Below are 102,178 nucleotides of genomic sequence, written 5' to 3' on the forward strand. Positions count from 1 at the left end.
GGGAGGAGGGGGGGGCGGGTTTGGCCGGAACGACCTCGCGGCCGGTCTCCGCCCGTGCTGCGTCCTGGCGGTCGATTTCGGGCACCCCTGCTTCGGGCATCTGCGTGTCGGGCATGGTTCAGCGCCCCCGGTTCTGCTGCTGCCACAGATGCCGGTATTCGGCGCAGCGGTCGAGCAGGAGGGGATGGGGGGCGAGGTCGAGCAGGCGCCCCTGCTCCAGCACGGCGATGGTGTCGCAGCCGGTCAGGGTGGAGAGCCGGTGGGTGACGATCAGCACGGTGCGGCCCTGGGCGATGCGCCGCAAATTGGCCATGACGATGGCCTCGCTGTCGGGGTCGAGCGCCGAGGTCGCCTCGTCCAGGATCAGCAGGCGCGGCTGGGGCAGCAGGGCGCGGGCGATGGCGATGCGCTGCTTCTGGCCGCCGGACAGGTTGCTCGCCCCCTCCTCCACCAGCGTGTCGTAGCCGTCGGGCAGGCGGTGGATGAACTCGTCGGCGCCGGCCAGCCGGGCGGCCTCGACGATCTCCTCGCGGCTGGCCTCCGGCATGGTCATCGCGATGTTGTCGCGGATGGTGCCGCGGAACAGGAAATTCTCCTGCAGCACCACGCCGATGGAGCGGCGCAGATGGGCCAGATCCAGTTCGCGGATGTCGAGCCCGTCATAGCGGATGCTGCCCTCCTGCACCGGGTAGAAACCCTGGAGCAGCCGCATCAGCGTGCTCTTGCCCGAGCCGCTGCGCCCGACCAGCCCGACGACCGACCCGGCCGGCACGGTCAGGGTGACGCCGTCGAGCGCAGCCGGGCGGTTGCGGTCGTAGCGGAAGCCCAGCCCTTCGATCTCGATGCGGCCGATCAGGGCGGGGCAGGCGCCGCTGCCCTCGCGCCGCGGCTCGGCCGGGTGGTTCATCACCTCGCCCAGCATGCGCACCGACAGGGCGGTCTCCTGATACTGGTGGATCAGCGAGACGATCTGGACCAGCGGCGTCACCACCCGGCCCGACAGCATCTGGAAGGCGATCAGCGCGCCGACCGACAGCTGGCGGTCGAAGACGTCGAAGGCGCCGACGGCGACCACCGCCACCATCATCGCCTTCTCCAGGAACTCGGTCACCGTGCGGGCGGCGATGGAGATGCGGCCGACCCGGTAATGGCTGGTCACCGCGCGGGCGGCCTTGCGGTCCCAGCTGCGGCGCTGCTGCGGTTCGAGTGCCGAGGATTTGACGGTCCGCATGCCGTGGATGGTTTCCACCAGCATGGCCTGCCGCTCGGCATCGGCGTTGTAGAGGTCGCGCAGGCGGCTGCGGTAGACCGGCACCAGGGCGACCACCACGCCGGCGATCAGGCCGGCGAACAGCAGCGCCACCAGCGTCAGCTTGACCGAATAGAAGAACAGCACCGGCAGGAAGACCAGCAGCACCAGGCTGTCGAGCACGGTGGACAGCAGGTTGCCGGTCAGGAATTCGCGGATGCGCTCGACCTGCTGCATGTGGCGCACGGTGACGCCGGCCGAATGCCCGTCGAAGAAGGTGATCGGCAGGTCGAGCAGATGGCCGAAGGTACGGTTCAAGAGGCGGATGTCGATGCGGTTGGCCGCCGCCAGCAGGATGAACTGGCGCAGGAAGCGGAAGCCCGCCTCGAACAGCAGGGCGCCCAGCACGCCGATGGTCAGCACCTGGAGCGTGGCGACGGTCTCGTTCACCAGCACCTTGTCGATCACGATCTGGAAATAGACCGGGACGGCAAGGGCGAGCCCGTGCAGCACCAGTGCCGCCACCACCACGTCGCGGAAGGCGGATTTCTGGCGCAGGATCTCCGGCACGAACCAGCGCAGGCCGAAGGGCTGGCGCGGGTCGGCAAGGCCGTGGCGCGGCTTGAGCAAGACCAGCTCGCCGTCCCAGCGCTCCAGGAAGCGGTCGCGCGGCACGTCGATCACGTCCAGCCGGTCGGCCAGCGGATCGACGACGCCGACCATGGGCTCCTCCGCCGGGTCCGCAGGACGCGACAGCCCGACCAGGATGACGGTGTTGCCGTTGGACAGCCGCGCCAGCAGCGGGAAGACGGGGGGAAGGGACTGCAAGCCCTTCCAGTCCAGCCGGCGGGCTGTCGCCTTGAAGCCGGTGGCGGCGGCGATGCGCAGCAGGTCGGCGGTGGAGGGCTCCCCCCTGCCGGGGGCGACGCGGGCGCGCAGCGCGGACGGCGAGGTCGACAGGCCGTGATGGCGCGCCACCAGCGTCAGGCAGCGCAGGGCGGTGCTCTCGTCGTGGTTCGGCGCGGCCTCGGGTCCGGGGGGCGGGGCCGTGACGGTCGTGCTGGCGTCCGGCATCGGTCAGCCGAAATTCGGCGAACGGGGCCGGGTGGGCGGAGTGGCCGAGGCTGCCGGGGCGGGAGAGGCAGGCTGGACCGCGGCCTGCACCGGAGCCTGCACATTGCCCTGGAAGGGCGGAGAGGCAGGGGAGCCGTGAGAGGGAGCGGAAACCGGCACGGCGCCGGAATTGGGCGGCAGCACACCGGCGGCCTCCAGCCGCTGGCGCATGCCCTCCAGGGCGGAGAGGCTGGCGAGGAAGCCCGGCAGGCTCATCACCACCCGCTGGCGGATGGCGGGCAGCGGCTGACCGTTGCCGTCCTTGCGCAGCGCCGACAGGCTGAACAGGTCGATGCGGACCATGCCGTTGCCGAAGCCGATGTCGAAGACCCCGTCGGCATAGAGTTCGGGGATGCGGTCGTCCGGCGGCGGCTCGATGGTCATGATGGTCCCGGCAGCAGAAGGCGGGGCGCCGCTGCGGCACCCTCGCGCCCCCTTTCTACCGGAAGTCGGCGACCCGGACCAAGCCGCCAATGTCCGCAACCGCAAAGAGACACAGGCGACGCCTCCGCTTGCGCGGAGGCGTTTGTCCGTTTGCCTCGATCACCGGCGAGGCCGTCCGGCCTCCTGGCTATCGCGGACACGTGCCCGCTGGGTCGCGGCCCTCCGGCGGCAACAGCCGGTGCCGCTCAGTTGCGGCCGTAGACGTCCTCGAGCCGGACGATGTCGTCCTCGCCCAGATAGGAGCCGGACTGCACCTCGATGATGGTCAGCGGCACCTTGCCGGGGTTCTCCAGCCGGTGGACCGTGCCGATCGGGATGTAGATCGACTGGTTCTCGTAGACCATCACCTGCTCCTCGCCGCGGGTGACGAGTGCCGTGCCGTTGACCACCACCCAGTGCTCGGCACGGTGATGGTGCTTCTGGAGCGACAGGCGCGAGCCAGGGGCGATGGTCAGGCTCTTCACCTGGAAGCGGTCGCCGGTGTGCAGCGACTGGTAGGATCCCCAGGGGCGGTGGACCCGGCGGTGGCTGACGGACTCGCTGCGCCCCTCGGCTTTCAGCCGGTCGACGATGCGCTTGACGTCCTGCGCCTGGGAGCGGTCGGCGACCAGCACGGCGTCGTCCACCACCACGACCACGGCGTTCTCCACCCCGACCACCGCGGTCAGGTGGTTCTCGCTGCGGACGTAGCAGTCGCGGGCCCCCTCCAGCAGCACGTCGCCGACGATGACGTTGCCCTCGCCGTCCTTGTTGCCGACATCCCACAGTGCCGACCAGGCGCCGACATCGGTCCAGCCGATCTCGCAGGGGACGACGGCGGCGCGGTCGGTGCGCTCCATCACCGCATAGTCGATGGAGATGCTGGGCGCCTTGGCGAAGGCGGCGGCGTCCAGACGGAAGAAGTCGAGATCCTTCGAGCCCTGCTCCAGCGCCTCGCGGCAGGCAGCCAGCACCGCCGGGGCGTGGCGCTCCAGCTCGGCCAGCAGGCGGGAGGCCGGGAACAGGAACATGCCGCTGTTCCAGGCATAGGTGCCTTCGGCGAGGTAGCGCTCGGCCACCTCCAGCGACGGCTTCTCGACGAAGGCGGCGACATTGTAGGCGCCGTCGGCCTCGTCCATCGAATGGCCGCGGCGGATATAGCCGTAGCCGGTCTCCGGCCGGGTCGGGGTGATGCCGAAGGTGACCAGCCGGCCGGCCTGGGCGGCGCGGGCGGCGATGGCGACGGCGCGGCGGAAGGCCTCGGCGTCGCGGATCTCATGGTCGGCCGGCAGGATCAGCAGCAGGGCGTCCGGATCGTCCGCCGCGACCGCCAGGGCAGCGAGCGCACAGGCGGCGGCGGTGTTGCGGCCGGCCGGCTCCAGGATGATGCCGCGCGGCGTGCAGCGCGACTGGCGCAGCTGCTCGGCGGCGAGGAAGCGGTGTTCCTGGTTGCAGATCACCAGGGGAGCCGCGAAGACGGCCTCCGCGGCAGCAGCAGCCGGGGAGCCAGGCTGCGCGCTGACCCGCAAAGCGGTGTCCTGGAGCATCGTCCGGTCGGAGCAGAGCGGCAGAAACTGCTTGGGATACAGTTCGCGCGACAAGGGCCACAAACGGGACCCCGTACCGCCGGACAGCAGCACCGGGACGATCTTCTGCGCGGAATTGCCGTTCATCCTGCCGCCATCTGTTGTGTGAGCATGTGGTCGGGCGCCGGCAGCCGCACAGGGACAAAACCTGAGGGCTGGCGCCATGGCGGTTCGTTATAGACCGCGCTTTCCGCCCTTCACAAGTACCCCTCCGAGACCTACGCGACATTCCGACCAAGGGTTACCGCTTTTAGTGAGCATCAGGAAAGTCAGGGAGGAGTAGGCGAAATTTTCTTCGAACAAATCACGAACATCCTGTAGGATTTCCGCATGGTTCAGCGGAGCTACAAATACCGGCTTTATCCGAGTAAGGCCCAGAGCGTGGTCCTGACAGAGATGTTGGGCGCCTTCTGCGATCTCTACAACGCGGCTCTCCAGCAGCGCATCGAAGCCTACCGGCGTCAGCACAAGACCCTGCGCTATTTCGACCAATCAAGCGAACTGAAGGCAGTCCGCGCCATCGACGAGCGCCTCGCCGGCTTCAGCTATTCCGCCGCACAACAGGTGCTCCGCCGTCTGGACAAGGCGTTCACCGCCTTCTTCCGCCGTCTCAAAACCAAGGCCAAGGCCGGCTTTCCGCGCTTCCAGGCAAAGCATCGCTTCGACAGCGCCGAGTTCCGGGTCGGCGATGGTCTGACGATCCGCAAGAGCAAGCGCCTCAGCGTTACCGGCATCCCTGGTGAGATCAAGGTGAAGTGGCACCGCGCCCTTCCGGCCGGTGCGGCGGTGAGGGCCGCCGTCCTCTCCCGTTCGGCCGGCTCATGGTTCGTTTGCTTCCAGATTGCCTTGCCTGATCAGGAGAAGCCGCTGCGCGATGGTGCCGCGGTCGGCATCGACGTCGGCTTGGCCAGCCTGATTGCCACCTCGGACGGTGAGAGCATAGCAACGCCGCATTGGACGAAACACGCGGCCAAAAAACAGCGTCGTTTGCAACGTGCTCTTGCCCGCTGCAAGCGGGGCAGCCGGCGTCGGCTTAAGGCCAAGCAACGGCTTGCCCGCCACAGTGCCCACACCGCCAACCAGCGGCGTGACTTTCTCCATCAGTTGTCCCGCTCTCTGGTGGAGCGCTATGCCTTCATCGCTCTAGAAGACCTGAACGTCGACCGTCTGACCCGCTCGAGGCTAGCCAAGGCGGTTCACAACGCTGCCTGGGGCCAGCTTCGCTCCTTTCTCGAGTACAAGGCTGCAAGTGCCGGTACCCGTGTGGAAGCGGTGGACCCTCGAGGTACAAGCCAAACCTGTCCAGTCTGTGGAGTTGGTGTCGCCAAGACGCTCGCCGACCGCATGCACAAATGTCCGTGTGGCTGCGTGATGGATCGCGACATCGCTGCGGCGACGGTCATCCTGCAGCGGGCACAGGGAATGGGGCCGGGGACCGGCCTTCGGTCGCCAAGCCAGCGGGTTACCGCCTAGCTTGACCGAGAAGCTGTCGCCATTCAGGCGATAGAGTGTTCACCCGACCGGAGCGCCTCATTCTAGGACAGGGGGCGAGACAAGACTCCAAACACCCTCCCCTCCGGCGCCGACCGGTCGGCGTTGAGGCAAGGGTCAAGGTTGGAGTCTTGTCGCGCCCCCTCCCAGCTCCCCTGCCGTCCGGCCCCCGTGGACAGGGGCGGAGGGCGGCTGGAGGCGGATCTGGCAGGCAATCGGGGCAGGTCCGGGCGGGGTGGGGCGCGACAGAACTCCAAATCCGGCTGCCGACAGCATCGGTGCCGAGGGGCGAATCACCGGCGAGTCGTGATCGATTCGCCTCCACGACTCGGAAATCGACGAATCGGAAGCGATTCGGGGTCGAATCGAAATGTCCCGGCTGGAGTCTTGTCGCGTCTGCCGAAAAATCCACAGGCAACGCGGACTATCCGCTGGAGTCTTGTCGCGGGAGTTCTGGAGTTTTGTCGCGCGACTCGCGATTCTCTACTGGAGTCTTGTCGCGCAAACTATTAACTGAATCAAATATCCGTACAAATAGTTTGAGCGACAAGACTCCAAATTGCTGGCACTAACCGACCGTGATATAGCGTTGACCGCAAAGTCGTGCCAAGGTCAGCTCGATATGGGACAGATACACACCCTGATTACCCAGCTGGGACGCGACCAGGCGAAGGCGCTCCAGACGGATCCGGATCAGCGTTCGCTAGTCGATGTGGCTGCTGCCGTCCTCGAAGAGGAGCGGCAGGAGCTTGGCATCACCTATTCGGGTTTTGCGCTGACGGCTCTTCCGCATCGTCGTCTTCCCGATGACCAGCCGTGGGAGCGTCGCGGACATAAGATCCGCTTGCTGATCGAGCCTGGTCGACTGCCGATCCGCAACGGTGGCTTTAAGCTTTACGGTGTTCCGTACGGCAGCCGTGCGCGGATGATCCTGCTGTACCTGCAAACCCGGGCGATCCAGACCGACAGCCGCGAGGTCGAGCTGGGCCGCAGCATGCACGAATGGCTTGACCGCATGGGCCTGTCGGTGGGCGGCCAGACCTACCGCGACATCCGCGAGCAGGCCTCGCGCATCGCCGCCTGCAACCTGACCTTCGCCTGGGAGGACGCCCACAGCATCGGCTTCGAAAAGGGGTCGATCGTCAAGGGCGGCATCCATTTCTCGACCAATGGCGGGGCGGAACCGGGCCAGGGATCGCTGTGGGAAGACCGCGTCCTGCTGTCAGAGGCCTTCTTCCGCGAGCTGAAGGCCCATCCGGTGCCGATCTGGGAGCCGGCGCTGCGCCACATCCAGAACAACAGCACCAGCATCGACATCTATATCTGGCTGGCCTACCGGCTGCACAGCCTGAACCGCTCCACGCCGATCACCTGGCCGGCGGTGTTCGAGCAGTTCGGCGCCGGATACAGCCGCCTGCGCGATTTCAGGAAGCGCTTCATCGAGGCGCTCCAACTGGCGCTTGCGGTCTACCCGGACGCGCGGGTCGATGTGGAAGAGCAGGGGTTGATGCTTCATCCCTCGCCGCCGCCGATCCCGGAGCGCAAGTTCGCACAGCTCTGCCGGTGATTTCGCGGGCGAATTCCGCGGATCGGGCGCTGACGCAGGACGCGTTCGGCGCGCGATCCGCGTCTGCACCCTATCCGTGCAGCCGTCGGTCCCGCGCAGGCAGGGATCCAAATCTCCTGTTCAAGTGCTTGATATGGCTCGATTCCCGCCTGCGCGGGACTGACGGCGTGCAAATATTCTGGACTGGAACGGCAGCCTCACCCCCCCCTGCGACAAGACTCCAAACTCCGCAGCACCCCAACCGCTCAGGGATTGGCGCGCAGCGCTCCGCCCAACGGGGTCAGCAGACGGCGGAGCGTTGCATCCAGAAGGCTTTCATCGAGGCTGCCGGACAGGGCCAGTGCCTGGGGCGGCATCATGAAGAAGGGGGCGTCGCCGGCGGCCCCGCTGCGCTGAAGGGTCGCGGCGAGCGCCAGCAGACGGCACCCCTCCTCATGCCGCAGCGTGGCATGGACCAGCACCAGCAGGGTGCCCGGCTCGGCGATGCGGGCATCGTTGGGGGCGAGCGCCGTGACCGCCGGACCGGAGGCCAGCAGCCCTGACAGCACCGCGGCGGCGCGGCCGCACAGCGCGTCATCCCCGACATCCGTGACCGCGCCGCCCTCGGCATCCACCGCGCAGAGCAGGCCGACGCGCTCGATCCGCTGGAAAAAGGGCAGGGGCGACATAGCTGGCGAATTGGCAGGCGACATGGCGGCGGCCTCCGCGGCGAGGATGAACAGGCTGGCGGCAATCGGCAGCGCCGGGCAGAACCGTCTTGAGATCCATCTCGGGATCCGTCTCATCGCGCCTCCTCCATATCGGTGATGGAACCGGCATCGTCCGGCAGGAAGCCGCCGACCTGACGGCGCCACAGCCGGGCATAGGGGCCGTCGCGGCGCAGCAGGGTGGCATGGTCGCCGTCCTCGAGGATGCGGCCCTTTTCCATATAGAGGATGCGGTCCATGCCGGTGACGGTCGACAGCCGGTGGGCGATGGCGATCACCGTGCGGCCCTCGAACAGGCCGAGCAGCGCGTCCTGGATCAGATGCTCCGTCTCGGAGTCGAGCGAGGAGGTCGCCTCGTCCAGCACCAGGACCGGCGCGTCCTTCAGGAAGGCGCGGGCGATGGCGACCCGCTGGCGCTCGCCGCCCGACAGCTGGATGCCGCGTTCCCCCACCACGGTGTCGTAGCCGGCGGCACGGCCCTCGATGAAACGGTCGCAATGGGCGCGGGCGGATGCCGCGCGGATTGCCTCGTCGCTGGCCCCCTCGCTGCCATAGGCGATGTTGTCGCGGATGGAGCGATGGAACAGGCTGGGCAGCTGCGGCACCTCGGCCACCGCGCGGTTGAGCGAGGCGAGGCTGACCGCGGCGATGTCCTGCCCATCGATCAGGATGCGCCCCCCCTGCAACGGGAACTGCCGGCGCAGCAGGCGGACCAGCGTGCTCTTGCCCGCCCCCGACGGGCCGACCAGCGCCACCCGCTCCCCCGGCCGGATGGTCAGGGACAGGCCGTCGAAGACCGCGCCGTTTCCCGGATGGGCGAAACGGACCTCTTCGAAGCGGATGGCGCCGTCGCCGACGGTCAGGTCGGGGCGGCCGGGCGGATCCGGGATCTCGTGCGGGCGGACGATCAGCTCCAGGGCGCCGGACAGGACGCCCAGCTGTTCGAAGAAGCCCAGCATGCGGGTCGACAGGCCCCAGACATTGGCGCCGACGATGCTGGCCAGCGAGAAGATCATGGCGAAATCGCCGATGCTCATGCGGCCGGCCATCGCCTCCGACACGGCGAGGCCGATCAGGATGATCTGGAAGACCAGCAGGGCGTTGAACAGCCAGAACCACATCTTGGTCAGGAACCAGCGCAGCTCCTTCGACCGCTCGATCTCGCCGGTCAGCGCGTCGGACAGGCCGGACAGCTCCTGACGGCGGCGGGCGAAGGCGCGCACCAGCTCGGCATTGGCGATGATGTCGACCATGCGGCCGGTGGTCGACGACACCTCCTCGGAGAAGGCGTGCGACAGCCGCAGGCAGCGCCGGGCCAGCAGGGCCGACAGGGCCAGATGCGCCACGGTCCAGCCGACCAGCAGGCCGGCGAACAGGGTCTGCGCCGAGGCCAGCAGCGTCAGGCCGATGGCCAGGATGACGACGATGCGGATGATGTCGTTGGTCAGGATCTCCAGGATCTGGATGGCGCTCTGCCCGGCCTGCTTGACCTTCTGGCCCAGGTTGCCGGCGAAATTGTCCTGGAAGTAGCGCGGCGAATGGTCGATCAGATGGTCGAACAGCCGGACCTGGATGGCATGGCGCAAGGCCGGCGAGGTGTGCAGGTCGACCAGCTCGCGCAGGCGGTTGAACAGGGCCGACGCGATCCACAGCCCGCCCAGCAGCAGGAACCAGCGCATCACCTCCGCCGTCCAGGCCGGGGAGCCGGAGGGATGGTTCCCCGGTAGCCCGGTGAGCGCATCGACCAGACCGCGCATCGCCACCGGCTCCATCCCCATCAGCCCGATCCCGCCCGCGGCGGCGAGGTTCAGCAGGATGGCGCGGCCGAGGAAACCGTCGCGCACGAACATCCACAGGAAGCGCCAGGGCGAGGAGGGCAGGGGGGAAGAGGATTGGGACGAGGACAAGGCGGGTCGGCGCTCCGTCGCGCGATGGGCCGGACAGTGCCGGCGGAGAAGGGGAGCTTATAGGCGCAAGGCGGCGGGGGGAAAACGGGTCCTTCCGGCGGACCCTGCTCCGGTCATTTCCCGGCCTGTGTCTATGCCCTTGAGGCGGGTTGCCGGATTCGCCTGTTGACGGTGGAATGGAAACCCTCGAACGCCTCAAGGCCCTGCAGGCGGCGCTCCGTCAGTCGCTGGAACGACGGCGGCGCCTGCTGGACCAGAGCCGCGAACGCCTGCGCCTGACCGAACGGGCGCTGACGGCGTCCCATCGCCTGATGGAGGGTAAGCACCATGCCCCGAATACACCTCCCCCCGGACCAGTCCCCCCCAGGCCAGTCCCCCCTGGAGCAAGCCGAGAGCCGGCGGACTGATGCCGAAGACTGGCGGCGGCGCAGCGAGACGCACCGCAACAGGGGCGAGGAGGACCGCCGTGACGCCGAGCTGAGGCGCGAGAAGGCCGAGGAGGAGCGGGCGCAGGCGGCGGCCGACGAGCAGCGCCTGCTGCTGGAGGAGATGCGGGAGACCGTCCGGCGCTATGAGGACCTGCTGGGCCGCAACGGGCAGGGCGGCGGATAGAGGGGCGGCGGGTGGAGCGCCCTGACTAAGCGGATGGTCTTAGAGTGTGATCGTTTCAAGCGGGATCGCTTGAAACGTGAATCACACGGAAAACCAAAAGCTTAGAGTCTGTCTGGTGCTTACTGAAGCACCAGACAGACTCTAAGCATCGACAGCGGCGACGGATGGTTGCAGGCTGTCGTCCCGTTCCTCCGTTTTCCGGGCATTGCCTTTCCATGCGGATCCTGTTCGTCCACCAGAACACCCCTGGCCAGTACAAGCATCTCGTCCGCCATTTCGCGGCGGATCCGGCCCACCGGGTCGCCTTCATCGGCAAGGTCCGGCGCGAGCTGCCGGGCGGCGTCCAGATGGCGCTCTACCGGCCGACCCGCGAACCGGGGGAAAACACCCACCCCTATATCCGCATGTTCGAAGGGCAGGTCCTGCATGGGCAGGGCGCGGTGCGCGCCGGGCTGGCCCTGCAGAAGGAGGGCTTCACCCCCGACGTGATCTGCGCCCATCCCGGCTGGGGCGAGGCCCTGTTCCTGAAGGACCTGTTCCCGGACGCCCGGCTGCTGCTCTATTGCGAGTTCTTCTATCGGGCCGACGGGTCGGATGTCGGCTTCGACCCGGAAAAGCCGGTGACGCTGGAGACGCGCTGCCGCATCCGCACCAAGAACACCTCGCTTCTGACCGGGCTTGACGCGATGGACTGGGGCGTCAGCCCGACCCGGTGGCAGCGGCAGCAGCATCCCGAGGCCTTCCGCCCGCGCATCTCGGTGATCCATGACGGGGTCGACACCGCGGTCTGCCGGCCGGATCCGGCCGCCACCGTCACCCTGCCCGACGGCCGCACCCTGTCGCGCGAGGACGAGGTGGTGACCTATGTCGCCCGCAACCTGGAACCCTACCGCGGCTTTCCCACCTTCATGCGGGCGGCGGCGGAGTTGCTGCGGCGCCGGCCGAAGCTGCACATCCTGGTGGTGGGCGGCGACGAGGTCAGCTACGGCGCGCCGCCGGAGGGGGGCGGCACCTGGCGCGAGACGATGTGGCGGGAGACGATGCTGGACGCCGCCGGCGCGCCCAGGCCGGAATCGTCGCGGCTGCATGTGCTGGGCAAGCTGCCCTATGACAGCTACCTGTCGGTCCTGCGCATCTCGCGCGCCCACATCTACCTGACCTTCCCCTTCGTCCTGTCCTGGTCGATGCTGGAGGCGATGGCCTGCGGCGCCGTCATCGTCGGGTCCGACACGCCGCCGGTCGCCGAGGTGATCGAGGACGGGGTGAACGGGCTGCTGACCGGTTTCCACGACCCCATGGCGCTCGCCGACCGGGTGGAGACGGCGCTGGACGACCCGGAGCTGCGCGCCGCCCTGTCGGCCGCCGCAAGAAGGACGGCGGTGGAGCGCTTCGACCTCGCCACCGTCTGCCTGCCGGCGCAGATCCGCCTGCTGGAGGATGTCCAGGCGGGGCGGGTGCCGGCCATCCCGGTCCGATGAGAGCCTTGCACCGGGGGGCTGAGTGAATTAACCCGATTGTCAGAAAGCACCGGTTACGGTCGGGGTTCACTTCGGTCCCGATGCGGCGCCCCTCCCGGATCATCCGGCCGGTGGGCACCGGGTGCGGCGGCTTCGGGCGATGCGGCTTCAAAGGACGGAACCGGCGGTGACGACACATTCCAGCAAGGCGGGCGCGACGAAGCCGGGGATTCCTGCGGATGGGTCCGACATGCCGGGCACCGGGCTCGAGGCGGGCTTGCGCATGCTGGACGGCCGGTCGGTCCTGGTGACGGGGGGAACCGGCTCCTTCGGGCGCCGCTTCGTCGAGACGGTGATGCGCCACGCCAAGCCGCGCCGGGTCATCATCTTCTCCCGCGACGAGTTCAAGCAGTACGAGATGCAGCAGCGCATGCCGGCGGACTGGGCGCCGACGCTGCGCTATTTCATCGGCGACGTGCGCGACCGCGAGCGGCTGGAACTGGCGATGCGCGACGTCGATTTCTGCGTCCATGCCGCGGCGCTGAAGCATGTGCCGGCCGCCGAATACAACCCGATGGAATGCATCCACACCAACGTCTATGGGGCGGAGAACGTGGTGCGGGCGGCGCTGTCGATGGGGGTGCGGCGCGTTGTCGCGTTGTCGACCGACAAGGCGGCCAACCCGATCAACCTCTATGGCGCCAGCAAGCTGGCGTCGGACAAGATCTTCATCGCCGCCAACAACCTGTCGGGCGCGCTCGACACCCGCTTCGCGGTGGTGCGCTACGGCAATGTGGTGGGGTCGCGCGGCAGCGTCGTGCCGCTGTTCCGCAAGATGATCGCCGAGGGCGCCGACCATCTGCCGGTCACCGACGAACGGATGACCCGCTTCTGGATCACATTGCAGCACGGCGTCGATTTCGTGCTGTCCTGCTTCGCCATGATGCAGGGCGGCGAGATCTTCGTGCCGAAGATCCCCAGCATGCGCATCGCCGACCTCGCCCGCGCCATGGCGCCGGACCTGCCGCAGAAGATCGTCGGCATCCGGCCAGGCGAGAAGCTGCACGAGGTGATGATCACCGAGGACGATTCCCGCCAGACCTACGAGCTGGACGACCGCTATGTCATCGAGCCGGCCTTCACCTTCTGGCAGCATGCGCCGTACGAGCGGCTGAACGCCCGCCCGGTGGCGGACGGCTTCCGCTATGCCAGCGACGGCAACGACGACTGGCTCGACGGCGAGCGGCTGCGCACCCTGCTGGCGGAAGCGCCCTGATGGCGGGCCCCTCGATGGGGGATTTGCCCTTCCTTCCCTATGGCCGCCAGTCGGTGGATGAGGAGGACATCGCCGCGGTGGCGGCGGTGCTGCGCGGCGACTGGCTGACCCAGGGGCCGACGGTCAGCGCTTTCGAGCGGGCGCTCGCCGCGAGGGTGGGGGCGGCGGACGCGGTGGCCTGCGCCAACGGCACCGCGGCGCTGCGGCTGGCCTATGCGGCGCTGGGCATCGGGCCGGGCGATGCGGTGGTGGTGCCATCTAACACCTTCCTCGCCACGGCGTCGGCCGCCCGCCATGCCGGGGCCGAGGTCGCCTTCGCCGACGTCGATCCCGACAGCGGCCTGATGGGCGTCGCCGAGGCCGAGGCCGCCATCGCCCGCGCGTCCAGGGCCGGCTGGCGCGTCCGCGCCCTCGCCCCCGTCCATTATGCCGGACAGACGGCGCCGATGGACGGGCTGGCGGCGCTCGCGCAGGCGGAGGGGCTGGCACTGGTCGAGGATGCCTGCCATGCCATCGGCACGGCCTGTTCATCAGGGGGCCTTGAAGTGCCGGTCGGCGCCGGCCGGCCGGAGGTGGAGGCGGGATCGCTGACCGTCTTCTCCTTCCATCCGGTCAAGACCATCGCGGCCGGGGAGGGCGGGGCGCTCACCGGCAGCGACCCGGCGCTGATGGCGCGGGTGCGGCGCCTGTGCAACCACGGCATGATGCGCACGCCCGATCCGGGGGAGGGGTTCGCCGATCCCGGCGCCGCCCTGGACGCGGAGGGGAACGTCAACCCCTGGTACTATGAGATGGCGGAGCCGGGCTTCAACCACCGCCTGTCCGACATCCATGCCGCACTGGTGCTGAGCCAGCTCGGCCGGCTCGACCGTTTTATCGAACGGCGGGCGCGGCTGATGGCGCTCTATGCCGAACGGCTGGCGCCGCTGGCCCCGCTGGTGCGGCCGCCGGCCCTGGTGCCCGGGTGCCGGCCGGCCTGGCACCTGTGCGCCGCGCGCATCGATTTCGCAGCGGCCGGACGGACCCGTTCGGCCGTGATGGTGGCCTTGCGCGCCCTGGGCGTCGGCACCCAGGTGCACTATATCCCGGTCCATCGCCAACCCTACTGGCGCCGCCGCTACGGCGACCTCGCCCTGCCCGGCGCCATGAGCCATTACGTCCAGACGCTGTCGCTGCCGCTGTTCCCGGCCATGGCCGACGGCGACGTCGACCGGGTCGCCGCGGCGCTGGAGCGGGTCCTGTCCTGACGGGTGTCCAGCCCGGAACGCGTACGGCCGTTCAGGGTCCGGACGGTTTCGCCCAAGCGATTCCGTTAGCGTTTTGGACAGGATGGACCGATAACAATGGCGTCGTCAGGAGGGCATAGACCTAGGTCGAACGGCTGGAGAGCCGGATGGCCGGGGTCGGGTCGTCCCGAACGCCTCTTCACAGTGTTTCGCGTACGGACCTCCGAATTTGCTTCGCAACACGCTCTGGAATCTGCTCGGCGAGGGGCTGCCCATGGCGGCGGCCCTGCTGTCGATTCCGTTGCTCATCTCCGCCGTCGGGATGGAGCGCTTCGGCGCGCTGACCCTGATCTGGGCACTGCTCGGCTATCTGGGCGTGCTGGACCTCGGGCTGGGACGGTCGCTGGTGCAGGTCGTCGCCGACCGGATCGGCCATGCGGGCGGGCCAGGGGAGACGCCGGAGGAGGCGCAGGCGGGGCAAGGCTCGGCGAATACGGCAGGGATCGCCGGGCCGGCCATCGCCCTGATGGGCGCCATCGGCATCCTGACCGGCGGGGCGGTGGCGCTGGGCGCCGGGCTGCTGGCCGACCGCTTCCAGCTGGAGACCGGCACCTCGCCGGGCGAGATCCGGACCAGCCTGCTGATCGCCGCGGCCATCGTGCCGATCGCGCTGATCTCCGCCGGCCTGCGCGGCGTGCTGGAGGCGCACCAGCGCTTCCGCCCGATCAGCCTGGTGCGGATGACGGTGGGGGTGCTGAACTACCTGAGCCCGCTCTTCGTGCTGCCCTTCAGCCAGAGCCTGGTGCCGGTGATCGCCGCCATCGCCGTCGGGCGCTTCATCGGGCTGGTCGGCTACGGCGTGCTGGCGGTGCGGCAGATGCCGGATCTGCTGCGCCCCGGCCGCTGGGGCCGCCCGAGCTTGCGCGGGCTGTTCACCATGAGCGCCTGGATGATGCTGAACAATCTGGTCGGCCCGGCGATGCTCTATGCCGACCGCTTCATCCTGCTCAGCCTGGTGCCGGCGGCGATGGTCGCCTTCTACACCACGCCGTTCGAGCTGCTGTCGCGGCTGATGGTGATCCCCGGCGCCCTGTCGCTGGCGCTGTTCCCGCTGGCCTCCAGCCTGTTCCGGCGCGATCCGCCGGCGCTGGGCCGCATCCTGGATGCCGGCGGCCACCTGACGCTCGCGGTGTTCCTGGCGATGCAGGCCGCCACCATCGTCGGCGGCGAGACGGCGCTGGAGCTGTGGCTGGGGCCGGCCTTCGCCGCCAACAGCGCCTCGGTGCTGTCGATCCTGATGCTGGGCGTCTTCTTCAACGCCACCGCCTATGTGCCCAACACGCTGATCCAGAGCGTCGGCCGCGTCGACGTGACGGCGCGCCTGCAGCTGGCCGAACTGCCGGTCTATCTCGGCGTGCTGTGGCTGCTGGCCGAGCGCTATGGCGCGGTCGGCGCCGCCGCGGCCTGGAGCCTGCGCACGGCGGTCGATTGCGGGCTTCTGCTGGTTCTGCTGCCGCGCGTGGCGCCGGGGACGGGGACGGTGGCGCTGACCATCGGCCTGCGCGCCCTGCTGGCCGGGGTCGCCGGGCTGGCCGGGCTGCTGGTCGGCGGGCCGGTGGGTGCGGCGATCAGCCTGACCGGCCTGCTGGCGGTCGGGCTGGGGGTCGCCGGCCGGCTGCTGCGCACCCGGTCCTGGGAAAAGCTGGCCGCGCCGCTGCGCAAGAACCGGGCGGTCCCGTTGCCCGCCCCGCTGCCGGCGCCGCGGATGAACGGGCAGGCCATCGACGGAGCGGCGGCGGACCGCCCGTAACATCCCGATCAGGGCATGGCCGTTCACCCGGAGGGGGCGGCCACGCTCAACCGCTGCGGCGCGCAGGTGGTTCCTTTGCCGCCGAAAATGCGCTATGTGAGCGGAAACTCTGTGCAACGCTGGTTGGAGTTCGAAGGCCATGGCCGAGGGTACTGTGGACTATTATGCGATGGTCGAAGAGGCTTGGCAGCTCAGCGACACCGCGCGCGATTACGTGAAGAACGCCGGCCGCGAGGTGGACAACACCGAGCTGTGGGAAAAGGTGTTCGCCCCGTCGGCGCTGATCGACCTGGAGCGCACCCGCGCCGAAGGCGGCCAGCCGCTGCAGAAGATCTTCTTCAAGAACCCCTACGGCCTGCAGTACCGCGCCGACCACAAGGACTGGATCCCGTTCCGCCACGGCGCGCTCGACCCGGCCTATCTCCAGGTCATCTGATCCGCGTCATCCGGTTGGCGTTGTCTGATCGGCCCTGACCCGGCGGCCGGTGCCGTTTGCGGTAGGGGTTTGGGGGAGCGTGCATGGCACGGCTGGTGGCGGGGCAGGGCTTCGCCCTCGATCTGGATGAGGCCCGGCTGGCGAACGGTTTCGTCGCCGATGCCTTCACCACCGTGCCGGATGCCTCCTCCATCGCCGCCGGTGCCGGCAGCCAGACCGTCGCGCGCACGGTCGCCGGCCGGGCGCATGCCGCCACGCTCGACTATGCCGCCGCCGGCAGCGGGGGGGCGGCGTCCGTCCGCTTCACCGGCCTGACCGACCGCGATGCGGCCGGGCTGTTGCGCTATCGCATCGAAGGGCTGGATGTCGCCCTGACCGGCGGGACGCTCGACCGGCTCGGCGCCCGCATCTTCCAGCAGATCGACGGCTTCGTCGGGGCGGACGGCAACGACAGCGTCTATCTGGGGATTCCGGGCGGGCGCAGCTTCGACGGCGGCGCCGGCACCGACCGCGCCATCTACACCGCCGACCCGCGCCGCTATGCCGCCCAGGGCGGCAGCCACCGCGCCGAGACGCCGGTGGTGGTGGCGCTGGACAGCCGGCGCTATGCCGTGGTGTCGAGCCGCAACACGGATATCCTGACCGATGTCGAGCTGCTGACCATCGACGGCCGTACCGCCGCTCCGGCGGCCTTCGCCTTCGATGCGCGCAGCTATCTGGCGGCCAACCGCGACCTTGCCGCCGCCTTCGGCGACAACGCGATCGCCGCGGCGGCCCATTACGCCTGGAACGGCCGGAACGAGGGGCGCAGCCTGGGCGGCTTCGACGCGCTGGGCTATCTGGGCGCCAATCCGGACGTGCTTGCGGCGGTCGGCCTCGATGCCGGGGCCGCCATCCGGCATTATCTGGCCTATGGCGCCCGCGAGGGGCGGACGGCCGGCTTCGACCCCTACGGCTATCTCGCCTCCAACCCGGACATGCTGGCCGCCGTCGGCATCGATCCGGCCGCGGCGGTGGTCCATTACGCCCGCTTCGGCCGGGGTGAGGGGCGCGGCGTCACCTTCGACGCCGCCGCCTATCTGGCGGCCAACACCGATGTGGCGGCGGCCACCGGCGGCGACGCCACCGCGGCCACGCTCCATTACCTCTCCTTCGGCCGCAGCGAGGGCCGGCCGCTGCGGGTGACGCCCGGCCGGTCCGTTGCGCCTGCCGCCGAAGGGCTGGCCATGGCGGCAGCCGCCCCGGCTTGGGCGGCGGACCAGCTGATCCCGCAGGGTGCGCCGGTGGCGGTGACCGGCACGACCGGCAACGACACGTTGAGCGGCAGCGCCGCCTATGATGCGCTGGGCAACCCGATCAGCGACGCGGTGGACGGGTTTGCCGGGATCGACAGTTTCGTGCTGACCGGCGCGCTCGCCTCCTACAGCCTGTCCTTCGACGGCAGCGGCAACCTGCAGGTCAGCGGTCCCGACGGCACCGACACGCTGACCGGCATCGAGCTGTTGCAGGCCACCGATGGGGTCTATCCGCTGGGGTCGCTGGTCGGCTTCTCCCAACCCTCGCTGAGCGGCCTGACCGTCTCGGTCGCGGCCACCACCGGCAACGACTATCTGGTGGGCGGGCCTCAGAACGACGCCATCGGCGGCGGCGGCGGGAACGACACCATCGCCGGACTGGCCGGCAACGACACGCTGTTCGGCAATGCCGGCAACGACGTCCTGCTGGGCGGCGACGGCGCCGACCAGCTGGAGGGCGGGGCCGGCAACGACCTGATGTTCGGCGGCGCGGGGGACGACCTGATGCGCGGCGACGTGATCGACGTCGTCGGCAACGACACCCTGCTGGGCGAGGACGGCAACGACTGGCTCGACGCCGGGGCCGGCAATGATTGGCTGGACGGCGGCGCCGGCAACGACACGCTCTATGGCGGGCTGGGCAGCGACGTGCTGCGCGGCGGCAGCGGCGACGACGTGCTGTTCGGCGACGTCTATTCCGACCGCAGCCACGAGATCTCGGTCAATCCCAACGACACCGTCACCGGCTACGAGGACGTGCTGCTGGGCGGCAACGGCAACGACACGCTGATCGGCGGCTATGCCGCCGACCTGCTGGACGGCGGTGCCGGGGCGGATGTCTTCTCCATCCGCAACCTGACCGAATCCACGCTGGCCGCCCCCGATGTCATCATCAACTTCAATGGCGCAGTCGTGGCGGCGGAGGCGCTGAAGGGGCTGGCGAGCTATGCCACCGCCGGTGCCGAGGGCGACCGCATCGACCTGTCGGAGATCGACGCCATCAGCGGCACCGCCGGGAACGATGCCTTCACCTTCATCGGCACCGCCGCCTTCAGCGCGGCGGGCCAGCTGCGCTATCAGGCATCCGGTGCGGTGACGCTGATCGAGGGCGATGTGAACGGCGACCGGACGGCCGATTTCCGCATCCAGGTCAACATCGCCAACTACAGCTTCTCCGCCTTCGACTTCGTGCTGTAGGCGGGTGGCGGCCACTCTCATGATGTTCACCCTTATCAGGCCCGAGCGGTTCGAGCAGGAGATCAAGAAGAGCCGCTTCCTGGCCCAGGCCGCCCCGGCCGGCAGCGAGGAGGAGGCGCGCCGCTTCATCGCCGCGTGCAGCCTGCCGGACGCCGGCCACAATTGCTGGGCCTTGCGGGTCGGCGACGTCTATCGCTTCAGCGACGACGGCGAGCCGGGCGGCACGGCAGGGCGGCCGATCCTCCAGGCCATCGAAGGGCAGGGGATGGACCGGGTCGCGGTGGTGGTCAGCCGCTGGTTCGGCGGCATCCTGCTGGGGGCGGGCGGGCTGGTGCGCGCCTATGGCGGCACGGCGGCAAGCTGCCTGAAGGCGGCGGAGCGCGAGCCCATCGTCGCCTATGCCACCCTGTCCGTCGCCTGCGGTTTCGCCGAGGAGGCGCGCATCCGCTCCAGCCTCGGCAGCTTCCCCGGCACGCGGGTGGAGACCACCGGCTTCACCGCCGACGGGGTTCAACTCCAGGTCACGCTTCCCCGCGACCGGTCCGATGCCTTCGTCCGGCTGGTCACCGACATTTCCCGCGGGCAGGCGGTGGTCGAGCGCGGCGGGGAGTGAGCGGGGGCGGACCGGCGGAAATGGTTTTTCCATAAGCATTCTTATGTGTTTTGCGCTGCCCCTTGCGGGTAGGCACGGCAGGGCTGAAAGCCAGGAGGCCCTCGCCGTCCGTGCATGAGGAGTACGGAGCAGGCGCGTTGCCCGGCCAGGCGTGGGTTGCTATTGTTCCTCCGGTAGTATCGGGAGGATGAATGACCACCGCCGCATTGCACGCTCTGAACCGCTTGTCCAATACGGCGATCAGCACCGATCCTTTCCCCCATCTGGTCGTGCCGGACTTCCTGCCCGCCGACCTCTACGCCCGGGCCTGCGCCCAATGGCCGGAGCCCGCTGCCTTCGGCATCCTTCAAGCCGGCGACCTGCCGTCGCGCCATCAGGTGCCGCTGACCGAAAGCTGGCTGGCCCGCTGCGACGGGAAGCAGGCGGCGGTGTGGCGCGACGTGCGCGACTGCCTGTTCAACCCCGCCATTGTCGCGTCGATGGCCGAGCGCTTTCCCCAGGTCCGCGACAAGCTGGGCTGGGTCGATGCGCCGCCGGTGCCGAACATGCGCATCATCGAAGACCATACCGGCCACGCCATGCTGCCGCACACGGACATCGAGGCGACGATGTTCTCCATGCTGCTTTACATGCCGGCAGACGGCGGCCCGCCCAACCCGCAGGCACCCTCTCTGGGCACGGCGCTGTACCGTCCCCGCGATCCCGATTTCCGCGGGCGGGGGATGGACCGCTACCCGCGCGCGGATTTCGAGCTGGTGGCCCAGGCTCCCTACCGTCCCAACCATCTGCTGGCCTATGCGCCGTCCGACCGCTCGTTCCATGGGGTGGAGCCGGTTGCGGCCCCCTGCGAGCGGCGGTTGCTGATCGCCTTCGCGGTGGTGGAGACCCGCCCTCCGTCACGGCGCGGCGCGGTTTGAGAATGGCCTGCCGTCACAAGGACGTCAGCACAAGGGGGTGTCAGCACTCTGCCGGCTGCCTGTCCAGTTGAGTCTCCAGGCCGTTGATCGCCTCGGCCCAGGCATAGGCGCCCCGGATCGGATGCAGATGGTGGTCGCGCGGGTTGGGGCTGCGGTAGGCGTCGGCGATCAGGCCGGTTCCGGCATCGAGGACATGCGCGGAAATGTCGGTATAGGGAATTCGCCGCCGCGCCGCTTCCGCCGCAAGCAGCCGGTTGTAGCGCATCGTCAGCTCGGTGCGGTCGCGCAGGCTTGCGGTCACCGTGTGGCGCGCGCGCGCCACGGCACCTTGGCGATGTCCATCGGGAATGGTGGGAGGAACCGCTCCGGTCACCACGACCCGGCTGTAACCGGCATCGATCAGCGTGTCGATGAAACAGGTGTAAGCCTCTATGGACGCTGCCAGCTGTGCGTCCACCGATTCGCCCAGCGTCTGCGCCCGCCACCAGATGACGAAGCCGCAATCGACCTCGCCGAGCTGGAGGACCGGCACGACGTCCGGCAGGGCGGGCAGCAGCGTCTCCCGGAAATGGGCGATGGCCTGGGTGTGGCTTTCAGGATTGCGCAGCCCGACGGCCGTGGCGCCGGGGACGATGAGGAACCGGGACGGGCGGCGGAGCAGACCGAGCGTGGCGGCGGTCTCAAAAGCCTGCACATGACTGTCACCGACGAAATACCAGCTGTGCATCGCCCGCCCCTGCCCGTCTTGCCGCTCACCATACCGGCATCCCGGCAGAAGCCAACGGTCCGGGTTGCAGGTCGGAGTCCATGGCCGGCGATGCGCTGGGGGGAGCGTTGTCTGCGCAACCCCCGATGGGGTTGGGGTCGAATATTGCGCCGCTGAACTTTGGAGCCTTGTCGCGGCTCCCTCTTTATTTCGATTCCCTTTGTCACGGTCCGTCTTGTGGCGGTTCCGGGCCAAGCCTCCGGCCGGAACCGACATACCACTTTTTCGTGTGCGAAAAAAGGTTCCCTATCAGAAGGCGGATTTTTTGGAATATCTCTGGGTGGTATGGAGAAAAGACGAAATCTCCGCATGTGCATGAGCCTGCCTTCTTTTTATTTAACTGCAAGTCTCCCCCATTCTTGCCGGAGATACTCCGCTTTATTGAGTTGTGGATGGCGAAAACCTCCTCACATTTGGGTGAATACGGCCGATTGGCCTCAATAATCATCACCGAATGCGGTCTGGACCGACGGCCGATGGACTGCCCTGTCCCAGCTCCTCTGCCAGTTTTTTGCCCTGCCGCCATCAAGGAGGACCATCCGTGCGCGACGTACTGATTGCGGACGCCAGCCTCGACGATCTCGATCTGCTGCTCGACCGTTGCCGGGCCGATGTCCGGATCGTCCGGGTCGCGGCCGATGAGGATGGCGGGGCGGCTCTCGCCGCCGCACTCGCCGACCGTCCCGCCGCCATCCATCTGCTGGCCCATGGCGAGCCGGGCGCGGTCCGGCTGGGTGCCGGCCGGCTCGACATCGCGGCGCTGTCCGGCCGTGAGGCGGATGGACGGGCCTGGCCGCAGGCCCCGGACACCGAGATCCTGATCCATGCCTGCGACACCGGCGCCGACGGCGGCCGGTTCGCCCAGGCGCTCGCCCAGGCGACCGGTGCCCGCGTCGCCGCCGCCAGCCATCCGGTCGGCCATCCGTCGCTCGGCGCCTCCTGGGACCTCGACGTGACCACCGGGCCCGTCGCTGCGGCCCTGCCCGTCTCCGACACCGGCGCCTGGGTCCACCGGCTGGCCTACACCGGCACGCCGAGCGACGGCGACGACACGCTGATCGGCGACGACACCGGCAACACCATCAATGGCGGGGCCGGCAACGACAGCATCGTCGGCGGCACCGGCAACGACAGCCTGATCGGCGGGCTGGGCGACGACACGCTGGTTGGCGGCGGCAACAGCGGCCAGTCGGCCGGCGACACGCTGAACGGCGGGCTGGGCGCCGACCATTATGTCGGCGGAAACGGCTTCACCATCGTCACCTACGAGAACGCCACCACCGGCGTCACGCTGGACCTGACCAACGGCGCCAACAACACCGGCGAAGCGGCGGGCGACACCTTCGTCGACATCCAGCGCTGGGTCGGGTCGGAGCATGCCGACAGCCTGACCGCCGGCGACACCGCTGTCTGGTTCTGGGGCCATGGCGGCGACGACCTGGAGCATGGCGGGGCCGGCAACGACACGCTGGAGGCCGGCGACGGCAACGACACCGTCTTCGGCGGCGGCGGCAACGACCTGATCTATGGCCGCGCCGACAATGACGAACTGCATGGCGACGCCGGCGACGACACGGTGGCCGGCGGCGGCGGTGCCGACCTGATCTATGGCGGGGCCGGCAACGACCTGCTGAAGGGTGACTGGGAACGCGACACCATCCATGGCGGCGACGGCGACGACACCATCCTCGCCGGCATCGTCAGCGCCGGCAGCTATGGCCAGGCCCAGGCCGACCAGATCTTCGGCGAGGCCGGCAACGACCGCTACATCGTGGTCAGCCAGTACGATGCCGGCACTGTCAGCTTCGACGGCGGCGAGGGCACCGACACGCTGGAGATCCACTCCGACGATTTGAGCAGCTACAACGGCTACGACCTGGAATATTACACCGCCGTCGCCTCCCCCGCGATCGACCTGACGGGGATGACGCTGACCGGGGTGGAGCGGCTGGAGCTGACCGGCAGCAAGGCGCATGACGTCACCCTGACCGGCGCCCAGGCGGCCGGCTTCGAGGTCATCGCCGGCAGTGCGGCGTCCGACACCCTGCGCATCGCCGGCAGCGCCGATCTGTCGGCAGTGGCGATGTCCGGCATCGAGGCCATCGAGGTGACCGGCAGCGGCGCCACCCTGACGCTCGCCGCCTCGCAGCTGGCCGGGCTGGCGCTGACCGGCAACGGCAACGCGCTCGCCGTGACCGCGTCCGGCACCGGAGCCTCGGTGGATCTGTCCGGCGCCACCGGCTTCGGCCGGGTCGCCCTGACCGGCACCGCCGGCGCCGACGACCTGACCGTCGGGGCGGGGGCGACCGTCACCGGCAATGGCGGCGACGACGTCATCCGCATCGCCGCCGGGACCACCGGCGCCGTCACCATCGCCGATGCCTCCGTTGGCGACCGGCTGGTGATGACGGGTGCCGATCTGAGCACCATGCAGGTCGAGGCGGGCGCCGGTTCCACCACCCTGCGGGTCGGCAGCGATCTGGCGGTGACGCTGACCGGCAGCTTCGCGGCCAGCCAGTTCCAGGTCGGCAGCGGCGGCAGCGTCACCATCGTTCAGGCCAACAACGCCCCGGTGGCGGAAGCCGGCAAGACGGTGATGGCCCAGGCCGGCGCTTCGGTCGCTCTCAGCATCGCCGCCCCGACCGACGCCGACGGCGACACCCTGACCGTGACGGTCACCGGCCTGCCGGCCGGCGGCGCCATCCGGCTGGCCGACGGCACGGCCGTCACCGCCAACCAGAGTCTGACGCTTGCCCAGCTGTCGGCCCTGACCTTCACCGCCGCCGCCGGTACGGCCGGCGATGCCGGCTCCTTCGCCTACACCGTCACCGACGGCCATGGCGGCACCGCCGGCCAGACCGTGGCGCTGACGGTGAACGCCGCTCCGGTGACCGAGGCCGACAAGACGGTGACGGCCCAGGCCGGTACCCCGGTCGCGCTGGGCATCGCCGCGCCGACCGACGCCAACAACGACACCCTGACGGTGACGGTGACCGGCCTGCCGACCGGCGGCACGCTGGCGCTCGCCGACGGCACGGCGGTGACGGCGAACCAGAGCCTGACCACCGCCCAGCTCGCGGCATTGACCTTCACCGCGGCGGCCGGCACGGTCGGCAACGCCGGGTCCTTCGCCTACACCGTCGCCGACGGCCATGGCGGCACGGCGGCCCAGACCGTCGCCCTGACGGTGAACGCCGCCCCGGTGGCGCAGGCCGACAAGACGATGACGGCCCAGGCCGGCGGCACGGTCGGGCTTGGCATCGCCGCCCCGACCGACGCCAACAACGACGCCCTGACCGTGACGGTGACCGGCCTGCCGGCCGGCGGCATCATCCGGCTGGCCGACGGCACGGCGGTGACGGCGAACCAGAGCCTGACCACCGCCCAGCTCGCGGCATTGACCTTCACCGCCTCCGGTACGGTCGGCGACGCCGGTGCCTTCTCCTACAGCGTTGCCGACGGCCATGGCGGCACGGCGGCCCAGAGCGTCGCCCTGACGGTGGATGCGGCACCGGTCGTCTCGCCGCCCCCGCCGCCTCCCCCTCCCCCGCCGCCCGTCACCTCTTCGCCGGATCCCGTCGTGGAGCCGGCCGTCAATCATGCTCCGACGGTGCAGGCCGACAAGACGGTGAGCGCCCAGGACCGGACGGCGGTGTCGCTCGGCATCGCTGCCCCCACCGACATCGATGGCGACGCGCTGACGGTGACGGTGGCCGGCCTGCCCGGTGGCGGCATCGTGCGGATGGCCGACGGCAGCACCGTGACGGCGAACCAGACCCTGACGGCGGCCGACCTGCCGGGGCTGACCTTCCTGGCCACCGGTGCGGCCGGCGATGCCGGGTCCTTCGCCTACATCGTCGCCGACGGCCGTGGCGGTGTCGCGGCGCAGAGCATCGCCCTGCAGGTGGTCCCGGCGGCCGATCCCGCCTCCACCACCCCGACGGCCTCCGGCGGGCTGCCGGCCGGCTTCAACGCGCTTGCCTACATCGCCTCCTACCCGGATCTGATCGCCGCCTTCGGCACCAACACCGCTGCGGCGACCCAGCATTACCTGCAGGTCGGGCAGGCGGAGGGGCGGACGGTGACCTTCAACCCGCTGGCCTACACCGCTTCCTACCCCGAGCTGATTTCCGCCTTCGGCACCAACACGGATGCCGCCGCCCGCCACTACATCGAGCACGGCCAGGCCGAGGGGCGGCATCCCAACTTCAGCGGGCTCGCCTACATCGCCTCCTACCCGGACCTGTCGGCGGCCTTCGGCGCGAACGCCGATGCCGGCACCCGGCATTACATCGAGAGCGGCTATGCCGAGGGGCGGACCGCGACCTTCGACGGCTACAATTACCTCGCGGCCAACCGTGACCTGGCGGTCGCCTTCGGCACCAATGCGGATGCCGCCGCCCGCCATTACATCGAGCATGGCCAGGCCGAGGGCCGGCCGGCCCAGGGCTTCGACGCGCTGCGCTACATCGCCAGCAACCCGGACCTGATCCAGGCCTTCGGTCCCGACGTCCAGGCGGCCGAGATCCACTATGTCCAGAACGGCTATGCCGAGAACCGGTCGCTGACCGCCTTCGACCCGGCGGCCTATCTGGCGAGCCATCCGGAGATCGCCTCGGAGTTCGGCACCAGCGCCGCCGCGGTCGAGCTGGCCTACATCAAGCGCAGCACCTCCACCGCGGCGGAGGCCATGGCGGCCGCCAACGGAGAGGCGCCCATCGCCGTCACCATGCTGGCGGCCGGGATGACCGGGTCGCAGGCGCAGGGCATCGACGGCAGCTTCCACGATGCCTCGTCGGGCACGGCGTCCGGCCTGCTGGCGGCGGGCGACGGCGGGCTCTCCACCCGGCAGCGGACGGAGCTTCCCGCGTAAACCCCCTTCCGCCTGTCCACCGGCAGCCCATGGCCGCCGGTGGACAAGGGATGGACCCATCGGGTTGGAACCATGGGGGGGCGGCCGCAAAGCCGCCCTTCTTTTTGGGAGGTCTCCGTCTCAGACGATGGGGGTGCGCGAATGCTTCAGTGCTTCCCGTCCGGGCGGAAAAGAACCGGCATAACCGAGTTTTACAATCATTATTCTATATAATGATTTCATGAATATATGCAGACCCCCTAGCCCCGTCCGTCCGCCAGTTCATCGATCCAGGCGAACTGGCGCGGCAGGCAGACGGTGTGCAGATCGTGGTTGGCGCGGATGAAGGCGCGGGCCTCAGCGCCCAGCCGGTCGCGCGCCGCCCGGTCCGCCAGCAGATCGGCCACGGTGTCGGCAAGTCCGCGATGGTCGAAGAAGTCCACCAGCCGTCCCGTCCGGTCATGCTCGATGACCTCGCGGACCGGAGCGGTATCGCCGGCGACCACGGCGGCGCCCGCGCTCATCGCCTCCATCACGCTCCAGCTCAGCACGAAGGGATAGGACAGATAGACGTGGACGGAGGAAAGCTGGAGCAGCGGAACGAAGTGGTCGTAGGGAATGTTGCCCAGGAAGAACACCCGTGACCAGTCGGCCTCCGGAATGGAGCCGCGCACCTCCTCGATGAAGACATCCCGCCAGCTTCCCGACGGCGGCGGCGCCCCATAGGTGACCCCGGCCCCGCCGACGATCAGCACATGGGCCCGGGGGCGCCGGGCCAGCAGCCGCGGCAGGGCGCGCATGACGCTGTGATACCCGCGATAGGGCTCCAGGGTCCGGTTGACGAAGGTCACCACCTCGTCCGTCCGCGTCAGCGTGAGCGTGCCGTTCAGGGTGGCGCGGGCGTCGGGGTTCGGGGCCACCGCCCCGGTGTCGATGCCGTCATGAACCACGGTGATGCGGTCGCGGAAGAGGCTGGGAAAGCCGTCGGCCTGCCAGCGGGTGGGAGACAGGCCGGCGTCGGCGGTCTCGAACTGCAGCAGGTTCGCGGCGTTCTTCAGGCGCAGGCGGCATGGATCGCCAGCATCGCGCACCGGGAATTCGGGATCGAAGCCGACATCCGCGCCCTCCGCCCGGTAATAATATTCGCAATAGATGCCCAGCCGGGCCTGCGGCCAGACGTCCTTCACGAACAGGCTGTCGCCCCAGGCGGGATGGGCGACGATCACGTCGGGAACATAGCCCTCCGCCTTCATCGTCAGCGCCCGTTGGAACAGCGCCTCGCCATGGATCGCGTTGGTTTCGAAGTCAACGGCCCAGGGATGGACGCCGGAGGCCGGTGCCCGTGACGGTGCATAGGAAATCACGGTGACCCCACCCCAGCCGGGCGGCACCTCCATCGTCCGGCTCAGGGCATGGACCGTGTGCCCGCGCTGCACCAGGCTCGGCGCCAGGGCCTTGAACTGGCCGGGAAAGGCGGGGTGGATGAACAGGATCTTCATGGAGGGCGTCACGGTCCGGAGGAAGGGGCTGCGGAGGTGGCGATAATGCCACGGCACCGCAGCGAAGCGCCGTCCGAATTTCCCGCATTCGATGTGAGGTGCCGGGAAACCCGGCCTCCTACGCTTCAGGATCAGGTCTGTTTCGCGCAATCCGATCTGGCTTTTCAAGCCGGCGGGGGGCTGGCGGCGACCAGGGTCCGGCGCATATGGACCGCGGTCAGGAAGCCGACCGCCGCCGCGGCCCCGCCCAGCAGGAAGACACTGCCGTAGCCGGCCCGGTCGGCGAGCAGGCCGGCCACCGGGCCGGTCAGGCCATAGGCCACGTCCTGGAAGGCGGCGAAGGCGCCGAGCGCCGTCGCCCGCAGATGCGGCTGCACCAGATGCACCACCTCCCGGCCCATGGCGGGAAAGACCAGGGAGCAGCCGAGCCCGGTCAGGAAGGCGCCGGCCAGGGCCAGCGTGGGATCGCCGGCGCTCCAGACCAGCAGCTGGCCGACCGCCTCGACCGCCAGCGACCCCATCGCCACCGGCAGGCCGCCGATGCGGTCCGGCAGATGGCCGAAGGCGAAGCGGACAAGGACGAAGCCGACCCCGAAGGCGGTCAGGCCGAGCCCGGCGAAGGGCCAGGATTCGTGGACGAAGTGCAGCGAGAAGAAGGCGCCGATGGCGGCGAAGCCGATGCCTTGCAGGCTGACGACGGCGCCGTGCAGCCAGATCCGGCCGAGCACGCTGCGGAAGGGCGGGCGCTTCGCGCCGGGATGGGCCGCGACCCCCGCCATCGGGCGGATCGCCAGCAGCCCCAGCGCCGGCAGCAGGGCACCGACCGCCATGGTGCCGGCGAAGCCGATGCCGTCCAGCAGCAGGAGGCCCAGCGGCCCGCCCGCCGCGAAGGCGCCATACAGCGCCGCCCCGACCAGGGCCAGCACCTTGCCCGAGCGCTGCGGTCCGACGATGCCGATCCCCCAGGCGATCACGCCGACGCCGACGAGGCTCTCGCCCAGCCCGATCAGCAGGCGCCCGGCCACCAGCACGGCGAACGCCGCCCAGGGGCCGGCCCAGGGCAGGTGCGGCAGCAGGCCGGCGCCGAGCGAGACCAGCCCCCCCGCGATGTAGAGCGCCAGTCCGCGGGCGACCGCCGGCTTGGCGCCGCCGCCGTCCACGAAATTGCCGGCGAAGCTGCGGGTGAGGATGGTGGCGAGGAAGGCGCTGCCGACGCCCAGCCCGGCCCAGAAATTGCCCAGTCCCAGGGTCTGGGTCACGAACAGCGGCGTCACCGGAAGGGAGATGGCGACGCAGAGATAGGAGAGGAACAGGATGGCCGCCAGGACGAACAGGCGGGCCTGGGACCGGTCCGGCGATGTGTCGTGCGAGGGATTTTGCGGCTGGCCGCGTGCCGGATCGTATGTCGGCTGGGGACGCATGGTGTGCTCCACACTGGTCCGCGGTCGACGCGCGTTCCGGACAAGCGAACGCACTCCGACCGCTGGGGATCGTTGAGTGCGTTGGTTGACGTTGAACGCTTACGGCCAGTGTGACTGACGACTGACAGACAGCTAACCGATCCGACCAAACAGCACAACCCCGAAGACGATGGGGGTATGGCCGCGGCCAGGCGCTGCCGGCACAGCTTGGCCCAGCGGGTGTTTCAGCGGGTGTTTCAGCGGCTCTTGCGGTCGGGCTTCGCCGTGGAGGGCGCCATGGAGGGCAGCATCAGATCGATCACCAGACGGTGGCCGCGGTCCTTTTCGGGGGCCAGGGTGGAGACGGCGAGAAGCCGGACCGCTTCGCCTTTGGCGTCCCCCCTGCCATCCCCCTTGCCGTCGCTTCCGCCATCCTCGTCGCTGAACAGCAGGCGGGTGCCGCTGCCGGTGCGCTCCGCCCGGTAGCCCAGCGCCGTCGCCGGCAGGCGGCCCGCCGCCGGGGCCTGCCACTGCGTGCCGGGAAGCGTCATCTCCAGCCGGCCGTCGGGGCGGCGCACCGGCGTTTCGAAGCGCGGCTCCTGGTCGAAATCCATCACGACGCGCAGCCCGTCGCCGCCGTTGGCGGTGCGGATGCGCTCCACATGGCGGGGAGCCGCGGTGCTTGCCACGGTCTGGATCGGGTTCGGGGTCGAGGTCGGGCGGGCGGGCGCGTCGGGGACCGGCTTGACGCCGGGGCGCAGGATTTCCACCGCCGGTTCCGTCCGTGGGGCGGCGTCCTGCGGTTCGGGCTTCGCCGCCGGCAGCGGGGCAGCCGGGACGGAGGCGGGAGACGGAGCCGGTTGGGCCGGAGCTACTTGGACGGGAGCCGTCTGGACCGGAGCCGGCTGGCTTGCGGCGGGCGGTGCCTCCGCCGGCTTCTTCACCTGCTCCACAAAGCCGCCGCGGCGGCCTTCCGCGCGGCCCTGCTGGACATAATGGGCGTAGCCGCTGGAGAGCTGCCCGCTGCGGACGGCGGCGGCGACGTCGGGATTGGCGGCCAGATAGGCGCGTTCCCGCCAGCCGGTCGGCTGCGCCGTGGCGGTGTCCACGTCCGCGGGGCGGCGCCAGCTGGACAGCAGCGACGGCATCGACCCGTACAGGCCCAGCCCCTCCACCGCCAGCGACAGCCAGAAGGGCGTCAGCAGCAGGATCAGAAGGCGCAGGAGCTGGGGAATCGGCGACAAGGCGGCTTTTTCCGGCGTAGGGAAAACGGCGCCGGTCCCGCTGGCCCGGCTGTCCTGCATGCCTACTCCCAAGCACTGCACCGGGTCTAGAAAAAGCAGCCTGTCGAGGCGGACCATAGGGGAAACCCCGGAAGAGCGTCCGGTGGCCCTTCGGCTCCCTCCCTTCGAACACCGACGATGCGGGGTACCCCATCGTTCGGGTGGCCGCGCGGGGACCCGATGCTCACCTTCGGTTGGCCGCAGCCGTTCGGCGCCACCCCTTAGAGTTTCGGAACCGGGAAGCCTTCATGGAACAGATGCGAGACGGATCGCCGGCCGATCCGGTGCGGGACCCCTCCTCCCCTCCCCCTGGCGCCCAAACAGGTCCAAGCCCCGGCCCCAATCCTGGCCCCAATTCCGGACCCCGTCTCGATCCCGGCATCGCCGGGCTGGTGTCGGCGCTGCGCATCCTCGGCATTCCGGCCGATTATGACGGCGTGCGCCATGCCTGCGGCGGCGAATCTCCCGACCTGACCGGGCTGGTCCGCCAGGCCCACCGGCTGGGGGCCAAGGCCCGGGTGGTGAAGACCAAGTGGGAACGGCTGGAGCGCACGCCGTTGCCGGCGCTGGTTCCCGGCCCCGACGGCGGATTTCTGGTGCTGGCCAAGGCCGGCGGCGACCGTGTGCTGGTGCATGACGCGGCGACCAACCAGACCCGCATCCTCGACCGCGAGGGCTTCGAGCCGCTGTGGACCGGCCGTCTGATCTGCCTCGGCCGCAAGGGCACCATGGGCATGGGCCAGCCGCGCTTCGACGCCCGCTGGTTCGGCGCGGTCGCCTGGAAATACCGCGGCATCCTGGGCGAGGTGCTGCTCGCCTCCTTCTTCATCCAGCTGTTCGCGCTGGTGACGCCGCTGTTCTTCCAGGTGGTGGTCGACAAGGTGGTGGTGCACCGCAGCCTGGGCACGCTCGACGTGCTGATGGCCGGCATGCTGGCCGTCATCCTGTTCGAGGCGGTGCTGGGGGGCCTGCGCACCTACACCTTCGCCCACACCGCCAACCGTCTGGACGTGGAGCTGGGGGCCAAGCTGTACCAGCGGCTGCTGTCGCTCCCCATGGGCTATTTCGCATCGCGCCGGGTCGGCGACAGCGTCGCCCGCGTGCGCGAGCTGGAGACGATCCGCAACTTCATGACCAGCTCCACCATCACGCTGGTGCTGGACCTGCTGTTCACCGTGGTCTTCCTGGGCGTCATGCTGGTCTACAGCCCGATGCTGACGGCGATCGTCGCGGCCTCCTTCCCCGTCTACGTCGCCATCAGCTTGGTGGCGACGCCGATCCTGCGCCGCCGGCTGGACGAGAAGTTCGCCCGCGGCGCCGAGAACCACAGCTTCCTGGTCGAGACGGTGTCGAGCATCGAGACGGTCAAGGCCATGGCGGTCGAGCCGCGCATGCAGCGCCGCTGGGAGGACCAGCTGTCGGGCTATGTCCGCGCCGGCTTCCGCGCCGGCAACCTGAACAACGTCGCCAGCCAGTCGGTGCAGTTCGTCTCCAAGATCTCGACCATGCTGGTGCTGTGGCTGGGGGCCAAGCTGGTGATCGAGGGCAGCCTGACGGTTGGCGAGCTGGTGGCCTTCAACATGTTCGCCGGCCGCGTCGTCCAGCCGGTGCTGCGCATCGCCCAGCTCTGGCAGGACTTCCAGCAGGTGCGGCTGTCGATGCACCGCATCGGCGACATCCTGAACACGGCACCCGAGCCGCTGCAGAGCGCCGGCCGCGCCGCCATGCCGGCGATCAAGGGCGACCTCAGCTTCGACCACGTCACCTTCCGCTACCGCCACGATGGGCCGGAGACGCTGAGCGACGTGTCGCTGCATGTCCCGGCCGGGCAGGTGGTCGGCATCGTCGGCACGTCCGGCTCGGGCAAGAGCACGCTGGCCAAGCTGCTCCAGCGCTTCCATGTGCCGGAGCGTGGGCGGGTGATGGTGGACGGCACCGACCTCTCCACCGCCGACGCGGTGTGGCTGCGCCGGCAGATCGGCGTGGTGTTGCAGGACAATGTCCTGTTCTCGGGCACCATCCGCGAGAATATCGCGCTGACCGACCCGACCATGGACATGGCCCGCGTCGTCGCCGCGGCGAAGCTGGCCGGCGCCCACGACTTCGTCGTCGAGCTGCCCGACGGCTACGACACGGTGGTGGGAGAGCGCGGCGCCAGCCTGTCGGGCGGGCAGCGGCAGCGCATCGCCATCGCCCGCGCGCTGGTCACCAACCCGCGCATCCTGATCTTCGACGAGGCGACCTCCGCCCTCGACCATGAATCCGAACGGATCATCCAGGCCAACATGCGCCGCATCTGCGCCGGCCGCACCGTGCTGATCATCGCCCACCGCCTGTCGACCGTCGCCATCGCCGACCGCATCGTCACTGTGGAGCGCGGCCGCATCGTCGAGGACGGCGCGCCCGACGAGCTTCTGCGCCGCGGCGGGCGTTACGCCACGCTGTTCCGCGGCCAGATGGGCCAGCTTCCGGGCAGCGCCCCGCCCGCGGACGGGCTGATCGAACAGCGGGCTGCGGGCTGAGGGGGAATGAACGCCATGAGCAAGACGACCGCCGCGGTGCAGACCACCCCTGCCGGAACGGCCCCTCTTCCCACCCCTCCCGGCATCAAGCCGCCAGCCAACGCGCCGGGCACCCCCGGCGGGCCCCGTCCGCCCACCAAACTCCAGGGCCGGCCGCAGAAGCGCCGCCGCGACGAGATGGATTTCCTGCCCGACGCGCTGGAGATCCTGGAGCGTCCGCCCTCCCCCACCGCGCGCACCTTCACCGCGGTCATCATGCTGGCCTTCACCGCCGCCTGCGCCTGGGCATGGTTCGGCCATGTCGACGTGGTGGCGGTGGCGCAGGGCCGGGTGGTGCCGAGCGGCCGGACCAAGACCATCCAGCCGATGCAGACCGGCGTCGTCCGCTCCATCGCCGTCGAGGACGGCCAGCTGGTCAAGGCCGGCCAGACCCTGATCGAACTCGACCCGACCGAGGCGGTGGCCGACCGCGGCCGCATCCGCTCCGACCTGTCGGCGGCGAAGGCCGAGGCGGCGCGGCTGCGGGCGGCGCTGGAGGTGGTGAACGGCAACCCCGACGCCGAATTCGCCGCCCCGGCCGGCCTGTCGCCCGAACTGGCGCGGATGCAGGGCCAGCTCCTCGCCAGCCAGATCGCCGAGCAGCGCGCCAAGCTGGCGGCACTGGACCGCGAACAGGCCCGGCGCGAGGCCGACCGTGCCACCGTGGTGCAGACCATCGCCAAGCTGAACGCCACCCTGCCGCTGATCCGCGAGCGGGCTGAGGCGCTGTACGACCTGTCGAAGCGCGGCACCTCGTCCCGCTTCCAGTATCTCCAGCTTCAGCAGGATCTGGTCGGGCAGGAGCAGGAGCTTCTGGTCCAGAAGATCAAGCTGACGGAGGCCGACGCCTCCATCGCCGCCACCGCCGAGCAGCGCCGCCAGACCGAGGCCGAGTTCCGCCGCCAGCTCTACACCAACCTCGCCGAGGCCGAGCGCAAGGCCGCCTCGCTGGAGCAGGAGCTTGCCAAGGCCGACCAGCAGGTCGGGCTGCTGCGGTTGACCGCTCCGGTGGACGGCTATGTCCAGCAGCTGGCCGTGCACACGGTGGGCGGTGTCGTGACCACCGCCCAGCCGGTGATGGTCATCGTGCCGGAGGACAGCCGGTTGGAGGTCGAGGCCTTCATCCCCAACAAGGACATCGGCTTCGTCCAGACCGGCCAGGTGGCCGAGGTGAAGGTGGAGGCCTTCTCCTTCACCAAGTACGGCCTGATCCCCGGCCGCGTCGCCTCGCTGTCCAGCGATGCCGTGCAACAGCAGCAGCAAACCGACAAGGGGACGGACAAGAGCGCGGCGAAGACGCCGGAGGCCGGGTCGGTCTATGCCGCCCGCATCGCGCTGGACCGCGACACGCTGGACGTCGACGGCAAGCAGACGCGGTTGCAGCCGGGCATGACGGTCAGCGCCGAGATCAAGACCGGCCGCCGCCGCATCGCCGACTACCTGCTCTCCCCCCTCTCGCGCAGCGCCCAGGAGGCCATGCACGAGCGGTAATCTCTCCTCCCGGAGGAGCAGCGCCCCCTCGGTGAGAGGAACGCTGCTCCTGTACGGGTCCCGTTACGCCGCCATCCCATGCGCCATGTCGTGCGCGTCGTGCCAAGCGTGCAGACCATGGTCGGCATACTGGAAGGCCGGGAGCAGGTCCGGCGTCCAGCCGGCGACATCCGCCGTCTCGTACGCGTCCGTCCCGTATGTGGCCGCATTGGCTGACACGGCGTGGCCCAGCAGGTCGCCGGCCTGAAGCTCCGCCACCTGCGCCTGCGCGGGGGCCTGCACCCCGAACAGGCTCTTGTCGGCGGCGACCACCAGCGTGCCGTTCCACCACAGGCCGCTCTGGCCCTTGACCACGTCGTGCCCGTCGAGCGCGCCCTTGTCGTAGGTCACCGCGGCATCGGTGGCGGCATAGCTGTGGCCGTTGACGCTGACGCTGTTGACGAACAGGTTGCGGTCCTGGCCGCCGGCAAAGCCGTCATTGTCGTACTGGATCTGCACCTTGTGGGCGCTGTCGGCCGACACGGTGGCGGTGAAGGCGTAGGTCTTGGCCGCGGTGCCCACCGTGGCGCTGCCGACAGCCTGACCGTCGACCAGCAGGGTGAAATGGGCGTTCACCCCGGCCGCCGCCGTGCCCTTGGCGTTGACCAGGATGGCGGCGGCGGTGGTGGCCGGAGCGCCGGGGTGTGTGGGATCCGGCACCGTCGGCGTCGCCGTCGTGCCATAGAGCTGGCCGATCTTCGCCAGCAGCGCCTGGGTGTTGAGGTCGGTGTAGCCGGTGCCGGCAATCGGCGTGCCGGTCTGCCTGGCCAGCGACAGGAACTCGTCCTGGGTCAGGGCGCTGCCGCGCAGCGCGATGGCCTCCTGCTGGGCGAGCGCCACCGCGGCGGTCACCGAGGGCGCGGAGAAGGAGGAGCCGTTGGCCGTCACCGTCCGCCCGGCCAGATCGGTCAACCGGATGTCGGTGCCGTCGGCGCAGAGGTCGGTGATGCCCGGATTGCGCTGGGCCCAGCCCGGCATGGTGCCGTCGCCGCCCGATGCGCTGACGCAGATGGTGTTGTGGTCGGCGGCGAAATAGGACACGTCGGTCGCCGTCCCGTTCTGCCCGGCATTGCCGGCGGCGGCCGACACCAGCACCCGCTTGGCGGCGAGGCTCGCCAGCTCGTCCGACAGCAGGGTCGTCATCTCCGACGTGGCGGAGCCGCCGGCCAGCGACAGGTTGACGCCGACGACGTTGTAGTCGGACGCATGGGCGACGACCCATTGCAGAGCCTGCTCGATGGCCGAACCCGACGCGGTGGAGGTGTTGTCCGGGATCACCTTCAGCGCGACGATGTTGAGGTCCGGCGCCTGCGACAGGATGCTGGAGGTCACCAGAGCGCCATGGGTGTCGGCGTTGGGATTGCGGGCATCGGCGTCGTTGTTTGCATAGTCGTGCTGATAGACGATGCGCGAGGCGGCTTCCCAGGTCGGCGACCAGCCGCTGTCGATGACGACGACCGTCTCTCCCCGGCCGGTATAGGTGCTGTTCGCCATGCTGTCGGTCCCCGTCCTGCTGCCGTCGTCGATGAAGATGCGGGGCGGAGTATGCAGGCTGGCGATGTGGCCTTCGGATGATAAGGACGGGGCGGATTTCGGGCGGGGTGCCCCTTATGCGACGGCGCATAGGGGGCGCATTGGGGGTGCATGGAGATCAGGTCAGGTCGTCCAACTCCACGCGTAGCGCTTCGGCGATGCGCTTCAAGGCGTCCACCGAGCCCTTCCGCGTGCCGGCCTCGATCTGCGAGACGTAGGACTGCTTGAGGCCGGCGGCTTCGGCGAGCTGGGTCTGCGTCAGGCCGCGGTGGTCGCGGAACACCTTCACAGGATGCTCTCCCTCCAGCAGTCGTGCCGCAACCTCGTCGGGAAAGGTTTCCGGTGAGGAATGCCGGTAGGCATCGTAAGCCTGGATCGCGGCGGCTTCGTCGGCCGCCTCCAGCAGGCGTTCATATTCGGCAATCGGCAGCACGGCGAAGGCGGCTTTGCCGTTGCCGTCGCGGATGATCTGCGCCGGGCTAGTCATAGATGCCTCCTCTCGGTCCAACATCGATCACGATCAACACCAAGACCCCATCCTCGATGTCGTAGACGACCCGCCAGTCTCCGACTCGCAGCCGGTAGCCGTCGCGGCCCTTGAGCTTCTTCACGTTTCGGGCTGTCGCCGGGTCTGCCGCCACGTCCTGCACTTTTTGACGGATCAGATCCGCGACGTTGCGCGGTATCCGGCGCAAAGCCTTCAAGGCCGCGGCAGTGTATCTGATCGTGTGCATGGCAGAATTATTGCTTTTTGTAATGTATATTGCAATGGCAAGCCGGCAGAGATTGGCCCATGTCCTCAGGCATCCCACCTGTTGGGGACGATCAAGCAAGCTGGAACTGTATGGTGCGAGGGGTTTGGATGAGGGTGCCGGTCCATTACCGCTGGGGTCTCGCCGTCCTGGCCTTGCTGCCATCCACGGCATTCGCCGCCCCTCCCACCGGGGCGCCGGCGCTCGAGGTGCCGGTGCGCTGCCGGATCGGGGCGGACTGCTTCGTCCAGAATTACGTCGATGCCGATCCGGGGCCGGGGATGCGGGACTTCGCCTGCGGGCGGCTGACCTATGACGGGCACAAGGGGACCGATTTCCGGCTGCCCGATCTGGAGGCGATGCGGCGCGGGGTGGCGGTGGTGGCTGCCGCTCCCGGAACGGTGACGCGCGTGCGCGACGGGATGGACGACGTCAGCATCCGCCAGAGCGGCGGCGCGCCGGCCGGGCGCGAGGCCGGCAACGCGGTGGTGGTCGACCATGGCAATGGCTGGGAGACCCAGTACAGCCACCTGAAACGCGGCAGCATCGCGGTCAGGCCGGGCGACCGGGTGGAGGCCGGCACGTCGCTGGCCCAGGTCGGGCTGTCCGGCAACACCGAATTCCCCCATGTCGATTTCGGCATCCGCCACGACGGCCGCACCCTAGACCCCTATACTGGCAAGGAGGTCGGGACCGCGGAGGCACCGGCCTGCAGCACCGATCAGGGCACCGCGCCGGTGCCGTCGGGCACGCTGTGGAGTGACGAGGCGCGCCGGACGCTCGCCTACCGGCCGAGCGCCGTGCTCGGCGCCGGTCTGGCGCCCGAGGCGCCGAAGGCGGAGGTGGCCCGGAACGGCGGTTATGGCGGCAGGCCACTGCCGGTGGACACGCCGGTGCTGGGTGTGTGGACGGAGCTGATGGGCGGACGCCAGGGCGACCGGGTGACGCTGGAGGTGACCGGCCCCGACGGCCGCCGCCTGTTCCGCAACGAGGGCGCGGTGCCGCGTCCGCTGGCTGTGCTGTTCTTCGGCACCGAGGTGAGGAAGCCCGTCCCCGGCCCCTGGGCGAGCGGCCCCTACCGGGTGACGGTGACGCTGCGCCATGGCGACGAAACGGTGTTGCGGGAGGAGCGGAGGGTCGAGCTGCGCTGACCGGGTTGAGTGAAGCTCTGCCGAAACAACGCAAAGGATAGGGCAAGTGACAACTGTGGCGGCGCGACCATTTGTCACGAAATGAACACCGCGTTTTCGTACGAAAGGGTATCTCCGAAAGGATAAGGCTACCTCCTTATTAAGTGTTTCTGCCGTGAGATTGCCTGGTATCGGCAAGGCAATCCGGCAATGACAGACACTCAGCAGGCTTTCTACGTCGCGACCAACGGCAACGATTCCTGGTCGGGGCGTTTGGCGGCACCCAACGCCGACGGCACCGACGGTCCCTTCGCCACGCTGGAACGCGCGCAGAGCGCGATGCGGGCGACCGGTATCCGCGACACCTATGTGCGCGGCGGCACCTATGCCATGGCGCGCACGGTGACGCTGACCGCGGCCGACAACGGCGTGCGGATCATGGCCTTTCCGGGCGAGACGCCTGTCTTCAGCGGCGGCGAGCGGGTCGGCGGCTTCACCGCCATCGGCGGCGGGCTCTATGCCGCGGCAACGTCTGCGACTGGGCTCGACCTCTCCATCGGCGGGGTGCGGCAGAAGGTGGCGCAGACCGGCGACTGGAACGCCGGAGACGCCAAGTCCGGCTGGTCGGTGCTGGAGGCGGCGGCCGGCGGCGCCAGCAGGACCAGCCTGCGCATCGGCGCCGGCGACGGGGCGATGGCGGCGGTTCTGGCCGCCGGGGTACAGCCCGGCACGATGGTCCAGACCTTCGACACCGAGCGGCTGTCCGACAACATCGTCGGCGTCGCCTCCATCGATGCCGGAAGCCGGACCGTCAATTTCACGCAAGCGGCGAAATACGCCCTGCGCAGCGGCGGCACCTACCGCCTGCTGAACGACGACGCCTTCATCCGCGATGCCGGCGAATTCGCCTGGAGCGCCGAGACCGGCCGGCTGGTGGTGAAGCCGCAGGATCCCGGCGCCCTGTTGAGCCAGGGTGCCGTGGTGGCGCGGCTGGGCACGCTCATCTCGCTGAACGGGGCGAGCGGCGTCACCCTCCAGGGGCTGACCTTCGCCGACACGAGCTGGGACGGCTCGGCCCTGACGCTGACCAATGCGAACGCCAACAGCATCGCCGGCAACCGCTTCGTCAATGTCGGCACCGGGATGACGCTGACCGGATCGTCGGCCAACGCCATCGAAGCGAACCGGATGGAGCATCTGGGGGCCGGCGGCATCAAGGTCACCTACGGCAGCAACGGCAACCGCATCGGCGCCAACAGCATGGACGGCATCGGCGAGGTGCTGAAGGACGTCGCCGGTATCCAGCTCTACGGCACCAGCGGCACGCTGATCTCCGGCAACGACATCCGCAACAGCACGCGCTACGGCATCTCGATCAAGAACTGGGACGGCGCCACCGTCAACACCGACACGGTGGTGGAGTACAATCGTCTCTACAACACGATGACCGAGACCGCCGACGGCGGCGCCATCGAGATGCTGGGCCGGTCCAACGTCGACACCCGCACGATCATCCGCGGCAACGACATCCGCAATGTCGGCGGATTGGCGACCGACGGGTCGGGCTGGCTCGACCGCCAGAAGAGCTTCGGCATCTATCTGGACGACATGGCCAACGGCGTCACCGTCCAGGACAATTTCATCCAGAACACCGGCTGGGCCAGCGTCTTCATCCATGGCGGCGATTCCAACACCGTCACCAACAACTTCGCCACCCTGTCCAACCCGCGCGAGCGCTTCATCCGGCTGGAATGGGTGCCGAGCGCCGGCACCATCGGGCTGCTCAGCAACAACCGGGTGACCGGCAACGTCATTTCCTCCTCGACCGGCGTGGATTACTGGGAGTTCTGGACCCCCGGCTCCTACACCGTCAGCGGCAACCTCGTGCAGGGCATCCGCGGGCTGAACGGCGGCGACACGGTGTCGTCGGGACTGTTCGCCAACCCGGCGGCCGGCGATTTCCGGCTGGGCAGCGGGGTGGCTGCGGCCCTCGGTCTTTCTCTGGGAATCCATGACCTGGATTGGGGCCGGATGGGCTTCGCTCCCCTGACGGTGCCGGGGATCCCCAGCCCCGGCGCCGGTGGGGGGGCTGGGAGCGGCACCGCCCCGGCGACCGGCACGGGCAACACCCCCGCCGCCGCGGCCGGGCCGGCCTTCTCGCCGCTGGCCTACATCGCCTCCTATGCCGACCTGTCGGCGGCCTTCGGCGCCAACGCCGCCGCCGGTGCGGCGCATTACGCGGCCAGCGGGCGGGCGGAAGGCCGGACCGTGAGTTTCGACCCGCTGGCCTACATCGCCTCCTACGGCGACCTGTCGGCGATCTTCGGTGCCAACGGCGATGCCGGAGCCGCCCATTACATCGGCAGCGGCCGGGCGGAGGGGCGAGCCGTGAGTTTCGATCCGCTGGCCTACATCGCCTCCTATGGCGACCTGACGGCTGCGCTCGGCACCGACCGGACGGCGGCGGCGATGCATTACATCGGCAGCGGCCGGGCGGAGGGGCGGACGGTCAGCTTCAACCCGCTCTCCTATCTGGCGGCCAACCCCGACCTCGCCGCCGCCTTCGGCACCGACACCACCCGGGCCGATCTGCATTACCTCGGCAGCGGCCGGGCGGAGGGGCGCAGCACCGGCTTCGACGCCTCTGCCTATCTGGCGGCCAACGCCGACGTGGCGGCGGCCACCGGCGGCGACCTGACGGCGGCGATGCGGCACTACATCCTGAACGGCCGGCTGGAAGGCCGGGCGCTTAGCCCTGCCCCCGCGCGCGCGGCGGGGGGCCTGTTGCCGGACAGCGCCGTGCTGGCCGCCGCCGGAATGGGGTGAGCATGCACGACATCATGGATTCGGGGCGCCCTTCGACCGAGAGGGGCGTTTACCTCAGATTGCAGTAATTAATAATTTTTTAGCCGATAACGACGTTATCCTTCCACGGACACATCCTTTCGTGGGGGGATAACATGGTTGCCAAGGCTATACAGGAAGGCGCCATGTCGCCGCTCTCGCTGCTGACGAAGCTGAAGTCGGCACCGCCTTCCGCGCCTCCTCCTGCTCCATCCTCCTCTCCCGCATCCTCCAAGACCGCGTCGCCGGCCTCGCCCCAGACCAAGACTGCGGGCGATACGGTGTCGCTGTCGGCACAGGCGATCTCGAAGATGACCGGGGCAGCCGACGCTCCGGGAGGTCCGTCCGCACCGCCGGTCCAGTTGAAGATCCCAGGCGAGCTCACTTTCGCGGACTTCAAGGCGATGAGCGCGCGCATGGAGAAGGTCATGGATTATCATCTGGCGAGAGGAGACTTCATCCGACAAAGCATGCAGTCTCTGCGCAGCCAGTTCGGCTTCGAGGAGGAGGGCGAAAGCACCGGCAACGTCTCGTTGAGTGGCGAGATCGGCAAGGTCGTCGAGCGGCAGGCGGTGTCGCGGGGCATCGCCATGCCGGAGAAATCGCAGGAGGTGAAGGACTGGGAAGCCGAGCGTCGGTCGGACACGTCGGTACCCCCGGAAGGCTGGGACAAATCCTCCCTGATCACGCTGTTCCTGCCGGGATCCCAGGGAACCGACGACAAGCAGGTCGAGATCTGGCTGGACAACCGGGCCTTCGACAAGCTGGGGAAGATGTCGGCCGACGAGGTCAAGGCCGGTCTGGTCGACATGCTGAACGGTCCCGATGCCGCGGCATCGCAGGCGGCGGTGGACAATGGTGCGTTCGGCGCCGCGATGCGGGTGGACAGCGAGCACCATCCGGAATTCCAGAAGTCCAAGGCTCGGCTCGGCTTCTTCGATCCCGAGCAGGGGACGAGCGCCCAGCCCTGGCTGATGATCCAGTCGAGAAGCGAGCCGGGCTATGTCCAGGAGAATGCCGGCAAGCTGGTCGATACGGTCATGTCGATCCTCAAGGAAGGGGCGGCCGGGCGCACGGCCGGCTGACGCCCTCTCCCGCCTGCCCCCTCTCCCGCCTGACCGGGTGACAAGCCGGACGTGAGCCGTTACAACGGCCCGTTCGGCGCCGCTGTCCCGCGGCACCCGGATTTCCATGCGGGGATGATGGCCCAGGCTCTTCTCGACACCCCCTTCGCCCAATCGGCGAAGCCCGGTTCCGGCCCTGCCCCCGGTCCGGCCCAGCCCAGCCCAGGCCTGCCCAGTCCGGGGAAGCCGGCCGGACGGCGGTGGCCGGTGCTGGTCAAGCTGGCGGTGACGGTCGCGGTGCTGGGAGCGCTCGCCGCCGGGGCCGACTGGTCCGGCATCGCCGCGCGCCTGTCGGCCGCCGATCCCCTGCTGTTCGCCGCCGGTTTCGCCGTGAAGGCGCTGACCCTCCCCTTCGCCTCGCAGCGGTGGCGGTCGGTCGGCCGCGCCGCCGGATTCTCGCTGACCCGCTGGACCGCCTTCCGCCTGCAGATGGCCAGCGGATTCCTCGGCCAGATCCTGCCGGGGTCGGTCGGGGCCGACCTGCTGCGCGGCTGGTTCACCTGGCGGCTCGGCCATCCCGCCGGTCCGGTGATGCTGGCCCTGCTGGTCGACCGGCTGATGGCCCTGCTGGGGGTGGTGCTGATCGGGCTGGTCGGGCTGCCGCATCTGGCCGCGGTGGCGCCGCCCGCCGTCGCCGCCACCGTGCTGGCCGGGGCGCTGGTGCTGGCCGTCGCCATGGGGCTTCTGCTGCTGGCCGGGCGCATCCCGCGCGACCGGCTCCCCGTTCCGAAGCGGCTGCGCGACGGAGCGCTGGGGCGGACGGTGTGGACCGCCGTGGCGCAGCTGCGCGCCATGGGCGGCAACCCGGCCGCCTGGGCGGCGCTGGGCCACAGCATCGGCGTCCACCTCGCCACCATCGGCGCCACCATCCTGTTCGCCCGCTCCGTCGGGCTGCCGGTCGGCTGGCTCGACGGGCTGGCCATCGTGCCGGCCGCCATCGTCGCCGCAGCATTGCCCGTCTCGCTAGGCGGCTGGGGCGTGCGCGAGGGCGCGATGGTCGCCGGTTTCGCGCTGCTCGGCTTCAATGCCGATGCGGCCCTTCTGGTCTCGCTGCTGATCGGACTGTCGATTGCCGTCCTGTCGCTGCCCGGCGGCGTCTTCTGGCTGCTGCTGCGCAACGAGACCGCCGTCCAGACCGCTGCCCAGACATCGGCCCAGACGGCTGACCAGACGTCCCTTCAGACCGCTCCCGGCGGGGCTGAGGCCTTTCCCACGGATTTTTCGCGATGACCGACCAGCCGACCTCGACGCTTCCCCAGCCCGTCACCGTGACTGCCGCCGGGGATGGCGCCCCCATGCCGGACGCCGCGCCGGACACCGCTGCCGGGACGCGCGGCCTCTCCCCGCGCCAGCAGCGCATCCGTTCGCTGTTCGACGCCATGGCTCCCCTGCGCGACCGCTGGGCCGAGCGCAACCGCGCCTTCCATGACGCCGACCGCGCCTATCTGCGCTTCCTGATTCCGGAAGGGGCGACGGTGCTGGAGATCGGCTGCGGCGTCGGCGACACGCTGGCGGCGCTGAAGCCGGCGCGCGGCGTCGGCATCGACCTCAGCCCGGCGACCATCGCCGAGGCCAAGGCCCGCCATCCGCAGCTGGAGCTGATCGCCGCCGACGCCGAGGATCCGGCGACCATCGACAGCATAGCGGCCATTGGGGGGCCGTTCAGCCACATCCTGCTGTCGGGCACCATCGGCTTCCTGGACGACATCGAGGAGACGCTGCGCCTGCTGCGCCGGGTCGCCGATCCGAAGACCCGCATCATCGTCAGCTACCACTCGCGCGTCTGGGAGCCGATCCTGTGGGCGGCGGAGAAGCTCGGGATGCGCATGCCGCAGGGCAAGCAGAACTGGCTGTCGACCAGCGACATCGTCAACCTGCTGGATCTGGCCGGCTGGGAGCCGGTGCGCCGCGAATGGCGCCAGCTGATCCCGAAGCGGCTGTTCGGTCTGGGCACGCTGGTCAACCGCTACATCGCCCCCCTGCCGGGCATCCGCCGGCTGTGCGTGCGCAACTATGTCGTCGCCCGGCCGCAGCCCACCGTCGAGGCGGTGACGGTCGACGGCAAGCCGGCCTCGGTCACCGTGCTGATCCCCTGCCGCAACGAGCGCGGCAACATCGAGAACGCCATCCGCCGGCTGCCCCGCTTCGCTCCCGACGTCGAGGTGATCTATGTCGAGGGCAACAGCCAGGACAACACCTACGAGGAATGCCTGCGCGTCCGCGACGCCTATCCCGACTGGGACATCAAGGTCATGAAGCAGCCCGGCAAGGGCAAGGGCGACGCGGTGCGCGCCGGCTTCAATGTGGCGCGCGGCGACGTCCTGATCATCCTCGACGCCGACCTGACGGTGCCGCCGGAGACGATGGGGAAATTCTATCAGGCCATGGTATCGGGGCGCGGCGAGTTCGTGAACGGCACGCGGCTGGTCTACCCGATGGCGCCGGAGGCGATGCGCTTCCTGAACTTCCTGGCCAACCGGGCCTTCGCGCGCATCTTCTCCTTCCTGCTGAACCAGCGTTTCACCGACACGCTGTGCGGCACCAAGGTGCTGTGGCGCAAGGATTACGAGACCATCGTGGCTAACCGCCATTACTTCGGCGATTTCGACCCGTTCGGCGATTTCGACCTGATCTTCGGTGCCGCCAAGCAGAACCTGAAGATCGTCGAGGTGCCGGTGCGCTACGCCGACCGCAGCTATGGCGAAACCCAGATCTCCCGCTTCACCCACGGCTGGCTGCTCGCCCGCATGGTGGTGTTCGCCTGGAAGAAGCTGAAGGCCTTCTGAGCCTTCACACCGGTTCGGCGGCGGCGAGCGGCAGGAAGGCCTGATAGCCGTCGCGCTGTTCGGTCAGGTTCAGCAGCAGGTCGGTCAGGCTGTCGCGGGCGAAAGTGTCGGTGGTCGAAGCCAGCCGGCGGCGGACGACGGCGATGAACTCCTCCAGCACGTCCAGGTGCAGGGTGGCGGAGGCGAGGACGTCCTGAGCGATCGGGGCGGTCATGATGGCGGTCTTTCGCGGAAGGAAGAGGGTGGCGGCAGGAGCGGACCGGAGCGGCCGGATCAGGCGGCGAGCGCGGTGACGATGGGTTCGGCGGCGGCCAGGACGGAGCGGTAGGTCTCGCGCTGCTCGGTCAGGCCGGCGAGCAGGTCGGTCAGGCTGTCGCGGGTGAATTCGCTGCTGCTGCCGTCCAGCTTCGACTGGGTGATCGCGATGAACTCATCGACCACATCCAAGTGCAGGGAAGCAGAAGCGAAGATGCTGGCGGCGCATTCGATCTTGGACATGGTGGCGATCCCTGTATTCGAGGTGGAGGCTCTTGCCCGTTCTGATGAGCTTATTGAGCCATTCCGCCAGTTAACGAGGTGTTAAGATCACCGATTGGTCCCAGGTCGATTGGTGATTACCTCTTCCAAGAAAAACGCCGCTGCACGATTTGGCGGTAGTGTTACTTCTTTCGATGCGGGCATGAAAAAACGCGGCCGGTTGTCCGGCCGCGTTCTTCCCTGTCCGTCCAGCCCCCGGAGGGACCCTGTCGGGCCGTGTTTCTCAGACCGCCTGCGGCAGCCCGTGGATGTAGCCGACGCCGCCGCTGCGGCGGTTGCGGTAGGCGTCGTCGATCAGGCCGGCGACGCTGTCCTTGACCTTGTCGTGCAGGCCCTTCTCCCAGTCGCCGGGGTGCTGGAAGTTGCTCATGATGTAGGAGAAGCCGTTGACGTCGTCGACCGCCTGCAGGCCGGTCGACTCAGCGCCCGCCGGGCAGGACAGCAGGCGCGACAGCTGCTTGGTGTCGACGTTGTAGGCCCACAGGAAGTTGTTGACGTGGGCGCCGCTGTCCTCGCCGATCAGCAGCGTGCGCAGCTTCTCGGAGAATTTCAGGTTGTCCGGGTTGGCGATGCGGTCGGCGTCGGCGGTGTTGCCGATGGCGTCCGGAGTGGCGAGGTCACGGCCGACCAGGGCCGGGACGGCGCTGAAATGCACCGGCACCCACTCGCTGTCGATGGCGGCACCGGCCAGATCGGTCTGACCGCCCTTCATCGGCAGCTGATAGACCGCGCCGGCGTTGATGGCGTCGACCTTGATGCCGCTCTTGCCGTCGCTCATCGACTTGTACATGTAAGACACCGCCATGTAGGCGGTCTTGTCCTTGGCGTTGACGGTGACGCCTTCCAGCTTGGTCAGCGCCAGCGTGGCGCCGACGGTGGGGGCGTAGCGGTGGGTCTCCAGGAAGGCGGCGGCCTTCTCCATGCCCGGCTTGAACTTGACCCACTGGGTCTTGCCGCTGAAGGGGATGAGGGTGAAGGACGGGTCCTTCGGATCCTCCTTCTTCACCTCGACGATGTCGGCGGCCTTCAGGCTGTCGGCCAGTTTCTCGATCTCGGCGCTGGTGGCGTGGCCCAGCTTGACCCACTTCAGGCCGAAGGCGCCGCCCTTGTCGAGGTCCTTGCCGGCCTCCTGCTCCATCTTGGCGGCATAGAGGGTGCCGGCGGACAGGTCCTTGGCCTTGTCGGCGATGAACATGAACAGGCCGCCGTTGGTGGCGTCGTCACCCATCAGCACGGTGCGCTCGTCCGGCATCACCTGCACCAGCTCGTGCGAGATGCGGCCCAGGCAATAGTGCTTCCTGATGCTGCCGGTGCCGTCGGCGTTCACCGTCACTTCCGGCAGGTGGCCGTAGTGGTACGGGTTGGCCTTGGTCTCGTCGCCGAACAGGTTCTTGCTGTAGGCGCGGAACTGGTCGTCGAGCGCCGCCGCGTCCGGCTCGTACTCCTCGCTCGACAGGTGGGTGTTCCAGGGCGACAGGCTGGCGCCGCAGGTGATCCACAGGCCGTGCACGCCGCTGGTGTCGACATTGTGGTATTGCACCAGCTTGAGCGCGCCGGTCTCCTTGTTCTGGTCCAGCGTCAGGACGGCGATCGGCGACGGCAGCTTGCCGTACATCGAGGCGTCCTTGGAATCGCGGGTGGTGTATTCGAATTGGACGACGGCGAACAGAGTGTTGCCGGTGACGCCGGCCACCTTGGCTCCGGGGACCGGGTTCAGCAGGTTGCAGCCGTCCGGGCAGTCGGAGAAGAACTGCGCCGGGGTCGCCAGCGAGCCGTCCATGATCGGCTTGCCGTTGATGTCGACATAGCCGCCGGCCAGGATCGTGCCGCCCTTGCCGTCCGGAACCTGATCGCCGGTGATGAACAGCGGCTGGTAGCCGAGCGCGAAGCTCTGCTTGGAGCCGTCGGCCCAGGTCACGACCATGCTGGATTCGACCGTGGTCTTCGCCTGCGCCGCGGCGGCGGTCGGGGCGGCCATGCCGACGAACTCGACGGCGACCGGCGCGCCCTTGGCGGCGGCGGCCTCGGCGCCCGAGGCGAACAGCAGTTCGCCGGCACCGATGCCGGCGACCGGCAGCAGCGGCAGCCCGGCGAGGGCGCGGAGCACCGAACGGCGCGACGTTTCAGGCAGATGGACGGACAGATCGGTCATGGCGGATGTCTCCCGAACCCTCATCAGGGCAAGCGGCTGGCATGCGGCGCGCCGCCGGACCATGGGAGCCCGTTCGGCGCAGCCTTGTTCTTGGCGAGCGTCGGGAAGCTACCGCGGGGATGTTACAGTTTGACGGTCAGCGGGCGCTGAGCATGCAGGTGCGGTCCGACGGCATCGGCAGCGCCACCGGCTTGCCGTCCGCCCCGGTGCCTCGCACCACGCGTCCGCCGGCTTTTCCGCCTACCGCCGGCTGGGGGGCGGGTTGTTCTGCGATCTCCGGGTCGGTCACCTGGCCGGCGACCGTCCATTGCCGGGTCTGCGGGTCCTGGCAGCGCAGCTCGTAGCGGCCCTTCATCGGCTCGGCTGCTGCCGGGGCTGCGACCAGGGGCGTGACGGTGCCGGTCAACAGGAGGACGGCCAGGGTGGCGATGCGGCGGGGAAGATGGCGGGGCATGGCGGTGTTCTTCTTGGGAAGGCCGTCGGCAAAGGGGATCAGCGGCGGATATAGGCGGCGTAGCCGATGCTGTCCGGCTCGCCGATATACTGGTCGAGCTGCCAGTCGGGGGAGTTTTCCAGATAGGGGCGGACCAGCCGCTGCTTTTCCGTGTCCCAGTCATGGGCCAGCAGAAGCGTGCCGGGCCGGCAATGGGGCTCGAAGAAGCGGAGCTGCCCGAACGTCTCCTCCCCATCGCTGCTGCCGTCGAGGAACAGGCTGTCCACCCCCTGCTCCGGGTCGATGTGGGGCAGGAACAGCGCCGGATCGCCGCCCAGCAGGAACTTCACATGCGGGTTCAGCTCCGGCAGGTAGCGGGCGTAGTAGCCGGCGGCGAGCGCGTAGTTGTTCTGCTCCGCCTCCAGCGTCACCACCTGTCCCGCACCCAGCTGGCGGAAGGCCGAAGCCAGGAAATAGGTGCTGCCGCCGCCCAGATAGGTCCCGATCTCGAAGCACTGGCGCGGCCGGCGCTTCAGGATCGCTTCGAACAGGGCCCTGCGGTCGGCCATGTACATCTGGCCCGGCAGGTCGCGGCAACCCTCGAAGAAGAACTGCTGGCGCTCGTCCCACTTGGGTTTGACCGCCACCATGTAGAGGGCGCGGCCCACATCCGTCAGCTCATGGTAATTGTGCCGAAAAACCTCCATGGAAGGCATGGACATGGGGGTCGTACTCCTGACGGTGGTGGTGCCGGACTGTAGGCGCCGGCTGGCGGGACGGTCAACCGGGGGAGGACACCGCCCGGGCGATGTCGGCCTGCCAGACCATGCTGACCAGCGCGATCTGGGTCAGCAGGTGCATCTCGCCGCGGCCGATGGCCTCCAGCAGCTCCGTCCGGGTCAGGAACAGGATCTCGGTGTCCTCCAGATCGTCGGAAACCGGATCGGCGACCCGGCGGCAGCCGGTGGCGTGGAACATGTGCGACCAGGCCCCGCCCTGGTTGGCGTTGACGATGTAGGCGCCGAGGTCGGTCCAGCGTTCCGCCTCCATCCCCGTCTCCTCCATCAGTTCGCGTTTGGCGGCGGCCAGCGGATCCTCGCCGGGCGACAGATGCCCGCCGGGAAACACCAGCCCGACCTTGCGCGGGCCATGGCGGTACTGGCGATAGGTGACGATCCGCCCGTCCGCCGTCTCGGCGAAGATGCAGGCGAAGGACGGCTGGTCGAACTGGTAGTAATCGTCGATCCGCCGCCCGTCCGGCAGCTCCACCGTCTCGACCCGCACCTTCAGGAACGGATCGGCGTCCAGCAGTTCGCGGCTGCCCAGCACGGTCCAGGGTCGATGCAGGCGATAGGGGCGATGTCCGGGCATGGGCTGTCTTTTGCTTTCGCTGGTCGCGGCGGAAGGGCTTGCCGGCGATGGGCTAGCAGCAGCCATCCGTCCGGTCCAGTTCTCTTCATGGGGAGGGTGCCGACCCGTTCCGTTCCTGCAATTGGCGGATCATGCGGATGGGAAGCAACCCTGAAAAGAAATTCATAGTATCATGGCCGTCTGATGAGGCAATAACTACGCTTTTCTATATATGATGCTCAATCTATTTCTTCTTTCGCGTGCGCCGAATGAAACAAGATGTGACCGATTTTTTCTAAACCTCCATTTTGATTGAGCCGTTTCTGCAAAAAGGCTTATCGGTTCCCGCACGAGTGCAACCATCTTCGATGCAGATTTTGTCCGGTTCCCTGCTCCAAGGCCCGATCCCACGCCTGATTCACCAGACCTGGAAGACAGGCGACATCCCCTCCGGCTTCCAAACGCTGCAACGCAGCTGGATCGCGCGCAATCCCGGCTTCTCCTACCGGTTCTGGACCGACGGCGACATCGAGCGCTTCGTCGCAGAGGAGCATCCGGCGCTGCTGCCGGTCTTCCGGGGCTATGCCGATCCCATCGCGCGGATCGATCTGGCGCGCTACCTGATCCTGCGCCGCTTCGGCGGGGTCTATGCCGACCTCGATTTCGAATGCCTGCAGCCGATCGACGGGCTGCTGGAGGGGCGGAGCCTCGTCGTCGGGCTGGAGCCGGAGGAGCATGGCGGGCTGGCGAAGGCGGTGGAGCGCGGCCTGTCCCGCATCCTGTGCCCCTCCTTCCTCGCATCGGTGCCCGGCCATCCCTTCTGGGACCATCTGCTGGACCGGCTGGTCGAGGCGCGGCACTGCGCGGATGTGCTGGACGCCACCGGCCCCTTCCTGCTGACGCGCGCCCATGCGGAGTATGAGGGAACGAACGGCGCCGCGGTGACGGTGCTGCCGCCGGAGTTGCTTTATCCCGTAACCAAGGAAGACTGCTGGAGCGGCCGCCTGTTCGATCCCGTCTTCTGGGAGCGGGTGACGCGCCGGGCCTACGCGGTCCATTACTGGGAAGGCACCTGGTTCCGGGACGGTGCCGGGCGGGGTGCCGCCCTGCCGCGGCAGATCGCTGCGGTGGTGACCGACGGGCGGCCGGAAGAGGCCCGTGTCCCGGTGGCGAAGGCGCAGGATTTGCCGCTGATCTCCTGCCTGATGGTCACCAGGGGGCAAATGGCGGGACGGGCGGGCTTGCTGGAATTCGCCATCGACGGCTTCGCGCGCCAGACCTACCCCAACCGCGAGCTGGTCATCGTCTGCGACGGCCCGGCTCTGCCGCAGGACGACCCGCTGGAGCGGGCGGTCCGTGCCGCGGGCTGTCCGAACGTCCGCCTGGTCCGGGTGGAGCCCGGCGACCAGCCCGGGGTGCGCACGCTGGGCGAACTGCGCAACATCGCGGTCGACCATGCGGCCGGGCTCTATGTCTGCCAGTGGGACGACGACGACCTCTACGACCCCAGCCGGCTGGAGATGCAGCAGCGGGTGCTGGCGGCTGCCGGCGCCCAGGCCTGTCTGCTCGGCCGCTGGATGATCTGGTGGCCGGCCGAAGACCGGCTGGCGGTGTCCTGCGAACGGGACTGGGAAGGCTCGCTTCTGTGCGAAAGGGCGTCGATGCCCCGCTATCCGGCCCTTCGCCGCGGCGAGGACACCCCGGTGGTCGAGCAGCTGCGCCGCAGCGCCCGGGTCGTGCGGATGGACATGCCGCGGCTCTACACCTACGTCGTCCATGGCGGCAACACCTTCACCACCCGGCATTTCGAGGAGCACTGGCAGGCCGCCACCGCCCGCTTCAGCGGCGAGCGCTGCCGCGCCGTGCTGGAGGAGATGGCCAAGCGCCTGCCGGTGGAGCCATACCGCCGCGTCGCCGCGCCCGTTCCGGCCACCGCCGCGGCGCGGCAGGAGACGGTGCTGGTGCTGACCCCGGTGAAGGATGCCGTTCCCCATCTGCCGCGTTATCTGGAACTGCTCGGCCGGCTCGACCACGATCCGTCCCGCCTGTCGCTGGGCTTCCTCGAAGGGGACAGCCGCGACGGCACGCATGGCTGGCTGGCCGACCGGCTGCCGGATCTGCGTCAGCGCTACAGCCGGGTGACGCTGCTGCGCCACGATTACGGATTCCACCCCGGGGGACCGCGCTGGGCGCCGGAAATCCAGCGGCGGCGGCGGGAACTGCTGGCCCGGTCGCGCAACCGGCTGCTGTCCGGCGCGCTGGAGGATGAGGATTGGGTGCTGTGGCTCGACGCCGATCTGGTCGACTATCCGCCGGAGCTGCTGGCCCGGCTGCTTGCCGCCGGGCGCGACATCGTCGTCCCCCGCTGCGTCCTGCCCGACGGGCGGACCTTCGACCTCAACAGCTTCCGGCTGACAGGCGAGGAGGACCCGCGCCATCTGGTCGACGGCATCTTCCAGCCGCCGCGCGGCTCGGGCCGGCGCTATCTGGATTCCTTCGCCGGCGAGGACATCGTGCCGCTGGACGGGGTGGGCGGCACCGCCCTGCTGGTGCGGGCGGATCTGCACCGGGAGGGCCTGTGTTTCCCGCCCTACAGCCATCGCGGCTACATCGAAACGGAGGGGCTGGCGATGATGGCGAAGGATATGGGCGTGACCGCCTGGGGTCTGCCGGACCTGCGCATCGTCCACGCCGAACACTGACAGGTGGAGTAGCATGTCGACCGCCCAACGCCTCGGCAATGACGGCCCGGAGATCGGCGCCAGCATCGTCCTCTGCACCCATCGGCGTCCGGAACTGCTCGCCGCCTGCCTGGACAGCCTGGCCGGACAGCGGGCGGGCTTTGCCCCAGGCAGCTCCCGTGAAATGGCCCATGAGATCCTCGTGATCGACAACTCCCCCCTGGAGGACGGGCGGGCGGTCGTCGAGAGCCGGCAGGCCGCCTTCGCTTTGCGGGGTGTGCCGCTGCGCTACGTCATGGAGGGGAATCCAGGCGTCAGTTTCGCCCGCAATCGCGGCGTGCTCGAAGCGGTGGGAGCCCTGATCGCCTTCATCGATGATGACGAGCGGGCCTGCGACGGGTGGCTGGAGCGCTTGCTGGAGCCCTTCCATCGACTTGGCGATGCCGTGGACATCGTTGCCGGCGAGGTCGAGCCGGATTTCGGCGCCCTGGCCCGGCCGGACTGGTTGGCCGACGACATGATGCATTTTTTCTCATGCCGTTGGGGCTGGGACAGCGAGCCCCGCTTTCTGCGCGAGGCCGAATGGTTCGGTGAAGGGAACTGCGCCTTCCGCAAGCGGCTGATGGCCGGGCGCGCCTTCCCCACCGACCTTGGCCGCAAGGGGGATGGGTTGATGACGAACGAAGGCATCGTCTTCATGGAGATGCGCAGTGCCGGAGCCGCCACCTACTATGTGCCGGCCGCCATGGTGTCCCACCTCATCCATCCCGACCGGTTGAACCGACGCTGGCTGATGCGGCGGATGTTCTACCAAGGGGTTTCCAACCGCTTGACGCAGCGGCGATACGGGCTTTCCGAACAGCGCTGGGACTTCAACGTCAATTTGGCCAAGCTGGCCGATCTCGATGTCGAGAGCCTGGAGGGAGAAAGCCTGAGGGCGATGATCCGGCTGTATTACCAGCTCGGATATGCGTCGGGTTCCAGCATGGGTTGAGGCCATCCGGAAACCCGTCAGGCCGCCACATAGATCCGGTTTACGAAGGGGTCCAGCCCGCCCGGCACGGCCGGAGAACGGCGGTCGAGCGGCGGAACGGTCGGGCCGTGGGGGGTGCGGTTGACGTTGTACTGACCGGACAGCAGCAGGCGCCGGCCCCGCCGCGGCAGGGCGCCCTTGTGGACGCCATAGGTGTCGCCCAGGAAGCGGCTGCCGGCCGGGCCGGTCATTGTCACCGTTCCGGCTGTACCGAAGGCGGCCTCTACCTGCGCGTCGGTCAGGGCGCGGCCGGTGGAGAGCAGGCGGCTGCGGTGGCTGCCCTTGACGAAAATATGCGGTCCGCCATCCTCGTCTACGTCGGTCAGGTAAAAGAAGATTTTGAAGCCGCGCAGGCTGTCCAGGTCGCGGTGGTGGCGCTGGGTGCCCTTGGCCGCCTCACGCCCGCCGAAACTTCCGCCGCCCCAGGACCACCAGCAGCCGATGTTGTCGAGGATCGGCTTGCAGCCGAGATACAGCTCCGCCGTCTCCAGCACCTGCGGGTCGTTGAAGAGAGCCAGCACATGGGGTGCCTGCAGGATCTGGTCGATGCCGTGATAGCCCATATTGGAGTCCGGGCTGGGCGGGCTGTCGGGCCGGAACCAGCCCATATGCGGGCGGAAGGGATCGTGGCAGGGGATGTTCTCGAAATAGGCGCGCAAATCCCCGGCGATGGCCGGGTCGATGGGCGGCAGCAGCGGGGTGATGCCGTCCCTCTCCAGCGTCCGGCACCAGTCCCGCGCCTCCAGCGACGGATGGAAACCGGGCGTGCGCGGCCGCTTTGCCGCGAGCAGCCCAGCCAGGCGGTCGCGCAGGACCGGGTCGGTGACGATGGGCAGGATGTCGTAGATGGCATGGCGCGGATCGGCCTTCGCCCTCCGCCAGTAGCCCCGTGGCGAGGCGATGCGCGTCCGCACATTGTCCAGAAAGCTGCCGACGGGGGCGGAGGCTGGGATAAAGGAGGACGTCATGGGATGCCGAACCGCGTAAAAGGGGAATCGCCTTCAAAGACTCTCCACAAGGGCGCCAGCCTTTCAAGGGGTATCCGTTTTCAGCGCCGTTCTGCTGCCGAGGCACGGCGTCGCGGGTTATAAGCCTTGCGGTCTTTTGAGGACTGAAGAAGGCAGGGGAACCCGATGGCCATGGCCGGTGTCGAACATCGTGTGCTGTACCGCGACCCACGTTTCTATGCGTCCTTCCCGTCGCTGACCCCGACCGCAGCAGGGCAGCAGGGGGCGGTCCTGCTGGCCTTCCGGCGGGCCCGCGACCATCGCTGGCTGCGCGGGGCGGAATACCGGGCGGGGGAGACCGGGTTCAACCATGTCGACCATCTCGATTCGCGGTCGCAGACCGTCCTGCTGCGGCTCGGCCCCGATGCGGAGCCGCTGGGGGAGGAAACGGCCCTGCCCCCCGACCCGCAGGCCGCCGACCAGGACGCCAGCCTGCTCACCCTTCGCGACGGCCGCATCCTGCTGACCGGCTTCCGCTGGTATCCGGTGCCGTCGTCCCAGGGGGAAGCGCTGCGCGCGCTGGGAATCGGGCTGACCGGCAACCCGCAAAAGACCGGCGACCTCTACATCTTCTGGGGCGGCTACAGCCGGTACAGCGACGATGGCGGGCGGAACTGGACCGCGCACCGCGATTTGCCCCCGCTGCCCGGCCATCCCGACATCGTGCCGGGCCGGCGGCCCTTCCATGGCGGGGCGGTGCGCGGCCGGGCGGTGGAGGCGCCGGACGGCACGATCCTGCAGACCGGCTACACCCACCACCCTTCCACCGGGACCTATGCCAGCCATCTCTTCGCCTCCACCGACCGGGGGGAAAGCTGGGTGCACCGGGCGATCATCGCCATCGATGCCGAGGCCAGGGCCGGCTTCTGCGAGACGGCGCTGCATCTGGACGCCGGCGGGGTGCTGTACGCCTTCCACCGCACCACCGGGCTGGACGACCATCTGGCGACCTCGCGCTCCACCGACATGGGCCACAGCTGGGAGCCGTGGCGGCGCCATGCGGTGGTCGGCCATCCCTATGACGCCTGCCCGCTGCCGGACGGCCGGCTGCTGCTCGTCGGCGGCTACCGCCATGCGCCCTACGGCGTGCGCGCCCGCATCTACGACCCACGCCGCCAGCAGCCGGACGAGGGGACGGAGCTGGTGCTGCGCGACGACGGGCCGGCGCCGGACCTGGGTTATCCCTGGGCGGCCATGCTGCCGGACGGCCGCGCCATGGTCGCCTATTACATCTGCGACGCCACGGGGCTGCGCGGGATCGAGGCGACGCTGTTCCGGCCGTGAAAGGGCTGGGGGAGTGCGGCCTGCGACCCGCTGTGCCCTGGACCGGCCGGCGGGGCGCGGGCTACCCTTCCTGCATCATGGAAAGCTCCCTCCCCTTCGCCGCCGCCAAGGCCGTCCCCGGCATCGACCCTGCCGCCTACCACGCCCCGGAGATCTTCCGGGTGGAGGAGGAGCGGGTCTTCCGCCGGTCCTGGGTCTTCGCCGGCTTCACCGACGACCTCGCCCGGCCCAACGACTATCTGACCCGGCGGATCGGTGGGCTGGACGTGCTGGTGCAGAATTTCGACGGGGAGCTGCGGGGCTTCCGCAATGTCTGCACCCACCGCTTCGCCATGATCCACCGGGCGCCGCGCGGCAACGGCATGCTGCGCTGCGGCTATCATGGCTGGACCTTCGACCGCGATGGCGTGCCCTATGGCATCCCCGGCAACGAGGCGAATTTCGGCCTCGACCGGGAGGGCCGCTGCGGCCGTGCCCTGACCCCGGTGGCGGTCGGGGTGTGCGGGCGTTTCGTCTTCCTGCGGGTGGCGGCGGAGGGGCCGGATCTCGATGACTGGCTGGGCGGCTATGCCGACGTGCTGCGCCATGCCTCGGAGATCTTCGTCCGCCCCTTCGACGAGCGGTCGATGGAGTGGGCCGCCAACTGGAAGATGGGGGTGGAGAGCGTGCTGGAGGTCTACCACGCCGACCTCACCCACCCCACCACCTTCCGCAAGCTGGTGAAAGGCGACTGGCGCTGCGATTACGATGGCGCCCATTCCCGCGGCGTCACTTCGGTGTCGGACAGGAGCGCCCGCTGGTGGGACGGCGTGTCGGAGCGGCTGGGCTTCCGCCCCAGCACCGCCTTGCGTGACTACGACCACCTGCACATCTTCCCCAACCTGGAGATCGGCTTCACCCGGGGGGCGGTGATGAGCGTCCAGACCTACGACCCGCTCGGTCCCGACCGCTGCGCGCTGGGCCTCCGCCTGTTTCTGGCCGATCCGGACGGCGATGCCGGCAGGGGGGGGCCCGCCGCCCGCCGCCTGATCGAGGAGGGCGCCCGCGACCTCAACGTCGCCCTGCTGCGCGAGGACCAGGAAGCGTCGGAGTTGGCCTTCCGGGGCTGCCGGCAGACGGACCGCCCGGCGGTGCTCGGCCTGAACGAGGAGCGCATCCAGCAGTTCCACACGGTTTGGCGGGGAATGATGGGCTGACTCCGTCTCCCGCCTCCGCCCCGCTTTTTGTCGCTGTCCAGGGAACCGGGAGTCTGCCACCATCGGGCGGGGGGCTTGGTCGTCGGAGGTTCATCCACCATGGGCGGCACCATGACGATTCCCCCTGCCGTTGTCTTTGGCCGGCTTGCCTTCGGTCCGCGAGCTGCGGAGCCTGACGCCGACAGCGGCCGTCCCGACTGGCTGGCCCGCTGGCTCGACCGGCAGCTGTCTCCCGATCTTTCCTCCGATGGCCGCGACGACCCCGAGGTCGAGCGCCATCTCGCCGCGGCCAAGCTGCGCATCCGCTATCCCGCCGGGGACGGCTGGGAGGCGGTGGACGAGGACCGGCCGCTGGCCTGCCTGGGCCAACCGATCGAGGCGCTGTGGCCGCTGGCCGCCAACCGTCCCGCGGTCGCCGGTCCGGAGCGGCAGAGGCCACGGCTGGAGACCGCAGCCGCCACCCTGATCCGCGCCGTCCACAGCCGCTGGCAGCTGCGCGAGGTGCTGGTCGATTTCTGGCACAACCATTTCAACGTCAACGCGGCGGGCGAGCCGGCGGTGGCCGCCGCCCTCCCCGTCTATGACCGTGACGTCATCCGCCGCCATGCGCTGGGCAATTTCCGCGCCTTCCTGGAGGCGGTGGCGACCAGCAGCGCCATGCAGGTCTATCTGAACAACCGCTCGTCCCGCGCCGGCGCCGCCAACGAGAATTACGCCCGCGAGCTGTTCGAACTGCACGGGCTGGGGCGCGACGCCTATCTGAACGCGCTCTACAACCGCTGGCGCGACGTGCCGGGGGCGCTGCGCGGCGCCCCCGACGGCTACATCGACCAGGATGTCTATGAGGCCGCCCGCGCTTTCACCGGCTGGACGCTGGAGGACGGCGCCGGGCTGGGCGGCGACGCCAGGCTGCCGGTGACCGGCCGCTTCACCTATGTCGAGGGTTGGCACGACACTTACCAGAAGCGGGTACTGGGGCGGGAGTTCGACCCCTTCCAGTCGCCGATGGACGACGGGCGCCGCGTGCTCGACCTCGTTGCCGACCATCCGGCGACCGCGCGCAACCTCTGCACCGCGCTGTGCCGCCGGCTTGTCGCCGACGATCCGCCGGCCGGGCTGGTCGCCCTGGCGGCACGGGGGTGGACGGAGAGCCGCAGCAAGCCGGACCAGATCGCCCGCGTCGTCCGCGCCATCGCGCTCTCCCCCGACTTCGCGCGGATCCGCGATGCCAAGGTGAAGCGCCCGCTGGAGCTGGTGGCGTCCTTCGCCCGCGGCGCCGGCATCGACCTTGTCCCCACCAACGCCCTGCTGGGCGAGCTGGACGGCAGCGGCCAGCGGCTGTTCGGCTGGCCCGCCCCGGTCGGCCATCCCGACCGGATGGAGGCGTGGCTTGGAGCCGCCGCCATGCGCCGGCGCTGGTCGCTCCTGCTCGGGCTGGCGGAGAACCGCTGGGAGACCGGAGCCATCGACCTCGCCGCCCGTTTCCCGGCTCCGCTGCCGGCGGCGGCGGCGGCGGACCGCTGGCAGGGGATGCTGCATGGCGGCGAGCCGGAACCAACGACCACCGCCGCCATCCTGGCCGGCATGGGGCTGGCGGCAGACGCGATGCTGATGCCCGGCACGAAGGCCGGCGACGACCGGCTGCGGCGGATCGCCGCCTTCGTGGCGATGGCGCCGCGCTTCAACCAACGCTGAGGGAGGTTTGAGCCATGGCGCTCTCTCGCCGCACTGTGATGCAGGGCGGGCTGATGGCCGGTCTCGGATTGGCCGGGGGCAGTCTGACGGGGCTGCCCGGTGTCCGCAGCCTCGCCTTTGCTGCCGATAAGTCTGTTGAGGCGCCGGTCGGGACGCTGGGGGCCGGCACGCTGGTGGTGGTGTTCCTGCGCGGCGGGGCGGACATGCTGGCGCTGGTGGCGCCGGCCGACGACCCCGACTATCGCGCAGCGCGGACACCGGAACTGCGGGTGATGGCGGAGGGGCCGAAGGCCGGCATCCGGCTGGACCAGACGCTGGCCCCAACCCTCGACTTCCGCCTGCATCCGGACGCCGCCCCGCTGGCGGAGCTTTATGCCGCCCGCCGGCTCGCCATCGTCCATGCGGTCGGGCTGACCGACGGCACCCGCAGCCATTTCGTTGCCCAGGACCTGATGGAGCGCGGCATCGCCCGCGAGGAGGATCTCGCCCGCACCGGCAGCGGCTGGGTTGCCCGCTGGCTTGGCGAGGGCGGGCATGGTGAGGGGGAGCAAGGACGGGTTCCGGCCATCGGCACCGCCGCCGCTCCGGCCGCCGCCCTTGCGGGGCTGGGCGGCGCGCTTGCCGTGCCCGACCTGCGCGGCGGGCTGGCCCCTCCCGGCGGGCCGCAGGCGGCGGCGGTGCTGGCGGCGCTGTCCCGGCAGGGCGACGGCGCCTATGAGCGGGCGGCTCGGGCGGCGCTCGGCGGGCTGTCGGCGGTCGACGGCCGGCTGCCGCGCGGGACGGACGGCAAGGTCGCCGCCTACGATGCGGAGGGCGGGGCCGTCTATGAGGAGACCGAGGCCGGGCGGGCGCTGCAGACGGTGGCCCGCATGCTGAAGATGGACATCGGCCTGCGGGCGGCCTGCGTCGATGTCGCCGGCTGGGACACCCACGAGAACCAGCAGGGGCGCTTCGCCACCGCCGTCGGCCAGCTGTCGCGCGCGCTTGCCGCCTTCCATGCCGACACCCTGCGCTATGAACGCGACCTGACGGTGGTGGTGATGAGCGAGTTCGGCCGGCGCCTGCGCGGCAACCGCAGCCAGGGCACCGACCACGGCCATGGCGGCGCCATGCTGGTGCTGGGCGGCCGGGTGGCAGGCGGGCGCATGCTGGGCCGCTGGCCAGGCTTGGCCAGCCACCAGCTGGACCGCGGCGTCGACCTGGCGGTCACCACCGATTACCGGACTGTGCTGTCGGAACTGATCGGCGCACCGGCGACGCGCGGCTTTCCGGGCTTCCAGGGCGCGCCGCTGGGCGTGCTGCGGGGGTGAGGAACAGGGCGGTGGGGCGGCTCTTTTCCCCCTACTTCCACTCCCGCCCGTCCATGTCCTGGTAGACCCTGAACCGGTCGCGCACCGCCAGCCAGTCCTCGGCCAGCATTTCGAAGATGTGCAGGTCGACCTCCTGCCCGTCCTTCACCACTTGGCGCTTCAGCACGCCGACCGGGCGGTAGCCGATCATCGGCTGGCCTTTCAGCAGGCGGGGGCTGTTGGTGCCCAGGATGTGGTTCACCACCTTGCGCAGCCCCATGGCGAAGAAGACGTGGTTCAGCATGTAGGCGAAGTTCAGCGGGGCGGCACCCATCCGTCCTGCCCGCTCGCCCATCAGCACGCCGAAGGTGGCGATCCGCCACTCCGGCTCGGTCACGGTGATGGAGACATGGCCGGCCGGCACGCCGTCGACGCAGAGGATGCGGTGGACATAGTCGTCCCGTTCCGCGCAGCGCCGCAGCCACGCCTTCTGGCGCTCCACGTCATAGGGGACTTTCGTCAGCATTTGCCCGGCGATGTCGGGCCGGGTGCGCCAGCCGAGCATAAGTTCGGCGTGCTCCTCGGTCGGCTCGATGAAGGTCAGGGCGCCGCTCATTCGGTCTCTCCCAGCTGGCGCAGCATCGCCTGATGGAAGTCGAGGATGCGGCGCTCGCGCCGGCCGTAGATGCCGGTGATGTGGGGAAGGTCGGCGATGCCGGGACGGCCCTGCTGCACCGCCTCGCAGACCGGACAGTCCTCGGCGATCACGGTGCCGGCGGACTGGATCAGGTAGGTGGCGGTGGAGCGGTGGAAGGCCTGCTCGCGTGCGGTTTCCAGCCGGGTGGTGGGCAGGAACAGCTGCCACCGCAGGACCGAGGAATCGGGGGCGACGGGATCGACCCGGTGCGGGATCACCGTGGCGCCGTAGAAGGTCGCCAGATAAAAATTCGGGAAAATGAAGGTGTGGCGGTAAAAGGGTTCCTCGGCGAAGCGGCGCATCCGCAGCTTGGCGTCCAGCTTCGCCCACCAGCCGGCGGTGCCGTCGGCCAGCAGCCAGCGGGAATCGCTGTTGGCGCCATGGCGTTCGGTGACGAGGTGGCTCTGCCAGTCGGGATGGACGGCGGGGTGGATGGTGTCGGGATGGACGGTGGAGCCGTGGAAATCGTCCATCGTGTTCTCGACCAGCGCCTTCCAGTTGGCCTGGAACGCGATGCCGACGGGAGCCTGCGGGTTCAGGCAGTTGGCCGACATCGTCGCCAGCCGCTCGCCATAGGGCGCCAGATGGTCGGCCAGGGTCGGGCCGCCGTCCTGTGCCACGCGGGCGAAGACCAGGGCGCCGCAGCGGTCGATCTGAAGAGGGCGCACCTGCTCTCCATCTCGGCACACGCCATCCATGGCCTCGCCTTGGCGCCGCAGTTCGAAGCGCAGCCCGGCCATCTCGGCGGTCAGGACGTTCGTGTCTTCGAACACGCCCATATAAAGCCAGCAGCGGCCGAAGACCCGCTCGCGCTCCTGGGCGAAGGCTTCCCCGGTCCAGAAATGGCTGTGGGGAAGGAAGGCGCCTGTCTCGGGAACGATGCTCTGGACGGGATGCGCGCTCATGCCGGCAACTCCGCATCAGCGGTTGTGGGGGCGGTGGCGGGATGGAGGGTGACGGTGCGGGAAAAGCGCGGGTCGGCACCGGGCGGGGCAGCGCTGTGCAGGACAAGCGCGCGGCCGGGCGCCAGGGCGAGGCGCAGGTTGGCGATCTCGATTCGCTCCCAATCCCCGGCCTGATCGTCTGCCGGCTCCAGCATGGCGCCGCGGTGGGGGAAGGCGTCGGACAGGGTGACCAACCGGGCGAACAGGGCCGCACCCAATTCTTCCTCCAGCGATGGGCCGTCGAGGGCCACCCGGACGAAGACCAGCCGTCCGCAGCGGGCCAGACCGGCCGGATGCAGGGCCAGCCGCCGGCGTCCCTCGGCCTCGAGCTGGAAATCGGTCGGGTTGAAGGGCAGTCCCACCGGTACGCCGTCGGCGTCGAAGCTCCAGCCGTGATAAGGGCAGCGCAGCGGGCCGCAGCCCGCCGGTTCGCCATGGATCACGGCGAAGCGGTGAGTGCAGACGTTGCGGAAGGCGACCACCCGTCCCTTGATGTTCTGCGCCACCAGCGGCACCGCCCCCACCCGTGTGGTGACGAAGGCGTTGGGGCCGGCGAGGTCGTCCGCCAGGCAGAGGTGGAACCAGCGGGTTTCGGGGGAGGCGTTCTGCATCGCGGGGCCTCAGGCAGTGCGGCCGCCATCCACCGTCACGATGGATCCGGTCATCCAGCGGCTGGTGTCGGCGAGCAGATAGGCGATCATGTGGGCGATGTCGTCGGGATGGCCGAAGCCCAGCGGCTGCAGCGTGCGCAGATGCTCGTACTGCTCGGCGGTCAGCTTCTGCTTGCCGCGCTCGATCAGCTCGGTCTCGACGATGGAGGGAACGACGCAGTTGACGCGGATGCCGTCGCTCAGCAACTCAACCGCCAGCCCCTTGGTGGCGGCGATGATGCCGCCCTTGCTGGCGGCATAGACGACGTTGCCGGGCGAGGCCGCCGTCGCGGCGGTGGAGGAGATCAGCGCCATCGCCGCCCGGTCGGCATGGCAGCCCTTCTGCCGCAGCCCGCGGGCGAGCGCCAAGGCGCTGCCCAGGTTGGCCCGCATCACCTCATCGAAGAAGGCGGCGGAGAAGATGCGGATCGGCCGCAGGGTCTGGATGCCGGCGCAATGGGCGATGCCGTCGAAGGGCGCGTCGTCGGCGCACAGACCCTTCACCCAGCCCGGCACCGCTTCCAGATCCGACAGGTCGAAGGGGGCGATGGCATGGTCGTCTCCTTCCAGACGGTCGGCGGTCTCTGCCAGCCGCTCCTCGTCGCGGCCGTTCAGCACCAGCCTTGCGCCGAGCTTCGCCAGCACCACCGCCGTCGCCCGGCCGATCCCGGCCGACGCCCCGGTCACCAGGATGCGGCGGCCGGTCAGGTCCATGGGGTTGTAGGCGGCCGGGTTGCAGGCGGCTGTCATGGCGGGGAAATCCAGGGTGGTGGCGTATCGGGTGAGGACCATAGCACAGGCGCGTTCCGCCTCCGGCTGCGGCTTTTTCGATGGCTGGAGGATGGGGTCTGGTCAAGCTGTGTCCAGGGCGCCGGACACTGCTATTGTCTGAAATCAAGGATCTGGAAACCAGTTCCCCGCCACTCTGCGCTATGGTGCCGGTCACCGTATCTCCGAAGAGGCCCCCGCCGGGCCCTTGAACACGCGAAGGACAGGACAGCCATGAAAGCCATCATCGACGGCATCCGGATCGCCGGCCTGCGCGCGGTGGTGCCGCCCCAGCGCCATTCCTTCGTCGAGGATCCGGGCATGTTCACGGTGGAGGAGGCGAAGAAGCTGGCCGCCACCATCGGCGTGCAGGAGCGCCGGGTGCTGCCACCACCCTATTGCGCGTCGGACCTCTGCCTCGCCGCGGCGGAAGGGCTGATGGCTCAGCTGGACTGGGACCCGGCGACGGTGGAGGTGCTGGTCTTCGTCTCGCAGGACGCCGACTATGTGCTGCCGGCCACCGCCTGCATCATGCAGCACCGGCTGGGGCTGCCGACCAGTGCGGCGGCCTTCGACGTGCCGCTGGGATGCTCGGGCTATGTCTACGGCCTGTGGATCGCGGCGAAGCTGCTGGGCGGATCGACGGCCAAGCGGGCACTGGTGCTGTGCGGCGACAACCCGACCCGCCACCTGCACCCCGAAGACCGCGCCACCCTGCCGCTGTTCGGCGATGCCGGTTCCGCCACCGCGCTGGAGGTCGACGCGGCGGCCCCGCCCATCCCGGTGGTGATCGGCACCGACGGTGCCGGTGCCCCGCACATCTTCGTCAAGGCCGGAGGCAAGCGCCATTGCCTGATCCCGCCGGTCGGCACCGCCGGTCGGATCGCCGACGAGGAGACCGCAGACCGGCTGGAACGCGACTCCCGCCTGACGCTGAACGGGGCGGAGGTGTTCTCCTTCACGCTGCGCGCCGTGCCGCCCCTGCTGCGCGAGGCCATGGAGCATGCCGGCACCGATGTCGACGGCATCGACCGCTTCGTCCTGCACCAAGCCAACGCTTTCATGCTGGAGCATCTGCGCAAGCGCGTGAAGGCGCCGGCCGACCGCTTCGTCATCGACATGCAGGGCTTCGGCAACACCAGCTCCGCCTCCATCCCGCTGGCGATCTGCCACAGCATGGGCACCCAACTGGCGGCCGGGCCGGTGAAGACGCTGATGGCCGGCTTCGGGGTGGGCTGGTCCTGGGGGGCGATGGTGGCGGAGCTGGGGTCGATGCCGGAGCCGCAGGTGGTGGACTTGCCGGAGGGGTATCCGGTGTTGGCGGTGTGAGGGGACTGACGCTTTGGGGCCTTTGAGACTTATCGCGGGCTGTCGGAATAGAAATTTATCAGGCCTATACGACTGCCGTAGCATAAATACGCAAACGGCGGTCTCGTCCCCCCTCGTTTCTTCAGCGGCGTTGCGCATCGGAGCGACTGTATTTACGATAGACCCAGGTGATCAAGCAAACGCTCAGCGGTGAAGTTACCATTGAGCGCATCCGCCGCCCTTTGCATGGTCCGGCCGAGGGGGACGCGGATGGGGATAGCCCGTTGACAAGCTGCGGCGATCGCATCTGGAGTCCAGCGGTCGAACGTGGGCATCGTGACGACGTTGACGGCCTTTAAACGGGCATTGGCGAGAGAGGACTCGGGCAGGACCACTGCGCATCCCCAGGCCGCTGCTTCGTGCAGGATGCCGGATTCCTGGCGGTCGTAAGCCGGACCATAAGGTAGGACGATCACGTCGCAAGCTGCCAGTTCACGCATGTAGATATCTGTCTCTAAGTCGCCTCTGAGACAGCTTACTCGGTTAGACTCCAAGACGTCGGCGTGCGCGGCCAGCAGGCTTTCGGCATTATAGGTGGCACCTGACGTGTTGATCTGCAGAGTGGCTGTAGCCTCTGGGTTGTTAGCTAACACCGTACGTAAGGCGGACATGAAAACTCCCAAGCCTTTCTGATCCCACCAACTTAAGCCGAAATAACCGAATCTGCAGGTATTTGGCAGGCGGGTGGGTAGAGCGGGTACCGGGATGCGGGGAACAATGAACGGAAAGGGCAGCAATTCGGCTCTAACCCCCGGTAGGCTGTGCAAATGGTCCAGATGAGCGGCGGAAAAGGCAAATAAAGCCCGGCAATACAGTGGACGCTCTTGGCACCATATGAGGAAGCGTCCAAAGATGTCGCTGTTGCGACGATGGATTTCGCCATCTGCCGAGGCGTAGCACTCTTGGCTCCAGAGCAGCGCGGCGAAAGCGAAGGACGCACCATCGGCCAGACGGCGATCAATGGCTTTCATAAAGCCATAAACGTTGCGATGATGGGCTGCTAGAAGGAACAGTAGATCTCCGGGACGCGGGGGAGGAAGTTGATCGACATCCTGATAGAATCGGTAATTGGCGGCTCCGATCTCGGCTACTGGATCGGCAAATTCCCGAATCCGAACATGATCCAAGCTCCTCTCGGCACCCAGTTCGGCAATTAGGCTGGCATCTGCGATTTGACGTGGGACATGGGTACGGCAAGCCAACCCGCGCGTGGTGGCAGCCCTATGCAACTCTAGAATTTGGTGGTAGTTGTGACCGCTACGACTTTCAATGTTCGGTACCAAAAGATGAAGGGTTCGCCCTTCTGGGTGGTCGTCTAAGGTCATTGACGCCAACTCGGTCTCAAGCATCAGTCGTTGAGGCTGTCAGCATGTTCTCGCAAACATCCAAGATAGATTGCCTAGGACGTCGGCCGATGGCGGTCTCCAACTTGTTCAATGTCACCTGAAAGTACCCAGGTGCTGGAACTTCCGACGGTGCATCGATGAAATTGGCGTAATTGAGCCCGTGCCGGGCAAACAGTGCTTGCACCATTGTCCGACCAGTCCAAGTGCTTCCCGTTGCTACACAGTAATGACCAGCTGGTGCCCGTTCTGCCACATCTACCGCAATGTCCATGAATTCGCTTGCGCTTCCCCAGTCGCAATGAAAGTCAAGATTTTGAAGTGTTATGCGGAGGCCTTTGGTATTGGACCCATTTACTAATGCGGAACGCAGGGCAGCAACAACACGGGGAATGAAAAAGGTGGTCGCCCGACGCTCTGACTCATGGTTGAAAAGGTAGAGCGCCGATCCCGAAATGCCATGGTGGCGGTCGTAATGGTTTAGTAGTTCTTCAGCCGTAATTTTGCTGAGGGAATAGAGGCAAGTCGGCATTCGCGGGCTATCCTCGTCCACCACAATCGGAAGGGGATTGCCGAACACCTTGGAGGAACTGGCATAGACGACCCGTGGTCGCAGCTTTTGAAGACGCGCCTCCTCCAGCACCGCATGCAGCGAGCCGATATTCACGGCCAGCACGTCGTTGAACACTGGTTCGTACTGAAACCCTGACGAGCCATGTACCGCCGCCAGGTGCAGCACAACATCTGGTCGTTCGGTTGCGATGCGAGTTCGCACCAAATCGGCATCTCGAAGATCGGTGCAATGATAGGTGTAGGACGGAATTGCAGCTATTCGGGTGGACGGCTGGCGCCCTAGCCCCACCACCCGATAACCGCGACGGAGTAAATGCTCAACGGCCAGACTACCATCCTGACCGTTGGCGCCCAACACCAAAGCTGTCTTCATCTTGGTTTTATCCGATGCCCCCGCAACCCAGCCTCACAGTAGGCCCAAAACATCGTTCCGGAAGGAGGGGCTGTCCAGCATGGTTTCCCACTGGTGCTCCTCTTCTTCAGCGCGGGCGATCTCCTGTTCCATGTTGGCAGCATTGACGATAGTGACTCGTGGCAGCGGAAAAATCATCTGCGTTCCTCTCTTCAGAATATCCGCTTCACGCTGAATAAACTCGCGTTTGAAGTGCCACGGCAAGACCAGATAATAATCTGGATTGGCAGCTCGCGAAGTTTCCTCATCAACGATGGGAATGTTGGTTCCGAGGGTGCGCGCACCCTTTTTCGTAGGATTGCGATCAGAGGCACAGGCGATAGTCTGATTGTTCAGTCCGCACCACTGCAGAATAGTGTTTCCTTTGGTAGAGGCACCATAAATATGAATAGTCTTGTTTTGTGCCGTTAGGCGTTGAAGCAATCGAACCAGTTCGGAGCGCAGGCTTTCGATACGGTGCTGAAATGCTTGATAGGGACGGCCGGTATCGAGTTCAATTTCAAATTCGCGCACCCGCAACTTCCGGATAATGGTGTCAAATTCCGGTCGGTCATAAGAAAAATTATCGGCTTGGCTGACATAACAGCGAATGCTGCCTCCATTAATGCCGTTCAACTCAGCCTTAAAGATGCGTAGGCCGGCTTTGCGCATAATATATTCAAGCGTAGCTAAGCTGTAATATTCAAGATGCTCATGGCAGATCGTGTCGAAGCTGTTTCCAAGAAGCATCAGGGGGAGGTAAGACATCTCTACGACCCAGATACCTTTCGGTGACAGATAATTTTTGATGGAGCGGGCGAAGCCGACTGGGTCCTCCAAGTCATAGAACATCGCGATGGAGGTGACGATGTCGAAAGTTCGTCCCTGTGCGGCGGCATCGAACGCCGGTGATGGAAACAGAGCGTTGACCACTTGGAAACGCTCTGCAGTATCGCGACCGATGTCGGAAGGGTCCACTCCCATCAGTGCGAAGCTATCTGGATAGCTGTTGAGCAGAGTTCCATCGTTGCAGCCGATATCCAGCGCATTTCCAATGGTTAAACCAGTCACCGCCAGAGCCGCCTCAACGATGCCGCGCAGATGGTTTCGCATCGTTGCGTTCGTTCCGGACGTGTACCAATAGTTGGAATAGAGAATGAGCGGCGGCATGCTATGCGCCATCTGCAACAAGCCGCATCCCAACTCATTCTGTGTAACATCGCAGCGGACCAATTGTGTCGGCAGCCGACGCATTGGAGGTGCCGGGTGTCCCGGCTTGTCAAAGGACCCTTGCAGGAACTGGTCACCTAGATCGATCACTGGAATCAAATGTTGTGATCCGCACACGCGACAGGTCTGACGATATGTGATGTGCATCGAAGAAGGCCTCACCAAAACCAGCAAATCGGGGCTACCGGATTTGCAACACGCATCACCCGGTCAATTTTTATTATATTAGAACCAAAATATACCACATGATGTCAAGATTATTTTCTCTTCCCATGAAGCCATGAGCGCTGCTTCTACCCAGAGAGAGGATATTTTTTGATCCCGTTTTTACTTTTAATAAAGAAATTCAGCCAAACTGGATTGCGTCCTGCAATGACACAATCATGCAACCCTCAGGATGAAGGAAGGCTAGATCATGATGGAAAGCCTAATATCGATCCCGGTTAGCTGGGGAGAGCTTTTTGATAAAATCGCGATTCTTGAAATCAAAATCCAGAAGATCGATGACTCTGCCAAGCTTCATAATATCCGACATGAGCTATCTATACTTCGGGGAGTTCAGGATCGTTATTCTTTCCCAGCTGCCGTTTCTACATTATTCATTGCATTGTATTCTGTTAACCAAGCCATTTGGGATATTGAGGATGATATTCGCGAGCAAGAGCGCAGCAGAGATTTTGGTTCCCGCTTCGTGGAGTTGGCACGGTCAGTCTATCGTACGAATGACGAACGGGCTCAACTAAAGCGTGAAATCAACCTTGCTCTAAACTCTCAGATTATTGAGGAGAAATCCTATACACCTTATGACTGATAGCCACACAGGTTATGAAACCGTAGCAGCTGTGCTTGGCGGTGAGCGCAGTCCGATAGTGGGTCCTTCGCCAAGTGAGGTAGAATCTCGCTTATGGCGAAGTCCCGCAATTCTGCCATGGGACCATACCGGTCGATCGTCAGAAGCCAGGACTGAGCCGCTTCCACAAAGCGCGACCGGCGCAGCAATATCTCCGTGATCAGGTGGCGATACCAGGAAAACTGCAAGGATTGCGGCTGGTCAAATGCTGCTTTGGCAGCAACCAAGCCGTCATACAAAGTGGTCACGATAATTCTAGACAAGATATTTGCATCGCTGCTAGTAGTTTCTAGAAAATTATCCGACGAACACCCCCAATAATCGAAATCATGACGAAAAGAACCAAAAACCGATGCAGACGACTCCAGTACTTGAATTAACGGAATTCCGATTTTAGCAGCACTGCTGGTCGCCGCAACTGTCAGGCCGCTGCCGCATCCCATGAAAAGGTCGATGTAATTGGTGAGATGCGCAGTCTGCCGGATGCTGAGGTGCCCTCCCCACAGGATGCGTGGGTTGTCGTTTGCAATCGGAAGGTGGGTTGACAGAATGACCACACAATCAGGTACCGCCGCCGTCACACGCTCCGCGACCGATTGCGCTAAGGCTGGGGTCATGAATGACTGGCCGGATTTTGCGAAACATTCAACCAAGCAGACGCGGCTCCCCCGCGGCGCCACCATGTCGGCGACCCAGGCGTTCACCTCCTCGCGTTCCTCGTCCGTCAGATGGATGTGGGCAATTGCCGGGTCTGTGATCCTGCTTGGATAACCGCGATACAATGACGGGCGGACCGTGCCATCAAAATGACGCATGTTCCCTGGCCAGATCTGGGTCATCACCAGACGGGTGAATTCGCCGGCCCCATGGCGAGCCCAAGCCTCCCGCTCGAATCGGTGCCAAGCGTGCTCCATCTCGGCGAAGTCCCGGACGGGAAATTCCCACCACTCGTCGACATAGGGCAGATGACGGACGGAATCTCGGGTCAGATCGGCGATGCCCCAAGTCAAATGGGCCTTGGGATGGTCGAGCTTAATCTGGCGCGCGACGGCTGTGGCGTAGAGGCAATCGCCATTGGAGCCGAGTTGTCCCAGCAGGATTCGTTCCGTCATTCTTATACCGTTCTCTGGCTTATACCGTTCTCTGATACACGGGCCGCATAAGCATCATAACATCTTTAGCCGAGGTGAAAGGGGTTTCGCCGACAAGGCCGGTTCTGGTCGCAGATTTCAGTGTGTTGCGTCCCATGGGTTGGCTATGGTGCGGCAATCCGATGGTGTGCCGCCAAGCCGGGCGGCTGCGCTGCAAGGGGAGGGCATGGTTTTGCGGCCGGTACCGAGCAACGTTGACATTGAAGCGTGGCGCCAACGCATCCGTGACACCACTCTCGCCAATTATCATTTCCACATGGGATATGCCCTGCAGCGTGGCGGCGAGACGTCCGCGGCGGCAAGCGCCTATTCCCGTGCCTTGGCCGCCCAGCCGGATCACTCCTGCGCCGCTTTCATGCTGGTTCAGCTTGCGACCGCCGCAGGCGATCTTGCTTGGGCCGCTACCGTCGATCAGGCGGCGCGGCGCCATGACCCGGCCTATGACGCCTGGGCGGTCGCTGAACTGGTGCTGAATGCGTTGGAACTTGGAGAATGCGAAAAGGCGGAGACCATTATCTCCATGGCCGCCGGCAACGCTCTGGAAGCGCCGGCGGTTCGGCTGGCATCGGCCGCTGTCGCCAGCCAAGACGGTAACCTGCCGCTGGCCGCCCGGACCTTGACCGGCATAGCGGCGGCTGACCTGAAGCATATGGATCGGTTGGCCAAGACGCCGCTGATGCAGCTGACCCACAACCTGATGTCCGCTGCCGAACTGGATCTGGCCGGGATGCTGCTGGCGGCTTTCGGGCAGATCGTCGATCACGAACCTATGCTGATCTTTATCCGGGCTGTCCTGGCCCGGTGCAGGGGCGCGCTGGTCGAGGCCGAGACGGATTTGAAGTCCCTGTCCGTCCAGGGCTGGAGCCCGACCATGGTGCGGCTGACCTATGCTGCACTTCTGCTGACGACGGGGCGCGGCAGCGATGCGGAGCGTCTGGTGGCGGAGGTGCTGACCGCCGAGCCCAATCATCCCTCTGCCACCGGCATCCAGGCGCTGATCCGGCTGGGGGACGGCGACGATGCGGCAGCCGAGGCCCTGTTGGGGGGCCGGGATTTCTCCCTTCGTCCTGCGACGGATGCCTGGCTTTCAATGGCCACGATCGTGCTGCTGAGCCGATATGGCCGCCACGTGGAGGCGGAAGCCTTGACCCGCTCTCTCATCGCTACGCTGGGGCCGGTCTTCGATCTGGTGATGGCGGCGTTCCCGTTGTCCGCCGAAGCCGGCAATGTGGCCCGTTATGCCGCCGCGGTGGGGCACCCTCCTCGTCGGTGGATGAACGCACAGTAAGGCCATGCGGCTCTCCCTCCTTCAACGCCTTCAGGTGCATCGATGAATTCAGTATCCCTCTACGAAACCGCGACTGGCCGTTGGTGGCTGCCGGATTCAGTGAAGACGGACATTGTTATTCAGGCTATGCGCGCGGGCGAGACCTTCGAACCCGAGGTGGTCGAAGCTGTCGCGAGGTACAGCAGGCCGGGCAGCACCATCCTGGATGTGGGCTCGAATTTTGGCCAGATGGCCATTCTGTTTTCCCGCATGGTCGGACCGGAAGGCTGGGTGCATGCCTTTGAAGCCGATCCCTTTGTGCTGGAACTCCTGCGTCGGAACATCGCCGAAAACGGGGCGGACCACGTGATCGTGCATCCCGGTGCGGTCTGGCATGAGCCGGGCCATAGCCTGATCTATCCCGAACCAGATTTCTCCCGCTTCGGCAGTTTCGGCAGTTTCGGCATCGACCCACGCGCCACGGAAGGCCGCCGGGTGGAATCCCTGACCATCGACAGCCTGGATATCCAGGGCGACATCAGCGTGATCAAGATCGATGTGCAAGGCAGCGACCTCAATGCCATTCGAGGGGCTGTGCAAACCATTCAGAAGCACAAACCAGCTATCGTTTTTGAGTATGAGGTGTTGCTCCAAGATCAGTTCGGTACAAATTTTGCCGACTATGAACGTGTGATCGCGGATATCGGCTACCGTATCGATCATCACTTCTCCAACAATTATGTCATCCTGCCTACCTGATAATCCGTTTCAAGCTGGCTGTTGGGAAGTGCGGCCTCATATCTGACGCTCCATGTCCAAATGATCCGTCATTACGGCCGTTGGGCAGGAGCCAGGGATTGCTGGAGGGCAGCGCTGCCGGGTCATGCCGCCAAGCCTCACGTCCCAAATCTCACGCCCTAGGTCTCGTGCCCTAGTTTTCCCTGAAATTAATATTTTGCCGGCACCGTCACAACATCGGCCCTGCCTCGGCACAGATGGCGCAATGAGGAACTCAAGCGGAATGACGGATGATGCGGGCTGGCCCATACTGCCGGCGGACGTCGCTCTGGTCTCCCTGGATGTTTTCGACACCTTGCTGTTTCGGAAACTGGAGGATCCCGTTCAGCTGTTCGACATCGTGGCAGCCCGGTCCATCGCCGCGGGAGTGATGGACGCATCCCTGGCGGGCATGGCCTTCCGCCGCTTGCGGCAGGCTGCGGAGCAGGAGGCCCGCGCGGCGCAGCAGGAACGCACCGGCAGCCGGGAGGTCACCCTGGCGCAGATTTATGCCTGCCTGGAAGCCGCCCTGCCGGATCCCGCTGCCGTCGCCAGGATCGAACTGGCGGTCGAGGCTGAAACGAGCCTTTCCAATCCAGTTCTTCGCGATTGGTTGCATCACCTGCACCGGCGCGGTTTGCCCGTGGTGTTGCTGTCGGACATGTATCACTCCACCCCGACCATCGCCGCCCTGCTGACGGCGGCGGGGATCGGACCGGACTTGTATCGTCGGCTGTACGTGTCCGCCGACCATGGATGCTCCAAGCGCGACGGCGGACTGTTCGCCCGGCTTCTGGCCGATTGGCCGGAGATCTCCCCCAGGCGGATCGCCCATATCGGCGATGACCCGATGGCCGATGTCGGAGCCGCCCGCAAGGCCGGGTTGACCGCCCTGCTCTACCAACCGTCATTCCGTTATGCCGCTGCCCGTGAGCGGGAGCGTCGCCTGATGCCGGGTGGAGCCTATGACCCGACCCGCCGGCTCGCGGCTTTGCCGGCAGTTACCGACGATCTGGCTTTCTGGCGTGATTATGGCGCCCTGATCCTGGGGCCGGCAGTGGCAGGTTACTGCCGCTGGGTGGTGGAGGATTGCCGTCGGCGGGGGATCGACACCATCCTTTGTTTCTGGCGGGAAGGAGCGGTATTCGCTCCCCTGATGCGCGATTATGCGAACCGGCGCGGCTGGCCTCTGCAGGTCGAAAGCCTGGCGATTTCCCGCCAGGCACTGGCGCCGCTGGCATTGGAGAGGCTGGACCGTGCTCGGGCCCAAGCCCTCCTGCACAGCCGTCCCCATCTGCCATGGAACCACCTGCTCGCCGAAGCAATGGGCAGCGACCCCGCATCGCTCGATCTGGGGGATCTCGCCGATCTCGCCGGCCTGACGCTGGATGGATTGCTGTCGGTGCCGGACGGCGCGCTGGACCGGGTTCTGGCCTGCTTCGACACCCCCGCGGTGCAGGTGCGGGCGAAGGAAACGGCGGCATCCCTGCGCCAACGCCTTGTCCGGTACGTCGCGCCGATGCTGGAAGACCGACACGTCGCCTTGGTCGATCTGGGCGCGCGCGGAACCACGGCAGCAGCGCTGGTGGCTGCTTTGGCGGCGGCCGGTCGGCCGGTCGACGGTTTGCGGGCCTATCTCTGCTACGTGGTGTCCGACATCGCCCGCCATCAATTGCAAGGGCTGGCGGTGAGTGTTTACGCCGGTGACAGTGCGATGGGAGCGGCATTGGGCACCATGCTCTATCGCAGCCCGCAGATGCATGAGCGGGTTCTGACCGGATTGGAGGGCACCACCCTGGGCTACCGCACAGGGACTGATGGCTTGGTACAGCCCGTTTACGACTCCGCCACCGCCACCGGGGAGGAGGTGCGGGCTATTGCCGCCGCCCGTCAGGGTATCGCCCGCTATTGGCAGCTTGGCCTCGATATGCCGCCTCCGATGGCGGACGATGCGCTGCTGCCATTGTATGCGGCCATCACCCTGCCGACCCCGGAGGAGGCACAGCACCTGGGGCAACTTCGCTATGACCAGAATGATGGCAGCGGCGATGAACGGATGATCTGTGACGAGCGGGCGCTGGATACCGTGCGGCCGCTGCTGGAGCGTCAGGCGCAGCCTTTGCTGCCGTTGGCGCTGGGGCTGCGCCCGGCCCTGGTGGGCTGGCCGCAGGGGGCCATGACCATCTTGGATCCCAGGGCCTTGAGCCGCCATCATGATGCCGTGGCCGTCGATGCCGGGCATGGAGCCATCTGCCGCGCCTTTGTGGAAAGCCTGCGGGCGTCGGGGCTGGCGGAAGTCATTCTGCTGGCGGTTGGGGGAGAGGGCGGTATGGGGCCGGCCTTTATCCAGGCCGCCGCACAGCAGGGGCTGGCGGTGGCAGGCTATGTCGACCTGATGCCGGAATTGGTGGCAGGCCGATATTTCCATGATGTGCCAATGCTGGACTTGGCGGATTTGCCCGGCAGCGGCTGCCTGCATGTGGCTCTGGCGACCCTGGGCTACCGCGATCAGGCTCTTACACGGATCGCCGAGGTGTTTCAGGATTCCGGATTGCAGCCGGTTTGCCTTCCCCTTCCGGGATGATTGAGCGCCACCCGTCCGCCTCAATCATCCCAACTGACGAAGAGCATGCTGAACCCGATCGGCTGGCCTGCGTTGGAACTTTCCGTCAGCCGCCAGGGTGTTCATCCCATCGTTTCCCGAACCGCCTTGTTTCTGTGTCTTGCCTTGGCCTCTTGTCCGGGCGTTACACCGGCTCCTGCCCTGGAGCTGGGTGAGGCAAGGCAACCAATCCATCGCCCGCCGGCAGGATGGCGGCGTGGAATCGTGCCTGCTGCAAGGAGGCCAGGCTGGGAAGGATTTGAGGCCAATGCTGAGTGGCGATCACGATGTCAGGCGCGTCGCCCGCTGCTCCGGCCAGCAAATCGTCCGGACCGATGACCTCCAATCCGAACTGCGAGCCGCGCCGATACGTATCGATGAACCCCGCCGGCGATACCCCTGCGGATTGAGCAAACCGGAACGCTCGCTGTCCAGCCTCCCCCGCACCATAAATCCAAGTTGCGGCAGTCCGCAGGCTGTCCCACCGCTGAAGGCTGACCGATTGCCCATCCCGGTAAGCCGGGAATTTGGACTTCAGGCTGTTCAGGTGGGCCGGCATCCGGAACGGGCCGGATATCGGGGTGTGGGGAATGAAGTCATCGCCCACGCGCCGGAGGATCACATGGCCTGCGAGAGGCAGTGCGTCGGGAAACTCCTGCTGAATAGCCAGGGAAACCCCCGGGTGAAAATCCAGCCGCAAAGTCGGGTGAAACTGGACACTGAGGTCTCCTGACGACCGGCAGACATCATCCCCGGCAACAGGAACCGGAAGCTGCGCCTTGCCCACCAGGAGCAGTCCCCCGTCGCGGACCAATGTCCGCGCTCTTTCAAGAGCGGGAACCATCTGGTCGCGATAAAGAGGGGCTTCGAGCAGAACCAGATCGAAGTCGCAGGCAAGAACGGACAGGATTTCCGCCGCCGGTCCTCGCAAGGTATGGATCTTTACCTGATCCGGCGCGAAGCCGGTGTTCCACTGGAAAAGCTCATAGCCCAAATTCTGCTGGGCCAGCCGTAGCGCCAGAAGTTGTTCATCCCGCTGCAAGACACCCAACTCGTTCGGCCGCAGTTGAACATCCCAGCTGTCCACAGCGAAGATGGTCCCACCCAATGGGGCGTGCTTTCCCATAGCATCCGCCAGGGTCAGGGTCGATGCCCCCACCCCCGCACCCACGTGCAGCAAACGCATGGCCCCGGCCTCCGGCGCCGTATCCCGCACCGCGAATTGCAGCAGCGCTGGATCGGTCAAGGCGGGGGTTGCCAACTCCAGATCCGGAAAATAGGGCCTGTCCGGGCTAACCAGTGACAGCAGCGGGTTCATCTGTGTCCTCTACTCTACGCGCATGGTTGCCGCGCTGTCCGCGGCCGACTTGGGATCGGCGTCAGTTTTGCGGACGACCAGAGTGGCGAAGCCATAGCGACACCCCTCATAATCGAAATCGGGAGGTGCATCCCATTGGGGGGTGTCAATCAACTGGCATCCCTTCATTCGGGGCAGCAACCGATCGGTCAGATCGGCAATCCTGTAAAGGCGTTCGTCCACCAGGGGCAACCGGGCGCCGGGACGATAGGCATCGTTGAAGTCGAGGGTCAGAACCGCAACGCCGTTCAATTTCAGCAAGGCGGCGATGTTCTCCGCAAATTTCCCGTCATCGGCCACATGCTCGATCACGGATGTCGAGAAGATTACATCATAACTTTCCTTATGCGTGCTGCGAAGCAGCATAAACCCGTCCAAGTCGGTATTGATGGCGGGGTCGATCTTGTCCACGCCCCACCCCAAAGCCGTCAAGGTTTCGGCCGCCGTATCCTCGAAGGAGCCGACGCAGAGTGTCCGCGGCGCGGCCGTCTTGCCAATGCCCGTCAGGATGCCCAACACCGTGTCCAGCACGAAGGCCTGCTGCACATTGGCTCGGGGAATTTTGCGCAGGATCAGGTCGGGGCATTTCTCCCGCATCAGCGCGACGACAGGTTCGTAGTGCGCGCGGGCCATATCGTCCAGCACCCGGTTGAAGGCAGGCTCCGATTGACCGGCCGGCCGCTCAGGCTTTGCCGGAGAAGCCGGTGCGGATGCTTGCGGCGCATCCCGTTCACCCGTCTGCCTCTTCAGCAGGATACCGAGCAGAATATCTTCCAAACGCTGCCGATAGCGCGCAGGTGACCAATCGTTGCGCAGCGAAACCAGTCCCGCCGTTCCGGCGGCTATGATCTGTTTAAGCGGCAACTGGTCCGCCATGATTTTGGGGCGAACATCACGCAGATGGCGGAACATGGGATTCATCGTCACCGCCAAAGGCCGATCCACCGCCAGTGCGTAATCCACGACACTGGAAATCCCGAGCATGTTTGGGCCGTTGTAGAAGAAGGCGTTCAGTGTGTTGGCGGACAGCCAGTCGAGAATACCTTCCCTATCCAGGAAATCATGCGTGATGGACAGGTGGATGCTGTCCTTGAACAGCAGGCGGCGGCAGCGTTCCACCGTGGCATGCGCCATCCGCCCCTCTGGATCGACCACATCGTTCCAGGGAATGTTCAGGCGGATGATTGCCTCATCGAACTCGTGCTGAACCCGCAGTATCAGCTCATCGAACCCCTTGTTCGGGGTGCCGAAACCGAAGCTGCCGATCGTCGGAATCCGAGGCGCTGGGGTTCGCATGGTGAAATAGGGAACATAGCGCCCGCAGGAAAACAGCCGCGGCCCCTCCAGGTTCAGGGTCGGGTCTGGAAGAATATGGTGACTGAAGCGGGGATCGTCCGGAACATCCACGTTTTGAGCAAATTCATGCCGAAGCTCGACACGCGGCAAGCCCGCATAGCGTGAAGACACCTCAGCCGTAAACCACGGCATGGTGCCGGGATTGTAGTTCAGCAGCAGCAGGTCCGGCCGCACCCGGTCGACCGATGTCTTCAAGGTCTCTGCGTCGTCGCACTCGCAATAATGCACAGTCAGAGATCTGGAGGACGACAATGCATCGGCCAGATTGCGGCCATACTCGTGGATGCCGCAACGCTGGGAGGCATGATTGACCACCAGAACGACGGGCAGCACCTCCGCTGTTCTTAGAGCCATAGATCCAGGCTTCGGATCCTTCTCCGCCTTCGGCGCATCGGCTTGGGGAAGAAGATGAAAATCTTGGAGAAGAGCGTGGAAGCGTTTTGCAAAGGTGGCGGGGCCCCAGAGGGAGCCCAGTTCACGAACGATCGGCGGCGAGCGCTCGAGTGAATCCTGCAAGCTCCAGTAAGGGTAGGGTGGGATATGCGCATGGATGTGTCGGAACGTCGGGTTGTCCGATACGGCCAGAGGCCGCCCGCTTACGATGGCTTGATCGGTGGTGGCGGACAAACCCGGCTGTTGCCGGGTGTAAAGAAAACAGTTCAGGCTGTTGCCGGCACACCAAGAGATCAGCTCTGCCTTGGAAAGGTATTTCCGCGTAAAGTCGATCTGAACGCCAGGTTTTGCCGCCTGCCGACAGAGACGTTCAAGATGGTCGGTATAATTCTCCCCGTGCAACAGGGCCGTACCGCCTGTGAAATCCCCGTCAGGAACATTAATCCGGACGATGGCTCTGTCGAATTCCCGATTGACGGCATCCACCACCAACTCGAAGCCTTTGCCGACAGTCGGAAAACCAAAACTGCCGATCACCGGGACTCCTGCCGGCGCGGACGGCAGGACAGCAAGAGGGGTTTCCAAAGGCCTGGGGAAGGGGTAGACACGGCCGTCAGCCGTCAGGGTTGGATCCAGGCAGATATAGGCGTCGAAATGTTCTCTGGGACAGAGAGCAAACGGATCTTCCGGAAGTGTTTCCAGAACGATCGTAAACACCCGGCCGCTTAGCCGGCGCAATCCAGATGTGTCCAGATCCGCCATGGCATAGGGGTGATAATTGAACACCCAAAAATCAATCGCTGAATCAGAGCTGAATCGATCGATATCGTTAAATCTTATATACTCTAACTCATAATGCTCCGATTGTTTTATGCAATCGAACACCATCAGTCCAGATTCATGAATGCTGCATCTTTCCTTCGATGTATTAACGAAGATGCCTCGCGCTTTTTTTTGCGTAGGTTGCCGCACCAAGTACTCTCCTATGCACGCCTCTGGCTGGATCGTTTGCAGCGTGGATTGCCCTCTTCAAACCAAAAAAGAGGGCAATCATCCTAACCTGATAGCATTCACTCTAGTCTGTTCATAGCGCGAAGTGTGGATGATGAATTTCTTGGGTAAATGATAACAGGCAATCTCAATTTCTTTTGATCGAGAGGTTACAGGAAGTGTCGCAATATTCGACCACTCCCTTACCCCACGATCTTCCACGACCCGTCGGGCTGGCGGCAGGCGGTGCCGAAGGCCTGTTCGGTGCGGCCGCCGACGACGATGGTCTGCTGGAACTCTCGGCAGTAGGAGCCGGAGCCGTCATAGCCGTCGCGGACCGGCACGATGGTGCCCTGGTTGCCGGACTGCGGGTTGTTCCAGCTGATCCGCTGGCCGATGGGGGCGCTGTAGGCCTGATAGGCGGCGCGGTCTGCATATTGCTGGTCGGCACGGTCGAGCGAGGCGCCGATCTCGCGGCCGGCGAAGGCGCCCAGCAGCGTGCCGATGCCCACCGCCACCAGCTTGCCCGAGCCGCCACCGAAGCGCGAACCGATCAGGCCGCCGGCGACGGCGCCGCCGACGGTGCCGACCCCCTCCTTGGTGCCCATCGACCCGGTCTGGCAGCCGGCCAGCGTGGTGGACAGCGCAAGCACGGCGACGGCAGCGATACGGGTGGGACGGGTGTGGGCACGCATCGGAGTGGGCTTTCTTTTTCGCAAAGGGAGCTGTCCCTGTTTATAGCGCAAGCGTTGCCTTTTGTGCAGCCGGTCCATCCCGTTTTCCCGTCACATTTCCGTGCGGCCCGCTCCTGTCGGACGATCAACGGGTGTCTTGCCATCCACCCGCTCCTGCGGCTATCTAGACGGAATGTTTCCACCACCATGAAGGGTGACCGCATGGCGGCCTACCAGGGATCCCTGCCATTGATGGGCGGCCTGTCGATGCGTCATCCCCGGCCTTCGGACGATGATTTCCTGCTGGGGCTGTTCATGGATGCCCGCCCCTGGCTCGCCCAGGCCCACCAGGACCGCGATTTTATCCGCACGCTGTACGAACAGCAGTACAGCGCCATGCGGACCGGGCAGGAAACCCGCTATCCGCAGCATCTGGATTTCGTCGTGGAGAAGGTCGGGCAGCCGGTCGGCCGGATCGTCATGGATCTGGGGCGCTGGGACTGGCGCGTGGCCGAGGTCGAAATCCACAAGCTCGCCCGCGGCAAAGGCATCGGCACCGATCTGCTGCGCAGCCTTCAGGGCTCGGCGATGCAACTCCGCCTGCCGATGACTTTGTCGGTGAGCGAAACGGAGACGCGTGTCCATTGGTTCTATCACCGGCTGGGTTTCGACCTGCTGGTACAGGCCCCGCCGATGCTGGAACTGATCTGGCTGCCGCCCGGCCATCCTGGCATCCAGCATCTGCCGCCGCAGATCCTGCCACCCCAGATGCGGCAGGGCGGCGTGGCCTGATCCCGGCCCATCCGGCCGGACATCTCCGGCAACACCACGAAAAGCGCCGTTCCCGCAGGAGGGGAACGGCGGTTCGGACAGGTGCGTTCCCGCCAAGCCGGTCAGTTGAACACGACTTCGAAACAGGCCCGCGCCGGGTCGCGAGGAGCCGTCCGCACGACATAGAAAGGCCCCATCGGCCCATCGACCGGGTGGTCGATCAGATAGCTGCCGTTCCACAGCTCGCTGCTTCCCAGTGTCTCGAACTTCAGGGCAAAGGACGTCCGCTTCGCCCAACGGGGGGTGAATTCCGGCCGTTCCCCGACCATGGTCAGCTCGACCTCGACGATCGCGGACCGGCCCTCCGGCTCTAGAAAGCGGAAGGTCTGTCCGACATGGGGGGAGAACTGATCGGCGGACAGCGTGCTGTAATCGGCAGTCATGATCGGAATCCCGGTGGCAGGGCGATGTTGCGCGGATCGTTTCGCGGATCGGGAACGCCCCGGCCCGCAGGATGCGGAACCGTGGCGCAAGCCTACCGTCAGTCGCGGCTCGGAAAAAGGCCCATGGTGACGATGTACATGGTGACCGCCAGATACGGCTGCAGATTGTTGATCGCGGCGGGCACCGCTTGGCCGCCGCCCGGGGACACCACCACCGCACCGCCGCCGCTCACCGTGACGGTGCCTGTGGCGGTGCCGACCAGATTGGCACCGGCGGCCGGGGCGGTGGCGGCGTAGGGACCGTCGGTCTGCCAATCGAGGCCGCCGCTCGGATCGCTGACCTTGATGCCGCCGAGATAGTTGGCGCCGCCCGTCGGCGTCGCCGAGGCACCCTGGCTCGTCGAGATCGGAATGGTCACGTTGGCGCTGATGGTGGAGGTGGAGGAACCGCCGGCCGGCGTGAAGCTGGCGGCGTGGGTGTGCAGCGGCAGGTTGGCCAAACCCAGCGTGGTCGAGGGGGTTCCGCCGTGGCTGCCTGGATTCAGGGTCAGATTTCCCAGATACGGGCTTGCGCCGGAACCGACCATGACGCGACCGCGCAGATCCGGCACGTTGAAGTTCGAGGTGGTGCCGCCGTACAAGGTGCCGATGAGCGCGAACAGCCCCTGGTACTGCGCCTGAGGCAGAGGCTGGCTCCAGCACTGGACAGTGCCCTGCGGCGCGAAGGTACCGGCGAACGGGAAGATCAGGCCAATATAAGCGTCCATGACGAAACCTCCGGTATGATTGAAGCGGAGTGAAGGGGACGGCGGCACGCCACCGCCTGAGCAGCGGAAGCGTCGGCTTCACGGGAAGGGCATGCCGAAATACCGCTCGGAGAGTCGGTATGGAGACGGGGCATCCCTTCTTGACGCCCCCCTTCATCCACCCCTGCGCAAACAAGGCAGGGAGCCCTGCGGCGACGGCCTCGGGCTTCAGCCCGCCTCAGTCGCGGGTCGGGTAAAGACCCATGGTGACGATGTACATGGTGACCGCCAGATACGGCTGCAGATTGTTGATCGCGGCAGGTGCCGCTTGGCCGCCACCCGGGGACACCGCCACCGTGCCGCCGCCGCCGCTCACCGTGACGGTGCCTGTGGCGGTGCCGACCAGATTGGCACCGGCGGCCGGGGCGGTGGCGGCGTAGGGACCGTCGGTCTGCCAATCGAGGCCGCCGCTCGGATCGCTGACCTTGATGCCGCCGAGATAGTTGGCGCCGCCCGTCGGCGTCGCCGAGGCACCCTGGCTCGTCGAGATCGGGATCGTCACGTTGGCGCTGATGGCGGAGGTGGAGGAACCGCCGGCCGGTGTGAAGCTGGCGGCGTGGGTGTGCAGCGGCAGGTTGGCCAAACCCAGCGTGGTCGAGGCGGTTCCGCCGTTGCCGCCCGGATTCAGGGTCAGGTTTCCCAGATACGGGCTTACGCCGGAACCGACCATGACGCGACCGCGCAGATCCGGCACCTTGAAGTTGACGTTATTGCCGCCGTACACGGTGACGATAATCGAATACAGCGCCTGGTTCTGTGCCGTGGGCAAATCCTGCCCCCAGCACTGGACAGTACCGTAGGGCGCGAAGGTACCGGCAAACGGAAAGATCAAGCCGAGATAGGCATCCATAATGAAAACTCCAATTTGACTTGGGCCGTTTGCCTGCCGGGGAGGTACTGTCCGCCCAAGGCATCGGGACCCTCGTTCGGGTAAGGTAGAAATCTTATCGAGATGCTCTCTAAAATCGAGAGTCGATCTGCGCCGAAGGCGAAAAAAAGACCTTGCCTTCGGGAAGGCGAATCATGGAGGTCAATCGCACAAGGCGATCGCATATCCAGGTATGTAATTCGGAGGCAAACCGTTTCCACATGCAGGAACGGGTTATGATCAGACTGAAACTATTCCAGCAGTTTTCACCGATTTGCTGCAAGATGAAACGCGTTTTGCACCGCACAAAGGCTGGAATGCTGGGCACCGTGCGCGAATCGTCGAAGTTTCCGATTCCAAGACATTGTGCATCCCCACGTAGAAAGGATATTTTTACCCTTGCCTCACACTTATAGGTAACCGCATTCGGCGTAGGACCGGGCGGTCTGGTGTCTGGCGAGGAGAAAGACGATGGCACGGGCACGGAATGCGAAGGGTATCGGCGGGGGAAAGCAATCCGGCGAGACGCGCAAACCATCCCCGTCCAGGTTCGCCATGGCCCTGGAACAGCGTTTCATGTTCGATGCCGCCGGTGCGGCGACGGCGAGCGACCCCACGGCCGCGGTTCAGCCGGACATCCATGCCGACCCCTCGACCGCCGACCAGGGCGCGGCGACGCATGCGGACGCCGGCGATGCGGTTCCGCCTGCCGCCTCTCCTCCGGCGGCCGATGTGTCCCTCGCCCCGCAGATTCTGCGGCAGGTCGATCCGGCGGCGAACGGTGGCCGGAAGGAGGTGGTGTTCATCGACACGGCCGTCGACGATTGGCTGTCGTTGGCGGAAGATGCCAAGGCCGGGGCGGAGGTCGTTCTGCTCGACGCCACCCAGGACGGTCTGGCCCAGATGGCCGATTGGGCGAAGACCCACAGTGGCTATGACGCCATTCACGTCGTGTCGCATGGCAACGAAGGCTATGTGAATCTCGGGACGCTGACACTGGACAGCCTGTCGGTGCAGGAGAGGGGAACCGATCTGGCGACCGTGGGAGCGTCCCTCACCACCGATGGCGACATTCTGCTGTACGGGTGTTCGGTCGCGTCGGGAAAGGGCACGACCTTCATCGCCGCTCTGGCGGAACGGACGATGGCGGATGTCGCGGCATCGGACAATCTCACCGGCGCTTCCGTGCTCGGCGGCGATTGGACGCTTGAGCGCCGCGTCGGACCTGTGGAAACCGCTGTCTTCGGCGACGTGGCGGCTCTCGCTTCCTACAATTCTCTGCTGACCGTCAGCTATTCCAAGCCCTCGACCAATGATTTCCCTTCCACCGCCCTTTCTGCCCGCGTGAAGGTCGGGGACTTCGACGGCGATGGCTACACCGATATTTTTTATCAAGACGGTGGGAATGGCTCCACCATCAAATTTGCAAGAAACACACAGGACGGAAAATTTTCCATCGTTACCGCCAATTCCGTGGGTTCTCCCTTCGCAGGCCTGACAATTCCCGACTTCACGACATCCAATACATTTGCATCCGATTACAACAACGATGGGAAGACGGATCTTTGGATTGCTGCCAATAATTCAACCGGCACTCTCATATTGAGTGGCCCGACGGGATACACTCTTGGGGACACAACAAATTTCCCGGCCCCTGCATTGTCGGGGCGCATCATTTCTGCTGATTTCAATGGAGATGGGTATGCCGACATTCTTTATCAGAATGGACCAAATGGATCTACAATCAAGTATGCCCAGAATAAGGGAGATGGCTCATTCGATATTATGGATGCCTCGAACAGCTCTTCTCCATTCAAGAATGTGACATTTTCCGATTTCGTGACATCAAGCACCTTCGTTGGCGATTACAACGGGGATGGGAAGGCGGATCTCTGGGTTGCTGCAGCCGGAGGCAAGGGAACCTTCATCGCCAGCAGCAGCACCGGCTATTCCACCACAACCTTTACGAATTCCCCGACAACGCCACTTACCAGAATCATTGTGGCTGACTTTAGCGGAACCGGATACTCTGACATTCTTTATCAGATTACAGGAAATGGAGGAAACATATATTATGTCAAGAACAACCGTGATGGCTCATTCGCAAATGCCGTTCTTGCAAGCGATTCTTCCTCTCCATTTTCAGGACTAACACTTCCTGACATTACCACTTCAAGTACATTTGCTGGCGATTACAACAATGATGGTGTTTTCGACTACTGGACGACTGCCAACGCTTCAAAAGGCACCCTGGTATCATCATCCGGCAGCGTTCCCCACCTGACCAGCTCCACCCCGTCCAGCGGAAATTCGACGTTCAGCACCTCGTCGAATATTGTCCTGAATTTCGATATGCCTGTCTATTTCGGGACAGGGAAAATAATAGTTCGCGATTATTCCACAGGCACAGCCGTTGTGAATATCGGTTCGTCCGATACCTCGCTTTACAGCGGCGATGGAAGCAACGCCATCACGCTGAACGTCTCAGGACTTTTGCAGTCTGGAACTCAATATTACATCGAGTTCCAGAAAAACTCCTTGCATGCATCGGATTCTACGATCTTCGGCAGGGCCGACCTCAATCTCAACACCAGAACCGGCATCACCAGCAAATCCTTCCTGTCCTTCACGACCGCATCGGGTGGAAACACCGCGCCGACGGCCACCATCACCAGCGCGCCCGACGTGACGTCGGCGGGCGGAACCAGCTACACGGTCCGCATCACCTATACCGACACGGATGGCACGATCGATTCCACGAGCATCGGCACGGACGACATCGCCATTGCGGGCCTGACGCTCAGCAGCTTCAACATCGTTTCCGGCAGCGGCACGAACACCACGGTGGTCGATTACACCTTCACGCCGCCGGGAGGGAGCTGGGACAATGCCGACAACAGCACCTACACCATCACGCTCGGCTCCGGGCCGGTAAAGGACAACGGAAATTCCGCCGTCACGTCCCTCACCACGGGGGCCGCGGACAACAGCATCAGCGTCAACGTTCCGGCAGCTCCCTCCAACACCAATCCGGTGATCGGCAACCTGGACGGCGACAACGTCACCTGGGCCGGCGAAGGCCAGACGGTGCTGCTGGATGCCGGCACCGCCGCCACCGCATCCGACACGGAGAACGGCGCCAGCAGCTGGACCGGCAGCGTCCTGACCGTCCGCCGCTCGGTCTCGGGCACGGCGACGCCGCTGGCGTCCGACCTCTTCTCGTTCAACAGCAACGCCGCCTTCTCGGAGAGCGGCGGCACCCTGCTGGACACGGCGAACGCCAACACCGCCTTCGCCACCGTCACCAACACGAACGGCACGCTGACCGTCACCTTCAACGGCAGCGCCACCGCGACGCTGATCCAGACGGTGATGCACAACATCCTGTACCGGAACGACACGCCGACCGGCGATACCGTGATCCGCTACAGCCTGACCGATGGCAACGGCGGCAGCACCACCGCCGACGTGACGGTGACCAGCGACACCATCTATGTCACCAACAACGCCGATGCCGGAACCGTCGATGTCTCGGACGGGGTCAGCCTGCGCGAGGCGGTGGCGATCGCCCTGGCCGACACCACCGGCACCCAGACCATCAAATTCGCCAGCGGGCTGGCCAGCGGCACCATCACGCTGGGCTCCGACCTGGCGGTGACGGAAAACCTGACCTTCGACGCCGACGCCGCCAGCGGCCTGACCATCGCTGGCAGCACCATCACCGTGTCGACCGGAACGGTGCTGACTCTGAACAACGGCAGCAGCGACACGCTGACCGTCTCCAGCAAGATCTCCGGCAGCGGTGCGGTGACCAAGAGCGGCGCCGGCACGGCGACGCTGAGCGGCGGCAACGACTACAGCGGCGCCACCACCGTCAGCGCCGGCACCCTGACGGTCAGCGGCGGCATCGGCGACAGCAGTGCTGTGACGGTGACGAGCGGCGCCACGCTGAACCTGTCCGGCAGCGAGACCATCGGGTCGCTGGCCGGCGGCGGCAGCGTCACGCTGGGCGGCAACACGCTGACAACCGGCGGCGCCAACACCAGCACGAGCTTCGACGGCGTCATCAGCGGCACCGGCGGCCTGACCAAGGCCGGCAGCGGCACCCTGACCCTGACCGGCACCAACAGCTACACCGGCGCCACCACCGTCAACGCCGGCACGCTGGCGCTGAACAGCAGCGCCGGCACCGCGCTCGCCGATGGCAGCGCGCTAACGGTGGCGAGCGGCGCCACGTTGACCCTGTCGTCGGCGACCGAGACCATTGGCACGCTGAGCGGGGTCAGCGGCGCCACGCTGGCGCTGGGCGGCAACGCCCTGACCGTCAACCAGGGCAGCAACGGGACCTTCAGCGGCGCCATCACCGGCACCTCGTCGGGCAGCCTGACGCTGACCGGCACCGGCAACAGCACGACCCTGACCTTGGACGGCACCAGCAACAGCAGCGGCTTCGCCGGCGGCATCACCGTCACCAAGGGCTGGCTGGAGGTGTCGGCCGACAGCAATCTCGGCGCCGGCACCCTGACGCTGAACGGTGGCACCCTGCGGCTCACCGCCACCGCCGCCACCATCGACAACGCCGTCGCCATCGGCAGCAGCGGCGGCACCATCAGCGTCGCCCCCAGCGGCGGCGACCTCACTTTGTCCGGCACCCTCAGCGGATCGGGCAACCTGACCAAGGCGGCCGGCGGCAACCTCACCCTGTCGGGCAACAACAGCGGCTTCAGCGGCGCCTTCACCATCAATGCCGGCACGGTGACGGTCAGCCACGCCAACGCGCTGGGCAGCACCGCCGGCGGCACCACGGTGGCGAGCGGCGCGGCGCTCGCCCTGTCGGGCGGCATCACCATCGCCGAGAACCTGACCCTCTCGGGCAGCGGCGTGTCGTCGGGCGGCGCGCTGATCAGCGCCAGCGGCACCAACACAGTCAGCGGCACCGTCACGCTGAATGCCGACACCACCGTCACCACCACCAGCGACCTGACCCTGTCGGGCGTGGTCAGCGGCAGCAGCGCCCTGACCAAGGCCGGCAGCGGCAGCCTGACCCTGTCCGGCAGCAACACCTACACCGGCGCCACCACCGTCAGCGCGGGAACCCTGTCGATCTCCGGCAGCGGCAACATCAGCGCCGCCGCCGTCACCCTGGCCGGCGGCACGCTGGAAAGCACCGGCAGCAGCGTTACCCTGGCCAACGACATCGCGCTGGGCACCGGCAACGGCACCGTCAGCGTCGGCAGCGGCAAGGCCCTGACCCTGTCGGGCGTCATTTCCGGTGCCAACACCCTGACCAAGGCCGGCAGCGGCACCCTGACCCTGTCGGGGGCGAACAGCTACACCGGCACCACCACCGTCAGCGCCGGAACCCTGGTGGCTGGGCACAACGATGCGCTGGGCACCACCGCCGGCAGCACCACGGTGTCGAGCGGCGCCACCCTGGCGATCGCCGACGGCATCTCGCTGGCCGAAGGACTGACCATCGCCGGCGCCGGCGTGTCGAGTGCCGGCGCGCTGCAGGTGACCAGCGGCAGCGCCACCCTCAGCGGCACCGTCGCCATGAGCGCCAACACCATCGTCGGCGTGTCAGGCAGCGGCCTGACCTTGTCGGGCGCGGTTTCCGGCGGTTTCAACCTGACCAAGAGCGGCAGCGGCACCCTGACCCTGTCGGGCGCCAACAGCTACACCGGCACCACCACCGTCAGCGGCGGCGCGCTGATCGTCACCGGCACGCTGAACGGGTCCAGCGCCGGCGCCGTCACGGTGGGCAGCGGCGCCACGCTGGCGGGAACCGGCACCGTCAACGGCGGGTTGACCATCCAGTCCGGCGCGACGCTGGCCCCCGGCGTGTCCGGCACCAACAGCGGCGTCGGCACCTTGACCGTCAATGGCGGGCTGACCATCCAGTCCGGCGGCACGCTGTCGGTCGATCTGGCCAGTTCCAGCAGCTACGACCAGGTGGCGGTCACCGGGGCTGTCGATGTCGGCAGCGCTACCCTGTCGGTCGCCGGCGCCTATGTGCCGACCAAGTCGGCCAGCGGTGACAGCTTCGCCATCGTCACCAACGACGGCAGCGATGCGGTCACCGGCACCTTCGCCTCACTGGCCTCGGGCGCCGCGATCACGCTGAACAGCGGATCGGTCACCATCGGCTATGCTGCCGGCACCGGCGGCAACGACATTGTGCTGACCGGGCCGGTCAACCAGGCGCCGGTGCTGGGCGGCACCGCCACCGGCCCGGTCAATGACAACGCCACCACCACGCCCTTCGCCGGCGTGACGGTGACTGATGCCGACGACACCACCGGCACCTTCACCGTCACCATCACCTACACCGCGGCCAACGGCACGCTGTCGAGCGCCGGCGGCGGGCTGAGCGGCACGGCCGGCAGCTACACGCTGACCGCCAGTTCGCCGGCCGCCCTGCAGACGCTGCTGCAGGCCCTGGTCTTCACCCCCACCAACAACCAGGTGGCGCCGGGCGGCACGGTTCAGACCACCTTCAGCCTGACCACCAGCGACGGGACGAGCAGCGGCACCGCCAACACCGGCACGGTGATCACCACCACCTCAATCAACGACGCGCCGACGGACATCGCGCTGTCGAACAGCTCGATCAGCATCTTCGAGGGCACCAACGGCGTGGTCGGCACCCTGTCGACCACCGACGCCGACACCGGCCAGACCCTGACCTACACGCTGGTCAGCGGCACCGGCGACACGAACAACGCGCTGTTCAACATCTCCGGCACCTCGCTGCAGGCGAACGACGCCGCCACCCTGACCGGCGGGCAGAGCTATTCGGTCCGCGTCCGGGTCAGCGACGGCACCGCCACCTACGAGAAGATTTTCAGCATCGGCGTGACCAACGACCTCGTGGTCGACGTCACCGCCATCGACAGCAGCGCGCCGGCCGGCACCTATGCGGCCGACAAGGCCGACGGCGGCGGCCTGGACCTGCGGGAAGCGATCGCGCTCGCCAACAACATTTCGGGCAACGTCACCATCCGCTTCGCCAGCACGCTGAACGGCACCATCACGCTGCCCGTCAGCCTGACGGTGCGCAGCGGCGTGACGCTGGCGATGGACAGCGACACCAACAACCGGTCGATCACCATCACCGGCAACGGCTTCACGCTGGGCAACAGCTTCGGCGTCAGCGTCGACACCGGCGACACGCTGACCATCAACTCGACGCTGGCCGACAACGGCACCGACACCGCGGCCCTGACCAAGAGCGGCGCCGGCACGCTGGTGCTGGGCGGCACCAACAACACCGCCAGCGGCAACACCGGCATCAACACCATCACCGTCGGTGCCGGCACCCTGTCGGTGGCGGGCGACGCCAACCTGGGCACCGATGCGGTGACGATGGCCGGCGGCACCCTGGCCGTCACCGGCGCCACCACCATCGACAACGCCATCGCCCTGTCGTCCGACAGCAGCATCACCAACGCCAACGCCGTCACCCTGTCCGGCGCCATCACCGGCAGCGGCGGCCTGACCAAGCTCGACAGCGGCAAGCTGACGCTGAGCAATGCCGGCAACAGCTGGTCCGGCGGCATCACGCTGCGCGGCGAGGTGGAGCTGGGCACCACCGGCACCATCGGCAGCGGCACCATCACGCTGAACGGCGGCACGCTGACCACCACGGCGTCCAGCCAGACGCTGACCAACGCCATCACCATCGGCAGCAACGACGGCACGGTGAAGACCGCCAACGCCCTGACCCTGTCCGGCATCGTCAGCGGCAGCGGCGCCCTGACCAAGACCGGCACCGGCACGGTGACCCTGTCGGGGACCAACACCTACACCGGCGCCACCACCGTCAGCGCCGGCACCCTGAGGACGTCAGGCGGCAGCGCCATCGGCGACAGCAACGCCGTATCGGTCGGGGCAAGCGGCACGCTGAACCTGTCGGCCAACGAGACCATCGGATCGCTGAGCGGCTCCGGCGCGGTGACGCTGGGGGTCTATACCCTCACCACCGGCGGCGCCAACAGCGACACGACCTTCTCCGGCGTGCTGTCCGGCACCGGCGGCCTGACCAAGACCGGCACCGGCACGCTGACCCTGACGGGCGCCAACAGCTACACCGGTTCGACCACCGTTTCCGCCGGCACGCTGGCGGCGAGCGGCAGCGGCACCGTCGGCAACGGCAGCGCGGTGACGGTTGCCTCCGGCGCGACCCTGAGTTCGACTGCGGCCAGCCTGTCGCTGGGGTCGCTGGCGGGTGACGGCACCGTCTCGATCGGCGCCAACACGCTGGAGGCCGGCAGCAACGACGCCAGCACCGGCTTCTCCGGCACCCTCAGCGGTTCCGGCGACTTCTACAAGCGGGGCACCGGCACGATGACGCTGTCGGGCACCAACAGCAGCAGCTTCACCGGCACCATGACGGTGCGGGACGGCGGCACGCTGAGCGTGGCCGGCGACGCCAACCTGGGCGCCGGCACGGTGACGCTGAACGGCGGCACGCTGACGGTGACCGGGGCGGGCACCATCGACAACGCCTTCGACACCGGGGTCAACGGCGCCACCATCGACACCGGCGTCGCCGTGACGCTGTCGGGCGCCATCGGCGGCAACGACGGCCTGACCAAGACGGGCAGCGGCACGCTGACCCTGTCGGGCACCAACACCTACACCGGGCAGACCACGGTTTCCGCCGGCACGATCAGCATCGCCGCCGACGGCAATCTGGGAACCGGCGCGGTCAACCTGGCGGCCGGAAGCAAGCTGCAGGTCACGGGCGCGACCACCATCGGCAACGCGGTCGCCCTGACCGGCGACGCCATGGTCCAGACCGACGCGGCCGTCACGATCAGCGGCAACATCACCGGCAACACCCGCACGCTGACCAAGTCGGGCAGCGGGACGCTGACGCTGTCCGGGACCAACAACACCTCCGGCTCCGGGGTCGGCGGGATCACGGTGACCACGGGAACCCTGGCGGTGGGGACATCCGCCAGCCTGGGCCAGACGACGCTGACGCTGGACGGCGGCACGCTGGCCTCGACGGCGGCCTTCAACAGCGGAATCGCCGTCGCGCTCGGCAGCGGCGGCGGCACCGTCGACGTCTCTTCCGGCTCTGTCACACTGAGCGGCACCGTCTCCGGCAGCGGCGGGCTGAGCATCGCCAGCACCAACGCCGGCAATGTCCTGGGACTTTCGGGAAGCAACACCTACACGGGCGGCACGACGCTGGGCAGCGGCATCCTGCAATTCGGCAGCGACACCGCGGTGGGAACCGGGACGCTGACGATCAACGGCGGCAAGGTGCGCGGGTCGGGGTCCACCGCGCGGACGCTCGCCAACAACCTCGTGCTGGGCGGCACGATGACGATGTCCGGTTCGGCGGCGCTGACCTTCACCGGCACCGTGGATCTGGGCGGCACGACCCGGACGGTCAACAACACCATCACCGAGGCCCTGACCTTGAACGGCGCGGTGTCGAACGGCTCTCTGACGGTGGCGAGCGGCGGCACCGGCGCGGTGGTGCTGGGCGGGACCAACAGCATGACCGGCATCACGGTGTCGTCCGGCACGCTGTCGGTCGCCGACGCCGCCAGCCTGGGATCCGGCACGACGACCCTGTCGGGCGGCACCCTGTCGATCACCGGCGCCACCACCATCGCCAACGCCATCGCGGTGTCGTCGGGGTCGACGATCAGCAACTCGGCGGCCGCGACGCTGTCGGGCGTGCTGTCGGGGTCGGGGGCGCTGACCAAGTCGGGCAGCGGCACCCTGACCCTGTCCGGGACCAACACCCACACGGGCGCCATCACGGTGTCGGCGGGCACGCTGGCGGCAACGGGCGGCAGCGCCATCGCCGACACGGGCGCGGTGACGGTTGACTCCGGCGCCACCCTGTCGCTGGGTGCTGCCGAGACCATCGGCTCGCTGGCCGGTTCCGGTTCCGTGTCGCTGGGCAGCTACACCCTGACCACCGGCGGCGACAACAGCAGCACCAGCTTCTCCGGTGCCATCGGCGGCACCGGCGGGCTGACCAAGACCGGCACCGGCACGCTGACCCTGTCGGGCACGAACACCTACAGCGGTGCCACCACCCTGTCGGCCGGCGGCCTGACGGTGTCGGGCGGCTCGGCGATCGGCGACACCAGCGCGGTGTCCGTCGCCTCCGGCACCACCCTGACCCTGTCGAGCGACGAGACCATCGGCTCGCTGAGCGGATCCGGCACGGTGGCGATCGGCGCCAACACCCTGACCACCGGGGTGAACAACACCAGCACCAGCTTCTCCGGCGCCATCACCGGCAGCGGCAAGGTGAGCCTGGACGGCACCGGCACCTTCACCCTGTCCGGCAGCAACGGCGGCCAGAGCTGGGCGACCAGCGTGCGGGACGGCTCGCTGACGATCACCGACGCCACCAACATCGGCACCGGCACGGTGACGCTGAACGGCGGCACCCTGACCGTCACCGGGTCGGGCGTCACCCTCGGCAACGCCATCCAGTTCTGGGTGAACGACAGCACCATCGTCAACGCCAACGCCGTGACACTGTCCGGCGTGCTGTCGGACAGCGCCGGCTTCACCAAGTCGGGGGCCGGCACGCTGACCCTGTCGGGCGCCAGCACCTACAGCGGCTCCACCACCGTGGCGGCGGGCACGCTGCTGGTGACGGGGGCGCTGGGTGGCACCTCCGGAATGACAGTCAATTCCGGCGCCACCCTGGCCGGCACCGGCAGCATCTTCGCCGCCAGCTCGTCCAACACGCTGACGGTCGCGTCCGGCGCCACGCTGGCGCCCGGCATCGCCGGGGCCAACAACGGCATCGGCGCGCTGACCGTCAACGGCAACCTGTCGCTGAGCGGCACCCTGGCGGTCGAGATCGCCGGCACCACCACCGCCGGCACAGACTATGACCAGGTGATCGTCAGCGGCGGCGTCACGCTGTCCAGCGGCTCCAGCGCCGTCACCGTCATCCGGGTCAACGGTTTCGCCGCCATCAACGCCGCCACCTACAAGGTGATCGACCAGACCGGCGTCGGGCCGGTGTCCAGCACCCTGTCGGGGCTGGCGCAGGGCGCCACGCTGAGCAGCAACAACGACCTCTACACGGTCGATTACGCCGGCGGCACCGGCAACGACCTCGTCCTGACCTCGCTGGTCAACCCGACCGTCTCGTCGGTCAGCGCCAGCACCGCCGACGGCAGCTACAAGGCCGGCGACACCATCACGATCACCGTCACCTTCAACCGGGCGGTGACGGTGACCGGCACGCCGACGCTGGCGCTGGGCAACAACAGCCGGACCGCGACCTACGCCAGCGGGTCGGGCACCACCACGCTGAGCTTCACCTACATTGTGCAGGCCGGCGATACCTCCGCCGACCTCGACTACGCCTCCACCACGGCACTGGCGCTGGGCGGCGGCACCATCGTCGACAGCTCCACCAACCTCGCCGCGATCCTGACGCTGGCGACGCCGGGGGCGGCCAACTCGCTGGGGGCCAACAAGGCGATCATCATCGATACCACGGCGCCCGGCGCGCCGAGCGCGGCCGACATGACCGCCGGCACCGACACCGGCACGTCCAACACCGACGACATCACCGGCAACGCCACCCCGACCTTCACCGGCACGGCGGAGCCGAACAGCACGGTCCGGCTGTACGACACCGACGGCACCACGCTGATCGGCACCGGCACGGCGGACGGCAGCGGCAACTGGTCGATCACAGTCTCCACCCTGACGCCGGGCAGCCACACCATCACCGCCAAGGCGACCGACGCCGCCGGCAACACCTCGACCGCCTCGACCGGCCTGCCGATCACCATCGACACCGCGGCGCCGGCCACCCCGGGCACGCCGGTCCTGGCGACGGCCAGCGACACCGGCACCTCGAACAGCGACGGCATCACCCGGACCGCCACCCCGACCGTCAGCGGCACGGCGGAGGCGGGATCCACGGTGACGCTGTACGACACCGACGGCACCACCGTGCTGGGCACGACGACCGCAGACGGCTCGGGCAACTGGACCATCACCAGCTCCACCCTGGCGCCGGGCACGCACAGCCTCAGCGTCAAGGCGACCGACACCGCCGGCAACACCTCCACCGCCTCGTCCGGCCTGTCGGTGACGGTCGACACCACGGCGCCGACGGTGTCGTCGGTGACCGCCTCGACCGCCAACGGCACCTACAAGGCCGGCGACACCGTGTCGATCCAGGTCGTCTTCTCCGAAGCGGTGACGGTGACCGGCACGCCGACCCTGGCGCTGGGCACCGGCCGGACCGCGACCTACGCCAGCGGGTCGGGCGGCACGACGCTGACCTTCACCTACGTCGTGCAGGCCGGCGACACCGCGTCGGACCTCGACTACGCCTCCACCGCGGCGCTGTCGGGCACCATCGCCGACATCGCCGGCAACAGCGCGACGCTGACCCTGCCGGCGACCGGCAGCGGGTCGTCGCTGGCCGGGACCAAGGACATCGCCATCGACACCACCGCTCCGACGGTCACCGCCGTCTCGGCGGTGAACGGCACCTACCGGGCCGGCGAGACCATCGACGTCACCGTCACCTTCTCCGAAGCGGTCGCCGTCACCGGCACACCGGGCTTCGGCATCACGCTGGACAACGGCACGGTGGTGCAGGCGACCTACCTGTCGGGCTCGGGCGGCACGGCGCTGACCTTCCGCTACACCGTCGGCAGCAATCTGGTCGATGCCGACGGCATCGGCATCGGCGGCTCGATCAGCGGCGGCAGCATCGCCGATCTGGTCGGCAACAGCGCCATCCGCACGCTGAGCGGCATCGCCAGCATGGCGGGCGTGCGCATCGACAGCGCCCCTCCCACCGTCACCAACGTCACCTCCAGCACCGACAACGGCACCTACACCACCGGCCAGACCATCTCGATCCAGGTGACCTTCAGCGAGGCGGTGGCCGTCAGCGGCACGCCGACGCTGGCGCTGAACACCGGCCGCACCGCCGCCTACAGCAGCGGGGCCGGCACCAACACGCTGACCTTCACCTATACGGTGCAGGCCGGCGACACCGCCGCCGACCTGGACGCCGTCGGCACCTCGGCCCTGGCGGGATCGATCACGGACATCGCCGGCAACGCCGGCGTCCTGACCCTGACGATGCCGGGCGACGTGCGGTCGCTGGGGCTGAACAAGGACATCGCCATCGACACCACGGCGCCGGCCATCCGCAGCGTCGTCGTGCCCAACGACGGCGTCTACGGCCTCGGCAAGACGCTGAGCTTCTACATCCAGGCCAGCGAGGTGGTGATCGTCAACGGCACCCCGACGATCACGCTGGACATCGGCGGCCAGACCCGTCAGGCGGTCTACACCCCCGCGGGCAGCAGCGGGACGATCCTGCGCTTCGACTATGTGGTGCAGGCGGGCGACAGCGACGGCGACGGCATCGCCGTCACTGGCCTGAACCTCAACGGCGGCAGCATCACTGACAAGGCCCGCCTCCCGCTGCCCACGGCGCTGACCGGCGTGCCGGGCCTGCAGAACGTCCTGGTCGACACCGTGGCGCCGGACACCCCCTCGGCCCCGGTGCTGGCGCCCGGGCAGGACACCGGCACCTCCGTCACCGACGGGGTGACCAACCTCAACCGCCCGACCCTGGGCGGCACGGCGGAAGCCGGATCCACCGTCACCGTCCTGGTCGACGGCGTGGCGGTCGGCACCACCATCGCCGGCTCCGACGGCAGCTGGAGCTTCACGCCGTCCACCCCGCTGGCCGATGGCACCCATGCCGTCACCAGCCGGGCGACCGACCGCGCCGGCAACAGCAGCGGCACCTCGGCGGCGCTGACGCTGACCATCGACGCCACGGCGCCGGTGCTGTCGACCCCGGCGATCTCCGGCGTCGACAACACGGCCAACGCCATCTCCACCAGCCGTCCGACCCTGACCGGAAGCGCCGATCCGAACAGCACGGTCACGGTCATCGTCGACGGCGTCGCCGTCGGCACGGCCACGACCGGCAGCGACGGCCGCTGGAGCTTCGCCGTCACCGCCCCGCTGGCCGACGGCAGCCACAGCGTGGTCACCACCGCCACCGACCGCGCCGGCAACATCGGCCGCTCGGGCACGCTGAGCCTGACGGTCGACACCCAGGCCCCGACGGTGTCCGGCGGCACCAATCCGACGTTGAACGCCGGCGGCACGGCGACACTGGGAACCGCGGTGTCGCTGTCGGATGCCAGCTCGCTGAACCGGGTGACAGTCACCCTGACCGACGCCCGCAGCGGCGACGAGCTGGTGATCGGCGCCCTGCCGGCCGGCATCACCGCGACCCGCGACGGCGCCGGCATCGTGCTGACCGGCGTGGCGTCGGTCGCCGACTATCAGGCGGCGGTGCGGGCGATCGGGCTGCGGTCGAGCGCCAGCGACCCGAGCTTCGCCGGCACGGCGACCAGCCGGTCGATCAGCATCCAGGCCCGTGACCTCGTCGGCAACAGCTCCACCGCGACCACGGTGACGGTCGCGGTGGCCCGCGTCACGACGACGACCACATCCCCCACCAACACGACCAACACCCCGGCGACCACCACGCCGGTCACCGGCAGCGGCAACGGTCCGTCGCAGTCCAGCAGCTCCGTGACCGGTTCCTCGTCGAACGGTCCGTCCTCCAACGCTTCGTCGTCCGGCAGCGTGCTGGGCGGCAGCGTGCTGGGCGGCATCGGCGGGGCCGGGCCGAGCCTGCCGGGCGGTGGCAGCAGCGGCAGCGCCGGCATCCCCGGCAGCTCGTCCAGCACGGATGCCGGCCGGTCGGTGACGCTGGGCAGCGTCAGCGGCAGCTCGTCCAGCACGGACGCCGGCCGGTCGGTGACGCTGGGCAGCGTCAGCGGCAGCTCGTCCAGCACGGATGCCGGCCGGTCGGTGACGCTCAACAGCATCGGCGGTGGTTCCTCCGGCTTCGGCAGTTCCAGCAGCGGACTGGGGGGAAGCAGCCTCGGTGGCGGGTTGGGTGGCGGTTTGGGCGGTGGCCTCGGCGGCGGTCTTGGTGGCGGGCTGGGCAGCGGCATTGGCAGCGGCAGCCTGGGCGGCCCGGGCCTCGGTGGCACGGGCCTCGGCGGCACCGGCACCGGCGGCACGCCCGGAGGGACCGGCACGGGGACCGGAAGCGACACGGGAACCGCCACCGGCGGCACCACGACCGGCACGGGCGGCACGACTCGCACCGGCACCACCGGCCAGGGCACTCCCGGCCAGACCGGCACGCAGGGCACCGGCCAGAACAACGGTCAGGGCCAGCTTCAGGGCCAAGGCCAGGACCGGGGGACCGGCCTCGGCACCGGGCAGGGCCGCGGCCCGACGGCCGGACAGCCGGGGAACCAGGGCCAACAGGGTCAGCAAGGTCAGGGCCAGCAAGGTCAGGGCCAGGGCGAGCAGCAGGGCCAGCCGCAAAACCAGGGCGCTCCCCAGGATGGCGGCGGCTCCCCGGCGGACGGCAGCGGCCGGCCGGCGGAGCATGGAGCGGACACCCGCGCCGAGATCATGCCGGTCTCCCCCGGCTTCGCCCGCCAGGTCGCCCGCGCCCATGGCGGCCCGGCCGGCGCCACCGACCTGCTGGCCGCACTCGCCAGCCACGTCCTGCCCGACAGCCGGGCCGCCTGACGGCGGCCCGGCTCCCCATTCTTCCCACCCGGGGTCCTTCCCGCCGTCCTTTCCATTCCCGCGTCGCTTTTCCCTCATCCAATCCTTTTCCGCCGAACGGAATTGCTCCCACCATGAAGACTTCGACCGCTCACCTCCGCCGCCGCTTGCTTTCTTCGGTGGTTCCCGTCGCCGTTCTGACGGCATCCCTGCTGGCCGCGGGCTGCGCGGTCAAACCCGAGCCGCTGACGGCCGAGGAGAATCTGGCGCGCGTCCGCAAGGATCTGGGTGTCGTGCTGACCCCGCAGGAGCCGCTGACCAAGGCGGTCTCGATGGACGAGGCGATGGCGCGGGCCATCAAGTACAACCTCGACGAACGCGTGAAGCTGATGGAGGTGGCGGTCGCCACCGACCAGCTGGACCTGTCGCGCTATGACATGCTGCCGCGCGTGGTGGCGGCGGCCGGCTATGTCGGGCGCAACAACGACGCCGGGTCGGAGAGCCTGAACCTCGCCACCGGCCGGCGGACGGGCGAGAGCACCACCGCCACCGACAGGCACCGCCGCACCGGCGACCTCGCCTTCACCTGGAACGTGCTGGACTTCGGCGTCAGCTATCTGCGGGCGCGGCAGAACGCCAATCTGGTGCTGATCGCCGACGAACGCCGCCGCCGCGTCGTCCAGGGCATCATGCAGGACGTGCGCACCGCCTATTGGCGCGCCGTCGCCGCCGAGCGCCTGCTGAAGCGCCTGGCGCCGCTGGAGAAGCGGGTCGAGGGCGCCCGCCGCGACGCCCGCACGCTGGAGGCGCTGCGCGTCCAGGCGCCGCTGCAGGCGCTGAACTACACCCGCACCCTGGTCGAGACGCTGCGCCAGCTGCAGTCGCTGCGCCGCGAGCTGGTGGCGTCGAAGTCGCAGCTGGGCGCGCTGATGGGCCTGCCACCGGGCGAGCCGTTCGAGATCGAGATGCCGGCGGCCAGCGTCATGCAGTCGCCGCCCAAGCTGGATATCGGCGCCGAGGCGCTGGAGACCTACGCCCTGCTGAACCGGCCGGAGCTGCTGGAGGAAAGCTACAACCAGCGCATCTCCGCCGACGAGACCTGGCGGTCGCTGCTAAAGCTGCTGCCGGGCATCGACGTCAACGCCGCCCTGCGTTACGACAGCAACAGCTTCCTGGTGAACCAGCGCTGGGCCGATTACGGCGCGCGGATCAGCTGGAACCTGATCAACCTGGTGTCCGCCCCCGCCACCAAATCCTATGCCGAGGCGCAGGAGGAGCTTGTCGCCTTCCGCCGTCAGGCGCTGAGCATGGCGGTGCTGAGCCAGGTGCATGTGGCGGTGCTGCAGTACCGCGAGCTGAAGCAGGAATTCGCCCTGACCGCCGAGCAGGCCGACCTCGATACCCGCATCCGCTCGCAATACACCAACGTCGGCGAGGCCGGGCAGGTGGGCGAGCTTGGCGTGATCCAGTCGGAGGTGACGGCGCTGCTGTCCGACCTGCGCCGCGATCTGGTGCTGGCCGACCTGCACAACGCCTATTCCCGCGTGATGGTGTCGGCCGGCGTCGACCCGCTGCCCGAGACGATGGCGGCCGACGATCTGCCGACCCTGACCCAGGCGGTCGGCAGGGGCCTGTCCTCCTGGCAGGAGCGCGCCAACAGCGTGATGCGCGTCAAGGATCTGATGGCCGCGCCCAAGGCCGCCGCCCAGGATGCCCCGAAGGACAGCAGGGCCGAAGCGGCGAAGCCGGAAGCCCCCAAGCCGGAGCCGGTCAACAAGCCGGTTCCGGTCACGGCCGCCCCCACTCCGGCCCCTGCCCCGGCTCCCGTTGCAGCCGAACCGGCTCCGGCCGCCACGCCCGTCGTGATGGCCTCCTCCGCAGCGCCGCTGCCTGCGTCCTCTCCCGCTCCTGCCCCGGTGCCGGTTCCCGCTCCGGTTCAGGCCGCCGCTCCGGCTCCTGCCCCGGCAGCACAAACCGCCACCCCGGCGGCCGCCCCGGTTGCGACGGCCTCCTTCTCTCCCGTTATCCAGGCCGATCTCGGGGCTTACGCAAGCCACAGGTTTGCCGAGCGGGAATGGAGTATCATCGCGGGACGCCGGGGAACGGAAGGCAACGGGGTTGGCGCCCTGTATGTCGCCACCCGGCGCAGCGAGGACGGCAAGACCATCGTCCAGCTGCGCGCAGGCGGTTTCGCCGACCGCGCCGCGGCCGAACGGTTCTGCCATCGTGTGAAGGATAGTCAGCGGGAATGCACTGTTCGTACCCTTTCGGCCCAAGAGCAGCAGTCCGACAGCCAGACCGCCGATCGGCTCGCGTCGCTGTGATCCGTCCCGGTGGCTGGCCCGGTGCCTGCCTCGATGTCCGGTCCGGCATTGCCGCCGGCGCCGCTCTCCTGATCGCGCTGCTGGGTGGGGGCCTCGCCTCCACCCCGGCGGTGGCCCAGGATGCGTCGCAGGGACAGGTCCGCGCCCTGATCGAGGCCCGGCGGCACGCCGTCCTCTCCTCCGAAATCCCCGGCCGCATCGCCCGCATGAGCGTCGATGCCGGCCAGAGCTTCAAGGCCGGCGAGCTGCTGGTCGGCTTCGACTGCTCCAGCTATCAGGCGGAGCTGGACGGCGCCCGCGCCCAGCTGAACGCGGCCGAGGTGACGGCGCGGGTCAACCGGCGCCTGAACAGCCTGCGCTCCATCGGCGAGGCGGAGGTGCAACTGGCCGAGGCCAAGGCCCAGGTCGCCCGCGCCGATGTCCGCAAGGCCGAGGAGCAGGCCCGGCGCTGCGACATCAAGGCGCCCTTCGACGGCCGGGTGGTCGAACGCCGCATCCAGGAGCATGAGTCGGTCGCCGCCGGCGCGCCGCTGCTGGAGATTCTGTCCGACCGCGACCTGAAGGTGGAGCTGATCGTCCCCTCCTCCTGGCTGGTCTGGCTGAAACCGGGGCAGCGCTTCGACCTGCGCGTCGACGAAACCGGCGCCACCCTGCCCGGCGAGGTCGTGCTGCCCGGTGCCAAGGTCGATCCGGCCAGCCAGTCGGTGAAGGTCACCGCCAAACTGACCAGCGAGGGCGTTCCGTCCGGCATGATCGCCGGCATGAGCGGCACTGCCATCTTCCCAGAACCGGCGGTGTCTTCCCTGCCGGCTGGAAACCAGGGGGGCACCCCCAAGCCCGGAACCGCGAAGCCATGAGCGCCGCCATGGCACAGACTTCATCACCCCAGACCCCGCCCCAGCAGGCGGCTCCGCCGCAGGGAACGCCCCAAGGGGTGCCGCAGGGAAGCGCCCAGCCCGTCAACAGCCTGCTGATGCTGCTGGAGTTGCAGCGGCAGGCTTGGCGGCAGGCGACGGCGCCGGAGCTGCGCTATCACATCGTCAACCAGACCCGCCGGCTGATCGCCTATCGCCAGGCGGCCTTCCTGGCGGTGGGCGAGCGCGGACGGGCGACGCTGGAGGCGGTGTCCAACATCGCGGTGCTGGAGCCGAACGCCCCCTTCGCCCAATGGCTGGAGGAGGCGGTGCGCGCCGTCGCCACCGGGGATGACGCCAACAGCGTCCATGTCGTCGATCCCGCCACCCTGCCCGCCTCCGTGCGCAGCGCCTGGGGTGAATGGGGACCGGCGCAGGTGCTGTGGTGCCCGCTGCGCAAGCCGGAAACCCCGCGGGAGGCGCCGCTGGGCGCCCCCGGGGGAGCAGCGCCCGGCACCGCGGCGGAGGCCGCGCCGCCGCTGGCCGGCCTGTGGCTCGGCCGTGACGAGCCCTGGACCGATGGTGAAATCCTGCTGCTGAGCCATCTGGCCGAAGGCTACGGCCATGCCTGGTGGGCGCTGTCGGGCAAGCGGGCGAAGCGGCATGGGCTGCGCGGGGCCCTGCTGCCGCTGCTGGTGCTGCTGGCCATCGCCGGCGCACTCGCCATCCCGGTGCCGATGTCGACCCTGGCCCCGGCCGAGATCCAGACCAGCAACCCGGTGATCGTCGCCGCCCCGCTGGACGGCGTGATCGAGCGCTTCCATGTGCAGCCGAACCAGCCGGTGGCTGCCGGCCAGCCCCTGTTCAGCTTCGAGTCCACCGTCCTGCGCAGCCGCTTCGAGGTGGCGCGCAAGGGGCTGACACAGGCGGAGGCCGAGCTGCTGACCGCCTCGCAGGCCGCCTTCGCCGACCCGCAGACCAAGGCGCGCATCGCCCAGCTCCGCGCCCAGGTGGAGTTGCGCCGCGCCGAGATGGCGCTCGCCCGCGACCTGCTGGAGCGGGTGACGGTGAAGGCCGAGCGTGCCGGCATCGCCGTCTTCACCGACGTCAACGACTGGCTGGGCAAGCCGGTTTCGGTGGGCGAGCGCGTGCTGACCCTGGCCGACCCGCAGGCGCCGGAAATCGACATCATGGTGCCGGTCGGCGACGCCCTGGTGCTGGAGCCGGGTTCCCCGGTGGAGCTGTTCCTGAACGTGGATCCGCTCCACCCCCTGCAGGCGCGGCTGACCCATGCCAGCTACGAAGCCGGCCTGTCGGCCGCCGGCGTGCTGTCCTACCGCGTCAAGGCGGCGCTGGAAGCAGGAGAGGCCCCGCCCCGCATCGGCCTGCGCGGCACCGCCAAGATCCTGGGCGACCGCGTGCCGCTGGCGCTTTACCTGTTCCGCCGCCCGCTGGCCCTGCTGCGCCAGTCGCTGGGCATCTGAGGCCCTGCCCCGAGGCAGCCCCCAAGGCAAACCCGAGGACTCCCGTGTCCATCGCCCTCACCC

69 protein-coding genes and 1 pseudogene are annotated in these 102,178 nt (G+C 67.6%); 36 read left to right on the forward strand and 34 right to left on the reverse strand.

The window, feature by feature from the left end; genetic code table 11:
- Positions 1–118: 118 nt before the first annotated feature.
- From GBZ48_RS18945 to GBZ48_RS18955, 3 genes are all read right to left on the reverse strand, one after another.
- A complete protein-coding gene (locus GBZ48_RS18945) occupies positions 119–2,323 on the reverse strand; it encodes a peptidase domain-containing ABC transporter (RefSeq protein ID WP_174472422.1) in 2,205 nt (734 codons plus the stop codon).
- Positions 2,324–2,326: 3 nt separating this feature from the next.
- Positions 2,327–2,746: a hypothetical protein gene (locus tag GBZ48_RS18950; RefSeq protein ID WP_174472423.1), complete on the reverse strand. Its 420-nt coding sequence runs from the start codon at positions 2,744–2,746 to the stop codon at positions 2,327–2,329.
- A gap of 245 nt (positions 2,747–2,991) precedes the next feature.
- On the reverse strand, positions 2,992–4,458 hold the full coding sequence (locus tag GBZ48_RS18955) for a mannose-1-phosphate guanylyltransferase/mannose-6-phosphate isomerase (protein WP_174472424.1): 1,467 nt from the start codon (positions 4,456–4,458) through the stop codon (positions 2,992–2,994).
- Between the two features lie 243 nt (positions 4,459–4,701).
- Between GBZ48_RS18955 and GBZ48_RS18960 the strand changes: the two genes are divergently transcribed.
- Complete coding sequence (locus GBZ48_RS18960; protein ID WP_174472425.1) at positions 4,702–5,844, forward strand: RNA-guided endonuclease InsQ/TnpB family protein; 1,143 nt, start codon at positions 4,702–4,704, stop codon at positions 5,842–5,844.
- Between the two features lie 640 nt (positions 5,845–6,484).
- Complete coding sequence (locus tag GBZ48_RS18965; RefSeq protein ID WP_174472426.1) at positions 6,485–7,429, forward strand: replication protein RepA; 945 nt, start codon at positions 6,485–6,487, stop codon at positions 7,427–7,429.
- Between the two features lie 245 nt (positions 7,430–7,674).
- Here GBZ48_RS18965 and GBZ48_RS18970 read toward each other — a convergent pair whose 3' ends face one another.
- Both GBZ48_RS18970 and GBZ48_RS18975 read right to left on the reverse strand, forming a co-directional pair.
- On the reverse strand, positions 7,675–8,214 hold the full coding sequence (locus GBZ48_RS18970; RefSeq protein ID WP_174472427.1) for a hypothetical protein: 540 nt from the start codon (positions 8,212–8,214) through the stop codon (positions 7,675–7,677).
- The gene (locus GBZ48_RS18975) at positions 8,211–10,043 is read right to left on the reverse strand and encodes an ABC transporter ATP-binding protein (protein WP_174472428.1); all 1,833 of its coding nucleotides are present in this window, start codon (positions 10,041–10,043) and stop codon (positions 8,211–8,213) included. The genes GBZ48_RS18970 and GBZ48_RS18975 overlap by 4 nt, the downstream gene beginning before the upstream one ends.
- Before the next feature lie 327 nt (positions 10,044–10,370).
- On the opposite strand from GBZ48_RS18975, the gene GBZ48_RS18980 reads away from it, so the two are divergent.
- The 9 genes from GBZ48_RS18980 (at position 10,371) to GBZ48_RS19020 (ending at position 20,882) form a co-directional block, all read left to right on the forward strand.
- Positions 10,371–10,655 carry a hypothetical protein gene (locus GBZ48_RS18980; protein ID WP_174472429.1) on the forward strand — a complete coding sequence of 95 codons (285 nt, stop codon included), beginning with the start codon at positions 10,371–10,373 and terminating at the stop codon, positions 10,653–10,655.
- Positions 10,656–10,870: 215 nt separating this feature from the next.
- Positions 10,871–12,133, forward strand: a complete 1,263-nt coding sequence (locus tag GBZ48_RS18985) for a glycosyltransferase family 4 protein (RefSeq protein ID WP_174472430.1) — start codon at positions 10,871–10,873, stop codon at positions 12,131–12,133.
- A gap of 229 nt (positions 12,134–12,362) precedes the next feature.
- The gene (gene pseB, locus GBZ48_RS18990) at positions 12,363–13,388 is read left to right on the forward strand and encodes a UDP-N-acetylglucosamine 4,6-dehydratase (inverting) (protein ID WP_174472431.1); all 1,026 of its coding nucleotides are present in this window, start codon (positions 12,363–12,365) and stop codon (positions 13,386–13,388) included.
- On the forward strand, positions 13,388–14,635 hold the full coding sequence (gene pseC / locus GBZ48_RS18995) for a UDP-4-amino-4,6-dideoxy-N-acetyl-beta-L-altrosamine transaminase (protein ID WP_174472432.1): 1,248 nt from the start codon (positions 13,388–13,390) through the stop codon (positions 14,633–14,635). Before pseB ends, pseC begins: the two co-directional genes overlap by 1 nt.
- Before the next feature lie 208 nt (positions 14,636–14,843).
- Positions 14,844–16,424: a flippase gene (locus GBZ48_RS19000; protein ID WP_174472433.1), complete on the forward strand. Its 1,581-nt coding sequence runs from the start codon at positions 14,844–14,846 to the stop codon at positions 16,422–16,424.
- Positions 16,425–16,563: 139 nt separating this feature from the next.
- The gene (locus tag GBZ48_RS19005) at positions 16,564–16,860 is read left to right on the forward strand and encodes a hypothetical protein (RefSeq protein ID WP_174472434.1); all 297 of its coding nucleotides are present in this window, start codon (positions 16,564–16,566) and stop codon (positions 16,858–16,860) included.
- A gap of 83 nt (positions 16,861–16,943) precedes the next feature.
- On the forward strand, positions 16,944–19,352 hold the full coding sequence (locus GBZ48_RS36760) for a calcium-binding protein (RefSeq protein ID WP_174472435.1): 2,409 nt from the start codon (positions 16,944–16,946) through the stop codon (positions 19,350–19,352).
- A gap of 19 nt (positions 19,353–19,371) precedes the next feature.
- A complete protein-coding gene (locus GBZ48_RS19015) occupies positions 19,372–19,965 on the forward strand; it encodes an IMPACT family protein (RefSeq protein WP_209798308.1) in 594 nt (197 codons plus the stop codon).
- A 191-nt stretch (positions 19,966–20,156) separates the two neighbouring features.
- On the forward strand, positions 20,157–20,882 hold the full coding sequence (locus GBZ48_RS19020) for a hypothetical protein (protein ID WP_174472436.1): 726 nt from the start codon (positions 20,157–20,159) through the stop codon (positions 20,880–20,882).
- Between the two features lie 40 nt (positions 20,883–20,922).
- Here the strand turns inward: GBZ48_RS19020 and GBZ48_RS19025 are convergent, their stop codons facing one another.
- On the reverse strand, positions 20,923–21,609 hold the full coding sequence (locus GBZ48_RS19025; RefSeq protein WP_174472437.1) for an SGNH/GDSL hydrolase family protein: 687 nt from the start codon (positions 21,607–21,609) through the stop codon (positions 20,923–20,925).
- 580 nt (positions 21,610–22,189) lie between these two features.
- On the opposite strand from GBZ48_RS19025, the gene GBZ48_RS19030 reads away from it, so the two are divergent.
- A complete protein-coding gene (locus tag GBZ48_RS19030; protein WP_174472438.1) occupies positions 22,190–26,521 on the forward strand; it encodes an Ig-like domain-containing protein in 4,332 nt (1,443 codons plus the stop codon).
- Positions 26,522–26,760: 239 nt separating this feature from the next.
- Here GBZ48_RS19030 and GBZ48_RS19035 read toward each other — a convergent pair whose 3' ends face one another.
- The 3 genes from GBZ48_RS19035 to GBZ48_RS19045 form a co-directional block, all read right to left on the reverse strand.
- Positions 26,761–27,999, reverse strand: coding sequence for a glycosyltransferase (locus tag GBZ48_RS19035; protein WP_174472439.1), 1,239 nt, complete (start codon positions 27,997–27,999; stop codon positions 26,761–26,763).
- A gap of 164 nt (positions 28,000–28,163) precedes the next feature.
- A complete protein-coding gene (locus tag GBZ48_RS19040) occupies positions 28,164–29,420 on the reverse strand; it encodes an arabinose transporter (protein ID WP_174472440.1) in 1,257 nt (418 codons plus the stop codon).
- A gap of 236 nt (positions 29,421–29,656) precedes the next feature.
- A complete protein-coding gene (locus GBZ48_RS19045; RefSeq protein ID WP_174472441.1) occupies positions 29,657–30,643 on the reverse strand; it encodes a hypothetical protein in 987 nt (328 codons plus the stop codon).
- A gap of 287 nt (positions 30,644–30,930) precedes the next feature.
- Between GBZ48_RS19045 and GBZ48_RS19050 the strand changes: the two genes are divergently transcribed.
- Both GBZ48_RS19050 and GBZ48_RS19055 read left to right on the forward strand, forming a co-directional pair.
- The gene (locus GBZ48_RS19050; RefSeq protein WP_246307299.1) at positions 30,931–33,204 is read left to right on the forward strand and encodes a type I secretion system permease/ATPase; all 2,274 of its coding nucleotides are present in this window, start codon (positions 30,931–30,933) and stop codon (positions 33,202–33,204) included.
- Positions 33,205–33,219: 15 nt separating this feature from the next.
- Positions 33,220–34,734, forward strand: a complete 1,515-nt coding sequence (locus tag GBZ48_RS19055; protein WP_174472442.1) for an HlyD family type I secretion periplasmic adaptor subunit — start codon at positions 33,220–33,222, stop codon at positions 34,732–34,734.
- A 63-nt stretch (positions 34,735–34,797) separates the two neighbouring features.
- On the opposite strand, the gene GBZ48_RS37070 is transcribed toward GBZ48_RS19055, so the two are convergent.
- The 3 genes from GBZ48_RS37070 to GBZ48_RS19075 form a co-directional block, all read right to left on the reverse strand.
- A complete protein-coding gene (locus tag GBZ48_RS37070) occupies positions 34,798–36,267 on the reverse strand; it encodes a carbohydrate-binding domain-containing protein (RefSeq protein ID WP_425486002.1) in 1,470 nt (489 codons plus the stop codon).
- A 157-nt stretch (positions 36,268–36,424) separates the two neighbouring features.
- Positions 36,425–36,793, reverse strand: a complete 369-nt coding sequence (locus GBZ48_RS19070) for a helix-turn-helix domain-containing protein (protein WP_174472443.1) — start codon at positions 36,791–36,793, stop codon at positions 36,425–36,427.
- Entirely contained in the window at positions 36,786–37,040 is a 255-nt protein-coding gene (locus GBZ48_RS19075) for a type II toxin-antitoxin system RelE family toxin (protein WP_109095205.1), read from the reverse strand. Before GBZ48_RS19075 ends, GBZ48_RS19070 begins: the two co-directional genes overlap by 8 nt.
- A gap of 128 nt (positions 37,041–37,168) precedes the next feature.
- Between GBZ48_RS19075 and GBZ48_RS19080 the strand changes: the two genes are divergently transcribed.
- Both GBZ48_RS19080 and GBZ48_RS19085 read left to right on the forward strand, forming a co-directional pair.
- The gene (locus GBZ48_RS19080; protein ID WP_174472444.1) at positions 37,169–38,209 is read left to right on the forward strand and encodes a M23 family metallopeptidase; all 1,041 of its coding nucleotides are present in this window, start codon (positions 37,169–37,171) and stop codon (positions 38,207–38,209) included.
- A gap of 189 nt (positions 38,210–38,398) precedes the next feature.
- Positions 38,399–41,014: a right-handed parallel beta-helix repeat-containing protein gene (locus tag GBZ48_RS19085; protein WP_174472445.1), complete on the forward strand. Its 2,616-nt coding sequence runs from the start codon at positions 38,399–38,401 to the stop codon at positions 41,012–41,014.
- 79 nt (positions 41,015–41,093) lie between these two features.
- Here GBZ48_RS19085 and GBZ48_RS19090 read toward each other — a convergent pair whose 3' ends face one another.
- Positions 41,094–41,462, reverse strand: a complete 369-nt coding sequence (locus GBZ48_RS19090) for a hypothetical protein (protein WP_174472421.1) — start codon at positions 41,460–41,462, stop codon at positions 41,094–41,096.
- Here GBZ48_RS19090 and GBZ48_RS19095 point away from each other — a divergent pair.
- From GBZ48_RS19095 to GBZ48_RS19105, 3 genes are read left to right on the forward strand one after another with little or no spacing between them, the layout of a single operon-like run.
- Positions 41,461–42,117, forward strand: coding sequence for a hypothetical protein (locus tag GBZ48_RS19095; protein ID WP_246307300.1), 657 nt, complete (start codon positions 41,461–41,463; stop codon positions 42,115–42,117). The genes GBZ48_RS19090 and GBZ48_RS19095 overlap by 2 nt on opposite strands.
- A gap of 51 nt (positions 42,118–42,168) precedes the next feature.
- Entirely contained in the window at positions 42,169–43,386 is a 1,218-nt protein-coding gene (locus tag GBZ48_RS19100) for a lysylphosphatidylglycerol synthase transmembrane domain-containing protein (protein WP_343049600.1), read from the forward strand.
- Complete coding sequence (locus tag GBZ48_RS19105) at positions 43,383–44,942, forward strand: glycosyltransferase (RefSeq protein WP_174472446.1); 1,560 nt, start codon at positions 43,383–43,385, stop codon at positions 44,940–44,942. The genes GBZ48_RS19100 and GBZ48_RS19105 overlap by 4 nt, the downstream gene beginning before the upstream one ends.
- Before the next feature lie 4 nt (positions 44,943–44,946).
- On the opposite strand, the gene GBZ48_RS19110 is transcribed toward GBZ48_RS19105, so the two are convergent.
- The 6 genes from GBZ48_RS19110 to GBZ48_RS19135 all read right to left on the reverse strand — a co-directional run bounded on the left by GBZ48_RS19110 (position 44,947) and on the right by GBZ48_RS19135 (position 49,435).
- Positions 44,947–45,156 (reverse strand): hypothetical protein, encoded by a 210-nt coding sequence (locus tag GBZ48_RS19110; RefSeq protein ID WP_174472447.1) that lies wholly within the window; start codon positions 45,154–45,156, stop codon positions 44,947–44,949.
- 59 nt (positions 45,157–45,215) lie between these two features.
- The gene (locus GBZ48_RS19115) at positions 45,216–45,440 is read right to left on the reverse strand and encodes a hypothetical protein (protein ID WP_174472448.1); all 225 of its coding nucleotides are present in this window, start codon (positions 45,438–45,440) and stop codon (positions 45,216–45,218) included.
- Positions 45,441–45,702: 262 nt separating this feature from the next.
- A complete protein-coding gene (locus GBZ48_RS19120; RefSeq protein WP_174472449.1) occupies positions 45,703–47,631 on the reverse strand; it encodes a PhoX family protein in 1,929 nt (642 codons plus the stop codon).
- Between the two features lie 136 nt (positions 47,632–47,767).
- Positions 47,768–48,085: a hypothetical protein gene (locus tag GBZ48_RS19125; protein WP_246307301.1), complete on the reverse strand. Its 318-nt coding sequence runs from the start codon at positions 48,083–48,085 to the stop codon at positions 47,768–47,770.
- A 38-nt stretch (positions 48,086–48,123) separates the two neighbouring features.
- Positions 48,124–48,786, reverse strand: a complete 663-nt coding sequence (locus GBZ48_RS19130) for a class I SAM-dependent methyltransferase (RefSeq protein ID WP_174472450.1) — start codon at positions 48,784–48,786, stop codon at positions 48,124–48,126.
- A gap of 58 nt (positions 48,787–48,844) precedes the next feature.
- Positions 48,845–49,435, reverse strand: a complete 591-nt coding sequence (locus tag GBZ48_RS19135) for an NUDIX hydrolase (protein ID WP_174472451.1) — start codon at positions 49,433–49,435, stop codon at positions 48,845–48,847.
- Positions 49,436–49,782: 347 nt separating this feature from the next.
- Here GBZ48_RS19135 and GBZ48_RS19140 point away from each other — a divergent pair, with 347 nt between their 5' ends.
- A complete protein-coding gene (locus tag GBZ48_RS19140; protein ID WP_174472452.1) occupies positions 49,783–52,116 on the forward strand; it encodes a glycosyltransferase in 2,334 nt (777 codons plus the stop codon).
- Positions 52,117–52,129: 13 nt separating this feature from the next.
- A complete protein-coding gene (locus GBZ48_RS19145) occupies positions 52,130–53,089 on the forward strand; it encodes a glycosyltransferase family A protein (protein ID WP_174472453.1) in 960 nt (319 codons plus the stop codon).
- Positions 53,090–53,106: 17 nt separating this feature from the next.
- Here GBZ48_RS19145 and GBZ48_RS19150 read toward each other — a convergent pair whose 3' ends face one another.
- Positions 53,107–54,096: a phytanoyl-CoA dioxygenase family protein gene (locus tag GBZ48_RS19150; protein WP_174472454.1), complete on the reverse strand. Its 990-nt coding sequence runs from the start codon at positions 54,094–54,096 to the stop codon at positions 53,107–53,109.
- Positions 54,097–54,267: 171 nt separating this feature from the next.
- Here GBZ48_RS19150 and GBZ48_RS19155 point away from each other — a divergent pair, with 171 nt between their 5' ends.
- The 4 genes from GBZ48_RS19155 (at position 54,268) to GBZ48_RS19170 (ending at position 59,620) form a co-directional block, all read left to right on the forward strand.
- Positions 54,268–55,419, forward strand: coding sequence for a sialidase family protein (locus GBZ48_RS19155; protein ID WP_246307302.1), 1,152 nt, complete (start codon positions 54,268–54,270; stop codon positions 55,417–55,419).
- A 77-nt stretch (positions 55,420–55,496) separates the two neighbouring features.
- The gene (locus GBZ48_RS19160; RefSeq protein WP_174472456.1) at positions 55,497–56,615 is read left to right on the forward strand and encodes an aromatic ring-hydroxylating oxygenase subunit alpha; all 1,119 of its coding nucleotides are present in this window, start codon (positions 55,497–55,499) and stop codon (positions 56,613–56,615) included.
- Between the two features lie 99 nt (positions 56,616–56,714).
- Positions 56,715–58,310 carry a DUF1800 domain-containing protein gene (locus tag GBZ48_RS19165; protein WP_174472457.1) on the forward strand — a complete coding sequence of 532 codons (1,596 nt, stop codon included), beginning with the start codon at positions 56,715–56,717 and terminating at the stop codon, positions 58,308–58,310.
- A 14-nt stretch (positions 58,311–58,324) separates the two neighbouring features.
- Entirely contained in the window at positions 58,325–59,620 is a 1,296-nt protein-coding gene (locus tag GBZ48_RS19170; RefSeq protein WP_174472458.1) for a DUF1501 domain-containing protein, read from the forward strand.
- 31 nt (positions 59,621–59,651) lie between these two features.
- On the opposite strand, the gene GBZ48_RS19175 is transcribed toward GBZ48_RS19170, so the two are convergent.
- From GBZ48_RS19175 to GBZ48_RS19190, 4 genes are read right to left on the reverse strand one after another with little or no spacing between them, the layout of a single operon-like run.
- Complete coding sequence (locus tag GBZ48_RS19175; protein ID WP_174472459.1) at positions 59,652–60,215, reverse strand: GNAT family N-acetyltransferase; 564 nt, start codon at positions 60,213–60,215, stop codon at positions 59,652–59,654.
- Positions 60,212–61,201 carry an RHO alpha subunit C-terminal catalytic domain-containing protein gene (locus GBZ48_RS19180; RefSeq protein ID WP_174472460.1) on the reverse strand — a complete coding sequence of 330 codons (990 nt, stop codon included), beginning with the start codon at positions 61,199–61,201 and terminating at the stop codon, positions 60,212–60,214. Before GBZ48_RS19180 ends, GBZ48_RS19175 begins: the two co-directional genes overlap by 4 nt.
- Positions 61,198–61,851, reverse strand: a complete 654-nt coding sequence (locus tag GBZ48_RS19185; RefSeq protein WP_174472461.1) for a Rieske 2Fe-2S domain-containing protein — start codon at positions 61,849–61,851, stop codon at positions 61,198–61,200. Before GBZ48_RS19185 ends, GBZ48_RS19180 begins: the two co-directional genes overlap by 4 nt.
- Before the next feature lie 9 nt (positions 61,852–61,860).
- Entirely contained in the window at positions 61,861–62,682 is an 822-nt protein-coding gene (locus GBZ48_RS19190; RefSeq protein WP_246307303.1) for an SDR family NAD(P)-dependent oxidoreductase, read from the reverse strand.
- A 210-nt stretch (positions 62,683–62,892) separates the two neighbouring features.
- Here GBZ48_RS19190 and GBZ48_RS19195 point away from each other — a divergent pair, with 210 nt between their 5' ends.
- The gene (locus GBZ48_RS19195; RefSeq protein ID WP_174472462.1) at positions 62,893–63,987 is read left to right on the forward strand and encodes a 3-oxoacyl-ACP synthase III family protein; all 1,095 of its coding nucleotides are present in this window, start codon (positions 62,893–62,895) and stop codon (positions 63,985–63,987) included.
- A gap of 152 nt (positions 63,988–64,139) precedes the next feature.
- Here GBZ48_RS19195 and GBZ48_RS19200 read toward each other — a convergent pair whose 3' ends face one another.
- Genes GBZ48_RS19200 through GBZ48_RS19210 form a run of 3 tightly spaced genes read right to left on the reverse strand, consistent with a single transcriptional unit; the run spans position 64,140 to position 67,710 of the window.
- Positions 64,140–65,351, reverse strand: coding sequence for a glycosyltransferase family protein (locus GBZ48_RS19200; RefSeq protein WP_174472463.1), 1,212 nt, complete (start codon positions 65,349–65,351; stop codon positions 64,140–64,142).
- 16 nt (positions 65,352–65,367) lie between these two features.
- Positions 65,368–66,315, reverse strand: coding sequence for an NAD-dependent epimerase/dehydratase family protein (locus GBZ48_RS19205; RefSeq protein ID WP_174472464.1), 948 nt, complete (start codon positions 66,313–66,315; stop codon positions 65,368–65,370).
- Positions 66,316–66,348: 33 nt separating this feature from the next.
- Entirely contained in the window at positions 66,349–67,710 is a 1,362-nt protein-coding gene (locus GBZ48_RS19210) for a class I SAM-dependent methyltransferase (protein WP_174472465.1), read from the reverse strand.
- Between the two features lie 268 nt (positions 67,711–67,978).
- Between GBZ48_RS19210 and GBZ48_RS19215 the strand changes: the two genes are divergently transcribed.
- Positions 67,979–68,374, forward strand: a complete 396-nt coding sequence (locus tag GBZ48_RS19215) for a DUF6165 family protein (protein ID WP_246307304.1) — start codon at positions 67,979–67,981, stop codon at positions 68,372–68,374.
- On the opposite strand, the gene GBZ48_RS19220 is transcribed toward GBZ48_RS19215, so the two are convergent.
- Positions 68,365–69,525, reverse strand: a complete 1,161-nt coding sequence (locus tag GBZ48_RS19220) for a glycosyltransferase family 9 protein (protein ID WP_174472466.1) — start codon at positions 69,523–69,525, stop codon at positions 68,365–68,367. The genes GBZ48_RS19215 and GBZ48_RS19220 overlap by 10 nt on opposite strands.
- 205 nt (positions 69,526–69,730) lie before the next feature.
- Between GBZ48_RS19220 and GBZ48_RS19225 the strand changes: the two genes are divergently transcribed.
- The 3 genes from GBZ48_RS19225 to GBZ48_RS19235 all read left to right on the forward strand — a co-directional run bounded on the left by GBZ48_RS19225 (position 69,731) and on the right by GBZ48_RS19235 (position 74,192).
- Entirely contained in the window at positions 69,731–70,852 is a 1,122-nt protein-coding gene (locus tag GBZ48_RS19225) for a tetratricopeptide repeat protein (protein WP_174472467.1), read from the forward strand.
- A 42-nt stretch (positions 70,853–70,894) separates the two neighbouring features.
- On the forward strand, positions 70,895–71,590 hold the full coding sequence (locus tag GBZ48_RS19230) for an FkbM family methyltransferase (protein WP_174472468.1): 696 nt from the start codon (positions 70,895–70,897) through the stop codon (positions 71,588–71,590).
- Positions 71,591–71,852: 262 nt separating this feature from the next.
- Positions 71,853–74,192, forward strand: coding sequence for an HAD family hydrolase (locus GBZ48_RS19235; protein ID WP_174472469.1), 2,340 nt, complete (start codon positions 71,853–71,855; stop codon positions 74,190–74,192).
- A gap of 163 nt (positions 74,193–74,355) precedes the next feature.
- On the opposite strand, the gene GBZ48_RS19240 is transcribed toward GBZ48_RS19235, so the two are convergent.
- From GBZ48_RS19240 to GBZ48_RS19250, 3 genes are all read right to left on the reverse strand, one after another.
- Positions 74,356–75,528, reverse strand: a complete 1,173-nt coding sequence (locus GBZ48_RS19240; protein ID WP_174472470.1) for a hypothetical protein — start codon at positions 75,526–75,528, stop codon at positions 74,356–74,358.
- A 9-nt stretch (positions 75,529–75,537) separates the two neighbouring features.
- Complete coding sequence (locus tag GBZ48_RS19245; protein WP_174472471.1) at positions 75,538–78,204, reverse strand: class I SAM-dependent methyltransferase; 2,667 nt, start codon at positions 78,202–78,204, stop codon at positions 75,538–75,540.
- 305 nt (positions 78,205–78,509) lie between these two features.
- The gene (locus GBZ48_RS19250; protein WP_174472472.1) at positions 78,510–79,001 is read right to left on the reverse strand and encodes an RT0821/Lpp0805 family surface protein; all 492 of its coding nucleotides are present in this window, start codon (positions 78,999–79,001) and stop codon (positions 78,510–78,512) included.
- Between the two features lie 186 nt (positions 79,002–79,187).
- On the opposite strand from GBZ48_RS19250, the gene GBZ48_RS19255 reads away from it, so the two are divergent.
- Positions 79,188–79,772, forward strand: a complete 585-nt coding sequence (locus GBZ48_RS19255) for a GNAT family N-acetyltransferase (RefSeq protein ID WP_246307305.1) — start codon at positions 79,188–79,190, stop codon at positions 79,770–79,772.
- Positions 79,773–79,873: 101 nt separating this feature from the next.
- On the opposite strand, the gene GBZ48_RS19260 is transcribed toward GBZ48_RS19255, so the two are convergent.
- From GBZ48_RS19260 to GBZ48_RS19270, 3 genes are all read right to left on the reverse strand, one after another.
- Positions 79,874–80,194 carry a DUF6916 family protein gene (locus GBZ48_RS19260; RefSeq protein WP_174472473.1) on the reverse strand — a complete coding sequence of 107 codons (321 nt, stop codon included), beginning with the start codon at positions 80,192–80,194 and terminating at the stop codon, positions 79,874–79,876.
- A gap of 98 nt (positions 80,195–80,292) precedes the next feature.
- Positions 80,293–80,961 (reverse strand): phage tail protein, encoded by a 669-nt coding sequence (locus GBZ48_RS19265; protein ID WP_174472474.1) that lies wholly within the window; start codon positions 80,959–80,961, stop codon positions 80,293–80,295.
- A 217-nt stretch (positions 80,962–81,178) separates the two neighbouring features.
- The gene (locus GBZ48_RS19270) at positions 81,179–81,850 is read right to left on the reverse strand and encodes a phage tail protein (RefSeq protein WP_174472475.1); all 672 of its coding nucleotides are present in this window, start codon (positions 81,848–81,850) and stop codon (positions 81,179–81,181) included.
- Between the two features lie 594 nt (positions 81,851–82,444).
- On the opposite strand from GBZ48_RS19270, the pseudogene GBZ48_RS37075 reads away from it, so the two are divergent.
- The 5 genes and pseudogenes from GBZ48_RS37075 to GBZ48_RS19290 form a co-directional block, all read left to right on the forward strand.
- Positions 82,445–83,755, forward strand: a pseudogene (locus GBZ48_RS37075) (DUF4347 domain-containing protein); the annotation flags it as partial.
- Positions 83,756–83,869: 114 nt separating this feature from the next.
- Positions 83,870–97,474, forward strand: coding sequence for an autotransporter-associated beta strand repeat-containing protein (locus tag GBZ48_RS19275; protein ID WP_425486003.1), 13,605 nt, complete (start codon positions 83,870–83,872; stop codon positions 97,472–97,474).
- A 113-nt stretch (positions 97,475–97,587) separates the two neighbouring features.
- Complete coding sequence (locus GBZ48_RS19280) at positions 97,588–99,777, forward strand: TolC family protein (protein ID WP_211105810.1); 2,190 nt, start codon at positions 97,588–97,590, stop codon at positions 99,775–99,777.
- On the forward strand, positions 99,774–100,634 hold the full coding sequence (locus GBZ48_RS19285) for an efflux RND transporter periplasmic adaptor subunit (RefSeq protein WP_343049602.1): 861 nt from the start codon (positions 99,774–99,776) through the stop codon (positions 100,632–100,634). The genes GBZ48_RS19280 and GBZ48_RS19285 overlap by 4 nt, the downstream gene beginning before the upstream one ends.
- On the forward strand, positions 100,631–102,115 hold the full coding sequence (locus GBZ48_RS19290; RefSeq protein ID WP_174472477.1) for an efflux RND transporter periplasmic adaptor subunit: 1,485 nt from the start codon (positions 100,631–100,633) through the stop codon (positions 102,113–102,115). The genes GBZ48_RS19285 and GBZ48_RS19290 overlap by 4 nt, the downstream gene beginning before the upstream one ends.
- The last annotated feature ends 63 nt before the right edge of the window (positions 102,116–102,178 follow it).

The sequence above is a fragment of the Azospirillum melinis genome, assembly GCF_013340935.1.
Classification (GTDB): Bacteria; Pseudomonadota; Alphaproteobacteria; order Azospirillales; family Azospirillaceae; genus Azospirillum; species Azospirillum melinis.

Bases quoted from the DNA above. Each gene is read 5' to 3' on its own strand.
- GBZ48_RS18945 (WP_174472422.1), bottom strand. From the start codon at position 2,323: ATGCCGGACGCCAGCACGACCGTCACGGCCCCGCCCCCCGGACCCGAG.
- GBZ48_RS18950 (WP_174472423.1), bottom strand. From the start codon at position 2,746: ATGACCATCGAGCCGCCGCCGGACGACCGCATCCCCGAACTCTATGCC.
- GBZ48_RS18955 (WP_174472424.1), bottom strand. From the start codon at position 4,458: ATGAACGGCAATTCCGCGCAGAAGATCGTCCCGGTGCTGCTGTCCGGC.
- GBZ48_RS18960 (WP_174472425.1), top strand. From the start codon at position 4,702: ATGGTTCAGCGGAGCTACAAATACCGGCTTTATCCGAGTAAGGCCCAG.
- GBZ48_RS18965 (WP_174472426.1), top strand. From the start codon at position 6,485: ATGGGACAGATACACACCCTGATTACCCAGCTGGGACGCGACCAGGCG.
- GBZ48_RS18970 (WP_174472427.1), bottom strand. From the start codon at position 8,214: ATGAGACGGATCCCGAGATGGATCTCAAGACGGTTCTGCCCGGCGCTG.
- GBZ48_RS18980 (WP_174472429.1), top strand. From the start codon at position 10,371: ATGCCCCGAATACACCTCCCCCCGGACCAGTCCCCCCCAGGCCAGTCC.
- GBZ48_RS18985 (WP_174472430.1), top strand. From the start codon at position 10,871: ATGCGGATCCTGTTCGTCCACCAGAACACCCCTGGCCAGTACAAGCAT.
- pseB (WP_174472431.1), top strand. From the start codon at position 12,363: ATGCCGGGCACCGGGCTCGAGGCGGGCTTGCGCATGCTGGACGGCCGG.
- pseC (WP_174472432.1), top strand. From the start codon at position 13,388: ATGGCGGGCCCCTCGATGGGGGATTTGCCCTTCCTTCCCTATGGCCGC.
- GBZ48_RS19005 (WP_174472434.1), top strand. From the start codon at position 16,564: ATGGCCGAGGGTACTGTGGACTATTATGCGATGGTCGAAGAGGCTTGG.
- GBZ48_RS36760 (WP_174472435.1), top strand. From the start codon at position 16,944: ATGGCACGGCTGGTGGCGGGGCAGGGCTTCGCCCTCGATCTGGATGAG.
- GBZ48_RS19015 (WP_209798308.1), top strand. From the start codon at position 19,372: ATGATGTTCACCCTTATCAGGCCCGAGCGGTTCGAGCAGGAGATCAAG.
- GBZ48_RS19020 (WP_174472436.1), top strand. From the start codon at position 20,157: ATGACCACCGCCGCATTGCACGCTCTGAACCGCTTGTCCAATACGGCG.
- GBZ48_RS19025 (WP_174472437.1), bottom strand. From the start codon at position 21,609: ATGCACAGCTGGTATTTCGTCGGTGACAGTCATGTGCAGGCTTTTGAG.
- GBZ48_RS19035 (WP_174472439.1), bottom strand. From the start codon at position 27,999: ATGAAGATCCTGTTCATCCACCCCGCCTTTCCCGGCCAGTTCAAGGCC.
- GBZ48_RS19040 (WP_174472440.1), bottom strand. From the start codon at position 29,420: ATGCGTCCCCAGCCGACATACGATCCGGCACGCGGCCAGCCGCAAAAT.
- GBZ48_RS19050 (WP_246307299.1), top strand. From the start codon at position 30,931: ATGGAACAGATGCGAGACGGATCGCCGGCCGATCCGGTGCGGGACCCC.
- GBZ48_RS19055 (WP_174472442.1), top strand. From the start codon at position 33,220: ATGAGCAAGACGACCGCCGCGGTGCAGACCACCCCTGCCGGAACGGCC.
- GBZ48_RS37070 (WP_425486002.1), bottom strand. From the start codon at position 36,267: ATGGCGAACAGCACCTATACCGGCCGGGGAGAGACGGTCGTCGTCATC.
- GBZ48_RS19070 (WP_174472443.1), bottom strand. From the start codon at position 36,793: ATGACTAGCCCGGCGCAGATCATCCGCGACGGCAACGGCAAAGCCGCC.
- GBZ48_RS19075 (WP_109095205.1), bottom strand. From the start codon at position 37,040: ATGCACACGATCAGATACACTGCCGCGGCCTTGAAGGCTTTGCGCCGG.
- GBZ48_RS19080 (WP_174472444.1), top strand. From the start codon at position 37,169: ATGAGGGTGCCGGTCCATTACCGCTGGGGTCTCGCCGTCCTGGCCTTG.
- GBZ48_RS19085 (WP_174472445.1), top strand. From the start codon at position 38,399: ATGACAGACACTCAGCAGGCTTTCTACGTCGCGACCAACGGCAACGAT.
- GBZ48_RS19095 (WP_246307300.1), top strand. From the start codon at position 41,461: ATGGATTATCATCTGGCGAGAGGAGACTTCATCCGACAAAGCATGCAG.
- GBZ48_RS19090 (WP_174472421.1), bottom strand. From the start codon at position 41,462: ATGACCTTCTCCATGCGCGCGCTCATCGCCTTGAAGTCCGCGAAAGTG.
- GBZ48_RS19105 (WP_174472446.1), top strand. From the start codon at position 43,383: ATGACCGACCAGCCGACCTCGACGCTTCCCCAGCCCGTCACCGTGACT.
- GBZ48_RS19110 (WP_174472447.1), bottom strand. From the start codon at position 45,156: ATGACCGCCCCGATCGCTCAGGACGTCCTCGCCTCCGCCACCCTGCAC.
- GBZ48_RS19115 (WP_174472448.1), bottom strand. From the start codon at position 45,440: ATGTCCAAGATCGAATGCGCCGCCAGCATCTTCGCTTCTGCTTCCCTG.
- GBZ48_RS19120 (WP_174472449.1), bottom strand. From the start codon at position 47,631: ATGACCGATCTGTCCGTCCATCTGCCTGAAACGTCGCGCCGTTCGGTG.
- GBZ48_RS19125 (WP_246307301.1), bottom strand. From the start codon at position 48,085: ATGCCCCGCCATCTTCCCCGCCGCATCGCCACCCTGGCCGTCCTCCTG.
- GBZ48_RS19130 (WP_174472450.1), bottom strand. From the start codon at position 48,786: ATGTCCATGCCTTCCATGGAGGTTTTTCGGCACAATTACCATGAGCTG.
- GBZ48_RS19135 (WP_174472451.1), bottom strand. From the start codon at position 49,435: ATGCCCGGACATCGCCCCTATCGCCTGCATCGACCCTGGACCGTGCTG.
- GBZ48_RS19140 (WP_174472452.1), top strand. From the start codon at position 49,783: ATGCAGATTTTGTCCGGTTCCCTGCTCCAAGGCCCGATCCCACGCCTG.
- GBZ48_RS19145 (WP_174472453.1), top strand. From the start codon at position 52,130: ATGTCGACCGCCCAACGCCTCGGCAATGACGGCCCGGAGATCGGCGCC.
- GBZ48_RS19150 (WP_174472454.1), bottom strand. From the start codon at position 54,096: ATGACGTCCTCCTTTATCCCAGCCTCCGCCCCCGTCGGCAGCTTTCTG.
- GBZ48_RS19155 (WP_246307302.1), top strand. From the start codon at position 54,268: ATGGCCGGTGTCGAACATCGTGTGCTGTACCGCGACCCACGTTTCTAT.
- GBZ48_RS19160 (WP_174472456.1), top strand. From the start codon at position 55,497: ATGGAAAGCTCCCTCCCCTTCGCCGCCGCCAAGGCCGTCCCCGGCATC.
- GBZ48_RS19165 (WP_174472457.1), top strand. From the start codon at position 56,715: ATGGGCGGCACCATGACGATTCCCCCTGCCGTTGTCTTTGGCCGGCTT.
- GBZ48_RS19170 (WP_174472458.1), top strand. From the start codon at position 58,325: ATGGCGCTCTCTCGCCGCACTGTGATGCAGGGCGGGCTGATGGCCGGT.
- GBZ48_RS19175 (WP_174472459.1), bottom strand. From the start codon at position 60,215: ATGAGCGGCGCCCTGACCTTCATCGAGCCGACCGAGGAGCACGCCGAA.
- GBZ48_RS19180 (WP_174472460.1), bottom strand. From the start codon at position 61,201: ATGAGCGCGCATCCCGTCCAGAGCATCGTTCCCGAGACAGGCGCCTTC.
- GBZ48_RS19185 (WP_174472461.1), bottom strand. From the start codon at position 61,851: ATGCAGAACGCCTCCCCCGAAACCCGCTGGTTCCACCTCTGCCTGGCG.
- GBZ48_RS19190 (WP_246307303.1), bottom strand. From the start codon at position 62,682: ATGGTCCTCACCCGATACGCCACCACCCTGGATTTCCCCGCCATGACA.
- GBZ48_RS19195 (WP_174472462.1), top strand. From the start codon at position 62,893: ATGAAAGCCATCATCGACGGCATCCGGATCGCCGGCCTGCGCGCGGTG.
- GBZ48_RS19200 (WP_174472463.1), bottom strand. From the start codon at position 65,351: ATGACCTTAGACGACCACCCAGAAGGGCGAACCCTTCATCTTTTGGTA.
- GBZ48_RS19205 (WP_174472464.1), bottom strand. From the start codon at position 66,315: ATGAAGACAGCTTTGGTGTTGGGCGCCAACGGTCAGGATGGTAGTCTG.
- GBZ48_RS19210 (WP_174472465.1), bottom strand. From the start codon at position 67,710: ATGCACATCACATATCGTCAGACCTGTCGCGTGTGCGGATCACAACAT.
- GBZ48_RS19215 (WP_246307304.1), top strand. From the start codon at position 67,979: ATGATGGAAAGCCTAATATCGATCCCGGTTAGCTGGGGAGAGCTTTTT.
- GBZ48_RS19220 (WP_174472466.1), bottom strand. From the start codon at position 69,525: ATGACGGAACGAATCCTGCTGGGACAACTCGGCTCCAATGGCGATTGC.
- GBZ48_RS19225 (WP_174472467.1), top strand. From the start codon at position 69,731: ATGGTTTTGCGGCCGGTACCGAGCAACGTTGACATTGAAGCGTGGCGC.
- GBZ48_RS19230 (WP_174472468.1), top strand. From the start codon at position 70,895: ATGAATTCAGTATCCCTCTACGAAACCGCGACTGGCCGTTGGTGGCTG.
- GBZ48_RS19235 (WP_174472469.1), top strand. From the start codon at position 71,853: ATGACGGATGATGCGGGCTGGCCCATACTGCCGGCGGACGTCGCTCTG.
- GBZ48_RS19240 (WP_174472470.1), bottom strand. From the start codon at position 75,528: ATGAACCCGCTGCTGTCACTGGTTAGCCCGGACAGGCCCTATTTTCCG.
- GBZ48_RS19245 (WP_174472471.1), bottom strand. From the start codon at position 78,204: ATGGTGTTCGATTGCATAAAACAATCGGAGCATTATGAGTTAGAGTAT.
- GBZ48_RS19250 (WP_174472472.1), bottom strand. From the start codon at position 79,001: ATGCGTGCCCACACCCGTCCCACCCGTATCGCTGCCGTCGCCGTGCTT.
- GBZ48_RS19255 (WP_246307305.1), top strand. From the start codon at position 79,188: ATGAAGGGTGACCGCATGGCGGCCTACCAGGGATCCCTGCCATTGATG.
- GBZ48_RS19260 (WP_174472473.1), bottom strand. From the start codon at position 80,194: ATGACTGCCGATTACAGCACGCTGTCCGCCGATCAGTTCTCCCCCCAT.
- GBZ48_RS19265 (WP_174472474.1), bottom strand. From the start codon at position 80,961: ATGGACGCTTATATTGGCCTGATCTTCCCGTTCGCCGGTACCTTCGCG.
- GBZ48_RS19270 (WP_174472475.1), bottom strand. From the start codon at position 81,850: ATGGATGCCTATCTCGGCTTGATCTTTCCGTTTGCCGGTACCTTCGCG.
- GBZ48_RS19280 (WP_211105810.1), top strand. From the start codon at position 97,588: ATGAAGACTTCGACCGCTCACCTCCGCCGCCGCTTGCTTTCTTCGGTG.
- GBZ48_RS19290 (WP_174472477.1), top strand. From the start codon at position 100,631: ATGAGCGCCGCCATGGCACAGACTTCATCACCCCAGACCCCGCCCCAG.